This window comes from Pleomorphomonas oryzae DSM 16300, from assembly GCF_000422965.1.
GTDB lineage: Bacteria > Pseudomonadota > Alphaproteobacteria > Rhizobiales > Pleomorphomonadaceae > Pleomorphomonas > Pleomorphomonas oryzae.
Genome location: NZ_AUHB01000005.1, coordinates 113,457 through 228,799, shown reverse-complemented (window position 1 = coordinate 228,799; position 115,343 = coordinate 113,457). Strand labels below are relative to the sequence as shown.

Annotated in this window: 102 protein-coding genes, 1 tRNA gene, 1 pseudogene and 1 riboswitch (1 of these 105 only partly in view); of the genes and pseudogenes, 47 read left to right on the top strand and 57 right to left on the bottom strand. The window is 62.9% G+C overall.

Going from position 1 to position 115,343, the window contains the following annotated elements; genetic code table 11:
* Positions 1-242: 242 nt before the first annotated feature.
* The 3 genes from G522_RS0110510 (at position 243) to G522_RS30030 (ending at position 3,836) form a co-directional block, all read left to right on the top strand.
* Complete coding sequence (locus G522_RS0110510) at positions 243-1,613, top strand: flagellar hook protein FlgE (RefSeq protein WP_026790996.1); 1,371 nt, start codon at positions 243-245, stop codon at positions 1,611-1,613.
* A gap of 108 nt (positions 1,614-1,721) precedes the next feature.
* Positions 1,722-3,623 carry a flagellar hook-associated protein FlgK gene (gene flgK / locus G522_RS0110505; protein ID WP_026790995.1) on the top strand — a complete coding sequence of 634 codons (1,902 nt, stop codon included), beginning with the start codon at positions 1,722-1,724 and terminating at the stop codon, positions 3,621-3,623.
* Positions 3,624-3,695: 72 nt separating this feature from the next.
* Positions 3,696-3,836, top strand: coding sequence for a hypothetical protein (locus G522_RS30030; protein WP_156886907.1), 141 nt, complete (start codon positions 3,696-3,698; stop codon positions 3,834-3,836).
* A gap of 70 nt (positions 3,837-3,906) precedes the next feature.
* Here the strand turns inward: G522_RS30030 and G522_RS0110495 are convergent, their stop codons facing one another.
* From G522_RS0110495 to G522_RS0110475, 5 genes are all read right to left on the bottom strand, one after another.
* Complete coding sequence (locus G522_RS0110495; RefSeq protein WP_026790994.1) at positions 3,907-5,688, bottom strand: ABC transporter ATP-binding protein; 1,782 nt, start codon at positions 5,686-5,688, stop codon at positions 3,907-3,909.
* A gap of 8 nt (positions 5,689-5,696) precedes the next feature.
* The gene (locus tag G522_RS0110490; protein ID WP_036838858.1) at positions 5,697-6,767 is read right to left on the bottom strand and encodes an ATP-binding protein; all 1,071 of its coding nucleotides are present in this window, start codon (positions 6,765-6,767) and stop codon (positions 5,697-5,699) included.
* Complete coding sequence (locus G522_RS0110485; protein WP_026790992.1) at positions 6,757-7,455, bottom strand: response regulator; 699 nt, start codon at positions 7,453-7,455, stop codon at positions 6,757-6,759. Before G522_RS0110485 ends, G522_RS0110490 begins: the two co-directional genes overlap by 11 nt.
* Positions 7,456-7,893: 438 nt before the next feature.
* A complete protein-coding gene (locus G522_RS0110480) occupies positions 7,894-9,843 on the bottom strand; it encodes a MacB family efflux pump subunit (RefSeq protein ID WP_026790991.1) in 1,950 nt (649 codons plus the stop codon).
* A complete protein-coding gene (locus G522_RS0110475; RefSeq protein WP_036838855.1) occupies positions 9,840-11,024 on the bottom strand; it encodes an efflux RND transporter periplasmic adaptor subunit in 1,185 nt (394 codons plus the stop codon). Before G522_RS0110475 ends, G522_RS0110480 begins: the two co-directional genes overlap by 4 nt.
* A gap of 437 nt (positions 11,025-11,461) precedes the next feature.
* Here G522_RS0110475 and G522_RS0110470 point away from each other — a divergent pair, with 437 nt between their 5' ends.
* From G522_RS0110470 to G522_RS29525, 6 genes and pseudogenes are all read left to right on the top strand, one after another.
* Entirely contained in the window at positions 11,462-12,913 is a 1,452-nt protein-coding gene (locus tag G522_RS0110470) for a hypothetical protein (RefSeq protein WP_026790989.1), read from the top strand.
* Between the two features lie 3 nt (positions 12,914-12,916).
* Entirely contained in the window at positions 12,917-13,306 is a 390-nt protein-coding gene (locus G522_RS30025; RefSeq protein ID WP_156886906.1) for a hypothetical protein, read from the top strand.
* Positions 13,307-13,697: 391 nt separating this feature from the next.
* Entirely contained in the window at positions 13,698-14,882 is a 1,185-nt protein-coding gene (locus G522_RS0110460; protein ID WP_036838853.1) for an efflux RND transporter periplasmic adaptor subunit, read from the top strand.
* Positions 14,883-14,893: 11 nt separating this feature from the next.
* On the top strand, positions 14,894-18,031 hold the full coding sequence (locus tag G522_RS0110455; RefSeq protein WP_026790987.1) for an efflux RND transporter permease subunit: 3,138 nt from the start codon (positions 14,894-14,896) through the stop codon (positions 18,029-18,031).
* Positions 18,021-19,589 carry an efflux transporter outer membrane subunit gene (locus tag G522_RS0110450; protein WP_425414053.1) on the top strand — a complete coding sequence of 523 codons (1,569 nt, stop codon included), beginning with the start codon at positions 18,021-18,023 and terminating at the stop codon, positions 19,587-19,589. The genes G522_RS0110455 and G522_RS0110450 overlap by 11 nt, the downstream gene beginning before the upstream one ends.
* Positions 19,590-19,795: 206 nt before the next feature.
* Positions 19,796-20,106 (top strand): annotated as a pseudogene (locus G522_RS29525) (DDE-type integrase/transposase/recombinase); the annotation flags it as partial.
* Positions 20,107-20,363: 257 nt separating this feature from the next.
* Here the strand turns inward: G522_RS29525 and G522_RS0110445 are convergent.
* The 4 genes from G522_RS0110445 to G522_RS26440 all read right to left on the bottom strand — a co-directional run bounded on the left by G522_RS0110445 (position 20,364) and on the right by G522_RS26440 (position 23,599).
* Positions 20,364-20,933 carry a cytochrome b gene (locus G522_RS0110445; protein WP_026790985.1) on the bottom strand — a complete coding sequence of 190 codons (570 nt, stop codon included), beginning with the start codon at positions 20,931-20,933 and terminating at the stop codon, positions 20,364-20,366.
* A 317-nt stretch (positions 20,934-21,250) separates the two neighbouring features.
* Positions 21,251-21,457 carry a hypothetical protein gene (locus tag G522_RS0110440; RefSeq protein ID WP_026790984.1) on the bottom strand — a complete coding sequence of 69 codons (207 nt, stop codon included), beginning with the start codon at positions 21,455-21,457 and terminating at the stop codon, positions 21,251-21,253.
* A gap of 267 nt (positions 21,458-21,724) precedes the next feature.
* Positions 21,725-21,801: transfer RNA gene (locus G522_RS0110435), tRNA-Met, on the bottom strand.
* Positions 21,802-22,045: 244 nt separating this feature from the next.
* Entirely contained in the window at positions 22,046-23,599 is a 1,554-nt protein-coding gene (locus G522_RS26440; protein WP_084633119.1) for an NAD(P)H-hydrate dehydratase, read from the bottom strand.
* Positions 23,600-23,980: 381 nt separating this feature from the next.
* Between G522_RS26440 and G522_RS0110425 the strand changes: the two genes are divergently transcribed.
* From G522_RS0110425 to G522_RS0110415, 3 genes are all read left to right on the top strand, one after another.
* A complete protein-coding gene (locus G522_RS0110425; protein WP_026790983.1) occupies positions 23,981-24,319 on the top strand; it encodes a P-II family nitrogen regulator in 339 nt (112 codons plus the stop codon).
* Between the two features lie 120 nt (positions 24,320-24,439).
* Entirely contained in the window at positions 24,440-25,849 is a 1,410-nt protein-coding gene (gene glnA, locus G522_RS0110420) for a type I glutamate--ammonia ligase (RefSeq protein ID WP_026790982.1), read from the top strand.
* Between the two features lie 174 nt (positions 25,850-26,023).
* Entirely contained in the window at positions 26,024-26,851 is an 828-nt protein-coding gene (locus tag G522_RS0110415; protein ID WP_026790981.1) for a shikimate 5-dehydrogenase, read from the top strand.
* 4 nt (positions 26,852-26,855) lie between these two features.
* Here the strand turns inward: G522_RS0110415 and G522_RS28960 are convergent, their stop codons facing one another.
* The 4 genes from G522_RS28960 to G522_RS0110395 form a co-directional block, all read right to left on the bottom strand.
* The gene (locus G522_RS28960) at positions 26,856-27,593 is read right to left on the bottom strand and encodes a DUF7847 domain-containing protein (protein ID WP_026790980.1); all 738 of its coding nucleotides are present in this window, start codon (positions 27,591-27,593) and stop codon (positions 26,856-26,858) included.
* A 145-nt stretch (positions 27,594-27,738) separates the two neighbouring features.
* The gene (locus tag G522_RS0110405; protein ID WP_156886904.1) at positions 27,739-28,221 is read right to left on the bottom strand and encodes a hypothetical protein; all 483 of its coding nucleotides are present in this window, start codon (positions 28,219-28,221) and stop codon (positions 27,739-27,741) included.
* A 69-nt stretch (positions 28,222-28,290) separates the two neighbouring features.
* A complete protein-coding gene (locus tag G522_RS0110400; RefSeq protein WP_026790978.1) occupies positions 28,291-29,538 on the bottom strand; it encodes an Hsp70 family protein in 1,248 nt (415 codons plus the stop codon).
* Between the two features lie 68 nt (positions 29,539-29,606).
* The gene (locus tag G522_RS0110395) at positions 29,607-29,813 is read right to left on the bottom strand and encodes a hypothetical protein (RefSeq protein WP_026790977.1); all 207 of its coding nucleotides are present in this window, start codon (positions 29,811-29,813) and stop codon (positions 29,607-29,609) included.
* Between the two features lie 184 nt (positions 29,814-29,997).
* Here G522_RS0110395 and parE point away from each other — a divergent pair, with 184 nt between their 5' ends.
* From parE to G522_RS0110380, 3 genes are all read left to right on the top strand, one after another.
* On the top strand, positions 29,998-32,079 hold the full coding sequence (parE, locus tag G522_RS0110390; RefSeq protein WP_084633118.1) for a DNA topoisomerase IV subunit B: 2,082 nt from the start codon (positions 29,998-30,000) through the stop codon (positions 32,077-32,079).
* Positions 32,080-32,514: 435 nt separating this feature from the next.
* On the top strand, positions 32,515-34,092 hold the full coding sequence (locus tag G522_RS0110385) for a DEAD/DEAH box helicase (RefSeq protein ID WP_026790975.1): 1,578 nt from the start codon (positions 32,515-32,517) through the stop codon (positions 34,090-34,092).
* Positions 34,093-34,311: 219 nt separating this feature from the next.
* The gene (locus G522_RS0110380) at positions 34,312-35,364 is read left to right on the top strand and encodes a GGDEF domain-containing protein (RefSeq protein ID WP_026790974.1); all 1,053 of its coding nucleotides are present in this window, start codon (positions 34,312-34,314) and stop codon (positions 35,362-35,364) included.
* A 2-nt stretch (positions 35,365-35,366) separates the two neighbouring features.
* Here the strand turns inward: G522_RS0110380 and G522_RS26430 are convergent, their stop codons facing one another.
* Positions 35,367-37,466 (bottom strand): ComEC/Rec2 family competence protein, encoded by a 2,100-nt coding sequence (locus G522_RS26430; RefSeq protein WP_051228517.1) that lies wholly within the window; start codon positions 37,464-37,466, stop codon positions 35,367-35,369.
* A 233-nt stretch (positions 37,467-37,699) separates the two neighbouring features.
* Here G522_RS26430 and gltX point away from each other — a divergent pair, with 233 nt between their 5' ends.
* Both gltX and gltA read left to right on the top strand, forming a co-directional pair.
* Complete coding sequence (gene gltX / locus G522_RS0110370) at positions 37,700-39,124, top strand: glutamate--tRNA ligase (RefSeq protein ID WP_026790973.1); 1,425 nt, start codon at positions 37,700-37,702, stop codon at positions 39,122-39,124.
* Positions 39,125-39,488: 364 nt separating this feature from the next.
* Complete coding sequence (gltA, locus tag G522_RS0110365; protein WP_026790972.1) at positions 39,489-40,781, top strand: citrate synthase; 1,293 nt, start codon at positions 39,489-39,491, stop codon at positions 40,779-40,781.
* 69 nt (positions 40,782-40,850) lie between these two features.
* Here the strand turns inward: gltA and lpxB are convergent, their stop codons facing one another.
* The 14 genes from lpxB to rpsB form a co-directional block, all read right to left on the bottom strand.
* On the bottom strand, positions 40,851-42,038 hold the full coding sequence (gene lpxB / locus G522_RS0110360) for a lipid-A-disaccharide synthase (protein WP_026790971.1): 1,188 nt from the start codon (positions 42,036-42,038) through the stop codon (positions 40,851-40,853).
* Positions 42,035-42,907, bottom strand: a complete 873-nt coding sequence (locus tag G522_RS0110355) for an LpxI family protein (protein ID WP_026790970.1) — start codon at positions 42,905-42,907, stop codon at positions 42,035-42,037. Before G522_RS0110355 ends, lpxB begins: the two co-directional genes overlap by 4 nt.
* On the bottom strand, positions 42,904-43,710 hold the full coding sequence (lpxA, locus tag G522_RS0110350) for an acyl-ACP--UDP-N-acetylglucosamine O-acyltransferase (protein ID WP_026790969.1): 807 nt from the start codon (positions 43,708-43,710) through the stop codon (positions 42,904-42,906). Before lpxA ends, G522_RS0110355 begins: the two co-directional genes overlap by 4 nt.
* A 111-nt stretch (positions 43,711-43,821) precedes the next feature.
* On the bottom strand, positions 43,822-44,250 hold the full coding sequence (gene fabZ, locus G522_RS0110345) for a 3-hydroxyacyl-ACP dehydratase FabZ (protein WP_036838944.1): 429 nt from the start codon (positions 44,248-44,250) through the stop codon (positions 43,822-43,824).
* A gap of 65 nt (positions 44,251-44,315) precedes the next feature.
* Complete coding sequence (gene lpxD / locus G522_RS0110340; protein ID WP_026790967.1) at positions 44,316-45,365, bottom strand: UDP-3-O-(3-hydroxymyristoyl)glucosamine N-acyltransferase; 1,050 nt, start codon at positions 45,363-45,365, stop codon at positions 44,316-44,318.
* Positions 45,366-45,735: 370 nt separating this feature from the next.
* Entirely contained in the window at positions 45,736-48,063 is a 2,328-nt protein-coding gene (gene bamA / locus G522_RS0110335) for an outer membrane protein assembly factor BamA (protein WP_026790966.1), read from the bottom strand.
* Between the two features lie 161 nt (positions 48,064-48,224).
* On the bottom strand, positions 48,225-49,334 hold the full coding sequence (gene rseP / locus G522_RS0110330) for an RIP metalloprotease RseP (protein ID WP_026790965.1): 1,110 nt from the start codon (positions 49,332-49,334) through the stop codon (positions 48,225-48,227).
* A gap of 123 nt (positions 49,335-49,457) precedes the next feature.
* Entirely contained in the window at positions 49,458-50,666 is a 1,209-nt protein-coding gene (gene dxr, locus G522_RS0110325) for a 1-deoxy-D-xylulose-5-phosphate reductoisomerase (RefSeq protein ID WP_156886903.1), read from the bottom strand.
* Between the two features lie 5 nt (positions 50,667-50,671).
* Positions 50,672-51,535, bottom strand: a complete 864-nt coding sequence (locus tag G522_RS0110320; protein WP_051228516.1) for a phosphatidate cytidylyltransferase — start codon at positions 51,533-51,535, stop codon at positions 50,672-50,674.
* A complete protein-coding gene (locus G522_RS0110315) occupies positions 51,532-52,290 on the bottom strand; it encodes an isoprenyl transferase (protein WP_051228535.1) in 759 nt (252 codons plus the stop codon). Before G522_RS0110315 ends, G522_RS0110320 begins: the two co-directional genes overlap by 4 nt.
* Positions 52,291-52,343: 53 nt before the next feature.
* The gene (gene frr / locus G522_RS0110310; RefSeq protein ID WP_026790961.1) at positions 52,344-52,907 is read right to left on the bottom strand and encodes a ribosome recycling factor; all 564 of its coding nucleotides are present in this window, start codon (positions 52,905-52,907) and stop codon (positions 52,344-52,346) included.
* A gap of 82 nt (positions 52,908-52,989) precedes the next feature.
* Entirely contained in the window at positions 52,990-53,706 is a 717-nt protein-coding gene (gene pyrH / locus G522_RS0110305) for a UMP kinase (protein ID WP_026790960.1), read from the bottom strand.
* 196 nt (positions 53,707-53,902) lie between these two features.
* The gene (tsf, locus tag G522_RS0110300) at positions 53,903-54,829 is read right to left on the bottom strand and encodes a translation elongation factor Ts (RefSeq protein WP_026790959.1); all 927 of its coding nucleotides are present in this window, start codon (positions 54,827-54,829) and stop codon (positions 53,903-53,905) included.
* Positions 54,830-55,052: 223 nt separating this feature from the next.
* The gene (gene rpsB, locus G522_RS0110295; protein WP_026790958.1) at positions 55,053-55,838 is read right to left on the bottom strand and encodes a 30S ribosomal protein S2; all 786 of its coding nucleotides are present in this window, start codon (positions 55,836-55,838) and stop codon (positions 55,053-55,055) included.
* Positions 55,839-56,130: 292 nt separating this feature from the next.
* On the opposite strand from rpsB, the gene G522_RS26425 reads away from it, so the two are divergent.
* The 3 genes from G522_RS26425 to G522_RS0110280 are packed head-to-tail and all read left to right on the top strand — an operon-like array spanning position 56,131 to position 59,320.
* Positions 56,131-56,640, top strand: a complete 510-nt coding sequence (locus G522_RS26425) for a MarR family winged helix-turn-helix transcriptional regulator (protein ID WP_051228515.1) — start codon at positions 56,131-56,133, stop codon at positions 56,638-56,640.
* Between the two features lie 5 nt (positions 56,641-56,645).
* Positions 56,646-57,788, top strand: a complete 1,143-nt coding sequence (locus G522_RS26420; protein ID WP_084633115.1) for an HlyD family secretion protein — start codon at positions 56,646-56,648, stop codon at positions 57,786-57,788.
* A complete protein-coding gene (locus G522_RS0110280; protein WP_026790957.1) occupies positions 57,785-59,320 on the top strand; it encodes a DHA2 family efflux MFS transporter permease subunit in 1,536 nt (511 codons plus the stop codon). Before G522_RS26420 ends, G522_RS0110280 begins: the two co-directional genes overlap by 4 nt.
* A gap of 72 nt (positions 59,321-59,392) precedes the next feature.
* On the opposite strand, the gene G522_RS0110275 is transcribed toward G522_RS0110280, so the two are convergent.
* From G522_RS0110275 to G522_RS28955, 3 genes are all read right to left on the bottom strand, one after another.
* Positions 59,393-59,995, bottom strand: a complete 603-nt coding sequence (locus G522_RS0110275) for a hypothetical protein (RefSeq protein ID WP_026790956.1) — start codon at positions 59,993-59,995, stop codon at positions 59,393-59,395.
* A gap of 151 nt (positions 59,996-60,146) precedes the next feature.
* Positions 60,147-62,546: a BON domain-containing protein gene (locus tag G522_RS0110265; RefSeq protein WP_169453504.1), complete on the bottom strand. Its 2,400-nt coding sequence runs from the start codon at positions 62,544-62,546 to the stop codon at positions 60,147-60,149.
* A 239-nt stretch (positions 62,547-62,785) separates the two neighbouring features.
* A complete protein-coding gene (locus G522_RS28955; RefSeq protein ID WP_026790954.1) occupies positions 62,786-63,847 on the bottom strand; it encodes a porin in 1,062 nt (353 codons plus the stop codon).
* A 668-nt stretch (positions 63,848-64,515) separates the two neighbouring features.
* Between G522_RS28955 and G522_RS0110250 the strand changes: the two genes are divergently transcribed.
* The 6 genes from G522_RS0110250 to G522_RS0110225 all read left to right on the top strand — a co-directional run bounded on the left by G522_RS0110250 (position 64,516) and on the right by G522_RS0110225 (position 70,238).
* The gene (locus tag G522_RS0110250) at positions 64,516-65,679 is read left to right on the top strand and encodes a benzoate/H(+) symporter BenE family transporter (protein WP_026790952.1); all 1,164 of its coding nucleotides are present in this window, start codon (positions 64,516-64,518) and stop codon (positions 65,677-65,679) included.
* A 23-nt stretch (positions 65,680-65,702) separates the two neighbouring features.
* A complete protein-coding gene (locus tag G522_RS0110245; protein ID WP_026790951.1) occupies positions 65,703-66,275 on the top strand; it encodes a histidine phosphatase family protein in 573 nt (190 codons plus the stop codon).
* Between the two features lie 120 nt (positions 66,276-66,395).
* On the top strand, positions 66,396-67,094 hold the full coding sequence (locus G522_RS0110240; RefSeq protein ID WP_026790950.1) for a TerB family tellurite resistance protein: 699 nt from the start codon (positions 66,396-66,398) through the stop codon (positions 67,092-67,094).
* An 80-nt stretch (positions 67,095-67,174) separates the two neighbouring features.
* The gene (locus tag G522_RS0110235; RefSeq protein ID WP_026790949.1) at positions 67,175-67,810 is read left to right on the top strand and encodes a GNAT family N-acetyltransferase; all 636 of its coding nucleotides are present in this window, start codon (positions 67,175-67,177) and stop codon (positions 67,808-67,810) included.
* Between the two features lie 246 nt (positions 67,811-68,056).
* Positions 68,057-69,499: an AMP nucleosidase gene (locus G522_RS0110230; protein WP_156886912.1), complete on the top strand. Its 1,443-nt coding sequence runs from the start codon at positions 68,057-68,059 to the stop codon at positions 69,497-69,499.
* Positions 69,500-69,560: 61 nt separating this feature from the next.
* The gene (locus G522_RS0110225) at positions 69,561-70,238 is read left to right on the top strand and encodes an HAD family hydrolase (RefSeq protein WP_051228513.1); all 678 of its coding nucleotides are present in this window, start codon (positions 69,561-69,563) and stop codon (positions 70,236-70,238) included.
* Between the two features lie 15 nt (positions 70,239-70,253).
* Here the strand turns inward: G522_RS0110225 and G522_RS0110220 are convergent, their stop codons facing one another.
* From G522_RS0110220 to G522_RS0110210, 3 genes are all read right to left on the bottom strand, one after another.
* Positions 70,254-70,781: a hypothetical protein gene (locus G522_RS0110220; protein ID WP_051228512.1), complete on the bottom strand. Its 528-nt coding sequence runs from the start codon at positions 70,779-70,781 to the stop codon at positions 70,254-70,256.
* Positions 70,782-70,899: 118 nt separating this feature from the next.
* Complete coding sequence (locus G522_RS0110215) at positions 70,900-71,160, bottom strand: EscU/YscU/HrcU family type III secretion system export apparatus switch protein (protein ID WP_026790945.1); 261 nt, start codon at positions 71,158-71,160, stop codon at positions 70,900-70,902.
* A complete protein-coding gene (locus G522_RS0110210; RefSeq protein WP_156886901.1) occupies positions 71,157-72,143 on the bottom strand; it encodes a hypothetical protein in 987 nt (328 codons plus the stop codon). Before G522_RS0110210 ends, G522_RS0110215 begins: the two co-directional genes overlap by 4 nt.
* Positions 72,144-72,285: 142 nt before the next feature.
* Here G522_RS0110210 and G522_RS30020 point away from each other — a divergent pair, with 142 nt between their 5' ends.
* The gene (locus tag G522_RS30020) at positions 72,286-72,546 is read left to right on the top strand and encodes a hypothetical protein (RefSeq protein ID WP_156886900.1); all 261 of its coding nucleotides are present in this window, start codon (positions 72,286-72,288) and stop codon (positions 72,544-72,546) included.
* Between the two features lie 33 nt (positions 72,547-72,579).
* Positions 72,580-72,939 (top strand): hypothetical protein, encoded by a 360-nt coding sequence (locus G522_RS0110200; RefSeq protein WP_156886899.1) that lies wholly within the window; start codon positions 72,580-72,582, stop codon positions 72,937-72,939.
* Positions 72,940-73,667: 728 nt separating this feature from the next.
* On the opposite strand, the gene gcvPB is transcribed toward G522_RS0110200, so the two are convergent.
* The 6 genes from gcvPB to G522_RS0110165 form a co-directional block, all read right to left on the bottom strand.
* The gene (gcvPB, locus tag G522_RS0110190; protein WP_245586643.1) at positions 73,668-75,215 is read right to left on the bottom strand and encodes an aminomethyl-transferring glycine dehydrogenase subunit GcvPB; all 1,548 of its coding nucleotides are present in this window, start codon (positions 75,213-75,215) and stop codon (positions 73,668-73,670) included.
* A 2-nt stretch (positions 75,216-75,217) separates the two neighbouring features.
* Positions 75,218-75,376: a hypothetical protein gene (locus G522_RS30015; RefSeq protein ID WP_156886898.1), complete on the bottom strand. Its 159-nt coding sequence runs from the start codon at positions 75,374-75,376 to the stop codon at positions 75,218-75,220.
* Positions 75,373-76,719 (bottom strand): aminomethyl-transferring glycine dehydrogenase subunit GcvPA, encoded by a 1,347-nt coding sequence (gene gcvPA / locus G522_RS0110180; RefSeq protein WP_026790940.1) that lies wholly within the window; start codon positions 76,717-76,719, stop codon positions 75,373-75,375. The genes G522_RS30015 and gcvPA overlap by 4 nt, the downstream gene beginning before the upstream one ends.
* Positions 76,720-76,897: 178 nt before the next feature.
* A complete protein-coding gene (gene gcvH, locus G522_RS0110175) occupies positions 76,898-77,269 on the bottom strand; it encodes a glycine cleavage system protein GcvH (protein WP_026790939.1) in 372 nt (123 codons plus the stop codon).
* Positions 77,270-77,296: 27 nt separating this feature from the next.
* Positions 77,297-78,454 carry a glycine cleavage system aminomethyltransferase GcvT gene (gene gcvT / locus G522_RS0110170; RefSeq protein WP_026790938.1) on the bottom strand — a complete coding sequence of 386 codons (1,158 nt, stop codon included), beginning with the start codon at positions 78,452-78,454 and terminating at the stop codon, positions 77,297-77,299.
* Positions 78,455-78,607: 153 nt separating this feature from the next.
* A riboswitch (glycine riboswitch) is annotated at positions 78,608-78,701 on the bottom strand.
* Positions 78,702-78,807: 106 nt separating this feature from the next.
* Positions 78,808-79,392, bottom strand: a complete 585-nt coding sequence (locus G522_RS0110165) for a hypothetical protein (RefSeq protein WP_051228511.1) — start codon at positions 79,390-79,392, stop codon at positions 78,808-78,810.
* 280 nt (positions 79,393-79,672) lie between these two features.
* Here G522_RS0110165 and ispH point away from each other — a divergent pair, with 280 nt between their 5' ends.
* The 4 genes from ispH to G522_RS26410 are packed head-to-tail and all read left to right on the top strand — an operon-like array spanning position 79,673 to position 82,973.
* Positions 79,673-80,647, top strand: a complete 975-nt coding sequence (gene ispH / locus G522_RS0110160; RefSeq protein ID WP_026790936.1) for a 4-hydroxy-3-methylbut-2-enyl diphosphate reductase — start codon at positions 79,673-79,675, stop codon at positions 80,645-80,647.
* Between the two features lies 1 nt (position 80,648).
* A complete protein-coding gene (locus G522_RS0110155; protein WP_026790935.1) occupies positions 80,649-81,629 on the top strand; it encodes a homoserine kinase in 981 nt (326 codons plus the stop codon).
* A complete protein-coding gene (rnhA, locus tag G522_RS0110150) occupies positions 81,626-82,108 on the top strand; it encodes a ribonuclease HI (RefSeq protein ID WP_026790934.1) in 483 nt (160 codons plus the stop codon). Before G522_RS0110155 ends, rnhA begins: the two co-directional genes overlap by 4 nt.
* Complete coding sequence (locus G522_RS26410; protein WP_051228510.1) at positions 82,098-82,973, top strand: diacylglycerol/lipid kinase family protein; 876 nt, start codon at positions 82,098-82,100, stop codon at positions 82,971-82,973. The genes rnhA and G522_RS26410 overlap by 11 nt, the downstream gene beginning before the upstream one ends.
* A gap of 3 nt (positions 82,974-82,976) precedes the next feature.
* Here the strand turns inward: G522_RS26410 and G522_RS0110140 are convergent, their stop codons facing one another.
* Together G522_RS0110140 and G522_RS26405 are read right to left on the bottom strand one after the other, a co-directional pair.
* Entirely contained in the window at positions 82,977-83,459 is a 483-nt protein-coding gene (locus G522_RS0110140) for a peroxiredoxin (RefSeq protein WP_026790933.1), read from the bottom strand.
* A gap of 42 nt (positions 83,460-83,501) precedes the next feature.
* Positions 83,502-84,311, bottom strand: a complete 810-nt coding sequence (locus tag G522_RS26405) for a protein-disulfide reductase DsbD domain-containing protein (protein WP_169453502.1) — start codon at positions 84,309-84,311, stop codon at positions 83,502-83,504.
* A 236-nt stretch (positions 84,312-84,547) separates the two neighbouring features.
* On the opposite strand from G522_RS26405, the gene G522_RS0110130 reads away from it, so the two are divergent.
* Both G522_RS0110130 and G522_RS0110125 read left to right on the top strand, forming a co-directional pair.
* Positions 84,548-86,641: a methyl-accepting chemotaxis protein gene (locus G522_RS0110130; RefSeq protein ID WP_026790932.1), complete on the top strand. Its 2,094-nt coding sequence runs from the start codon at positions 84,548-84,550 to the stop codon at positions 86,639-86,641.
* A gap of 132 nt (positions 86,642-86,773) precedes the next feature.
* On the top strand, positions 86,774-87,364 hold the full coding sequence (locus G522_RS0110125; RefSeq protein WP_026790931.1) for a YqgE/AlgH family protein: 591 nt from the start codon (positions 86,774-86,776) through the stop codon (positions 87,362-87,364).
* Here the strand turns inward: G522_RS0110125 and purD are convergent, their stop codons facing one another.
* A complete protein-coding gene (gene purD / locus G522_RS0110120; RefSeq protein WP_026790930.1) occupies positions 87,365-88,648 on the bottom strand; it encodes a phosphoribosylamine--glycine ligase in 1,284 nt (427 codons plus the stop codon). It abuts the gene before it with no gap.
* 141 nt (positions 88,649-88,789) lie between these two features.
* Here purD and ubiA point away from each other — a divergent pair, with 141 nt between their 5' ends.
* Positions 88,790-89,734: a 4-hydroxybenzoate octaprenyltransferase gene (gene ubiA / locus G522_RS0110115; RefSeq protein WP_051228508.1), complete on the top strand. Its 945-nt coding sequence runs from the start codon at positions 88,790-88,792 to the stop codon at positions 89,732-89,734.
* An 8-nt stretch (positions 89,735-89,742) separates the two neighbouring features.
* Here the strand turns inward: ubiA and G522_RS0110110 are convergent, their stop codons facing one another.
* Positions 89,743-90,138, bottom strand: coding sequence for a DUF6165 family protein (locus tag G522_RS0110110; protein ID WP_245586636.1), 396 nt, complete (start codon positions 90,136-90,138; stop codon positions 89,743-89,745).
* Positions 90,139-90,244: 106 nt separating this feature from the next.
* On the opposite strand from G522_RS0110110, the gene G522_RS0110105 reads away from it, so the two are divergent.
* A complete protein-coding gene (locus tag G522_RS0110105) occupies positions 90,245-91,126 on the top strand; it encodes a glycosyltransferase family protein (protein ID WP_026790927.1) in 882 nt (293 codons plus the stop codon).
* Positions 91,127-91,153: 27 nt separating this feature from the next.
* Here G522_RS0110105 and G522_RS0110100 read toward each other — a convergent pair whose 3' ends face one another.
* Complete coding sequence (locus tag G522_RS0110100) at positions 91,154-91,714, bottom strand: DUF6101 family protein (protein WP_156886897.1); 561 nt, start codon at positions 91,712-91,714, stop codon at positions 91,154-91,156.
* Between the two features lie 436 nt (positions 91,715-92,150).
* Here G522_RS0110100 and G522_RS0110095 point away from each other — a divergent pair, with 436 nt between their 5' ends.
* From G522_RS0110095 to lpxK, 6 genes are all read left to right on the top strand, one after another.
* On the top strand, positions 92,151-93,494 hold the full coding sequence (locus G522_RS0110095) for a TldD/PmbA family protein (protein WP_026790925.1): 1,344 nt from the start codon (positions 92,151-92,153) through the stop codon (positions 93,492-93,494).
* Positions 93,481-94,275, top strand: coding sequence for a 3'(2'),5'-bisphosphate nucleotidase CysQ (locus G522_RS0110090; protein WP_026790924.1), 795 nt, complete (start codon positions 93,481-93,483; stop codon positions 94,273-94,275). Before G522_RS0110095 ends, G522_RS0110090 begins: the two co-directional genes overlap by 14 nt.
* Before the next feature lie 87 nt (positions 94,276-94,362).
* Positions 94,363-94,596: a DUF4170 domain-containing protein gene (locus G522_RS0110085; protein WP_026790923.1), complete on the top strand. Its 234-nt coding sequence runs from the start codon at positions 94,363-94,365 to the stop codon at positions 94,594-94,596.
* A 69-nt stretch (positions 94,597-94,665) separates the two neighbouring features.
* Entirely contained in the window at positions 94,666-95,409 is a 744-nt protein-coding gene (locus G522_RS26400) for a lysophospholipid acyltransferase family protein (RefSeq protein ID WP_051228505.1), read from the top strand.
* The gene (locus G522_RS0110075) at positions 95,402-96,700 is read left to right on the top strand and encodes a 3-deoxy-D-manno-octulosonic acid transferase (protein ID WP_026790922.1); all 1,299 of its coding nucleotides are present in this window, start codon (positions 95,402-95,404) and stop codon (positions 96,698-96,700) included. Before G522_RS26400 ends, G522_RS0110075 begins: the two co-directional genes overlap by 8 nt.
* On the top strand, positions 96,694-97,713 hold the full coding sequence (gene lpxK / locus G522_RS0110070; protein ID WP_026790921.1) for a tetraacyldisaccharide 4'-kinase: 1,020 nt from the start codon (positions 96,694-96,696) through the stop codon (positions 97,711-97,713). Before G522_RS0110075 ends, lpxK begins: the two co-directional genes overlap by 7 nt.
* Positions 97,714-97,742: 29 nt before the next feature.
* Here the strand turns inward: lpxK and G522_RS0110065 are convergent, their stop codons facing one another.
* The 10 genes from G522_RS0110065 to thrC all read right to left on the bottom strand — a co-directional run bounded on the left by G522_RS0110065 (position 97,743) and on the right by thrC (position 109,623).
* Positions 97,743-97,967: a DUF2093 domain-containing protein gene (locus G522_RS0110065; protein WP_036838833.1), complete on the bottom strand. Its 225-nt coding sequence runs from the start codon at positions 97,965-97,967 to the stop codon at positions 97,743-97,745.
* A gap of 40 nt (positions 97,968-98,007) precedes the next feature.
* A complete protein-coding gene (locus G522_RS26395; RefSeq protein ID WP_051228504.1) occupies positions 98,008-99,357 on the bottom strand; it encodes an MATE family efflux transporter in 1,350 nt (449 codons plus the stop codon).
* Positions 99,358-99,409: 52 nt separating this feature from the next.
* A complete protein-coding gene (locus tag G522_RS26390; RefSeq protein ID WP_210162915.1) occupies positions 99,410-100,111 on the bottom strand; it encodes a TerC family protein in 702 nt (233 codons plus the stop codon).
* A gap of 98 nt (positions 100,112-100,209) precedes the next feature.
* Positions 100,210-100,878, bottom strand: coding sequence for an HAD family hydrolase (locus G522_RS26385; protein ID WP_051228503.1), 669 nt, complete (start codon positions 100,876-100,878; stop codon positions 100,210-100,212).
* A gap of 3 nt (positions 100,879-100,881) precedes the next feature.
* The gene (gene tldD / locus G522_RS0110045; RefSeq protein WP_026790919.1) at positions 100,882-102,303 is read right to left on the bottom strand and encodes a metalloprotease TldD; all 1,422 of its coding nucleotides are present in this window, start codon (positions 102,301-102,303) and stop codon (positions 100,882-100,884) included.
* Between the two features lie 118 nt (positions 102,304-102,421).
* Positions 102,422-102,943: an invasion associated locus B family protein gene (locus G522_RS0110040; protein WP_026790918.1), complete on the bottom strand. Its 522-nt coding sequence runs from the start codon at positions 102,941-102,943 to the stop codon at positions 102,422-102,424.
* A 99-nt stretch (positions 102,944-103,042) separates the two neighbouring features.
* Positions 103,043-106,036, bottom strand: a complete 2,994-nt coding sequence (locus G522_RS26380; RefSeq protein WP_084633110.1) for an EAL domain-containing protein — start codon at positions 106,034-106,036, stop codon at positions 103,043-103,045.
* Positions 106,037-106,229: 193 nt separating this feature from the next.
* Entirely contained in the window at positions 106,230-106,817 is a 588-nt protein-coding gene (locus tag G522_RS0110030; RefSeq protein WP_026790917.1) for a GNAT family N-acetyltransferase, read from the bottom strand.
* Positions 106,814-108,094 carry a M16 family metallopeptidase gene (locus G522_RS0110025; RefSeq protein ID WP_026790916.1) on the bottom strand — a complete coding sequence of 427 codons (1,281 nt, stop codon included), beginning with the start codon at positions 108,092-108,094 and terminating at the stop codon, positions 106,814-106,816. The genes G522_RS0110030 and G522_RS0110025 overlap by 4 nt, the downstream gene beginning before the upstream one ends.
* Positions 108,095-108,222: 128 nt before the next feature.
* Positions 108,223-109,623, bottom strand: a complete 1,401-nt coding sequence (gene thrC, locus G522_RS0110020; RefSeq protein WP_026790915.1) for a threonine synthase — start codon at positions 109,621-109,623, stop codon at positions 108,223-108,225.
* A 201-nt stretch (positions 109,624-109,824) separates the two neighbouring features.
* Here thrC and G522_RS0110015 point away from each other — a divergent pair, with 201 nt between their 5' ends.
* Entirely contained in the window at positions 109,825-110,676 is an 852-nt protein-coding gene (locus G522_RS0110015) for a patatin-like phospholipase family protein (protein ID WP_026790914.1), read from the top strand.
* On the opposite strand, the gene G522_RS0110010 is transcribed toward G522_RS0110015, so the two are convergent.
* Positions 110,677-111,117, bottom strand: a complete 441-nt coding sequence (locus G522_RS0110010; RefSeq protein ID WP_051228502.1) for a nucleoside deaminase — start codon at positions 111,115-111,117, stop codon at positions 110,677-110,679.
* Between the two features lie 132 nt (positions 111,118-111,249).
* On the opposite strand from G522_RS0110010, the gene G522_RS29520 reads away from it, so the two are divergent.
* Positions 111,250-112,644, top strand: a complete 1,395-nt coding sequence (locus G522_RS29520) for a pseudouridine synthase (protein WP_084633109.1) — start codon at positions 111,250-111,252, stop codon at positions 112,642-112,644.
* Positions 112,625-113,185, top strand: a complete 561-nt coding sequence (gene rsmD / locus G522_RS0110000; RefSeq protein ID WP_026790912.1) for a 16S rRNA (guanine(966)-N(2))-methyltransferase RsmD — start codon at positions 112,625-112,627, stop codon at positions 113,183-113,185. Before G522_RS29520 ends, rsmD begins: the two co-directional genes overlap by 20 nt.
* 7 nt (positions 113,186-113,192) lie before the next feature.
* On the opposite strand, the gene G522_RS26370 is transcribed toward rsmD, so the two are convergent.
* Positions 113,193-113,858 carry a HugZ family pyridoxamine 5'-phosphate oxidase gene (locus G522_RS26370; RefSeq protein WP_051228501.1) on the bottom strand — a complete coding sequence of 222 codons (666 nt, stop codon included), beginning with the start codon at positions 113,856-113,858 and terminating at the stop codon, positions 113,193-113,195.
* A gap of 266 nt (positions 113,859-114,124) precedes the next feature.
* Here G522_RS26370 and G522_RS0109985 point away from each other — a divergent pair, with 266 nt between their 5' ends.
* On the top strand, positions 114,125-114,829 hold the full coding sequence (locus G522_RS0109985; RefSeq protein ID WP_026790911.1) for a response regulator transcription factor: 705 nt from the start codon (positions 114,125-114,127) through the stop codon (positions 114,827-114,829).
* Between the two features lie 182 nt (positions 114,830-115,011).
* Positions 115,012-115,343: the 5' end (the start) of a stimulus-sensing domain-containing protein gene (locus G522_RS26365; RefSeq protein WP_425414052.1), read on the top strand. It continues 1,441 nt past the right edge of the window; the window shows 332 of its 1,773 coding nt (coding positions 1-332); it begins with the start codon at positions 115,012-115,014; its stop codon lies off the right edge, out of view.

Sequence of the window (115,343 nt, the reverse complement as noted above, 5' to 3'; positions counted from 1 at the left end):
TTAATTGCCTGATAAACCGGTTCATCACGGCAAATTATTCCGTGTATGGCCCAATGGGCTGCATTTTATGCCGAGTTGGTAATTTGGGAATGGCAAGCCGAAAAATACTGTCGAACCAATGCTTTGCGCTGGAAGTATTCCGGAAAGGAGGCGCTCAGCTGACTGGCACGTCCATTGCCCAATACCCCATGTACGACCCTCGTCTGGGCCGAGCAGCTCCGAGCTGAAATAGGACGTAAAACATGGGCATCTTATCTGCACTGAACTCAGCCGTCGGTGGGCTGGGGGCGCAATCCTTCGCGCTTGAAAACATCTCAGGCAATATTGCCAATTCGGCGACGACAGGCTTTAAGCGTCGAGAAACCTTCTTCGCCGAGCTCGTCCGCTCCAACAATTCCAACGTCGCCCGAGTCACTTCCGGCGGCGTGACAGCGTCTTCGCGATCGACGATCTCGCTAGACGGCGACGTTCGGCCTTCGAAGGTCGGCACACATCTCGCCATCAGCGGTCCAGGTTTTTTCAGCGTCTCCGCCGATCCGACGGATAGCAGCTTGGCCCCACGCTATACGCGGGCCGGCGATTTTGAACAATTCTACAACTCCCGTAACGCCTTGACCTATCTTCGCAACGGCTCAGGCTACTCGCTGATGGGACAGAACGTCGACCCATCGACCGGGCAGCCAGTCGGCGAGAAAGCCCCCATCACCATCGACAAGACGTCGCAGAGCGCCAAGGCAGCCCAGAACATTACCTACAAACTCAACCTGCCGACCAAAGCCTCGACGACCTCAAAGGGTGACGCCTGGGCCAGTCCGCCAGCCGGGGTGTTGGCTGGCAAGGTGACAAAGGCCGACAGCAACGACTTCATGGATAATTCCATCCCAGGCGGTTCGGTCACTCTCTACGATGCCCAGGGCACGCCGAGCGTGCTGCAAACGCGTTGGGTTAAGCTCAAGGATGATCCGACCAGCGGCCGCGGCGAATGGGCCATGTTCTATCGATCTGTCGATAAGCCCATCGCGGCGACGGATACCGCCTGGGAGCAGATCAAATCGCCGACCAGCCAGACAGGCGGCGTAATGGCTGGCGGCAGCTTTTTCTTCGACAAGAATGGCAAGCAGCTCGACAATACCTCCTCTGTGGCGCTTGGACCGATCACCATCGAGGGGAAAAGCTTCAGCGGCTTGACCATGAACCTGGCGGCCACCTGTTTTGCCGACAAGAACGGCCAAGCCAATGTCAACCAGCTCACTCAGGATGGTTACTCTACCGGCGAGTTCCAGGGGGTCGAAATCGACGGCAACAGCGGCGTGGTCAACTATACCTACTCAAACGGCCAGACCGTCAAGAAATGGCAAATTCCTATCGTTGCCTTCAATGGCGCCAACTACCTGAAGGCGGAGAACGGCGGCGCTTATAGCGAGACGGTACAGAGCGGCGGCCCCATCGACATCCACGGCTCGTTGGCGAGTTCGGCGCTTGAGGCCTCCAACGTCGACATATCCGACGAATTCACCAAGCTGATCGTTACCCAGCAGGCCTTCGCTGCCAACTCCAAGGTGATCAGCACGTCCAACGAGATGATGCAGAGCATCCTGCAGATCATCCGCTGAACTCCCTCTCGCCGTGCTCGGCGCGGCGAGACCCTTATCGCTCGCGTCGCCATCTAGCCCAAACCGTTGGCCAAAGCGCGTCCAGCTGCATTCCCCACGAGGTCGGTCATGACGATCAATGGATCCATTTCCGCAGCTCTTAGCGCGATCCGGTCGACGCAGCAGCAGCTCGGCGTTACCAGCGCGAACATCGCGAACGAAAAGACAGCGGGCTATAGTCGGCAATCGGCCGCCTCGTCGGCCCTGGTCGCCAACAATGGTGCGGTCTATGGTGTCCGCTCGGGCGTCGCCGAGCGCGATATTGACCTTTTGGTGCAAAAGCAGTGGCGGGTCGCCAACTCCGGTTCCGCCTACGCCGATATCCGCAGCAGCATTCTTTCGGCGCTGGATCACTATTGGGGGGCACCGAACAGCTCCAGTTCGCTCAACGCACTCTTCTCTGGTTTTACCAGCGCCCTGCAAAAGCTTGCCACGACCCCCCATGACAAACCAGCCCAGGGCACTGCCGTATCGGCGGCGCAATCATTGGCGAACCGGCTCGGCCAATTATCCAGTAATATCCAATCACTTCGGCAGGAGACGGAAATCAAGCTGTCCGATGCCGCGAACCATATGAACACCCTCCTGTCGACCGTTGCTGGCATCGACCGCCAGATTGTGTCTGTCAGCGCCAGCAGTGGTAGCACGGCAGCGCTGAAGGACAAGCTCGACGCAGCCATCGATGAACTGTCGAGCTATGTCGACCTCAAGGTCGGGACCAAGGCCAACGGTGGGGTGACGTTGTCGCTCTCAGACGGTACCCAGCTCTACGACGATACGCCTGTTACCTTCAGTTTCGATCAGCAGGGCCAGGTGGACGCCTCCCACAGCTATTCCAGCGACGATAGCCAGCGTTCACTCGGAACGCTGAAAATGGTCTCCGGTGCCGGCGCCGACACCGATCTGTTCAAGACCGGGGCGATCCGTTCTGGCAAGATTGCCGCCTGGAAGGAGCTGCGCGACAAGGCGCTCGTTGAGGCCCAGACGCAGCTCGACACCATCGCAGCGACCCTGTCGAAGACCACATCGACGCGGTCGGCCGATGGCACGGCGATTTCCGACGCCACGGCCAAGACCGCAGGCTTCTCGCTGGGCCTTTCCGGCCTCACCGAAGGTAACAAGCTGACAGTCGATTATGTCGACAGCTCGGTCAATCCGCCCAAGACCCAGAGCATTGTCTTCATCGCCTACGATTCCACCAAGGGCAAGGCACCGGACAGCAGCTTCACCGCCGCCCCCGACGACACTGTCGCGGGTCTCGATCTCTCGGGTAGCAAAGATTTTGCCGCCCAGATCGCCGACAAGCTGAACGGGCTTGCTGGAGGCAGCACCGTCTTCTCGGGCACATACGCCGCCGCCAGTCACAAGCTGGAGATATCGGCCTCCACGAACTCTGCCTTTAGGCTCAGCCAACTCAGCGGCGAGATCAGTTCTTCGAGCGATAGCGATGGCAATCCGGCCTTTTCGCTGTTCGTCGACGGCGCTACCGGCAAGCCCTACACGGGGTTGACCAACGGCCAGGAGACGTTGAACGGTCTCGCCGGACGCCTCATCGTCAGCCCAAAGGTGGTCGCCAATCCCAGCTTGATGGTGCGCTACGGCACAGCGACGCAGAGCGGCGACGGAGCGCGGCCGCAGGGGCTGCTCGACGCTCTCGACGATCGCTTGCAGTCCTATTCCTCGGCGATGGGTATCGGCTCGCCCGAGGCACCGTTCAGCGGCTCGTTCAAGAACCTCTTGTCGCAGGTCACCAACGCCCGCGGCACGCAAACGGAAGATGCCAAGCGGGCCGCAGAGGGCCAGTCCATCGTCTCGAATAATCTGAAGAATCGCTACGACGACAGCCGGGCGGTCGACCTCGACAGCGAACTTGCCACACTGTTGCAACTACAGACCGCCTACTCGGCGAACGCCCGCGTGCTCTCCTCGGCGCAGGCGATGATCGACACGCTTCTGCACGCCTTCCGCTAACCACCGAGGCGGCTGATGCCGTACCCAGAGCGAAAGGTCAGGCCATGTCCATCAAGGAGATCCTTCCACACCATGGCGCAGCTCGCCAGCATGCACGCGATGCTGGAAGACATGCGGCAACAGCTGGCCACCGGACAGCGCGCCACCGTGAAGGCGAGTTACGAAACCAGCAGGATCCTGAACGGCCTCTCACTGCTGAATTACATGAAGTAAAAAGACCACTCGTCCGCAAGTCTCACGAAAAAACTCAAAATGCGGGCTTGGTTCTATATTGGGAGCATATTCAGCCTCCGCGCAAGAGAGCTGCATAAACCCCGTTGTGGGACTGCAGTTCTTCATGCGTCCCCCTCTCAACGATTTTCCCGCTCTGCATCACGACAATCAGATCAGCGTGACGGATCGTCGATAGACGATGCGCGATGGTAATGGTCGTCCGAGCCCTAGAGCTATCGTCAAGGGCAAGAGACATGGCGCGTTCCGTTCGTGTATCCAAGGCACTCGTCGCCTCATCCAGCAACAAGATCGGCGGATCGCGCAAGATGGTGCGGGCCAAGGCAAGACGCTGCTTCTCTCCGCCTGAAAAACGATAGCCCCGCTCGCCAACGAGCGTGTCATAGCCGTCAGGCAGCCCCGCTATGTGATCGTGGATCTGGGCGACCTTTGTGGCTGCGACCAACTCGGCATCGGTCGCCTCCGGCCGGGCAAAGCGCAGATTCTCGGCGATGGAGGCATGTAGGAGATAGGGGTCCTGCGTCACTACTCCCAACATTCTGGACAAAGTATCAAAGCTCAGATCCCGCAGATCGACGCCATCAAAGCGTATGGATCCACGGTCCACGTCGTAAAGTCGCGCCAGCAGATAGCCGAGCGTCGTCTTGCCAGACCCCGTCGGGCCTACAATTGCGACATGGCTTCCAGCCGGAATGGTCAAGGTGACGTCATCGATGGCTGGACGATCTCCATCGGCGTAGGAAAAGCGAACCTTCTCCATCTGCACCGTGCCGCGCATCGCCTCTCGAGGAATTACGACCGGCTCGATACGTTCTGTGATTTCGGCGGGCTTATCGAGATACTCAAAGATTCTGGCGAACAGCGCGCGCGTCTTGCGCATGTCGCGTCCGATTTCCAGTAGCTGCTCAAACGGCCAGAGCAACTGCTCCTGCAGTGCGATCATAGCGACCAGAGTGCCGATGGTGGCCGGATTGTCGGTTTGCATCAACCAGCCGCCCATCAGCAGTGTCAACGCGGGCAGCACCGCGAGAGCAAAACCGATCAGGGACCACTGCCATTCACCCGCAGTGTGCGCCTTGACCTCAAGTTTTGCGAGGTCGCCGGAGATTCGAGCAAAGTGTTGTGCCAAATGCGGGCCGCGGCCCATGGTGCGAGCAAGGATGATACCCGAAGCCGATAGTGTCTCCTGGACAGCGACGGACATGTCAGCCGCGCGAGCCTGCTGCTGAAAGGTCAACGCTTCGCGCGCTCGGGCAACGCGGCTGCTAATCAGAACCGTGCCCGGCACGATCAACAGGACGAAGATCGCAAGACGCCAATCGAGAATCACGATGGCAACAGCCGTCATCACTGTAGCGCTCAATGAGCGGCCGAGTTCGCTGGCCGTTTCCGTCACCAGAGATTGCAAACCCGCAATGTCCCCGGCGATACGTGACTGTACTTCGCCCGTACGAGTGCCGGTGAAAAAGCGCAAGGATAGGCTCTGTAGATGAGAGTACAGCCGAACGCGCAGATCGTGCAGCACCGTTTGCCCAATGTGTGAGGTCAGTACGACCTGCCAGGCCTCGACGGCCGCAGCGATCATCGCCACGGCGACCATCCCAGCGACCAGCCAGATCAGCAGCGCGAGATCGTGCAGAGGCAACGCCACATCGATGATGGCCCGTAACAGGAAAGGCCCGATCAGCCCGATCGCTGCTGCCAGCACCATGAGCATCACGACGCCTGCGATCCGCCAGCGATAAGGCGCGAACAATGACAGCACTCGGCGGAGCGACACGTGCCGCGCTGCGAGATCCTCGTAGCTCTCGGAAGCTTCATCAAAGGTAGACATTGAATTCCTCAGTTCGGAGCAGGTCCTGTGCTACGCGGCAACCGGATCTCCACCGCCAGCCCAGGGGCATTCCGCGTCAAGATCAGGGCTTCGCCGCCGTGGGCGCGCGCGATGGCCCGCACGATAGGAAGTCCGAGACCCGAGCCACCGAGGCTCCGCCCACGCGATTCATCGGCGCGCCAGAAGCGGTCAAAGGCGCGAGCAACGCTTTCCTCCGGCATGCCTGGCCCGGAATCTATACAGCGGAAGAAAGCCATGTCGCCTGCGACCCCCGTCTCGACATGAACGACACTTTTCGGCGCATAGCGGCGGCAGTTTTCCAGAAGGGCGATGAATGCCTGTCGTAGTCGCGCTCGGTCGGCATGGGTGGCGGCGGGGTGAAGCGAGCGCGTGAGCTGAATGCCGGCACCCGCGAGTTCAGTTTCGAAAGCGTCCAGTGCAACGGCGGCCTCGGCGGCCAGATCCACGTTGGCGCAAACCAGATCAAGCTGTCCGGCATTGCTCAGGGCCAGAGTGCGCAATTCCTCGACGATCGCCGAGAGATCATCGACATGAGCGATCAGTCGCGCGTACAGCTCCGGGTTCGGATCGAACACCCCGTCGAGCAACCCTTGCAAGCGGCCGCGCAGGATGGTCAAGGGCGTGCGCAACTCGTGGGCAATGGCGGAGTTGGAATAGGCAAGTTCCGCCTCGGCGCGTTGCAGACGTTCGGCCATCTTGTTGAAGTCGACGACGAGATCGGCAGCCTCCCCGAAGCTGGACGGCGGCAGCGTGGCTCTCGCCGAGAAGTCACCGGTTGCCACCAAACGCGCTGCGCTGGCGACCGATTTCAGCGGCGCGACAATGCGGCGCGCCAACCTCCAGCCGATGATCGAGGCTGTCGTCAGACCAAAGGCCAGCAGAAGCCCGACCATGACGGTGTCGCCAAGTCGCCAGGTTTCGTCATAATTCGCATCAGGATAGAGCCAATCGTAGATGAAAAGGAAATAGGCCATCAGCCCGAAGTAGACGACCGTGAAGGCCGTCAGCGTCAGCACCACCATGGTGCGGGTAATCCGGGAGTTGAGATTACCGGCCATGGGGAACATCCAGGCGATAACCCACACCGCGCACCCCAGCCAGCATGCCGTCCGCGCCCGCTCCAGCCAACTTGCGGCGAAGATTGCTGATGTGGCTGTCCACGGTTCGGTCCAACGCTTCCCCTTCGCGCAGGCAGGCATCGACAAGTTCCGTGCGTTGGAAGGCTCGGCCAGGCGAGGCAGCCACATGGGCAAGGATGCGAAATTCGGTCGGCGTCAGATCCAGCGACATCGGACCGGAGCCGGCATCGACTGTTGCGCGGTAGGCCTGCGGGTCAACGGCAAGCGGCCCAACTCGCAGCACCTGTTCCGGACTATGCCCCGTCGTGCGGCGAAGAATCGCCTTGGCGCGAGCCACCACCTCCAGCGGATTGAAGGGCTTGACCACGTAATCGTCGGCACCGATGCGCAGGGCTTGCAGCTTATCAAGATCCTCGGCCAGTGCGGTGACCATCATGACTGGGGTGTCGCCGCGCCGACGAATGGCGGCCAGCACTTCGTAACCGTCCTGCCCCGGCAGCTTGATATCAAGCACCACAAGATCTGGGCGCAGGCGCTGATGATGCGAGAGTCCGGTCGGGCCATCCCCAGCGCTGATCACCCGAAATCCTTCACGGGCAAGATAGGTCTCTATGATTTCGACGATTTCGGGTTCGTCTTCTATGATCAGGATCAGCTCGTTGTTCATGACTTGGCTTTCAGAATTGGGACGACTGCCGTGCATGGATTGCCATTGTGCGACCGGTCACGCCGCTGACTACGATATAGAGCACCAGAGTAAACACCGCGGGAACGGCGGGCCGAAACCATGCCTTGCAAACACATAGGCGCCTGCGGCCGGGCGGCGACACGAGTTGTCTGCCCGCCGTTCGGTGCCCCAGGGCGGGCGCTGCGACTAACAGGCAAAGCAGGGCGACAGAGAAGAGGACGGATGCGGGCCACGGCAGATTTCTTTCAACAGCTTCCGTCGAAGCCAATGGCAGCTAAGCGCAGGCATACCGCACAGGTTTCGTGGAGCTTTCGTGGAGAACGCCCCCAACGCTCGGGCGGGATAGCCTAATTCACGTTGTCCGAGCGGGCATGATGCGTTGAAATGATCGCCGGCCAGTCACGTCGTCCGCAATGGTCACTCTCGAGAAAGCGCATCGACCGGATCGAGGCGCGAAGCATTGCGCGCCGGTAGGAAGCCGAAGATGAGGCCGATCAGAAGGGCGACCAAGCAAGCGGCGAGGATGGCTTTGAGCGAAATGATCATCTGGAACTCGCTGCCCGGTCCGCCGAAGACGGCGGCAATGCCGAGCGCCAGTCCGACACCGAGAACCGAGCCGGCGATGCATATCGTGACGGCCTCGATCAGGAACTGAAGCATGATGTCGACGCGGCGCGCGCCGACTGCCATGCGCAAGCCGATCTCGCGCGTCCGCTCGGTGACGGAGACCAGCATAATGTTCATAACGCCGATGCCGCCAACAATCAGCGAAATGACTGCGACCGAAGAAATGAGCAGCGTCATGGTTTGCGAGGTCTTTTCCATTGTTCGACGCATCTGATCACTGTTGAAGGCAAAAAAGTCCTTTGTACCGTGACGGCGGGTCATCAGCCCGACGACGGCGCGCTCGGCGAAGGCAGTATCAACCTTGTCAGCGATGCGGATCGTCAGCCCGGCAAGACTGGCGGCTGGACCAAGCAACCTGCCAGTGACACTCGCATAGGGAAGAAATATCTGAAGGCTCTTGTCGCCAGACAAGGCTGAACGGCGCGCCACGGTGCCGACGACGACCGCCGGAACCCGGTCGATCATGATGATCTTTCCGAGCGGAGTCTCGCCGCCCGGAAAGAGCGTCGCCGCCGTCCTATCGTCGATCACCGCTTCCTGGCGACGCTCGGCTACGCTTTCGGCAGAAAAGACCGCTCCTTGAACAACGTTGAGGCCGTTGACTCGGAAATAATCCGCCCCGACACCATTAACGTTGGCGGATGTGGTGACCCGGCCGTACCGTATGCGCGCGCTGGTGAATACCAGCGGTGTGACGCTATCGACATACCTTTGCGCCAACAGAGCCTCGGCGTCCGAAATACGCAACGAGGTAATGCTGGCGGCGCGTTCGTCGCCCCAGTCGCGCCCGGGAAAAATGGAGAGCGTGCTGGCGCCGAGTTCGCTAATTTGGGCGAGCACTCTTTGGCGCGTGCCTTCCCCCAGACCGACGACGGCGACGACCGCGGCAATGCCGATGATAATGCCCAGCATGGTCAGGAAAGTGCGGACCCGATGCGCTGCCATTGAACGAAACGCCATCGGAAAAGCTTCCGCAAAACGCCGTTGAAATCCGCCAAAGACGCCAACGGATCTATTGCTCGCGAAGGTAGATTTGATGCCACCGATCGCCGGTTCGCCGCTACGCCGATCGGACAGTACAAGCCCGTCGCGGATTTCGATGATGCGGTCAGCGTGCCTCGCCACCTCCATGTCGTGAGTGACGATGATGACGGTATGACCGTCGGCGTGAAGCTCCTTGAGGATTTCAAGGACGGTTTCGCCGCTCTTGCTGTCGAGCGCTCCGGTCGGCTCATCGGCGAGTATGATACGACCGCCGTTCATCAACGCCCGGGCGATGGACACACGCTGCTGCTGGCCGCCGGAAAGCTGGTTGGGGCGGTGATCAATGCGCTCGCCGAGGCCGAGCCTTTTCAAAAGCACCCTGGCCCGCTCACGCCGGGAGGCGGCATCAAGGCCGGCATACACGGCGGGCATCGCCACATTGTCGGCCGCGTTGAGCGTTCCCAGCAGATGGTAGCGCTGGAAGATGAACCCGAAATGCTCCCTTCGCAGGGCAGCCAGTTCGTCTGCGTTCAGCCCCGCGACGCTGCGCCCGCCGACACGATAGTCGCCGGCCGTCGGCTGATCGAGGCAGCCGAGAATATTCATCAGCGTCGACTTGCCTGAGCCGCTCGCGCCAACGATCGCAACAAACTCGCCGCTGTCAATCTGCAGATCGATCCCTGCAAGGGCCGTTATGGTTTCTTCGCCAGCCTTAAACCGCCGCGACACGTTTGAGATTTCCAGGAGTGCGGTCACATCATCTCCATGGCGCTGGAGTCCGATGCTTGGCCGTCGGCAGGAATGACGACGTCCTCGCCGACCTTCAAACCGCGAATGACTTGAGCCTTGATCCGGTCGGTCACTCCTATCGTGACCAGGCGCTCGGAGAGTTCGCCGGAAGGGGTGCGGACGCGTACACGGTAGCGACCGCTCGAGTCCCGTTCGGTCAAGGCAGACCAAGGGGCGAGCGGAACTTCCTCGGCGTGCCCTGCTACGATTGTCACGACGGCCGTCATCATGGGGCGCAGCCGGCCATCGACGTTGGGAGTGGTGAACAGTGCGTTGAAGTAGACTGCCGGTGCCGCCTGCCCCGGGGTTGTGGCAGTCGCGGATTCCGTAGCGATCGTTGCCGGAGCCGGCTCGATCTGCTCCAGTTTGCTGACAGTCGGAGCCTGTGTATTACCCATGACCGTAAATCGCACAGTTTGGCCGGGCTTCACGCGGGCAATATCGGCTTCCGATATTTGAACTTTCATACACATCACGTCGAGCTGCGCCAGCACGACGATAGTGGGGACAGCCTGGTTGGAGTTGAGTGTCTGCCCGGCCTTGGTCACGACCGCGACCACCACGCCATCCATCGGCGCGGTAACTTTGGTGTAGCCGAGATTGGCTTTAGCGTTCTCGACCTCCACCGCAGCCTGCGCGATCTGCGCCTCCAGCGACTCGACCTCTGCTTGGAGCGTCCTGAAAGCTGCCTCAGCGGTCTCAAGCTCCGCGACTGAGGTCGCCCGCTGCCGGGCCATGGCACTCTGTCTATTGAAGGCTTTTTCCGCCTGACGCAGCTGAATGCTTCGCGCCTTGTGCTGTGCCTTGATGTTTGCAAGGGCAGCTTCGGCAATGCGAAGAGCATTCCCCTGCACCGTGGAATCGATCTCGGCAATCAGGTCGCCCGCTCTGACGGTCTGACCGAGTTCAACATGGAGCGCTTTCAGCTGGCCCGATACCTGCGCACCGACACTGATGATCCGGGAAGGCTCGAGCACGCCGTTGGCGAGAACAGTTTCTTCAACCGACCCAAGCATGACCGGCTCAGTAAACATCTCTGCCTGTGGCTTGTCCTCCAGAACACCTCTTGCCGCCGCAATGGCGACCAGTGCCAATGCGATCGCACCTCCCAGCGCCAAAATTCGACTAATACGGTTCGACGGATTCATCGTTGAGTTCACCAATCGCGGTTGTCTGCTCGGAAGAGTGCTCAGCAGCAAACCGATCAACCTTGCTCGTCAGCCCAGTGGGGCTGAAACAATTGTCCGCTGTGCTTGATGATGGCCAATAGACGCCATTTCCTCCCAGGGAGGGCGGAGGATATGTGCAGGTCTGGTGGAAACGCTGGCCGGCTATGGCAGCTGAGATGGTCCGTCCATCATGTTTTGCCACGTGGAGCGTCAGTGCAAATGGCCCCTCACTGATGAAGCGATGGCTGCGATGCCCGCGCCGCATCCGACGGTTTTGGCCGGCGCTAGCGGGACCGTTCGACCGGCCGACACGTCCGGTCAGGGGCGGAGCCTTCACAGATTCACCACCTATCCTGCGCGAATTCTTGGGGAGAAAAGGAAAGGATTCGACGGCGCCCATAAAAGGATAATTTCCGATGCGACCGAAAGTCCCGCTCCTCGAAGTCCTGAGGCCGGCAGCACTGGCCGCGCTGTTGCTCACCGGCATCAGCTTGCCAAGTGTCGTTCTGCTGCCGGAGGTCGCCCAGGCGACGACGCGAAAGGCCGATGCCAAACAATTGTTGAGCGGCATGCACAGGTCGCTCGCGACCATTGTCGTCGCATATGGGCAGAAGCCGCAGTCTCGTCGATCCCCGGCCGATGCCTTGATGCTGGAAGGTGCGCGGGATGCCGCCCGCGAGCTCAATCAGCTCAAGAGCGCCCTGACGGAGCGCAATGGTCGACGTGTCTCAGTTTCGATGCGCAAGATGTCGCAGGCCGTGGGCCGATTGCAGGGCACCTATCGCATGGTCTCGGTGTTCGACCCCACGGTCGCGGAGGGCATGCGCGCGCTTTCGGCCAACTGGGCTGCCTTCTCAGCCCATTATGCCCTGGCGCCTTCTACCGGCAAATCGAAGTCCGTGACGCAGGCGCAGTTGCAAGAGCTGAAGCAACGCGTGGCTCGTCTGGAGGCCGAAATCGCGCACCGTCGTACGCAGTTCACAGCCGAGCCCCTGGCCCGCCGCGAAGTGGAATATGTCTATGTCGAAGTCGAGCGGATCAACAGCAGACCGATCACTTTCGAGACCTATCAGAGCACCTTGCTCTCCTTGTCTTTCATTAGCGGCACCATGGTGGGATACGCCGCCGTCTCAGAAGTCTATTCCCCACAATTCCATGACTACTGGGCCGAGGATATACGATCATCCGCATTTTACGAAGGCTACTGGGATGGGTATTACGAAGGTTACTACGATGCAGCATCCGAAGATTTCTTCGTAAACTCCTTCGCCGTTCCCGAGGCGATCGACGTTACGGTCGACAACAGCATCAACCAGCAGGTCGATGTCTACGTCACTCAGGAAATCAACGTGCTGGTCGAGCGGGCGGAAACATCCGCCGCCGACTTCACTGACCTACCTCCACGCGCCGCCGACATTTCCAGCAATGCTCCGGTTGTCGAGTTCGACAATCCGGCCATTGCGGCCGAGCAGATATCGGAAGTCTCATCGTCTTCGGTCGACATCCCGTCAAACAGCGATCCTGTCGAAAAGGGAGCTCCGATACCCGAAACTGTGCAGCCAGGCACGACCGATGGCGACACGGAAATTCGCATTGAGGACCACGAGCCGGATGTGTCAGATCGGGCCGGCGAAGCTGAGCCCGTAGCTCCCCTGCCTGAACCACATGGGCTTGACGAGCCGGAGCCTGATCCCGAGAAAGTTGCGCCGCCGGAAGAGCTCGGTGAGCCGTCGGTCGAGCAAGCGCCGCCCACGCAAGAAGAAATTGTACCCGATGGCTGGGCCGGCAACCCTGAGAATGCCGGGGTCGGCACTTCGGATCAGAGTGATGGGAACGATCCGAATTTGCGCCGCAAGGATGGCAGGTAACGCTTGCACCGTTTCGTCTCGGCGGTTTGCCTCGTCGCGACCCGCTTCGGAAATGACGGTGCTGCCAACAGAAGCTTTGAGCGCCGATCCGATTCAATGGGACCGAGCGGTGCTCGGATCTACGGCTCGACTGGATGCGTTTTTTGGATCGGCGGCATGGACAAACGATTTGCTCAACGACCCGTGGCGTTTTCACGCTATGCCTTTCTACGCGATCTGGCGAACCGAACGCGTATGGCATTCAGGCTTTTGTTCGGTCTCGTCGCCGCCGTCGGCTTCCTCTTGGGCCCGTTGATCCTGCTCGTGTTGATGAATCCGCGGCCTGTGCAGGGCACTCTGACGACGTGCCTGGTGCATTCCTCGGACACGCCAATCGAGCATTGCGCCCGGTGACCGGCCGCCATTGCGCATCACCGGCCAGTGAAACGAGAGTCCAAAGGCCACTCTTGTCAAACTACAGACGCCCATCTGGTTTGGCCGGGTAGGCAACGCCCCAATGGAGCAGTCGGCGCTTTCTCATACGGGGGCGCTTGTCGATCGCGCCTTCGTGACGTGGTCCTGAAGCGGTCGCCGGAACCACCCTCCACGAAGCTTGCCCGCCGTACGCCGACCGTCTTTCGCGCGTTCTTCCCGGCGTTGGATGACATCCCGAACCGACAAGATTGGGCAGCAGAGTCGGCATCCAACAAATCTCCACATAACCTCAATGGCCTCCAGACGAAGACAAAGCAAAGGACGCAGAACAAGCGCGCCTATGCCGCGCCGATAGCCCAGGACCCGGAAGATGGCTCGCATCTCTTCTTTTATCTCGATCGTCACCTGTACATTGGCTGCCCTGGCCCTCGCCGGATGCACCGAGAACAAGGCCGGTAGCACCGACGCGAAAGAGACGACTCCTCCGGCGCTGGTGACGGTGATTTCGGTAAAGCCGGAAACAGTGACAATCGTCGACGAGCTTCCGGGACGGGTCGCGGCTTTCCGGACAGCCGAGATTCGGGCACAGGTCGGCGGCATTATTCAGAAACGGCTGTTCGAGCAGGGCTCCGAGGTTGAGGCCGGCCAGGAACTCTTTCAGATCAACCCCGAACCGTTCAAGGCGGATGTCGATAGCGCCACCGCCGCGCTGCAAAGAGCCGAAGCCGGTCTCGTCCGCTCACAGACGAAGTTCGATCGGGCAAAGCAGCTCGTCGAGAGCAAGGCCATCAGCCGCGATGCCTATGACGAGGCGGTAGCAGATCTCGCCCAGGCGAAGGCCAATGTCGCCGAAGCTCGGGCCACGTTGCAACGGCGGCGCTTGGATCTCGAATTTGCCACGATCCGCGCCCCGATCGCCGGTCGGATTGGTCAGGCGCTTGTGAGCGAGGGCGCGCTGGTGTCCGCCTCCGGGGCAGATACGCTCGCCCGTATCCAGCAGATCGACCAAGTCTACGTTGACGTCAAGCAGCCGGCCTCGCAGATGGATGTGATCAGGGAAGCCGAGCAGTCGGGTCAACTCGACGATGCGTCAAAGGTCCCGGTCGCGTTGTTCGCGGCGAGCGGCAAGCCCTACCCGATGACCGGCCGTGCGCTGTTTTCCGACATTAGCGTCGATCCGGGCACGGGCAATGTCACCGTCAGGGTGGAAGTCCGTAACTCCAACCGCGCTCTTTTACCCGGCATGTATGTCCGCGCTCGCTTGCCGCGCGGCGTCCGACACGACGCGTTGCTGGTCCCACAAGAGGCGATCGTGCGCAATTCCTCCGGGGGTCCGCAGTTGGTGATCGTTGACGATCAAAAGAAGGGTGTGCGGCGGCCCGTCGAGCTCGGTGAGACCATCGATGGCCGCACCATTGTCAATTCCGGTCTCAAGCCGGGCGAGACGGTTGTCGTGCAAGGCCAGGATCGGGTTCAGGAGGACGCTGTCCTCCAGACCGCTCGCTTCGAGGCAAAGGGCGCAGCCCCGAATGCTGTAGTTCCGGCGCAGAATTAAGAGAGAAGGCCATGCCTCAGTTTTTCATTAACCGGCCAGTTTTCGCCTGGGTCATCGCCATCTTCATCGTGCTGCTCGGTGTCATCTCGATCCCGCAGTTGCCAATTTCGCGCTTTCCGACAATCGCGCCACCTTCCATCTCGATCTACGCCACCTATACCGGCGCGACGCCGCAGACGATGAACGACAGCGTCGTCAGTGTGATCGAGCGAGAGCTGTCGAGCGTCAAGAACCTGCTCTACTTCGAGTCGACCGCCGACACATCCGGCAGCGCCAGCATCACTGCGACCTTCAAGCCCGGCACCGACCCCGAAATGGCGCAGGTGGACGTTCAGAATCGTCTCAAGGGGGCCGAGCCGCGACTTCCCGAAACGGTCAGGCGATCCGGCGTGACAGTCGAGGCAGCCTCTTCCGGCTTTCTCATGATGGTGACGCTCAATTCAAAAGACGGCAGATACGATCCGCTCGCGCTCGGCGACTATCTGGCCCGCAATATAACCGAGGAGCTAAAACGCATCGAGGGCGTCGGTCGTGTCCAGGCGTTCGGCTCGGATAAGGCAATGCGGATCTGGGTCGACCCGGCCAAGCTCGTGTCCTATTCGCTCTCGCTGGCGCAGATTACCCAGGCCATTTCGAGTCAGAATGCCCAGATCGCACCGGGACGCGTCGGCGACGAGCCGACCGTACCGGGGCAGAAGGTCAGCATCCCGCTCTCGGTCTATAGCCAGTTGACGACGCCTGAGGAATTCGCTGCGATCGTGCTGCGCTCCGAACCCGACGGCTCGAAACTTCTTCTCGGCGACGTGGCGCGCATCGAACTCGGCGCGCAGACCCTAAGTTTCTCGATCCTCAGCAATGGCCAGCCGGCTACGGGCGCTGCGATCCAAATGACGCCGGGAGCAAACGCCGTACGCACCGCCGCGGCGGTGCGCGCCCGTCTTGCGGAGCTTTCCCGGTCAATGCCTGAGGGAATGGAGTATGCCATACCCTTCGATACCGCGCCCTTTGTCAAAGTCTCCATCCAGAAGGTGGTCCAGACGCTTGCCGAGGCCATGGTACTGGTCTTCCTGGTGATGCTGCTCTTCCTGCAGAAGATCCGCTATACCCTGATCCCGGCGATCGTCGCGCCGATCGCCCTGCTCGGCACCTTCGCCGTCATGTGGGCTGCCGGCTTCTCGATCAACGCGCTGACCATGTTCGGCATGGTGTTGGCGATCGGCATCATCGTCGACGACGCCATCGTCGTGGTCGAAAACGTCGAGCGCATCATGGCAAGCCAAGGCCTGCCGCCCAAGGAAGCTACCCGAAAGGCGATGAGCGAGATCACCGGCGCCGTGATCGGCATCACCCTGGTGCTGGTAGCGGTGTTCGTTCCGATGGGTCTCGCCGGCGGCTCTGTCGGCGCGATCTATCGGCAGTTCACGCTATCGATGGCCGTATCCATCCTGTTTTCGGCCTTCCTGGCATTGACATTGACGCCGGCGCTTTGCGCAACGCTGTTGAAGCCAGTCGACCCGGGACAACATGTCAAGAAGGGCTTCTTTGGCTGGTTCAACCGGGGCTTCGACCGGGTCACGAACGGTTACGCCGGTTGGGTGGCCACCCTGGTACGGCGCGGCGGCCGGATGATGGCGCTTTATGCCGTCATCGTCGCCGCGTTGGCCTATGGCTATGCGCGATTGCCGTCGGCCTTCGTTCCGCAGGAAGATCAAGGCAATTTCCTGACCTCCTTTTCCCTGCCGGCAAACGCCACGGCCGAGCGCACGCGCGCGATCGTCGCCATGTTCGACAAGCATGTCATGTCGAGGCCCGATGTAGAGAACAGCACCTCCATTCTCGGCTTCGGCTTCTCCGGCTCGGGGCCAAACGCCGCGATGTCATTTACCACCCTGAAGGACTGGAGCCAGCGGACAACCACGGTGGACGAGGAAATCGCCTCGGTGACCGAGGCGATGGCCGCCGTGCCCGAAGGCACTGTCATGAGCCTCAAGCCGGCGGCGATCGAGGAACTCGGCACCACGTCCGGCTTCTCGCTGCGTCTGGAAGACCGTGCCGGTCGTGGAGAGGCTGCCTTGCAAGCCGCCCAGGATCAGCTTCTCCGGCTAGCCGCGCAAAGCAAGCTCGTCACCGGCGTCTACCCGGAGGGCTTGCCGAGTGGCGCCGGCGTCACACTGAAGATCGACCGGCAGAAAGCCGAGGCGCTCGGCGTGCCCTACTCCGCAATCAGCGACACGCTGACGGCGGCGATCGGGTCGACCTATGTCAATGATTTTCCCAATGCAGGACGCCTGCAGCAAGTGATCGTCCAGGCCGATGCGCCGAACCGCATGCAAGTCGACGACGTGCTGAAGCTCTACGTCCGCAATAACGCCGGTGGCATGGTTTCGCTGGCGGAAGTTGTGACGCCAATCTGGGAGGCGAGCCCTCTGCAGCTTGTGCGGTACAACGGCTATCCGGCAGCGCGCATTTCCGGAAGTGGCGCTCCCGGCGTGTCCAGCGGCGATGCCATGGCGGAGATGGAACGGCTAGCCTCACAGCTCCCATCCGGCTTCATGGTTGAATGGACGGGCCAGTCGCTGCAGGAAAGACAGTCCGCCTCGCAGGCCCCGTTACTGCTCGGCCTGTCGATGCTGGTGGTTTTCCTGGTTCTGGCCGCGCTCTATGAGAGCTGGTCGATTCCGCTCTCCGTCATGCTGATCGTGCCACTCGGCATCTTTGGCGCTGTTGCGGCGGTTCTTCTTCGGGGACTGGAAAATGACGTCTTCTTCAAGGTCGGTCTGATCACCATCATTGGTCTGTCCGCTAAGAATGCAATCCTTATCGTCGAGTTCGCCAAGAACCTTCACAGTGACGGCCGGAGCATCCATGCCGCCGTCATCGAGGCCGCACGACTACGGCTAAGGCCCATCCTGATGACATCGTTCGCCTTCGCGCTCGGCGTCGTTCCGCTGATGCTTGCGCATGGCGCAAGCTCCGAAACGCAGCATGCCATCGGCACCGGCGTGTTCGGCGGCATGGTTTCGGCGACCGTTCTCGCGGTGTTTTTCGTACCTGTCTTCTACGTCTTGGTGATGCGGCTGGTCAGCCGACGCGAGCCTGCCTCAGCCATCCCTCCCCAGAAAAACACGGTGCCGACACATGAGCACTAACCAAAATTGCCAGAAGGACTGCGCAATGAGTGACGCAAGGCAGCCAGTCGGCATGTTAAGCGGCCGAAACAGGAGCCGAGCGGGAAGCGAACGGTTGATAGGAGCCCTATCGCTGGCCTTGGCGCTTGGTGCCTGCGCGGTGGGTCCGGATTACATGACCCCCTCGCTCGTACTTCCGGCAAAGTTCGGCGCAGCCGATCAGGCGTCGACATCGGCGAAGCCGCAGCTATCGCGCTGGTGGGCCCGTTTCAACGACCCGCTGCTGAACTCGCTGATCGAAGAGGCGGTTCAAGGCAATCTTGATGTCGCGACCGCGAAAGCCCGCGTCAAGGAGGCTCGCGCTACCTATCGTCAAACGGTAGGAACGTTGTTCCCGACAATCAGAAACACCGACTCCGCCACGCGCCAGAAGAGCACTTCGAAAGCGTCCGGCGGAAGCGACGCGTCCAGCAGCCAGACGATCGACCAGTTTCAGGCGGGCCTCGACGCTAGTTGGGAGATTGACCTGTTCGGCAAGAACCAGCGCGGCACGGAGGCTGCGCGCTACGGCGTGGAGGCAACCGACGAGCAGCTTCGGCTGGCACTGCTCACGCTCGTGGGCGATGTCGCCTCCAACTACGTCCAGGCACGCGGCTACCAAGCGCGTATCGCATTGGCGCAACGCACGGCCGCCGCCCAGCGCGAAACCGGACAACTGACCCTCACCCGCTTCGAGGCGGGCGCGGCCTCGGCCGTCGACGTCGCCAACTCAGCCGGGCAAACTAGTTCGACCGAAGCGGCCATTCCGAGTCTTGAAGTCGCCTATGCCGCCGCCGTGCATCGATTGAGCGTGCTGACCGGACGCGCGCCGGGCGACTTGACCGCGCGCATGAAGCGCGGTGGCCCGATCCCGAGACCGAAACTGCCCATGCCGGCCGGCATTCCTGCCGACATCCTTTCATCGCGGCCGGACGTGCGGCAGGCCGAGCGGCTGCTGGCGCAATCGTCCGCCAGGATCGGTCAGGCCGAGGCGGCACGCTATCCGACGGTGAGCCTCACCGGCAACATCGCAACAACCGGGCTCAAGGTTGGCGATCTGGCCAAGAGTTCCTCCATAGGTTGGTCCTTCGGCCCGACCCTGAGCGTGCCACTCTTCAATGGCGGACAGTTGAAGGCCGCGGTCGAGGTCGCGCAGGCGCAGCGTGATCAGAATTTTGTGGGATATCAGGCAGCCGTGCTTCGGGCGCTCGAAGAGGTGGAGAACGCGCTTGTCGCCACCGCCCAGGAACGCATCCGTTACCAACGGTTGGTGGCATCGGCCGAAGCATACCGACAGGCGACGACTCTGTCGCGCTCGCTCTATCAAGGCGGCTCCATCGACTTCCTCCGGGTGCTGGACGCGGAACGATCTCTCTACAGCGCCGAGGATGCTCTGGTCGCAAGCCGCATCACGCTGGCGACGAACTATATCGCCCTCAACAAAGCGCTCGGCGGGGGCTGGGACGGGGTGATCAATGCTTCAAAGCCCGAGATCATCGATGCCGACATGGGGCCGCGACTGGCGGTGAACCACCCCTGAATACGCCGATCACCGATTCCCGCACCATCACGAAAGGAGCCTCTTCCTTCGGAACGTCCCAGGATCCAAGCGTGGGTTGGCAGCGACGATGGAGCATCTACCGACCGGAGTGAAACAGGGATCGAAAAGGTGAGACTTCAATTGAACGCGCCGGTCAAATTATCATTCTGTCCGCCGAGCAGCTGTCGCGCTCATGAGGCGACAAACACAAGAAGCTGCTCCGTCTTTATCGGGAGGAGAAGCTGACGGTGCGGCGGCGTGTTGGCCGGAAGCGGGCGATCGGCACACGGGCGTCAATGCTTTACCGCTCGCCCCCAACGAACGCTGGACCCTCGATTTTGTCTCGGACCAGCGCACCGATGGACGGCCCTTCCGCATCCTCACGGTTGTCGATGACTGCACACGCGAATGCTTAGCGCTGTTGGCAGACACCTCATTGTCGGGTGTCCCTGTGGTTCGCGAGTTCGATCGGCTGATCGCCGAGCGCGGCAAGCCGAAGATGATCGTCTCAGACAACGTCCTATGAGACGAACGGAAAGGAGCAGTGGGCCCAAAGATCTCAGCAACTTTCCGGTTGTCCCATAGGACGTTATTGACCCGGATTGCCTTCGGATAGCCAACGATTCGGCAGACCGCTCCAGCATCTGAACGACGTCTTCTCCTCGATAGCAGCGATTGCGAAGGCTTCCTGGAGATCCTTACGGAAGCGGGACAGATCGGTCTCTGTGCACGCGGCGCATACCTGAAGCATTGTAGAGGGCATCGCCGCGCATTCTAAAGCATGCGCGGGAGAACGTCGGTCTCGCCGCCCTTGTCCTGCAGCCGATGCTTCATGGCACCTGCTACATGCAAAACGACACAGGCCAGCAAGAGATAAGCACAGTATTTATGCAGCGTCTGAAACACTGCGAATGCCGTATCGTTCTTCGGCAAGATCTCCGGCACATGCGAGAGGAAGAAAAATGGCACACCGTCGCCTTGAGTGAGGCTGCTCGACATGGCGTAGCCCAGCAATGGCGTGAGAAGCGTCAAAGCGATGATCAGCCGATGGGTTGCGTAAGAAAGAGACTTTTCCCAAGGCCTTAGGGCCTCTGGCGCATGCGGCAGCACAGCATGGTAACGCTGGCGCACAGCCAGATGCAACAGCGCGAGTAGCCAGACCAATATCCCGAATTGCTTGTGATTAGGATACAAGATGCCGGCAGTCGCGTCGTCCTCGGCGCGCCCGGTCATATACCAGCCGCACGCGATCAACCCCAGGATCAGAACTGCCCGTAGCCAGTGCAGGATGCGGATCGACGTCGGATATTTGATACCGTGGCGTCTTCGAAACATTTCAGTCATGGAGCAATCCTTGTTTCGGCCGGCTTGCTGCCAGCATCGGCTTTCGCTCGACATACCTTTCGAGTATCGCGGTTTTGTACAGGTTGTGTGGAGGTCGCGTGAATCGCATCCGCTCTCAGTCTTCGCTGCAATCCTCATGCGTCGAACGCTACCAAGTTGTGGATTCTTCTGTCAGAGCCATAGCCGAAAGCAAGGTATAGGTGCATCGATCGTAAAGTATTTCGATCGAACGTCAGTCCTTTAGGCTGTTTGATCCCAGGCTTTGATGGCGAATCACTTTCCTCGACTTGGATGGATGCACTATGGGCCAAACTCTACTAGAGGCTGGGGATTATTGCGTGATAGTTGGTAACATCGGCGTCCGGCAGGACCGCCTTCATCCGCTCGCGCATCGCTTCGAGCCGCGAGATCGGGGTGTCGGGCGAGTTGGTGGACAGATTGCGTATCCATTCGGCGGGGATGTCATCCGTCCAGCGCTCATCGACCAAGCCGTCGAACGCGCACTCGATCAGGACATTGCGCAAATGGGAGGGGTATCCGTGCCGACGGCCTCGCGGATCCATTAGGAATGCCGTGCCGTCACATCGTCCATGTAGGGGACTTCTGCTTGGCTGGCCTAAAATAGCGCGCAAAAGGCGTTGCCTCTGAGCAAGACCAGTTCGCCAATTTTTCACAGTACGAGCCGCCAATTGCGCGCTGTGCTTTACTCCCTTGCGCTTCCACAAGCGTTTTCGCTCCCAGATTTTGAACAACAAAAAACCCGTCAAGTCACTGACTTAACGGGTTCATTTTGGTTGCGGGGGCAGGATTTGAACCTGCGGCCTTCAGGTTATGAGCCTGACGAGCTACCGGGCTGCTCCACCCCGCGTCAAGCGCCGTGTTTGCGGCGACGGGCGGTATATAGCGGCTCGTCGGCGAAAGGGAAACCCCTCTCAGGCATTTTTTCGACTAAATAGACGCTCCTGTCCAAAAATCTCAAATCGACGATCAAAAAACCCCGGAATTCCGCGTTTCTTCCGAAAGCGCGCTTTGGTACTGCGGTTCATGAAGAGGGCTCCGGCAACCGCTTTCCGTTGCCGCTTCGGCTTCAACGTCGGCGCTGCGTCGCTGCTTCAGTCCGTGGCAACGACGGTATCGTCTTCTTGCCGATCCTCGAATGGCACGTTCGCTTCCGGACAGCCTTTGGCGAGCACATCCCGCAGCGCCGACGCGATCTCGTCGGCAAGCGAGCCGGGACCGGCGATCCGTCCGGCCTCACCGTGCATCCAGGCGGCAAGCGCCGCTGCTTCGAAGGCAGGACAGCCGGCAGCCAGCAGGCCGCCGATGATGCCGGCCAGCACGTCGCCCGAACCGGCGGTGGCGAGTGCCGCCGTACCATTCTCGTTGATCGTGGCGCGACCGTCAGGATGGGCGATCACCGTATCGGGGCCCTTGAGCAACACGACGGCGCCGGATTGTGCGGCCGCCGCACGGGCGCGGTCGAGTTTCGAGCCGCCAACCTCCGGGAAAAGACGTTTGAACTCGCCCTCGTGCGGCGTGAGCACCACACCAGCCTTGCGCGCCTTGATGGCAGCGAAGGCCTCGTCCGGGCGGCGCGAAGCCTGGGTGATGGCGTCGGCATCCAGCACCAGAGCCATCTCGCCGTCCAATGCGGCGCGGATAGCCGGCCAGACCTCCTCACCGAGGCCGAGCCCCGGCCCCAGCACCGCGGACCGCAGACGCGGCTCGGCGAGAAGATCGGCGAGTGCCGCCATGTCGGCGGCCGGCTTGACGACGAAAGCGGCGCGCCACGCAGCAACGGCGGCGACAGCGTCCGGAGGCGTCGCGACGGTGACGATGCCAGCCCCGGCTCGGAGCGCCGCCTCGGCAGCGAGACGGGCAGCACCACAGGACATGACCGGCCCCGACGCGACCAGTGTCGCACCGCGGCTGTATTTATGGCTGTCGACAGCAGCATGCGGCCAGTATTCGGCCCAAAGCGCCGGTCCGTTGGCGGCGGCCCTCGGAGCAATCTCCACCAGCACGGTGGCACCGATGCCGATCTGGGCGAGGCGCAACTGGCCGCAATGCGTGCGACCGGGCAGGAGCAGATGCCCCGGCTTGCGGCGGAAGAAGGTGACGGTCTCATCGGCCATGATGGCCGCACCCCGCACCTCGCCGGTCCGCCCATCGATGCCGCTTGGCAGATCGACGGCATAGACGCGTGCCCCGCCGGCTCGGGCAGCACTGACGGCGGCGATCAGCTCGGCGTCCCGGCCGGACACGTCGCGACTGAGGCCGGCACCATAGAGCGCGTCGACGATAAGCATCGCGCCATCAAAAAGAGCGGGCGTCGCCGCCACGGTCTCACCGCGCCAAGCCCTCTCGGCATTGGCGGCATCGCCTTTGAGGTCACGCGTCGTCATTCCCTCGGGCAAGGCAAGCGCCACGCGCACGATGAAGCCACGCTGCTTCAGAACCCGAGCGATGACGAAGCCGTCGCCGCCATTGTTGCCCATGCCGCAGAGCACCGTGGCGCGTGCCCCCTGGCTGAAGCGAGCACAGATAACATCAGCGACGGCGTAACCGGCGCTCTCCATCAGTCGCTCGCCGGAAACACCACTTGCGATGGTCATTGCATCGGCGCGCGCCATTTCGGCTGGGGTCAGCAGCAGTTCGCCATTCATCGGCGTCTCCCTCACCATCTTTCAGGCCCGGCCGTTGCTCACGGATGGACTTCAATCGGCCTACATCCTTGTAGGCAAAGCAACAAATATCGTAGCGGCCTTTGGTCGAGCTTGCCCGACCAGTGCCCCGAAAACCACTGAAGATTTACCTAACAGCCGGACGCCCTGCCCAATCGGCGCCCATTTGCACAAGATTTAGGCCGCCTGATTGGGCATTTCCCGATATCATCCCGCTTCTGGTCTGGCGGCCGCCTCATTTTTCGCCAGGATCCGGTACGTCCTCCAACTGGCACGTCGAATGCTTGAGAGCGTGCGTCTCGGTCGGCGCAGGGTGGAAAATCGCCTCGCGCGGGCGCCAGGAGCAACGGAGACAAGGGGTCGATGAAAAAAATAGAGGCTATCATTAAGCCCTTCAAGCTGGACGAGGTGAAGGAAGCGCTGCAGGAAGTGGGGCTTCAGGGCATCACCGTGACCGAGGCCAAGGGCTTCGGTCGGCAGAAGGGCCATACCGAGCTTTATCGGGGCGCCGAATATGTCGTCGACTTTCTGCCGAAGGTGAAGATCGAGGTTGTCATGACCGACGACATGGTCGCCAAGGCTGTCGACGCGATCCGCAACGCAGCCCAGACCGGTCGTATCGGCGACGGCAAGATCTTCGTATCGCCGGTGGAGGATGCCATTCGCATCCGTACCGGCGAGTCCGGCAATGACGCAATCTGATGCCAAGCCCATCGGAAGGTGGGCGTGGCAAGGACAATCCAGGAATTGGAGAGTTGAGATCGGCCATTTTCCAGCCACTCAGCCCTCCGACAAGACCAGAAAACCCGAAAGGAAGGGCAAATGACCACTGGTGCTGACGTTCTGAAAATGATTAAGGACAACGACGTCAAGTACGTTGACCTGCGCTTTACCGACCCGCGCGGCAAGTGGCAGCACGTGACGTTCGACATCGGCCTCGTCGACGAGGATATGCTCGAGAACGGCACCGCCTTCGATGGTTCGTCGATCGCCGGCTGGAAGGCGATCAACGAATCCGACATGACGCTGATCCTCGATCCGGAAACGGCCTTCATCGATCCGTTCTTCGCCCAGACCACGCTGGTCATCGTTTGCGATATCGTCGACCCGGTCTCCGGCCAGTCCTACAGCCGCGACCCGCGCTCGATCGCCAAGAAGGCTGAGGCCTACGTTGCCTCGCTCGGCATCGGCGACACCGTCTTCTTCGGTCCGGAAGCCGAGTTCTTCGTGTTCGACGACGTCCGCTTCTCGGCAACGCCTTACAACACGGGCTTCAAGCTCGACATGGTCGAGCTGCCGACCAACGGCGACACGGAATACGAGTCGGGCAACCTCGGCCATCGCGTCCGCACCAAGGGCGGCTATTTCCCGGTTCCGCCGATCGACAGCCTGCAGGACATGCGCTCCGAGATGCTGTCGGCCATGGCCGAGATGGGCGTCGTCGTTGAGAAGCACCACCACGAGGTCGCTTCCGCCCAGCATGAGCTTGGCATGAAGTTCTCGACGCTGACTCGCATGGCCGACCACCTGCAGATCTACAAGTATGCGATCCATCAGGTTGCCCATGCCTACGGCAAGACGGCCACCTTCATGCCGAAGCCGGTGTTCGGCGACAACGGCTCGGGCATGCACGTCCACCAGTCGATCTGGAAGGACGGCAAGCCGGTGTTCGCCGGCAACCAGTACAACGACCTCAGCGAGACCTGCCTCTACTACATCGGCGGTATCCTGAAGCACGCCAAGGCGATCAACGCCTTCTCCAACCCGTCCACCAACAGCTACAAGCGTCTGGTTCCGGGCTACGAGGCGCCGGTTCTGCTCGCCTACTCGGCTCGTAACCGTTCGGCTTCCTGCCGCATCCCCTACACGACAAACCCCAAGGCCAAGCGCGTCGAGACCCGTTTCCCGGATCCGGCCGCCAACCCCTACCTCTGCTTCGTCGCGCTGCTCATGGCCGGCCTCGATGGTATCAAGAACAAGATCCATCCGGGCGATGCCATGGACAAGAACCTCTACGACCTGCCGCCGGAAGAGCTCAAGTCGATCCCGACCGTCTGCGGCTCGCTGCGCGAAGCCCTGGCCTCGCTCGACGCCGACCGCGACTTCCTGAAGGCCGGTGGCGTCATGGATGACGATTTCATCGACAGCTGGATCGATCTGAAGATGGAAGAGAACATGCGCTACGAGATGACCCCGCATCCGATCGAGTTCGATATGTACTACTCGGTCTGAGGCACGTCCTTGGATTGGCCGGGCGCCTTGAAGGCGTCCGGTTCGAATGAGCCGCCCCGCCGCAAGGCCGGGCGGCTTTTTCATTGCGGCGCGGGGGATAGCCGGCCGCCGACCGCTTTCCGGCAGGTCGCCGAGCGCCTATCATCGCTTGGTTTTACATAAGGAGGCCGGAACATGCCCGATAAGCCAGCCATCGGTCCGTCGACAAAACTCTGCATGTCCCTGGCCGGCCGCCCCGGAAAGTTCGGCTCGCGCTTTCACAACCGGCTCTACGAGCTCACCGGCCTCGATTACATCTACAAGGCCTTCACCACCAAGGATCTGCCGGCGGCGATCGGTGGCATTCGGGCGCTCGGCATCCGCGGCTGCGCCATCTCCATGCCGTTCAAGGAGGCTGTTATCCCGCTTCTCGACCATATCGAGGGATCGGCAGCGGCCATCGACAGCGTCAATACCATCGTCAACGACGAGGGCTGGCTAACCGGCTACAACACCGACTATAGCGCCGTGCTCGACCTGCTCGATCACGCTGAGATCGCGCCTTCGACCCCCTTCCTGCTGGCCGGCTCCGGCGGCATGGCCAAGGCGGTGGCGGCCGCCTTGCGCAACCGCGGCCACCGCTCCGGCATCGTCATTGCCCGCAATGCCGCGACCGGGCAAGCGCTCGCCGAGATCTATGGCTTTGATTGGGCCGGGACGGCGGAAGGACTGACGGCGCCGCTGATCATCAACGCCACGCCTATCGGCATGGCTGGCGGCACCGAGGCCGAAACCCTCGCTTTTCCGCCAGAGGCAATCGAAGCGGCGGAGACGGTGTTCGACGTGGTGGCGTTGCCCATCGAAACCCCGCTGATGCGGGCGGCGGAAAAGGCCGGCCGCAAGCGGATCTCCGGCGCAGATGTCGCCGTGCTGCAGGCATTGGAGCAGTTCGTGCTCTACACCGGCGTCCACCCCAGCGAGGAGAAGGTGAAGGAGGCAGCCGTCTTCGCCAGGAGCGGCTAAGTGATCAGGCGGGCGCGGCGGCGGCGTCTACCTCGATGAGGCGGAACATTGTGGCGGAAACCGCGCCACCTACCACCAGAACAAGACTCGACAAGAACGCATCGATAATGAGAGCCAGCAGTGTCTGTCCGAAACCGCCAGCGAGGCCGGTCAGATAAAGAACAACTATTGCCAGCAGAAAGACCGCGGTGAAGAGCAGGCCGGAAGCGAGCCCAAAGACAAGCCAGAAGCCCAGGATCTCCAGCCTGTGCCCCTTCGTCATTGTCCAGCTTGCGCGGAGGCTATCGAAGACGCCGGTTCGCCGGATGACCAGCGCTGGCAACGCCAACGAAAAGACGACCAGCACAAAGATGCCCGGAATGACAAGCGCCAGGAAGCCAACGAATAGAACCAGGCTTAGCAAAACCGACAAGCCGACGTAGGGCCAGAACCGGCTGAAGCTGGCATGTAGCGCCGCGCTGGCCTGCACGGGTGTGCCGTTCAAGCGCATGTCGGCGGCTTGAATGGCGGCGCAATGAACCAAGCCGGATGCCGCGCCCGAGATGACCGAAAAAGCCAATGCCGTCAGGTGCCCGGAGCCTGGGCTGGGCACCCTGGTTCCTTGCTCCAGCGCGATCCGCAAAAATCCCAGGATCGCGGCGAGCGAACCGAGGTACTGCCATAGGGATATGGACTCCTGTCCGAGCACCTTCGGCAGGAGAGAAAACACCCGACCGATCGTAAATTTATCCCCCGAGTGCATCGCCGTCCCTTGCCTAGCAGTCCAACTGGGATGACGGCAAAGATACCTGCAATCACAGAGCGCAGAAAGGCCGAAGAGCCCGCACTGTTAGAAGATGGTTAGCGGAGAGCTCGGCACCAAATTGCACTCATGCCCAGCACCATGATCAGCTGTAGCAAGCCCGCTCGACCTTGCCGATCGCTTTTGACGATCCCTTGAGCTCGAAGGTCGCGGTCGGCAATACGCCGGTCTTGTCGGTTATGGTCAGAGCATCTGAGGACTTCAGAATGCGGACTAGATCGCTGTCGCGACGGGGCGTCGCGGCCAAGGCTCCGTCCATGGCCTCATAGCGCAGGGTGACTTCGGCGCTAAGCGGTCCGCTCGCAAAGACAAATGAGGCGCGATAGTTCATGTCGCCCTTGGGCGGGAAATCGTCGCCCGTCGCGGGCAAGAAGCGCAGCCCCAGCTTGCCCTCGCCGCCGCAGGTGATCTGCAAAATGTCATCCGGTCGATCGGTGGCGCAGATCGAGGCGGTCATCATCGCACCGCCCTCGTCCTCCTCAAGCCCGGCTTTCCACGCTTCGCAATCGCCGGCCAATGCCGGCGTCGCCAAGACGACGGCGAGCACTGTTAAATAACGGACTTTCATGAATCACTCCCCACCAGGTTGGGGCATCTGGCACCCGGCCAGTCGTACCGGCAAGCGCGACTTTCGGCATCAGCCGTAGCGGCGCGCCGCCTCGACAGCGAGCCCGGTACCGACCGAACCGAACACGTTGCCCGTGACGACGCGGGCCTCCGGCACCGCCGCCAGGATGGCGGCGCGCACATGTTCCAGCCGAGTGGAACCGCCGGTCAGAAACACGGCGTCGATGTCACTGGCCGTGACGCCGGCGGCCGCGAGGCAGGCATCGACACGGGCGCCAATCCGGCTGGCAAGATCGCCGGTGTAACCGACCAGGCTGGCGTGGTCGATGTGGGTGAACAGACCTTTTTCCAGCCAGTCGAAGGGCACGGTGACCGCGCCGTTCTCGGCGACGGCGATCTTTGCCGCCTCCACCTCGATGGCGAGGGTATGGCCGCGCTCGTCGTCGACGACGCGCATCAAGCGGTGGATGAGGTGCGGCTCGGCAGCGCGCTTTTCGAGGTCGATGAGTTCGCGATGAATGCGTGGCTCATAGAGGCGGTTGATCGCCGACCATGTGGAAAGGTCGTGGTAATAGACGGAAGGGACATCGAGTTCGCCGCGCGCAAGCTTGGAGCGAAAGCCGAGCAGCGGCATGACTGTGCCGAGGTTCAGGTGGCGGTCGAAGTCGGTGCCGCCGATGCGAACGCCGTCGTTGGCCAGCACGTCGGACGCGCGCTCGGCCTTCTTGGCCCGTTCCGGCCCGAGGCGGACAATCGAAAAGTCGGAGGTACCGCCGCCGATGTCGGCGATCAGCGCCAGCTCTTCATGCGACAGCTGCTGCTCGTAGTCGAGGCTGGCGGCGATCGGTTCGTATTGGAAGGAAACTTCCTTAAAGCCGAGATCGTGGGCGATAGCATACAGCGTCGCCTCGGCCAGACGATCGGCCTCGGCATTGCCGTCGACGAAATGCACCGGCCGGCCATGAACAAGGTGGGTGAGCGGCGCACCGGCCGCCGCCTCGCCACGTTTCTTCACCTCGGACAGATATCGCTTCAGAACGTCGCGGAACTTGACGCGGCTTCGGCCGACCAGCGTCGTCTCGTCCATCAACGCCGAACCGAGGACGGATTTCAGCGCCCGCATCAGACGGCCATGCTCACCGCCGACATAGGCGGCAATGGCGGCACGTCCGACCGAGATCGAACCATCCTGGTGGTAGAAGGTGGCGCTCGGCAGCGTCTCCTCGTCGTCCTCGAGACGCACCATGTCGGCCCGGCCGCCGGTAACGACGCCGAGCGTGGTGTTGGACGTGCCGAAATCGAGGCCTGCCGCCGCCATGACCGCTCTCCGAATAAATTGGGGGCGGTCTCCCTAGCGCTTCGCGCCGGGGATTGCCAGCGGCAAAATCAGGCGAGCAGGAAAACCAGCGCCGTCAGTGCCAGCAGGACCAGCACGGCCGGCAGGGCAAAGATGCCACCGGTGAGCGGCGGCTCGGCCGCTACTTCCTGGAGATGGCGCCGCATGCCGCCAAGGCGATGGCCGGCAACGAAGGCATGGGTGTGGACGGCTCCGAGTTCTCGGAGCACGGCATCTTGATACTGGTTTCGACGCATGACAAACCACCAATGAACGTTCCGGAGCTTGCGGCCGCCACGGTTAAGAACGCCTCAACGGCGTTGACGGCACCCGGATCGCCGGTGTACGAGCCGGAACACATGTAGAACGAGATTGGCGCTTCCGCTGCCGGCGTGGCAAACTCCGAGGCGCGCGAATCAGCGCTTGCCGGCGGGCGGCGGAATGGCCGGCATCACCGGCCAATGGACGAAGACGGAACGCATGGAAAAGGACGACCTGTTCGGAACACTCCCCCCGCCGGTCAACACGGCTCCTCCGGCGGCGGCGCCTGTTCGTGCGCCCAAAGCGGCGCGCGCCCGCATTGAGCCCCCCGCGCCGACGGAAGCGGTCTATGACGCATCGGCCATCGAGGTTCTGGAGGGGCTCGAACCGGTGCGCCGGCGACCGGGCATGTATATCGGCGGCACCGATGACAAGGCGATGCATCACCTGTTCGCCGAGGTGATCGACAACTCGATGGACGAGGCGGTAGCCGGTCATGCGTCATGGATCGAAGTGCGGCTCGATGCCGACGGCTTCCTGACGGTCAATGACAACGGCCGCGGCATTCCGGTTGATCCGCATCCCAAGTTTCCGGGCAAGTCTGCGTTGGAGGTGATCCTCTGCACGCTGCACGCCGGCGGCAAGTTCGACAGCAAGGTCTACGAGACGTCCGGCGGCCTGCACGGCGTCGGCGTTTCGGTCGTCAACGCCCTATCCGAGTGGCTCGACGTCGAGGTGGCGCGCGGTCGCCAGCTTTACAAGCAAAGCTTCTCGCGTGGCGTTCCCCAGGGCGGCCTGCAGAAGTTGGGCGAAACCATGAACCGGCGCGGCACCAAGACGCGCTTCAAGCCGGACCCGCAGATCTTCGGAGAAGACGCCCGCTTCGAGCCGGCGCGCATCTTCAAGATGGCCCGTTCGAAAGCCTATCTGTTTGGCGGCATCGAGATCCGCTGGTCCTGCGATCCATCGCTGGTCGAGGGGTCGAAAACGCCGGCCGAGGCGATATTCCGCTTCCCGGGCGGCCTCAAGGACTTCCTGGCCGAAGCGCTGGAAGGCGAAAAGAGGGTTGCAGACGATCTCTTCGCCGGCCGCGTCGGCGGTGGTGGCCATGGCACTGTCGAATGGGCCGTCTCGTGGTTTGCCGGCGACGGCTTCGTCAATTCCTACTGCAACACCATTCCGACGCCGGATGGCGGCACGCATGAGCAGGGTCTTCGCCTTGCTCTCACCCGCTCACTCAAAGCCTATGGCGAAATGGCCGGCAACAAGCGCATGGCGCAAGTGATGCCCGAGGACGTGATGACGTCGGCTGGCGCCATGCTGTCGGTGTTCGTGCGGGAGCCGGAATTCGTCGGTCAGACCAAGGACAAGCTCTCCACCGCCGAAGCGACGCGCATCGTCGAGACGGCGATCAAGGATGCCTTCGACCACTGGCTGACCGCCTCGCCGCAACAGTCGGGACGCCTGCTCGACTGGATCGTCGAGCGCGCCGACGAGCGCTTGCGCCGCCGCCAAGAAAAGGACGTGCTCCGCAAGAGCGCGGTGCGCAAGCTGCGCCTGCCGGGCAAGCTTGCCGACTGCACGCAGAACGCCGCGCAAGGGTCTGAGCTGTTCATCGTCGAGGGCGACTCGGCCGGCGGCTCGGCCAAGCAGGCGCGCGACCGCGCCAGCCAGGCAGTGATGCCGCTCAGAGGCAAGATCCTCAACGTGGCCAGTGCCGGTCGCGACAAGGTGACGGCCAACCAACTGCTGTCAGACCTGTTGCAGGCGCTCGGCTGCGGCACCCGCTCGCACTATCGCGAGGATGATCTGCGCTACGACAAGGTGATCGTGATGACCGACGCCGACGTCGACGGCGCCCACATCGCTTCGCTGCTGATCACCTTCTTCTATCGCGAGATGCCGCAGCTCATCCGTGGCGGCCACCTCTACCTCGCGGTGCCTCCGCTCTACCGACTGACGCATGGTGGCAAGACCATCTATGCCCGCGACGACGCCCACCGCGAGGAGCTGCTTCGGACCGTCTTCAAGAACAAGAAGCCGGAGATCGGGCGCTTCAAGGGCCTCGGTGAGATGATGCCGTCGCAGCTCAAGGAAACCACCATGGACAAGAAGACGCGCACGCTGCTGCGGGTCGTCATGGTGGAAGACGAAGCGGAGAGAACGGCGGACTCGGTGGAACGGTTGATGGGCAACAAGCCGGAAGGCCGCTTCCAGTTCATCCAGGAAAATGCGGAATTCGCGGAAGACCTGGATATCTAGGATCTGTGCACCAACACTCGGGTGCCGCCTCCGCCGGTCGTCAAGGTGGTGCATCCTCAAGCGTCTTCGGCGGAGATATTGCCGGCTCTGATGGTTGGTCAGTGAGGCCTTCGTTGCGATGCTGATGCCGCCTAGGAGAGACACGTAGAACTCCGCCCCCACCAAGAAGATCGGCTGATCAATTGGCGGGCGTTGATGTGATGGCCATGTTCATCTCAAATCCGAACGGGCCGAAACGTGGGTTGAAAGCCTCCAGAACCGCTTCCCAGTCGCTTGAAGTAACAATAAACGCTCAATTCGGCAGGAATTGATTGACATACCGAAGATTCCACATATGGTCTCCGACGATATCCGGATCGGACAAAGTCGACCCGGAAGAGCGTGGATTCGCTTGTCTCAGGGCTCGAATCCCCAATCCAAGAGACCGCACACCACATGAATTTTTCTGATCTCGGACTGAGCGCCAGTGTCATGGCGGCCGTTGAAGCGGCTGGCTATACGATTCCGACGCCGATCCAGGCGGAAGCCATTCCGCACGCTGTCGCCGGCCGTGACGTCATCGGCATCGCCCAGACGGGTACCGGCAAGACCGCCGCCTTCGTGCTGCCGATGCTGACGCTCCTCGAGAGCGGTCGCGCTCGTGCCCGTATGCCCCGTACGCTGATCCTCGAGCCGACGCGCGAACTCGCGGCGCAGGTCGAGGAGAACTTCGTCAAGTATTCGATCAACAACAACCTCAACATCGCGCTGTTGATTGGTGGCGTCTCCTTCGACGACCAGAATCGCAAGCTCGACCGCGGCGCCGACGTGCTGATCGCCACGCCCGGCCGGCTGCTCGACCACTTCGAACGTGGCCGCCTGCTCCTGACCGGCGTCGAGATCCTGGTCATCGACGAGGCCGACCGCATGCTCGACATGGGCTTCATCCCGGATATCGAGCGCATCTGCAAGCTGGTCACCAAGAACCACCAGACGCTGTTTTTCTCGGCTACCATGCCGCCGGAGATCCAGGCGTTGACCGAGAATTTCCTCAACAACCCGGTCCAGGTTGAGGTTTCGAAGCCGGCGAGTGCCGCTACGACGGTGGCGCAACGCCTCGTCGTCTCCGGAACCGAGGACTTCGAGAAGCGCGAGACGTTGCGCGCCCAGATTGCCGCCGCCGAGGATCTGAAGAACGCCATCGTTTTCTGCAACCGCAAGCGCGACGTGGCGGTGGTATTCCGCAGCCTTGTCCGACACGGCTTCAACGTCGGCGCCCTGCACGGCGACATGGACCAGCGCGCCCGCATGGCGACGCTCGACGCCTTCAAGAAGGGCACGCTGACGCTTCTGGTCGCCTCGGATGTCGCCGCTCGTGGCCTCGACATTCCCGACGTGAGCCACGTCTTCAATTACGACGTGCCGATCCATGCCGAGGACTATGTCCATCGCATCGGTCGCACCGGCCGAGCCGGCCGGAAGGGCACGGCCGTCATGATCGTCACCCAGGACGACGAGAAGCACCTTTCGGCCATCGAAAAGCTGATCACCACCGACATCGAATGGATCGGCGACCCGATCGTTTTCGATCCGGAAGCGCGCAAGCGGTCACGCGGCCGCAAGACCGCCGAGGGCAAGGAGCCCCGCCGCTCCCGCGCCAAGGCGGACGGCGAAGAGGCTCGCGCACCGTCGCGATCGCGCCGCACGCGCCAGACCACTGAGACGGTCGAGGCTGCCGCCGCCACCGAGGAAGCACCGCGCCCGAGCCGTAGTCGCGCCCCTCGCCCCGAACGTGAGGCAAGGCCGGAGCGGGAAGCCAGACCGGAACGTGAGCCGAGGGCGGAACGTGAGCCGAGGCAAGAACGCGAGTCGCGGCCTGAGCGAGTTCCAGATCGGCAGCCGGTCCGCGCCGGTGAGCGTCCGCGCTCCGCGCCCCGTCGGGATGTCGATGATGGCCCGACTGTTGTCGGGCTCGGCGACCATGTGCCGGCTTTCCTGCTGCGGCCGGTGCGTATCGCCAAGACAGCTAACTGACAGCTATTGCAGATGCTCTTCGAACGGCGGCCTTTCGGCCGCCGTTTTCATTTGGTGCGGCATGGCAAATCGCATCGACTGATAGGAAAAATCGGCCGCTGCGCGTCTGGTCGGGGCGGAAAGCTCAAGTTTTACAGATAGCGTGCACCTTTGCTTAACGCTCAATTCATGCCTGCCGTTTATCAACGTACAGGATATGTGAGGGCATGGGCGGCGACGATGACGCACCGGGAAGAGTTTCTGCGGACAATCGGCTATGGCGAAGCGGCGGTGGCGCAATTGCGGCGCAACGAGAACGCGGCCTATCCCCGGAACTATGAGCTCTGGTACAATTACTGTGCTGGGTTCAATCACGCCCTCAATCGCGCCGTGAATGACATTCTGCGCAGCAAGGGCCATATCGACACCGCCGAGCTCCACGCCATCTACAATCAGTTCATCTCGCCATCGCGCCTTTCCGATCGCATCGAGGACGTGGGCGGTCGCATCTCTGGCGAGATCGAAGGCGTCATGGCCGCGGTGAACAAGACGATTACCGCCAATGCCAGCTATGCCGGCAGGCTGTCCGGCGCTTCGACGGAGCTGGATGCCGGGCCGGATCTTTCACGCCTGCGCGGCATCGTCGGGGAACTCATGGTCGCCACACATGAAACCGAGAAGGTCAATCGCGAGCTCGAAGGGCAGCTCGCGGACAGTCAGAGGCAAATTTCCGAGCTTAAGGAAAGCCTGGAATCCCTGCGTTTCGAAACCCTGACCGACGAGCTGACGACGCTGGCCAACCGCAAGCACTTCGACCAGTCGCTGGAGCGAGCCGTGGCCAACGCTGCCGAAACGGACGGCATTCTCTCGCTGCTCATCACCGACATCGACAATTTCAAATCGTTCAACGACAGCTTCGGCCATCAGACCGGCGATCAGGTCCTGCGCCTGGTGGCACTTTCGGTCAAACAGGCGATCAAGGGGCATCACCTTGCCTGCCGCTACGGTGGCGAGGAGTTCGCCATCATCCTGCCAAAGGCGAACCTGACGCGCGCCGAGGCATTGGCCGACCGCATCCGCGTGAGCGTCAAGGAGAAGGAGCTCAAGAAGCGCTCCACTGGCGAGACGCTCGGCTTCGTTACCGTCTCCGTGGGTGTCGCAACCTACCATCCGGGCGATACCGCCGTCTCGCTGATCGAGCGCGCCGACACCGCCCTCTACCTCGCCAAGCGGGCTGGCCGCAACCGGGTCTGTACGGAAGCGATGCTTAGTGTTTCCGAGGAAGACGCGTAACATCAACGCATCGGGGCAAGCCACGGCCGGCGAGGATTGCCGAGCACGCGGCCGGATTCCTTAAGGTGCACGCCGCCGTCACCACTCATCTGGATGTCGTAGGTGATCGTGCCTGTCGAAGCGAGCACGCGCTGATCGACAAGCGCGCCGGCCGGCTGGCACCAGGGCGGCGCCTCCAACCCAGACACCACGATCGCAGTGGTCGAGCAATCGTCACCGAAGGCGAGCGGCTGACTGACAACCGAAACCGACGGACGGCCTTGCGCCGCTTTCAAGAGACAGGCCTCGGCGTCGCAGGCAGCCTCGCGGTCAAGCGACGTAACATCGGCCGGATCTATCCCGACCGCTGCCGTCCAGACGTTCAGCATGAAGCCGCCTTTTGCGCCGACCTTGTGCCATGCTCCATCTTGCTGGCGCACGAGAGCCAGCGATCCGTCGCCAGCGACAATCAATCCTGGAGGCGAACCGGCCCCCACGAAGGCGAGACCAACGAGCACGGGGGCAAGTCCGAGCCAACGCTTGCGGCCGCGCCAGAGACATATCCAGAGGCCACCAGCGACCACGGCGAGCATGGTCCAGCCCATCGGGCGGCCATAAAGGCCGCCGCCCGGCGTCCAGTTGGCGACAACGCGAGCCACGGCGATCATCGCATCAATGCCGGCGCCCATCACGGCGAGCGGCACGCCCTCAAGGCCGAGCGGCATCAAAAGCGCGGCGATCAAGGCCATCGGCATGATGAGGAATGAGACGAGGGGCTCGGTGACCAGGTTGGCGATCATGCCGAGCGGAGCCAGACGGCCGAAGTGGTAAAGCGCCATCGGCAATGTGGCGAGGCCGGCCACCACGGTCGCCGCCAGCGCCGCCACGATCCAGAGAGCGAACCGGCGAACCAAACGCGCCAGCCAGTTCACGTCATCGCCGTCCACCGCTTCGCCCCGGCGGGCACGCCACGCTTCCAGCCCGGCCATGAGGGCAACGACGGCAGCAAATGACATCTGAGCGCCCGGCTCCATCACTGCCTCCGGCGAAAGCGCCAGGGTGACAAGGGCGGCCACAGCGATCACTCGCAGCGACAGGGCGCGGCGATCGATCAGCACGGCGAAAAGCGAGACGGCCACGGTGATCATCGAACGCTCCGCCGGCACGTCCATGCCGGAGACCACGAAATAGGCGCCGGTGCCGAGCATCGACAGCATGGCGGCGATCTTCTTGATCGGCAGCGTCAGCGCCAGCGGCGGTATCAACGCCAGAATGAGGCGAATGCCGCCGAACAGAAAAGCGGCGACCAGGCTCATATGCATGCCGGAAATCGACAGCACATGCGAAACACCGGCGATGCGCATCACCTCGTTGGTTGCGTCGGATATGCCGGCGCGATCACCGACAATCAGTGCCGCCGCAATGGCGCCTGTGTCGCCGGCAAGCGCGGCGCGAATGCGGCCGGCCGCCGTCATTCGCACGGTCTCGATGCTGCTCAAGAGCGCAAGCTTGGTATCGGGCGGCGGCGCCCCGAGCCAAGGCTTGACCGGGCCGTAGGTGAAGCCGCTGGCGCCGACTCCGCTAAACCAGGCAACGCGGGCAAAGTCATAGCCGCCTGGGAGCGGTGGCGGCATGGGCGGGGCGAGGCGCGCGAGCATGGTGACGGCTTCGCCTGGGGCCGGCACTTCACCGCGCGTGGTCACGCGGACGAATGGCGGCAGGCCGCTTCGAGGCCGGGGATCCATCTCGGCCGGTCGAACAAGCAGGCGGGCGGTTCCCTTTCCTCGATCCTCCACCGCCACGATATGACCGCGTACCGTTATCGTACGTTCGAACGGAAACACCGGATGGCTGGCGAGGCGGGTCACCAATGCCGCGTGCAGAAAACCGGCGCAGGCGAGACCAATGAGGATCGCCGAGAACGGCGCCGCGAGGGGGTGGCGGATGATCAGCACCAGCGCCGCGAGGAGACCAAGGCCGGCGAGCACCAGATCAGCGAGCGAAGGCTCGCTCGCCGGAGCGAAATAAAAGGCCGCGCCAATCGCGACGGCCACCGGCCACCAGAGAAAGCCACGGCCTTCTTCAAGGTCGCGGACAAAGGATTTTCGAAAAGCGGAAAGCATACGCCGCCATGTCGCACCGACGGCTTTCCGGTTCTGCGCAGGACGCTCGATACTCGTCTCCGTCCGGACCGTCACAGTCATTGCCTATTTCGGTTGCTTACGCTGCTCATGCCGCGATCTTATTTTGCGAAACGCACGGCTTTCCTGTAAGACGCCGTCCACGCAATGGTCCGGCCGACGGCGATCCGCCATCCTTTCCGGGCCACCCCTGACATTTTTCGGAACTATCGTCGATGTCCACGCCCGTCGTCACGCGTTTTGCGCCGTCTCCCACCGGTTTTCTGCACATCGGAGGTGCGCGGACAGCCCTCTTCAACTGGCTCTATGCCAAGCGGCATGGTGGCACCATGTTGCTTCGCATCGAGGATACCGATCGCGAGCGGTCGACGCAGGCCGCGGTCGACGCGATCATCGACGGACTGACCTGGCTGGGCCTCACCTGGGAGGGCGAGCCGATCTCGCAATTCCAGCGCGCCGACCGTCACGCCGACGTGGCGCGTGAGCTGGTCGCCGCCGGCAAGGCCTACTACTGCTATTGCACGCCTGACGAGCTCAATGAGATGCGCGAGAGTGCCAAGGCGAATGGCCTGCCGCCGCGCTATGACGGCCGCTGGCGCGACCGCGACCCGTCCGAGGCGCCGGCTGGCGTCAGGCCCTCGGTGCGCATCAAGGCGCCGCTGGATGGCGAGACGGTGATCGAGGATGCGGTTCAGGGAACCGTCACCTTCCCCAACAAGGATCTCGATGATTTCATCATCCTGCGCTCCGACGGCACACCCACATACATGCATGCCGTGGTGGTTGACGACCACGACATGGGCGTCACCCAGATCATCCGCGGCGACGATCACCTGACCAATACGGCACGCCAGAAGATCATCTACGACGCTCTCGGCTGGGACATGCCGAAGGTGGCGCATATTCCACTGATCCACGGTCCGGATGGCGCCAAGCTCTCCAAGCGCCATGGTGCCCTCGGCGTTGAGGCCTACCGCGCCATGGGCTATTTGCCGGTGGCACTGCGCAACTATCTCGTTCGCCTCGGCTGGGCGCATGGCGACGCCGAGATCCTCTCCACCGACGAGATGATCTCGCTGTTCGACCTTGAGGGCATCGGCCGCTCGCCGTCGCGCTTCGACTTCGGCAAGCTGGAGAATCTCAACGGCCACTATATTCGTCAGACGCCGGATGAAGAGCTGGTGGATCACGTCGTCGCTCTGCTCGATCACATTCCTGATGGAGCAGCACTCAAAGCGAAACTCGACACACCCAAGAAGGCACAGCTCGCCGCCGCCATGCCCGGCCTCAAGGAACGGGCCAAGACGCTTCTCGAACTGATCGACAACGCCGGCTACCTGTTCGTCAGCAGGCCGCTGGTCCCCGATGAGAAGGCCGCCACCCTGCTCGACGCTGCCGGCAAGGCAGCGCTCGCCGACCTCCTGCCGCGTCTCGATGGACTGAACGACTGGTCGGCGTCCGGCACCGAGGAGGTGGTGCGAGCCTATGCCGCCGAGACGGGTCTCAAGCTCGGCAAAGTAGCGCAGCCGCTTAGGGCTGCGGCTACCGGCCGCACGACATCGCCGCCGATCTTCGACGTGCTTGCAGTGCTCGGCCGCGACGAAGCGCTCGGCCGCATCCGCGACGCGCTGGCCGGCTGATCGACCTTCAAATCTCTCAGAAAATACCAACCCCGCCCGGTCAGACCGCGGCGGGGTTTTCACTTCCTTGCGAGGGGCAAGGGGTGGGATGGAAACGCCGCTCGTTCGATTGGTTCAAAACGCTGAACTCCAGCGGCAAAAAGCACACCGGAACAATAACTCGCGCCCCGGGATCCGGTTCCGAGCCTCCGCCGAAATGGCAAGGCTGACCACCAATTCGACGGCTTGCCGGAGTAGGGATTTTCCGCTACGTGAAGATCGACATGCGACTGGGAGGTTGGTCGGCAGTTTACGTAAACGTAATCGCTTCACCCTGCCCCTCATTGGCCTGGTCCACCTGATCACCTGTTGGAGATCCGACCGAATGACCACGAAGAACGCAACCGTCACCATCGATGACAAGACCTATGAGTTCCCGCTCAAGGACGCAAGCATCGGCCCGAGCGTGATGGACATCTCCACCTTCTATGGCAAGACCGGCCACTTCACCTACGATCCGGGCTTCACGTCGACCGGTGCCTGCGAATCCAAGATCACCTATATCGACGGCGACAAGGGCGTGCTGCTCTATCGCGGTTATCCGATCGAGCAGCTGACGCTTGAAGGCGATTATCTGGAAACCTGCTATCTGCTGCTCTACGGCGAGCTGCCGACCCCGGCGCAGAAGCAGCAGTTCGACAGGCACATCACCCGTCACACCATGATCCACGAGCAGATGACCCGCTTCTTCCAGGGTTATCGTCGCGACGCCCACCCGATGGCGGTGATGGTCGGCACGGTTGGCGCGTTGTCGGCCTTCTATCACGACTCGATCGACATCTCGGACCCGCATCAGCGGATGATCGCCTCGCACCGGATGATCGCCAAGATGCCGACGATCGCCGCCATGGCCTACAAGTATTCGATCGGCCAGCCGTTCATCTTCCCGAAGAACGACCTCGACTACGCGGCGAACTTCCTGCATATGTGCTTCGCCGTGCCGGCAGAAGACTACAAGGTCAATCCGATCCTCGCCCAGGCGATGGACCGCATCTTCACTTTGCACGCCGATCACGAGCAGAACGCCTCGACGTCGACGGTCCGTCTCGCCGGTTCGTCGGGTGCCAATCCCTTCGCCTGTATCGCCGCCGGCATTGCCTGTCTGTGGGGTCCGGCGCATGGCGGCGCCAACGAGGCGGCGCTCAACATGCTGGCGGAAATCGGTACGGTTGATCGTATTCCCGAGTACATCGCCCGCGCCAAGGACAAGAATGACCCGTTCCGCCTCATGGGCTTCGGTCATCGCGTCTACAAGAACTATGACCCGCGCGCCAAGATCATGCAGCAGACCTGCCATGAGGTGCTTGAGACGCTCGGCATCAAGGACGACCCGCTGCTCGACGTCGCCGTCGAACTCGAGCGGATCGCCCTCAGCGACGATTACTTCATCGAAAAGAAGCTCTACCCGAACATCGACTTCTATTCCGGCATCACGCTGAAGGCGATGGGCTTCCCGACGTCAATGTTCACCGTGCTGTTCGCCGTCGCCCGTACGGTCGGCTGGATCGCCCAGTGGAAGGAAATGGTCGAGGATCCGAGCCAGAAGATCGGCCGTCCGCGCCAGCTCTACATCGGCGCGCCGCAGCGTGACTACGTCGAGCTCGACAAGCGCGGCTGAGTCTTTCTCGAAATGACAAGCAGACCTCCGGCGGCAACGTCGGAGGTCTTTTTCATATGAGGCGAGAAATCAGTGGCTGGCGAGCCGCAGCACCACGCTGGCAGCGGTTTCGGCGGCTGGGCGACCGTTGGGAAGCGCCATCACATCTTTGAGGCGCGAGAAGGCGGCAAGCTGGGCGGCACGGGCGGGTGTGTCGGCGAGCAGTGGTGCCAAGGCATCGGCAAGCCGCTCTGGCGCAAGATCCGGGTCGAGAAATTCAGGGCTCGCCTTTTCATCGAGGATGATATTGGCGAGACCGAACATGGTGAGGTTCACCAACCCTGGAATGCGGCGGGCAACTTCCGAAATGAGGCGAAACAGCGGATCGCGTGCGTAGGCGATCACGCTGGGGACACCGGCGAGCGCCAGTTCCAGCGTCACAGTGCCGGATGTGGCGAGCGCGGCGTGCGCCGACCGGAACGCCGCCCACTTCTCCACCTCACCGGTGACGATCTTCGGCCGTAACGCCCAGCCCGCCGTTTCTCTTTCGATGCGCGCCCTGAGCCGTTCGACGGCCGGAAGCACCGGCTGAAAGACCAGTCCGCGTGCCGACAGCGCATCAAGTACCCGGCCATAGAGCGCCAGCATGCGGTCGATTTCACCCGAACGGCTTCCCGGCAGCACCAGCAGACGCGGCGGCTCGCTTCCCTCAAGCGGCAGCCGCTCGCCCGTCGCCGGGGTCAGCAACTCCGGACGGTCGATCAGAGGATGGCCGACGTAGGTTGCTTCAGGGCCCTTCAGGCGAGCGAGGACGGCCGGCTCGAACGGCAGGAGCGCGAGTACATGATCGATGTAGGCGGCCATCCTGCGGGCTCTGTTGGGCCGCCAAGCCCATACGGAAGGGCAGACGTAGTCGATGACCGGCAGTTTCGGTAGGGCGGCGCGGACATCGCGTGCCACGCGATGCGTGAAGTCCGGGCTATCGATGATCACCAGCACATCCGGATGGCCGGCGATGACGGCACCGGCGGCTTCGGCCGTACGCACCTGAATGAGCGGTAGACGCTTCACCACTGGACCGAAGCCCATGACGGCAATGTCGTGAAGCGGAAAAAAGCTCGGCATCCCCTCGGCGGCCATGCGATCGCCGCCAACGCCGAAAAACTCGACCGGGTGTGCCGACAGGTTCTTGAGTGCCGCCATCAGCCTCGCGCCAAGCTGATCGCCGGATTCCTCACCGACCACGATAGCGACGCGGAGCGGCGGATACTCGGTCATGACGCACCGTCCGGAAAGGTCCGCACCTGCAGAAATAATCGGGCGGCGTCGGCGGCGGCGATGGTCGCCGGCCGATCGACAATCATCACCCGCCCCGATTCCACGGCAATGCCGGCAAGACCGGCCGCCACTGCCATTTCAACGGTGCGCGGACCAATGGTCGGCAGATCGACGCGCAGATCCTGCTGGGGTTTGGCTGCCTTCACCAGCACGCCGGAGCGGTGCGCCGCCTTGAGGCGGCCGCGCTTTCTGAGATCGGCGACGCGCTGCAGAAGTTCATCGGTTCCTTCGATGCCCTCGACGGCCACTACACGGCCCGAGATCGACACCACAGCTTGGCCGATGTCGAGCCGGCCGAGCGTCAACGACGCCTCGACGCCCTTGGCAATATCGGTCTCGGCATCGTCCGTGGGCTTGAAACGCCCGAGATTGCCGTTGCCGCCAACCAGTTCCGGCGCCACCTGATGGGCGCCGATCACCGTATAGCCGCGGTCTTCAAGGAACCGGACGACATTCTTCAGCACGGTATCGTCGCCGCCCACCATCAGCGACAGGATCTTCGGCAAGCTCAGCACGGCACCGAGGTCAACGCGGATGGCCGAGAAGTCCGGCCGGTTGACGGCCCCGCAGATCACCACCTCGCCGACGCGCTCACGCGCCAGAAGATCGAACAACCGGCCAATCTCGCCCCAGCGCAGCCAGTGATGATGAAAGGATTCGATGTCCAAATCGGCCTCGCCGACCAGACCCAATACCACCACCGGCCGACCCGCCGCCTCGGCTGCCCTGGCCACGATGACGGGAACACCGCCGCCGCCGGCGATGATCCCTAGGGTCGATCTTTCGGGAGCGGTGCTTGCCAGGGTCATTCGGCGTCGCCGTCCCGGCTGCGTGGCGTGCAGATGGCGCGATCGCCGCCTGCCCGGATGAACTCGATCATGCGGTCAACCAGAAGGCTGCCGCCGTAAACTTCCACGACGCGGTCGAGACGCGCCGACAGCGGATCGTCGCCGTCGAACAACAGCTTGTAGGCGTTACGCAAGGCGTGGATATCGTCGCGCGGATAATTGGCGCGCCTCAGACCGACCAGATTGAGACCGCCGAGGCGGGCGCGATTACCGGTGACCATGCCGAAGGGAATGATGTCGTTTTCGACGCCCGTCATGCCGCCAACCATCACGCCCTCACCGACGCGAACCCACTGGTGCACCGCGCTGAGCCCGCCGAGGATGGTGTTGTCGCCGATATGAACGTGGCCGCCCAGCGTGGCACAGTTGACCAGGATGACGTTGTTGCCGACCACGCAGTCGTGAGCGACATGGGCATTGGCCATCAAAAGGCAGCCCGCGCCAACGCGCGTCAGCATGCCGCCGCCCTCGGTGCCGAGATGCAGCGTCACGCACTCGCGGATGACGGTTTTGTCGCCGACTTCAAGCCGGCTCGGCTCGCCACGATATTTGAGATCCTGCGGCACCATGCCAACGGTAGCGTGAGGAAACACGGTGACACCGGCGCCAAGCGTCGTACGCCCGTCCACCACCGTGTGCGCGTGCAGCACCACACCATCGCCGAGTCGGACGTTGGGACCGACGACACTGAAGGGACCAATGCTGACGCCGTCGCCGATCTCGGCGGCCGGGTCGACAACGGCGGTGGGATGAATGGTGCGCATGCGGATGATTCCTCGGCGGCGATACGGCTTTAGCCGCTCGTTTTCCTATAGCTTCCGTTGCCGGCGAAGGGCCGCAATTTATGTTTCAGCGTATTACGCAGCGGCCAGTCTTCAGGCATTCACCAACATGGCGCTGAGCTCGGCTTCCGCAACCTTGAAGCCGGCGACGATGGCCGTTGCCTCGTACCACCACATATTGGCGCGCTTCTTGAGCTTGCGCACGTGATACTCGACCACGTCGCCGGGGCCGACCGGCTTTCTGAACTTCACCTTATCGATGGTCATGAAGTAGACCAGCTTCGGTGCGGCCCCATCCGTGGCGTTGACGCAGATGGCACCGGCCGTCTGGGCCATGCCCTCGATCATCAGCACACCGGGCATCACCGGCGCGTTGGGGAAATGCCCCTGAAACTGCGGCTCATTGATGGTGACGTTCTTGATGCCGATGGCCGAGTTGTCGCCGTCGATCTCAATGATCCGGTCAATCATCATGAAGGGATAGCGGTGTGGCAGCGCCTTCAGGAGCGCCTGAATGTCCATGACACCCAGAGTGCCCTTGGCTGGCGTCCCGGTTTCAGCCGGTGCCGTTGCGGTATCGGTTTCGCTCACGTTTCGTCCCTTCCCGTCGCCTGCTTAACTGCCCGTTTGAGGGCCATCTGTTCCTTCGTCCATTCGCGGATCGGCCTGGCCGGCGTGCCGACCCAGCGCGCACCGGCGGGCATGTCGTCCTTCAGCATCGAACCGCCGGCAAGCTGAGCGCCCTGGCCGACCGTCAGATGGCCGGCGAGCCCGCTATAGCCGCCCACCACGACATAATCGCCGAGCTTGGTCGAGCCGGAAATACCGACCTTGGCCACCAAAACGCAATGCCGACCGACCTCCACGTTGTGGCCAATCTGCACTTCATTGTCGATCTTGGTACCTTCGCCAATGACCGTGTCGCGGTTGGAACCGCGGTCAATGGTCACGTTAGCTCCGATCTCCACATCGTCCTGGATAACCACCCGCCCGATTTGCGGCACCTTGAGGTGGCCCCGCGCGCCCATCGCAAAGCCAAAGCCATCCTGCCCGATACTGGAACCGGGATGGATGATCACTCGATTGCCGACAAGTGCATACTGCAGTGTCACGCTGGCACCGATGTATCCATCGCGCCCGACGCGTACGCCCCGTCCAATCACAGCATTGGCCGAAACCACCGTGCCGGCGCCGATCTCCGCGCCGGCACCGATAACAGCGCCCGGTTCGACGGTTACGCCATCTTCGAGGCGAACGGTGGGATGAATGCTCGCACCGGCCGATATCCCGGCCTCACCGAACGGTCCTTTCAGGCGGAAGGCATCTGGAAACAGCGCCTGCATAACCAGAGCCATCGCGCGATAGGGCTGCTGGGCGACGATGACCGCCGCGCCCTCCGGCGCATCAGCAACATGAGCGGCGGAGCAGAGAACGATCGATGCCCGCGTCTGTTTGAAGACGGCGATGTAGTGAGGATTATCCAGGAAGGACAGGTCGCCTGGCCCGGCCTGATCGAGCGGCGCAACGCGGCCGATAGCGACGTCAGCGTCGCCGCGCACCACCTCGCCGCCAGCGATATGGGCCACCTCTGCAAGGGTCAGCCGACCGGAGGGGGCGAAGAATACTGGATCGGTCATGACAACACTCACTCGCCCTTCCCGGCTGAAAGCCGTGGCGGACGCGCGCCTTCCTTATCCGTTTCGGTTGAAGCATCGCAAGCTCGGCGGCCAACCGGCTTTCCGCCATGGCCGGCTGCGATCTTCCCGGAACGGAAGGCATTAGCCATTGCGCTGGGCCGGTGTCAACCGACCCATACGCAGCAAGTCGCCATGAGGCCTGCTGTTCAGCATCATGGTGCACTGAAAAGCTGAATTCATCCGCTCGCCGCGGATGTTGGGTATCGGCAGCCGGAATGCTGACCAGTCTCGACCTCTCAGGACCGTTCCTGCAAAACGAAACCGCCGCGCTTTGGGCGCGGCGGTTGAGAGCTCCAAGAAAGCCGGTGCGTCAGAACTTGGTGCCGCCGGAGAACTTGAAGACCTGCGTCTTGTCCGTGTCCTCTTTCATGACCGGATAGGCGAAGTCTGCGCGGAGCAAGCCGAACGGGGACTGCCAGACGATACCGGCGCCGACGGAGGCCCGCAGAGCAATACCGTTGTCGGTGCCTGTGGTCGGGTTCTCGGAAGACCAGAGCGTACCAGCATCGGCAAACACCGCACCCCAGACGCCGTATTCCTGCGGCAGCATCGGGATCGGGAAGAGCGTTTCGGCGGTAGCCGCGACGTAATACTTGCCACCCAGAGAGTAGCCGGTAGCCGGATCGCGCGGACCGATACCATTGGTCTCGAAGCCGCGAATGATCGATCCGCCGACCTGGAACTGGTCGATGTAGGCGACATCGTCACTCAGACCGAACATCGCACCGGCCTTGGCACCAACGTGGCCGATCAGATCCCAGTCCTCAACCAGCTCCTTGTAGTACTCGGCACGACCCGTCGTACGGAAGAAGGTTGCATCGCCACCAACACCGGCGAACTCCTGCTTGATCTGCGCATAGACGCCGTTCCGCGGGAAAGCGTAGTCGTCGATCGTGTTGTAGGTCAGGCTGGTTCCAACGATCGAGATAAAGCGATCTTCATTGGTGATGAAGCTGCTGTACTGCGAATGGACGTTGGAGATCTTCTGCTGATAGCCCTCGTAGAACACGCCCAAGGTGGTGTCGTCGTTGAGCGGAATACCGAAGCGAATCTTACCACCGGTATTCGTCTCATCATACGGATGCACGCCATCGTCGGTGTCGCTGTAGTTACGACGGTAGACATCGAAACCACCTTCGAGACGACGGTCGAACAGGTAAGGCTCGGTGAACGACAGCTCATAGGACGAGTCGCCGGACTTGCCATCGGTCGTGATGCCCTTGGAAACCGAGGCGCGCACATACTGGCCACGACCAAGGAAGTTCTTTTCGGTGATCGACAGCTCGGCCAGGATACCATTCGCCGTGGAATAGCCGGCACCGATGCTGACTTCACCTGTGGGCTTGTCGTCGACCTGAACGTTGACGATGACCTTGTCGGCAGCGGAACCCTGCTCCGACCAGATGCGAACGGTCTTGAAGTACCCGAGGTTTTTCAGCTTCCGCTCGGCCTTCTCGATCAGTACCTGATTGTAAGCATCGCCTTCGCCAATATCGAACTCGCGACGAATGACATAGTCACGGGTACGGTCGTTGCCGATGATATTGATGCGCTCGATGTAAGCGCGGGCGCCTTCGTCCACGAAGTAGGTGACGGCGATGGTGTGGTTGGCATAGTCGCGGTCACCGCGCGGACGAACCTGCACGAAAGCGTAGCCCTTGGCAGCGACGGCCGTGGTGATCGCCTCAAGCGACTTGTCGACCTCGGCAGCCGAATAGGTGTCGCCGGTATGCGTCAGCGTCAGCGCCTTGAGATCTTCAGGATTGACGTCGGAGAGCGTCGTCTCGACCTTGATGTCGCCGTACTTGTACCGCTCGCCCTCATCGACCGTAAAGGTCAGGAAGAAGGAGTTCTGCTGGCGGTCGAAATCGGCCGTCGCGGAAACGATGCGGAAGTCGGCATAACCGTGGTTATAATAGAAGCGGCGCAGTGCTTCCTGGTCGGCGTTCAGCTTTTCAGGGCTGTAGTTGTCCGACGTCTTGAACCAGCCGAACAGGCCGGACTCCTTGGTGGAGATGACATTGGACAAACGATAGTTTGAGTAAGTCTTGTTGCCAACGAAGGTGATCTTGCTGACCTCGGTGCGCGGACCCTCATTGATCTGGAAAATGAGATCGACGCGCCCTTTGCCGAGATCGACCTGCTTGGGCTCGACCGTAGCATCATAGCGACCACTGCGGCGATAGAGCTCGAGGATACGCTGCGTGTCGGACTCGACCTTGCCCTGCGTCAGCACCGATCGGGGCTGAAGCTCGGTGACGCCCTTCAGAATTTCGTCGGACTGTACGTCGTTGCCCTCGAAGGCGACGCGAGCGATGACCGGGTTCTCCACCACCTTGACGATCACGCGGCCGCCAGACTGGCTGACCTTCACATCCGAAAACATGCCGGTTGCAAAAAGTGCCTTGATCGATTCGTCGATTTCAGCGGCGCTCAACTTCCCCGGCGTGCCCTTGATGTAGGCCGCGATCGTTTCGGGTTCCACACGTGTGTTGCCAACCACCGTTACACGGTCGGCAGACGCTGCCTGAGCAGAAATTGCGCCCAACTCCGGGACAAAACCGCCCCACAAAGGTGCCGCGACGAGCAAAGCAGCGGAGGCGGCGACGACTTTCGTCCATTCCTTGAATGAGCGCATTTAATCACGTACCCGATTTTCTACGGCCCAAGCCGATTGGGAACCCTTGTTACAGATTCCGATCAAGAGGTTTTTACAGTCTTTGCCACGATGCGCAAGCGACCTTGCCATGGGTGGTGCCGTTTTCCCTGTCCTGCGTGACCCGAAGGTCACTCGTACCCCTAACCCGATGCGATTTTGGCGATATCGTTCAACACGCCAAAGGCCATTAGCCCCAAGACAATAGCGAATCCGATGCCAAAGCCGATTTCCTGGGCTCGTTCGGGCAGCGGTCGTCCACGCAACGCCTCGATCGCGTAGAATGCCAGATGTCCACCGTCCAGCATGGGGATTGGAAAGAGGTTAATGAGACCGATAGAAATTGAGAGAATGGCGGCAAGGTTAATAAGCGGTATCAGCCCCATGGCAGCCACCTGACCGCTGACCCGGGCGATGCCGATCGGCCCGCTGATCTGCGATGCCGATGTGCGGCCGGAGAACATGCCGGCCACAGAAGACAGCGTACTGTCGACGATCGACCAGGTCTCGTGCACCGCCTCGCGTACGGCGCCAACCGGCCCGAAGCTGCGCAGTTCGACGGTGGGATTGGTCTGCCTCAGACCAAGAACCGGGACCGTCTGCTTTTCTCCGAAGCCATCGACAATCTCACGCGAGCGCGGCGTCGCATGCAATGTCAGGCGATTGCCCGAGCGATCGATATCGATCGCCAGCTCGACACCATTCTGCAGCATGACCACGCGCTGGATGTCGGCGAAACTCTCGACCGGGGCACCGTCGATGGCCACAATACGGTCGCCGGCCTGAAAGCCAGCCTCGGCCGCCGGGCTGCCGGGTTCGACGGCACCGGCGACCGGCGCAATCATCGGTTTGCCGAACGCATAGAAAAGAACTGCCAGTACGGCGATTGCGAAAAGAAAATTGGCGACCGGTCCGGCCGCGACAACGGCGGCGCGAGCCGGGAGGCTCTTTGACTGAAACGCGCCGGGATCGGACGACTTCTCGCCCGGCTGACTGGCCGCGTTGGCGTCATCGATGAAGCGCACATACCCGCCAAGCGGAACGGCCGACAGCTTCCAGCGCGTCCCCTTGCGGTCGGTCCGACCGAGGAGTTCCGGCCCAAAGCCAATCGAGAAGACGCTGACGGCGACGCCGGCGCGGCGAGCCACCCAGAAATGTCCGAGTTCGTGAACGAAGACGACGACGGTCAACACGATCAGGAAGGGAATGACCGTGCCGATCAGCGTACCGCCCGTTGCCGCGAGAAACTCCAAGGCCTCATCCTCTCGTGATTCTGCCTGCCTCAGTCGCCGGTGCCCCTCGGCCGTTGACTTCCGCGCTCTGCCACCTGGCGCCAGACGACGCCATGAGCCTCAAAAGGGCTTCGCCCCCAGCCACTATAGGCACACCGTGGCAATCTTGCGAGCCCAGCCGTCGAGTTCGGTGGCGGTCACCAACGACGTCGGCTCCGAAAGGCCGCCCTCCCCGTCAATCTTGCCGAGGGTCGCCTCAACGACACGAGCAATATCGAGAAAGCCGATTCGACCAGCCAGAAAAGCCTCGACGGCCACCTCGTTGGCGGCGTTGAGCACGCAGGGGGCGCCCTCCCCTCGCCGCATGGCCGCCTCTGCCAGCGGCAGACAGGGAAAACGATCGCGATCGGGAGGTTCGAAAGTCATCGTCCCAACCGCCGAAAGATCGAGCGGCTTTACCGTGGTCGGACGACGCTCGGGCCAGGCGAGACAATAGCCGATGGGCGTTCGCATATCGGGTACGCCGAGTTCAGCAAGCAGCGAACCGTCTTTGTAGCGGACGAGGCCATGCACCACCGACTGGGGATGCACCAGCACCGAAAGCTGATCGACCGAGACGGGATAAAGCCGGTAGGCCTCAATCAGCTCCAGCCCCTTGTTCATCAACGTTGCCGAATCGATGGTGATCTTCGGCCCCATGCTCCATTTCGGATGACGCAATGCCATCTCGCGGGTGACGGCGGCCAGCTCCGATTTCGGTGTCCTCAGGAACGGCCCACCAGAGGCCGTGATGATCACTTCCGCAACAGTATCGGCATTGCCGGTTTCGAAGACCTGAAAGATGGCGTTGTGTTCGCTGTCGACCGGCAGAATGCGCGTGCCGGCGCGCTTCGCCTCAGCCAGGAAGAGTGGCCCCGCGGAAACCAGCGTTTCCTTGTTGGCAAGCGCCAAAATCTTCGTAGCGCCGAGGGCGGCAAGGCTAGGCGCGAGACCGGCGAAGCCGACGATCGCCGACACGACGATATCGGTCGGGCAGGCCGCGGCGGCGACCACTGCCTCAGCGCCGGCGGCGGCCTCGATGCCGGTTCCCGCGAGGCGGTCGCGAAGCTCGGCATAGGCTGCGGGATCGGCGACGACTGCGATGCGTGCAGAGAAGCGGATGGCGAGGTCTGCGAGCTCTCGGGCATTGCGGCCAGCAGTAAGGGCTTCAATTTTAAAGCGACTCGGTTCCGCAGAGACCAGATCGAGCGTGTTGAGACCGATCGACCCGGTAGCGCCGAGTACGGAAAGCCGTCTCGGGGCCTGCTCCACCGACGCGCCCGCGTCGGGGCCTGCTTTCCTATTCGCTGTCATTACCATCACCAGATGAGGAGACCGTCGGCAATGCCGACGCCCGCCAGCCAGTTGCGTCCGAGGCCGATTGCGATCGCAACGGCCAACGCCGCCACAAGGCCATCGACACGGTCCATGATGCCGCCGTGGCCAGGAATGAGAACGCCCGAATCCTTAACGCCAAAGTGCCGCTTCATGGCCGACTCGGCGAGATCACCCACCTGTCCCACCACCGAGAGCAGCAGGGCGACAAGGGCCAGCGCGATACCAATCCCGACGCCGGCCAGTGCCGCCACGACGCAACCTGCAATGACGCCGGCCAAAGCGCCGCCGATGGCACCGGACCAAGTCTTTTTCGGAGAAAAGCGCGGTGCCAGCTTCGGCCCACCGATCAACCGACCAGAAAAATAAGCTGCCGTGTCGGTTGCCCAGACGACAGCGAGGACAAAGATCACTGCCACCGCACCGGTCGAGGCGAAAGTCAGCCTATCAGGGCCCCGTAGCGCAACGGCGGCGATTGCCGGCACACCGGCGTAGAGCACGCCAAGCGATAGCCAGGCGACACGCGGCTCGGTAACCCGCGCCAGCATCAGCGCTCCGGCGACCAGGGCAGAAAACCCTAGAGATTGCAGCGGCTCCTCGCGCGCCATCATCACTGTGACGGCGAGAAAAGCCATCAATGCCCAGGGTGCGGCGCGGAAAGTGAACGGCCCGCTCATGGCCATCCATTCGCGGAGGATCAACACGGCGGCAACCGCGGCAAGCGCCGCGAAGATCCAGCCGCCCGCCCAGAGCGCCCCCACCGTCACGCCCGCCAGCACGACGGCCGACAGCACCCGCAAAGCGAGTTCGGAGCCGGCCTTACCGGGCGCGGGAGTCGGCGCGTTCATATCGCTTTGCCCTTTTGCGGCAATCCGCCGAAGCGTCGCTCGCGGCCAAGATATTCATCGATCGCCCGATCAAAGGCGGCGCCGTCGAAATCCGGCCAGTAGTCCGGCACAAAGACGAATTCGGCGTAAGCGGCCTGCCACAGCAGAAAGTTGGACAGGCGCTGCTCGCCGCTGGTGCGAATGATCAGATCGGGATCGGGCATGCCGGCGGTGTCGAGCTTGGTGGCAATGAGATCGGCCGTCACCTCGTCCGCCCCAAGCCGACCGGCGGCCACCTCGGCAGCGATGGTCCGCGTCGCTCGCGCGATCTCGTCGCGACTGCCGTAGTTGAAGGCGATCACCAGATTGAGGCCGGTGTTGCCGACGGTCTTCTCCTCGGCCTCGATCAACAGCGCCGCAATGTCTCCGGAGAGGTTTTCGCGGCCGCCGATCACGCGCACCCGAACGTTGCCGCGCCTCAGTTCATTGAGATCGCGGCGGATGAAGAGCTTCAGAAGCCCCATCAACTCGCTGACTTCGTCGGCCGGTCGCGACCAGTTCTCGGAGGAAAAGCCGAATACGGTCAGCCATTCGATGCCGATATCGGTGGCGTGCGCGACGACATCGCGGATCGACTGCACGCCACGCCTGTGCCCCTCGGCGCGGGGCAGTCCACGCGAACGCGCCCAACGGCCGTTGCCGTCCATGATGATGGCAACATGGCGCGGCAAGCCCGCTTTCCGAGCTTTTTCCGCCGGCGCCGTTCCGAGCCGCATCATGTCCGACCTGCCCCCCAAAGCCCAATGATCCGCCTGCCTGTCCTTTAGGATCAGACCTGCATGATCTCCTGTTCCTTGGCGGCCAGCATCCGGTCCGCCTCGGAGATCGCCTCGTCGGTGATCTTTTGCACGCGGTCCGAATAAACGCGAAGCGAATCTTCGGAGATCAGGCCCTCCTTCTCCAGATCCTTCAGCTCATCGAGACCATCGCGGCGCACGTGGCGGATGGCCACCTTGGTCGCTTCCACATATTTGTGCGCGATCTTCACCAGTTCCTTGCGGCGCTCGGTGTTGAGCTCGGGGATCGGCAGACGCAGAAGCGTGCCTTCGATGATCGGATTGAGACCAAGGTTCGATTCACGAATCGCCTTGTCGACGGCATGGACCATGCCCTTGTCCCAAACCTGGACGGAGAGCATTCGCGACTCCGGAACGGACACGGTCGCCACCTGATTGAGCGGCATGGTACTGCCGTAGGCGGCCACGACGATGGGATCGAGAAGGCTCGCACTGGCGCGGCCGGTGCGCAGACCAGCAAGGTCGTTCTTGAACACGCTGAGCGCGCCCTGCATGCGGCGCTTCAGGTCGTTGATGTCGTAGTCTTCTTCGGCCATCTTGCCAACCTTCCAGAACTAACCGGCGCCGTGCCGGCCCTTCGCCACCGACGGACGTTGGGCGGCCGGCGCTCGCTGTTTGTTACCCGTCGATGACGGTGCAGACACCCTTGCCCTTCAGAACATTGACGAATGCGCCATGCTCATGAACTGAGAACACCACTACCGGAATCTTGTTGTCGCGGGCAAGAGCAATTGCCGCCGCATCCATGACTTGCAGGTTCCGCGACAGAACCTCCTGATGCGTCAGGCGTTCATAGCGACGCGCGGTGGGATCCTTCTTGGGATCGGCAGTGTAGACGCCGTCAACCTGCGTGCCCTTGAGCAAGGCATCGCAATCCATCTCGGCGGCGCGTAACGCGGCGCCCGAGTCGGTGGTGAAAAACGGATTGCCGGTGCCGGCGGCGAAAACGATCACCTTGTTGGCAGCGAAGTGACGTAGCGCTTCGCGCTGGGTGAAGGTTTCGCACAGGGCCGGAATGGCGATGGCCGACAGCACGACGGCCGGCGCTCCCAGGCGCTCGATGGCGGTGCGCATGGCAAGCGCGTTCATCACCGTGCCGAGCATGCCGAGATAGTCGCCGGTTGTCCGATCTCCCCCATCGGCTGCCACCGAAACGCCGCGGAAGATGTTGCCGCCGCCGACCACCACGCCAACCTGGATGCCCAACCGATGCGCCTCGACGATCTCCCCTGCCAAGCGGTCGACCACCTTGGGATCAATGCCGAAACCGCGATCGCCCATCAGGGCCTCGCCCGACAGCTTGAGCAGGACGCGGCGATACTTGAGCTCGGTCATGGGCAAAACTCCAAATTTTCGAGAAAAGCGATTCCGGGAAAGGCAAGGATCCTAATTCGATCCAACTAACCCGCATCGACGCCGATGGAAACCCCCACGAGCAGCATAATCACGGCGACGGCCATGCGGACGGGGCAGACATGACAAGGGCGCCGAACCAGTCGGCGCCCTCATCGGAATCAGTCGTAAAGCAGGCTCAGCCCTGACCGGCGGCGGCAGCCACTTCGGCAGCGAAATCGCTCTCGCCCTTGTCGATGCCTTCGCCGAGAGCGAAACGCACGAAGCCGGTGACCTTGATCGGCGCGCCGACGGTCGCCTCGGCGGCCTTGACGGCAGCCTCGACGGTGAGGTCGGGATTGATCACGAAGGCCTGCTTCAGAAGCGTCGACTCCTCGTAGAACTTGCGGATGCGACCCTCGACCATCTTCTCGATGACGGCGGCCGGCTTACCCGACTCCTTGGCCTGCTCGATGAAAATGGCCCGCTCGCGCTCGACGACATCAGCCGAAATTTCCTCGGCAGACAGAGCCAGCGGCGACGTAGCGGCGACGTGCATGGCAATCTGGCGGCCGAGCTTGATGAGCTCGTCGACATTGCCGGTCGACTCGAGAGCGACCAGCACACCGATCTTGCCGAGACCGTCGGCAATGGCGGAGTGAATGTAGGTCGCGACGGCACCGGCCGACACCTTGAGGGCGGCAGCGCGACGGAAGCCCATGTTCTCGCCGATGGTGGCGATCAGTTCCTTGACCTCGGCCTCGACCGAATGGGCCTTGCCCGGATAGGTCGCGGCGGCGATAGCGCCAGCGTCGCCGCCCTTGCCCACGGCAACGGCGGCCACGGTGCGCACCAGGCCCTGGAAGGCTTCGTTGCGGGCAACGAAGTCGGTCTCGGAGTTCACTTCAACGACAGCAGCGGTCTTGTCACCGGTGGCAACGCCGACCAGACCTTCGGCAGCGACGCGGCCGGCCTTCTTGGCAGCCTTGGAGAGGCCCTTGGCACGCAGCCAGTCGATCGCGGCTTCGATATCGCCACCGTTCTCGGCCAGGGCGTGCTTGCAGTCCATCATGCCGGCGCCGGTCTTCTCGCGGAGATCCTTCACCTGTGTGGCGGAAATGTTCATGTGACCCTCGTCTTCTTTCGTGAAACTCGAACGCCAGCAACCGGATTGATAGCGACCCGTCCTGACGGGCCGATGAACGGATGACAGGGCGGTCTTTTGCCGCCCGGTACCGGCAGACGTTCTCGGTTCAAACGCCCGCCAACCAGCGAGCTTCCTAACAGGTCGGGCGGACCCTCAGAGGACCCGCCCGAAAAGCGTAAGCAAGATCCCGCCGAAGCGTGGATCAGGCGTTGGCCTCGGTGGCGGCTGCCACATCGGTCAGCGCCGGCTCGTCCATCGGCTGCTCGGCGGCGCCAATGTCTTCACCCATGGCACCCATGGCGCGCGACAGACCATCGATGGCGGCGCGCGAGATCAGGTCGCAGTAGAGGGTGATGGCACGGCCGGCGTCGTCGTTGCCCGGAACCGGGAAGGTGATGCCATCCGGATCGCTGTTGGAATCGAGAATGGCGGCGACCGGAATGCCCAGGCGACGCGCCTCGTCGATGGCATTCTTTTCCTTGTTGGTGTCGATGACGACGATCAGGTCGGGCGTGCCGCCCATGTCCTTGATACCGCCGAGCGCGCGCTCCAGCTTGTCGCGCTCGCGGGTCATCACCAAGCGTTCCTTCTTGGTGAGACGGGCCGACTGCTCAGAGTTGAGCGTCTCGTCGAGCTTGCGCAGGCGCTGGATCGAACCGGAGATGGTCTTCCAGTTGGTCAGCATGCCGCCGAGCCAACGGCTGTTGACGTAATACTGGGCCGAACGGTGAGCCGCCTCGGCGATCTCTTCCTGGGCCTGACGCTTGGTGCCGACCAGCAGCACGCGGCCGCCGCGAGCAACGGTGTCAGACACCGCCTTCAGCGCCTGGTGCATCAGGGGAACGGTCTGCGCAAGGTCGAGAATGTGGACGTTGGCGCGCGAGCCGAAGATGTAGGACTTCATCTTCGGGTTCCAGCGGTGGGTCTGGTGGCCGAAGTGAACACCAGCTTCGAGCAGCTGGCGCATGGTGAACTCGGGAAGAGCCATGGAATGTACCTTTTTCCGGTTTAGCCTCCGCGGGAGGAATCAGCCAAGGCAACCTTGCCAGGACCGACCGGAGGGAACGCCAAAGCGCACCCGCGGCTCCCGCGTGTGGAATGCGCGGGGATATAGGGGAAACGGCAGGCCATGGCAAGAGCCAACGCCGGCCCGCATCTCCGAAAAGCCGCTTTTACCGGCACTTCGACGGTCTACGAGACACCGCCTTCCCGTACCCACTTAATTACCTAATTCAATATACGTACTGTTATTATAAGCATGCTTACGATATATGGTAGGAATGACGACTTGGACTCCTACCGTCGGCAGCCTGATCCACGAGATCGATCGTCTCGTGAAAAAGCGCTTTGACCGGTTTGCCGAAGCGACCGGCATGTCGCGCGCTCAATGGCAGGTGCTTGCCCGTGTCGCCAAACGGCAGGGCATCAATCAGGCAACACTCGCGGATCTCGTCGGCGTCGAGCCGATCACCATCTGCCGTATGGTCGATCGCCTCGAGGCACTCGGCCTCGTGGAGCGGCGACCGGACCCCAACGATCGTCGTGCCCGCCTCATCCATATGACCGAGACGGCGAGACCAGGCCTCGAACGGATGAAGAGCGCGGCGCAAGCGCTGTTCGACGAAGCCCTCGATGGCATTACGCCTGATGAAGAGGCGATCCTTTCGCGGTTGCTCGGGCGTATTCACGCCAACCTGCTCGTCGTGACCGGCGAGGAACCGCCAGCGCCGTTTCCTATGCCGACTGAAGATACCGAAGCCGTCCGGACCACGCCGGACCAGAAAGACTGACCAGAATGCCCGATACCCAACCGACACCGCCTCCCAAACCAGCTCCGACTGCCTCCCGCAAACCGCGCCGACGCGGCCCCCTTCGCTATCTGTTGATGGCGGCGTTGCCGCTGGCGCTTGTTATTGCGGGCGGATGGTACTGGGTGATCGGTGGCCGCTGGGCTTCCACCGAGAATGCGTATGTGCAGCAGAACAAGGTGCTGGTCGCCCCAGAGGTGGAAGGACGCATCGCCGAGGTTCGCGTCGGTCAGAACCAGACGGTGAAGCCTGGAGATGTTCTGTTCCGCATCGACGACGCCTCTTATCGGATCGCCCTTGAGAAAGCCGACGGCGCCGTGGCGCTTGCTCGCCTGCAAGTGGAAGAGCTCCGCACCCGCCTCAAGGATGCTCAGCTCAAGGCCGACACGGCCCGCAATACGCTGGCCTTCCAGGAAGTGCAATTCGGCCGGCAGAACAAGCTAAGGCAGACGGGCAATGCCACCGAAGCACAATACGACACCGCTCGCCATGATCTCGACCTTGCGCGGCAGGCGCTCGCCGAGGCCGAACAAGGGGTGGCTGACACACTGGTGGCCCTTGGCGGTGACGCCAGCATTGAGACCGACAAACATCCATCCGTGCTCGGCGCCCTTGCCGCGCAAGACAGTGCCCGGCTCGATCTCGAGCGCGTCGTCGTGCGTGCGCCGACCACGGGCACCGTTAGCCAAGTCACCAATCTTCAGGTTGGTCAGTATATCGCGAGTGGCAGCCCGGTCATGGCGATCATCGACACCACCAGCACTTGGGTGGAAGCTAATTTCAAGGAGACCGATCTCGGACATATGCGCCCCGGCCAACCGGCGGAACTCACTTTGGACGCCTATCCCGACGTGACGATCAAGGGCCACGTTGAGAGCTTCGGCGGTGGCACAGGTGCCATTTTTTCGCTTCTGCCGGCTCAGAATGCGACGGGCAACTGGGTGAAGGTGGTTCAGCGCGTGCCCGTCCGCATCGTTCTCGACGAGCCGACTTCACTGCCGATGAAGGCCGGGCTCAGCGTCGGTGTCGAGGTTGACACCGGCTTTGTTCGGCCGTTGCCGACCTTCCTAAAAACCGCCCTCGACACACTTGGGATTGTACCCAACTCCCAACAGATCGCCGTCAGATGACATCGGCTGCCGACCTCGTCAATGTGCCGCACCGTGGCTTCCTATCGATCGCCACCATGCTGGCGGTCATCATGCAGGTGCTCGATACGACAATCGCCAACGTTGCCTTGCCGTCCATGCAGGGCAGCCTTGGCGCGGCACAGGACACCATCAACTGGGTGCTAACCTCCTATATCGTCGCCTCGGCCATCGTCATGCCGCTTACCGGCTGGATCGCCGACGCCCTTGGCCGCAACCGGCTGTTTCTCATCTCGGTCGCCGGCTTTACGCTTGCCTCCTGTCTATGCGGCATGGCGGGAAGCCTCACCGAGATGGTGGCATTCCGTGTGCTGCAGGGCATCTTCGGCGCTTCGCTCGCCCCGCTGTCTCAGGCCGTGCTACTCGATATCAACCCGCGCGAACGGCACGGGCAGGCCATGGCGCTATGGGGCGCCGGTATCATGGTGGCTCCGGTTCTCGGGCCGACGCTCGGCGGCTGGCTCACCGACAGCTTCGACTGGCGCTGGGTATTCTACATCAACGTACCGGTCGGCTTGCTCGCCTTCCTCGGCATCGCCTTCACCATGCCGTCCTCGCCCCGTCGCCACCGGTCATTCGACTTCGTCGGCTTCGCCTTTCTCGGGCTGTTCGTCGGCGCTCTCCAACTGATGCTCGACCGTGGTGAACAGCTCGACTGGTTTTCCTCGCCGGAGATCATCATAGAGGCGGCGCTCGCCGCGGCAGCGCTCTGGTGCTTCATCGTCCATTCGGCAACGTCCGAACATCCGTTCATTCCGCCGCAGATCTTCCGCGACCAGAACTATGTCGCCGCCAGCATCTTTACCTTCGCAATTTCCGTCGTTCTTCTGGCGACTACGGCGCTGCTGCCACCGCTCCTGCAGCGTATCATGGGCTTTCCGACGGTTACCACGGGCCTTGTACTGGCGCCGCGCGGCATCGGCACCATGATCGCCATGCTGCTGGTTGGCCGGCTCCTGCGTATCGTCGATCCACGCCTGATCATCATCGTCGGGCTGGGACTGACCGCCTTGGGGCTCTGGGGCATGACCGGCTTTGCGCCCGACATGGATTCCTGGCCCGTCATCTACACCGGCGTATTGATGGGCTTCGGGCTCGGCCTCGTTTTCGTGCCGATGTCCACGGTGGGTTTTGCGACCCTTCCGCCCCAACTCAGAACCGAGAGCGCTGCGCTTTACAGCCTGGTGCGCAATATCGGCTCATCGATCGGCATATCCATGGTCTCGGTGGTGTTGACCCGAAACATCCAGGTCAACCACGCCGAGCTCGCCGAACGGATGACGGTCTTCTCGCCCGGCATCGATGCGGCAGCCCACGCCGTCGGAATGAAAGCCAGTTCCGGTCAGCTCGTTGGGATACTCGATCAGATCACCACGCTGCAGGCGACGATGATTGCCTATGTCGATGATTTCAAACTGATGATGTGGGTATCGATCGCGGCTCTGCCGCTGGTGTTCCTGCTTTGCAAGCCGAAGACGACATCTCAGGCACCGATGATTCCCGATACCGAATAAGACGATCCTGCAGATGCAGATCTCTGCCTAACCAGTACTCCGTCCGCCGCGAATTTTCTCGATAGCCACGGATCAGGAGGCGGAAGCCTCGCTCTTGTCGCTGAGCGCCAGTGCTTTTGCCTGCCCCATCCAATCCTCTCGCTCGATCCGGCCGGGAAAGGCCAGATAAGCGCCAACCCAACGCGCCTCGGCCGGCGTCCAGGCGGCAATCTGATCGAGATGGTAGATACCAAGCGCGTTGAGCCGAGTCGCGTTCTGCGGGCCGATGCCCCGGATGCGCCTGAGATCGTCCGCACTACCCGACCGTGGCCCAGGCAGCGCTGGTGGCCGCTCGCCAACCCGATCAGCGGCAGCGATGCGGTCAAGGCCGGCCGACACCTCGGCGGCAGGCCCCGTCAGAGCCTGTGCGGCGGTCGTATCCGCGACCGGCACTTCAATTTCGGTGGGGATGGTCGCCATCGGTTCTGTCAGTGCTGACGGTGATGCCTGTGTCTCCTCGGCTTCGCCGCCAGCGGCATCGGCCTCCGCCGCTTCTGCCGCGGCCATGACCTCGGTCAGGCGTTCGCTGCCGACCGTGCGGCGGCCAAACCATTGCTTGACCAAGACACCGATGAGGATACCAGCGCCAACGGCTATCGCCGTCAGAATGAAGGTCTCAATGATCAAAATGGCCATGGTGAACCCCGCTGGAAGGACATGATCAACCGAACGAGGTCAGACCTCGATACGGTCAGACCCAAACCAGCCGATAACCAGCCCGGCTGCAAAGGCGATCAACAGGTATGGCCAGAGCGTGATGGCGATATAGAGCATCAAAACCTCCTGGTCATGGCGCTGCAAGAGTAATGGAAAACCCGTCTGCAGCGCCGGCGTCGCCCTTTGCCGTCAGCCGGCCAGGATCAATTCCAATTTCCGCAAAGGAGCCCGCCACGTTTCGAGCGCGAGATTCGCCAAGGATCTGAGCGCGGGCGGCGTCGGCACCACTAACCGTTGCGGTTAGCACAAGGCGAGCGGATGGGCAGCGAAGCGCCAACGCACCGAGTCGGTCAATGACGCCGCGGCTATCGGCAGCGATCGTCGCTACACCGTCATCGAAGCGAACCGGGGTCCGATTGAGTACGGCGTCCATCTCTTTGCCACAGGCCACCGCCTCTAGGGGCGTCTCGGCCGGCATGGCATTGACGGCGACCTCAAGTGTGAAGCCCGGAGGCACCGCTGCGGAAAGCTCGGAGGGCAGGTGTGCCGCTCCGGCGGCCGTGAAGGCGCTACCCGTCACTCTGACAGTGGTTCCCTCGACGCTGACATTACCCTTGGCGAGGAGCGATGCCGCACGGATCGCGAACAAGGTAGCGTCACCCGCGCCAGCCGGCACACCCTTCGCGACTTCCGATGAGTCGAGAATGTCCGCCTTGCCGAAAGCGCGATCGGCCGCGGCCCTCAGCGTCTTGCGCATGGCGTCGTCCACCAGATCGCCGTCGAGGGTTACCGTATCGAACCCACGCTCTACGAAGAAGTGGAAGGCGGTCGGCGCCGAAACTTCCACCTTTCCCTTGGCAACACCGGCCGGTAAGGCATCGATTTCACCGCTGATCGCCGTGCTTGCCTCTGCCGTGGAGGCCTTGCCCGTCACCGACAGGGCATTGCCGGTCAAACGCACCTCTCCAGTGTCGAGTTCGTCCAAGATCGCCGCCGCCTTGCGCGCCACCGCGACGAGGTCGATGGAAGGATCGAGTCCTGCACCGAGACCAGACCTATCGACGAGGCCGAGGTCGTCTGATGAACCCTCGACAATGGCGCGAATCGCCGCACGAATAGCTTCTGACGGAGTGGAACCTGTGATCGTTAGCTGCTCGGCGTCCTTGGCCATGGACCAGACGTACGGTGCCACGACCGGTGGCGTGACGCCGTTGCCGACATCATAGCCGGCCGGCGGATTGGCAATCGCAGCCTGAAGCTCAAGAAAATCGCCTGATGTTGCCGCCGCACCGGACAATGTCAGATGTGTGCCAGATAGGAGGGCCGTCCCCTCGTCGAGTTTGGCAAGAAGGCCGATAGCGAATTGGGCTGCCGCATCGAAACCGGCAGGGGCGCCATCAGCCAGCGTAGTCTCGACCACTGGTTCGTTATCGCCGGCAATCGCCTGCGCTGCATCGGAAATGTTGCTATCTGCATCGTCGGTCGGCACGAAGCCGGTGACCGTCACCCGGCCATGACTCTTGGAAATGGTCAGCGTAAACGGTTCGACGATTGGCAGCTCAACGGACTTCTGGAGAACGAACCCCGGCGGATTCCAGGTTTCAAGATAGGCGTTGAGCGTTCGATAAGCCTCGGGACTGGCGGCCCGACCAGATATGACAAGCGTGTGATCGCTGAATGCGATATGCGCCGACGCCAGAAGATCAAGGTAATCCGCAGCCGCTGCGGCGGTCTCCGCGAAGCCGTTCGGTGCACCTGATGCATAATCGAGATTGTCGAATACGTTACGCGGCCCGATCGTCTGCCGAACGGCGTCGAGCAGCGTGTTGCGCGTCGCCGGGTCAGGCACAAAACCGGAAACCGTGACGCCATTGTCATCGCGGTCGATCGACCAGACAAAAGGCGAAGCCAGCGGTCGCGATACCTTTACAGACGTCAGACCATAGCCCTCCGGGAGCGATGGAGCGAAGGTTTTCAGCCGGTCGTAGGCAACGTTGCTGACCGCCTCACCTTCGATCGTCACCGCCTTGTCGGTCAGCGTTACCTTGCCGTGGGCAAGCAGTGCCGGCACGCCATACAAGGCGCGCATGACATCGAAATAGCGATCATCGGCCTTTCCTCGCGCCAACAGGCTATGATCGACGACGCCAAGCCCCGGTACGGCAGCCGCCAGGGCGCCAAGAATGCGCGCCCTATCTGGCAGCGAGGGTACAGCGCCTATCAGCGCAACCGTATTCCCGTTGCGTTCAAGCGTGGTCACATAGGGGCGAATCTCGGTTAGCAATCCAGCCGCAGACGCATCGACTGTCCGTACGCCGTAGAGCCGACTCAGACGCTCGATTGCCAACTGACGATCGTCCTCCGAGGGCGCATCGCCTCGGAGATAGACGTCGCGGCCGCGAATATCGACGGATGCCCAGCTGGTAGCTTCACCAGCCAATACTTGTCCGGAGCGCGTTCCGAGATCGATAGCGATGTCGGTCGTTTTGGTAATAAGCGCCGCAGCCGTGACGGCAACCGCCGCAGCCATTCCAAGTATCGCTGAAATCTGCCAGCGAACCATTCCCCCGCCTCCGGAAGTCCAGACGCCCACCCGTCCGTTCGCAGGAACGAGAATACGAAAGGGCATTTGCGAAAAGCAATTACCCAGGGAACACAGTCGTCAAACAAATGACGAATAAGACAAAAAAGTCGTCGAGAGATGGGCAACCCATAAAAGAAAAGGCCCGGACGAGCCGGGCCTTTCCCTCAACCCCCGAAGGATTGATATTACCACACGCGAACGAGGCGGGTGACGGCGGTGAAGTCGCTCCAGTCGTTCTGACGGCCGTAGTCGACTTCGCCCTGCAGGTTGAGGCCTTCGGCGAGCTTATAGTCGACGCCGAGGTTGCCGTAGAGGAAGTCGTCAGCCTTGCTGCCGGCGGAGGCATCGACCATCGTATAGCGAACGCCAGCGTAGACGGCCAGCGGATCGGTGACCTGATACGAAGCGGCCAGAGCCAGATCGACAGCGTTCTTAATGCCAAAGCCAGCCTGGTTCAACAGGTTACCAGCATCGCCACCCTTCGTGTAGGCAGCCCAGGCGCGCAGCGACAGCTTGTCGATGAGCTTCAGGTTGGCCGTGGCCTTGACGCCATAAATGTCGTTGTCGCCCTTGTCGAAGGTCCGGTAGACACCCGACACGTCGAAGCTGCCCCAAGACTGGCCGGTGATGCCGACGATGCCCGAAGCCTGGTAGCCGGCTTCCTGACCCGTCTGCCAAACGGTCGGACGGCTGATGCTGTCGCTGTTGCTGTAGAAACCAGCGCCGATGAAGAAGCCACCGCCGAGGTTGTCGACAAGCGCGCTGGCACCAACGGCGGTGTAGTCGCCGGGACCCCAGGTCGAGTCGTTGATACCATAGAGGCCGTCGCCATCGGCAACGTCATCCTGACGACCAACCGTCACGTAACCAACCTGAATGAAGGCCTGGCTGAGGTTGATACCGTTGGTCGAGTTGGTCTCGATTTCGAAGTACGACCGGACCATGCCGAGGTCGGAAGCCGTACGGGCATCGAAGCCGACGTAGGCGTCAGCGCGGAGCGCGACGTTGTCGACGTTCGTGTTCGCGGAGCCGCCGTAGTTGTTGTAGGCGACGCTGGCACGGACGCGGCCCTTGACGCGCAGGCAGGTCTCGGTGCCGGGGATGTAGAAGAAGCCGGCGCCGTAGGCGTCGCAAACCTTCACGTAGTCAACAGCGGCCGGGGCGGCGTCGCCCGGCAGGTCGGCAGCGTAAGCACCGGTGGCGACCATCAGGCCGGCGGCAGTGCCGAGCAGCGTCTTCATGTTCATTTCCTGACCTCCAAAAGTCATCTAGAGAAAGAACCCTTCCCTGCCTGACAACAAACGGCCTGACCGTTATCATCGCTGGCGTGGAACCGGTTCCGGTTCTTTGCCGCCTTGTTCCGCCGCCTAACCACCCCAGGCAGATCGACTTCACTTGGCGGTGAGTTCCGTCTCCCGAAATCTCACGGTGATAGTGATGGCCGATCCTGAGCCGGTCTTCAACGGTAAAGACGCGGGCAATCCGCTCACGGCGGCTAATCGAAAATCCATGTTGCAGTTTTGTCACTCACCTCCCTCCCCCCCGGAGCGCAAGGATTAACGAGAGGTTAAGCTTCTGCTTCAAAAGGAAATTGTCGGTTTCCAACCCATTAGCTTCCGGGCTTTTTCCACAGGCCTCAGGGAACCTACTCATAACCAAACGGCTAGGAAGCAGAGGAGCTTTCCACCGCTGCTGCCATGAACATACAGGCTGAGGACGGCGAATCTCTCCGGGCAGAATCGGGACGAGCCGACCTCTGTCGAAAGTGAAATTTCAAACGGTCTCTCCTTCCGCGCCCCGTCCTTATACTGTCGCGACTGGTCGAAAGCCCTGTCGGCACGCCGGACCTTGATGACAGCACGGCTTTCCGATTGGATGGCGCTGCTCTTTCTAAACACCTCTCCGGAATCAACAGATGCCCTCCCATCCTTCGCCGCAGGCCATCGCTGCCGGACTCATTGCCGCCTTCGTTGGCTTCGGCGGCGCCTTCACAGTTGTCGTGCGCGGCCTATCGGCCGCAGGCGGCTCACCGGCGGAGGTGGCTTCCGGACTGATGGCTGTCACCATTGCCATGGGTTTTTCCGGCATCATCCTCAGTCTCAAATACCGAATGCCCATCTCGGTCGCCTGGTCGACACCGGGCGCCGCACTGCTTGCCTCCTCGGGAGTCGTGGCAGGCGGTTACGCCTATGCCGTTGGCGCCTTCCTTATAACCGGCGCTTTGCTGATGATGTCCGGCGTCGTTAGGCCACTCGGCCGAGCAGTCGCCGCCATTCCGACGCCCATCGCATCGGCCATGCTGGCTGGCGTATTGTTGACGCTCTGTCTGGCACCGGTAAAGGCAGTCGCCGTCTCGCCGCTTGCCGGCCTCGCGGTGGTGCTGACCTGGCTGATCGTCGGTCTTTGGCGCAAGGTATTGGCCGTGCCGGCCGCCGTCATTGTTGCCGCGATCATCATAGCTGTGACGACCCCAATTCCGGATGCGGTGACCGAAGGCCTTTTCCCGGCACCCCTCCTTATTGTTCCTCATTTCAGCTTCGCGGCGCTGATCGGTACGGCGCTGCCGCTCTATGTCGTGACCATGGCGGCGCAGAACATCCCCGGCATGGCCGTTCTGAATGCCAACGACTATCGGCCGGAGTTCGGTCCAATCCTGAGGAACACCGGCGCCTTTACCCTTCTCGCAGCGCCCTTCGGCGGTCACGCCGTCAATCTCGCGGCCATCACCGCCGCCCTCTGCGCCGGCCCCGACGCCGATGCCAACAAGGACAAACGTTATTGGGCCGCCGTCGTCTGCGGCATCGCCTATGTCATCGTCGGTCTGATCTCCGGCGCTGCCACTGCATTCATTGCCGCCGCGCCACCCGTCCTGATCGAAGCGGTGGCCGGCCTCGCCCTGCTGGGAGCTTTCGGAGCCTCCACATCGACGGCCTTGTCCGCCCCCGAAACCCGCGAAGCAGCCGTCGTCACGTTCCTGGTTACCGCCTCCGGCGTTGGCTTCTTCGGCATCCCCGGTGCCTTCTGGGGATTGATCGCCGGTATCGCCATCCACCTCATCAACCGTTTCAGGGTTACCTGACGGATCGCAGCGGATCTTTTTGAATGCTCTATCTCGTACGACACGGACAAACGCTCTGGAACACCGAAGCCAGGTTCCAGGGGCAATTCGATTCGCCTCTCACTGAAGTCGGCCGCGATCAGGCGATGCGCATTGGCCGGGCGCTCGCCGCCGAGATCGGCACTCGCAACCAGCCGATCCGCGCCTATGTCAGCCCACTCGGCCGCACCCGGGCCACAGCGGACCTGATCGGCCGATCGCTGCCGATGAGCATCACGGAAGAGCGGAGCCTGATGGAGGTTCATTTCGGCGACTGGGAGGGGCTGACGCGCGAGGACATCTTCGCCCGCTTCGGCAGCGACCAATCGATCCGACCGATCGATTGGCAATTCCAGGCCCCGGGCGGTGAAACACTGGATGTCGTGCTCGCACGCGTCAGCGCCTGGTATGCGAAAGCAGAGGCGCCGGCCGTCATCATAACGCACGGCATCATCAGCCGCTTGGTGCGCGGCATCTATGCCGGTCTCGGACATGATGAAATGCTGACACTACCAGTGTCGCAGGACGGCTATTTCCGACTCGACGACGGGCGTATCGAGTTCGTCCCGGCCCCATGATCAGCGATCGGCGACAGGAGAGGTTTCATTGACCGAACCGGTCAAATCCTAGTGTGAAGGGCGTGATAGGCCGCCTCTGGCCTCGCCAGAGTAGCGGTTATGCCGTATGGTTCCCTCATCATGACCTTCTGGCAGCAATTCTCCGCCGTCATCGCCCGCATTCCCGATGCGGTTACCTGTGTCTTCCAGTGCGTCGTCGACGTCCTGCGCGAAACGCTGTCGCCAGAGGCGCGCCGCGGGGTCGCCTTCACCTCTGCCATGATTGCGCTTTCCGCCAAGATGGCCAAAGCGGACGGCGTCGTCACCGCTGACGAGGTAGCGGTCGTCGAGCGGCTTTTCCAGGTTCCGCCGGAAGAGAAGCGTCACGTCGCTCGTCTGTTCAACCTCGCCAAGCAGGACACCGCAGGCTACGAGTATTATGCCGAGCGGATCCATGCGCTCTATGAGTCCGACATGGAGACGCTGGAGGACATTCTCGACGGGCTGTTCGTCATCGCCACCGCCGATGGCAGCCTGCATGACGATGAACTTGCCTTCCTTCAGACGGTAGCCGCCATCTTCCGCCTACCGCAGGCGGCCTTCCATCGTGTTTTCGCCCGTCACGTCGGCGAAGATGCCCGTTGTCCTTATGCCGTGCTTGGCCTGCCGCCGGGCGCCGACGGTGATGCCGTGAAGAAGGCCTGGCGACGACTTGTTGCCGAACATCACCCTGATCGCTTGCAGGCGCGCGGTCTGCCGGCCGACTTCATTCGTGTCGCCACCGAGCGGATGGCCACCATCAATGCCGCTTACAGCGCCATCACGCGGCAGGCAGCGTAAAAGCGCGCCGACAATTCGACACGCCCTTGGTTTCCGTCCTCCCTTTCGGCGCTTCTCAGCTTCCGCTAAAAGCGGAGGTCATGACCGAAACGACCTTTCTCCCTGATGGCTATCACGCCCTCCAGCCCGGCAAGCTCGCCAGCCTCGTCACCTTCCTGGAAATGACGGAGTGCCCCGAAAAGCCGCTCCGGCCGGCTCCGGCCGGTTATGCGCTGGAACCAATCCACCGCTGGGATACCGATGCTTTCCTGGACCTCTATCGAGAGATCGGCTGGGAATGGTTATGGAGTTCGCGCCTGTTGATGCCGCGCGAGAAGCTCGAGGCCAAGCTCGCGGCATCGCACATGCGCTCATGGTGCCCCATGAAGAACGGCCGGCACATGGGCATCGTCGAAATGGATCTTTCGCAACCGCATGAGACAGAGATCTCTTTCTTCGGTCTGGTGCCCGACGCAGTCGGTAGCGGCATCGGCGGCTGGCTGATGAGCGAGGCGATCGGCATCGCCTTTGCGCGGCCGGGTGTGAAGCGTCTTTGGCTGCACACCTGCCATTTCGACAGTCCACAGGCCCTGCCCTTCTACATGCATATGGGCTTTACCCCCTACGCCCGTGCCGTCGAGGTTCACGACGACGTTCGCCTCCTCGGTCGTCTCGACGAAAGAGCCGGACCGCACATTCCGATGATCCGGAATGGCCGGCTGCCCGACCTCAAGTGAGCAAGCCCGCCTCGTGCGCCTTGTTTTCTGCCCTTCGGGGCTGGCGGCGGCTCCGCTTCACGTGGCTTCAGGCAATTGCCTGCCTGACCTCAACAACGGGACTGGCTTCGCCGTCATCTTGTGGTATTGACCTTGCGGTACCAGCCCGAGGGTGTGCAACCTGACGGGCACGTACCGCAAGAGACCGACATGATCGCATCCGAGCGCCCGGCTCCCGTCTTCATCGATAGTCCCCCCCGCCTTCCCATGACGAGCTTCCGCGACGCCGAAGCTGCCGTCGACCGTCTGATCGAGATCTATGCCCGCAACACGGCCTTCCTGCGCTCGTCCTTCGAGGCGGTGGTGCAGGGTGCTGTTCCAGAAGGGCGTATCCGCGCTTATTACCCGCTGATTCGTGTCTCGACCGATACGCATGGCCGTGCCGACTCGCGCCTGTCCTATGGTCAGTTCAGCGGTCCCGGTGTCTATGAAACGACCGTGTCGCGGCCCGAACTGTTCCGCGCCTATCTCGTCGACCAGCTGACGGTGATTATCCGCAACTACGACGCGCCGGTCGAAATCGGCGAAAGTTCGCTGCCCATCCCGCTGCATTTTGCCTTCTATGAGGGAGCCTATGTCGAGGGCGCGTTGATGGACACGCTGCCGCGCCCGTTGCGCGATATGTTCGATGTGCCGGACCTCGCCGTGACCGACGACGCCATCGTCAACGGTACGCTCGACCCCAAGATCGGCGACCCGCTGCCGCTTGCCCCCTTCACGGCGCCGCGCGTCGATTATTCCTTGCACCGCCTGCAGCACTACACGGCGACGTCGCCGCGGTTCTTCCAGAACTTCGTGCTGTTCACCAACTACCAGTTCTACGTCGATGAGTTCGCCGCCCGCGCCCGCGAGATGATGGCATCCGGCCAAAGTGACTACACCGCTTTCGTCGAACCCGGCAATCAGGTGACGCCGCTCGGTGAGGCTGCTCCGACCGAGGGCGAGGAACTACTGCGCCTGCCGCAGATGCCGGCCTATCATCTGGTACGCGATGACCATTCCGGCATTACGCTGGTCAACATCGGCGTCGGTCCATCGAACGCCAAGACGATCACCGACCACGTTGCCGTTCTCCGTCCGCATGCCTGGGTGATGCTCGGCCATTGCGCCGGCCTCAGGAACAGCCAAGCGCTCGGCGACTACGTGCTGGCCCACGGCTATGTGCGCGACGACCATGTGCTCGACGCCGATCTGCCGCTGTGGATCCCCATCCCACCGCTCGCCGAAATCCAGGTGGCGCTCGAAGGCTCGGTCGCCGAGGTCACCGGGCTCAAGGATCTTGAGCTCAAGCGCATCATGCGCACTGGTACCGTTGCCACCATCGACAACCGGAACTGGGAACTGCGCGACCAGCGCGAGCCGGTGCAGCGCTTCTCGCAATCGCGTGCCATCGGCCTCGACATGGAATCGGCGACGATCGCTGCCAATGGTTTTCGGTTCCGCGTGCCCTACGGCACGCTGCTCTGCGTCTCCGACAAGCCGCTGCATGGCGAGCTGAAGCTGCCGGGTATGGCGAGCGCCTTCTACCGGCGGCAAGTCAGCCAGCATCTCACCATCGGCATCCGTGCCATGGAGAAGCTACGCGAAATGGCTCCCGAGCGGCTGCATTCGCGCAAGCTGCGCTCGTTCATGGAAACGGCTTTCCAATAGGACTCTCGCCGCTTCCGCTCAGGCTCCGGCCCGTTTGGCCCCTCCCAATCCGGACTATCTCATGCTCACTATTTTCGACTGCGACGGCGTGCTTATCGATTCCGAGATCATTTCCTCAGCGGTCACCGCGGAAGTGCTCAACGATGAGGGCTTCGCCATTACCGCCGATGAAGTGACATCCCGCTTCGCGGGGCTCGCGAGCGGCGAGATGGAGGCGATCCTCTCCGAGGAGACCGGATTGCCGGTGAGCGGCCGTATCAAGGAGCGTATCCAGGCGGAATTTGATCGGCGCATCGTACACGTCAAGGCGGTCCCGGGCATCGTCGAGCTGCTCGATGCGCTCGATGGTCCGCGTTGCGTCGGCTCCAACGCCGAGTCGGCTTATCTCAAGCGGGCACTCACCAGCGCCGGCCTCTATGACCGATTCAAGCCCTACGTCTTCTCGGCCGGCGAGGTTGGGACCCGCAAAGGCAAGCCCGATCCCAACGTTTTCCTTCATGCCGCCCGTGAACTCGGCGTTGATCCCTCCGATACGATCGTCATCGAAGATTCGTTCGCCGGCGTGACCGCCGCCGTCCGTGCCGGCATGCGGGCGATCGGCTTTACCGGTGGCGCCCATTCCTGGCCTGGACACGCCGAAGCCTTGATGGAGGCGGGCGCCGAGACGGTGGTCCGTCGGCATGCCGATGTTCTCGCTGTTGTCGAGGCCCTCGGTTCTTGGGATGGAAGAGGCGTGTAGGTCTGCCGACGGCGATTATTGGCCGACGATTTCCTTCAACGCTTCAGCGAGCGAATGACGGTCGTCTCCCTCGCCGGTGACGACGTCGGCGATCACCGGCTTTCCATTTTCAGAAATCACCCGGAAATGCAGTTCGGAGACAGCGTTGCGCTCCTCGTCTGAATTGCCCTCCATGCAGGTGAACCGCTTGAAGCGAGCAACGACGTCGGTTGCCGCTCCGCCCGCCTTTTCGGGTTGAAGCGTCAGGCCCTCCAGCGGACAGCCATCCTGGCCGAGGACGATCGGATCATAGTCGAAGGGGTTGCCCTCCCCGTCGTCGGTATCGAAGGCGGGATGTTTGAGCGCTTCGGCATAGAGGGTGCGTATGTTCTTGCTGAAGTAGCCGATATGGGCGTCGTCAAAATAGTCACCCGGATCGCCGTCGGTGCCGGACCAGAGGGCGGTCGCGACATCCATGATGGCACGCACCGGCGTGGTAGCATCGGCGGCGTTGGCCGATCCGGCAATGGCAAGAAAACCGGCGACAAGAACATATTTCAGCATCGGGGACCCAATCCTCGTCCGTCGTGAAGGGAGAACCCTAAGCACTTGCAAGTGACAGCGCAATCGCCGTCGCCACACACTCTTGTCGTGCGCGGAGCCTTGTCCTCTTTGGGAGCAGTCAGGCCTTTTTCGCCGCCCGCAGTACGGCCGCGATCACCGATGCCACCGCTTTGTAAAGGTCGACCGGGATTGTCTCATCGAGCTTCAGTGTCGACAGCGCGTCAGCGAGGGCCGGGTTCTCCTCCACCGGCACGCCCGCTTCCCGCGCCTTATCGATGATCGCTTCGGCGACCGCGCCCTTGCCGGTGGCAACCACTTTCGGCGCACTCGGAGCGGCATATTGCAGCGCCACCGCCTTGCGGATGTCCTTGTCGCTCATAGCTGAAGATCCAGACGATGACTGGGCACGGCGGCCGTCTCGTCCCGCCCTTCGGGCGGATGCCCACGGTGCAAATCGACGCCAGCCACGACCATGCCCTCCTGTTCGAGACCCAGCACGATATTTTCCCGTTCCGCCTCCATGCGGACCAAGCCATCGTCACTTTCGCACCAGACACCGACGGCGACGCGCCGCCCATCCATCAGCCCCACTCGCACGGCGACAGGCCCGAGCGGGGCAATGTCGAAGGCGATGTCGACCTGGAACACCCGGCGCGGCGGGGCGCCAGGTTCGGTCGGTGCGTGGTCATCGCGCTCGATGCGAAGTTGAGCGATCGACGTGCCGTTCGGCCCGGCGATGGGAATCTCCAGCATCAAGGCCTGCGTCGGCTGCAGGGTCTTCATATCCCGGCTCTCTGCGGTGGCAGCCTGATGCAGGAAAACGCGCGACAAGGAACGTTCCGCCTCACCGAGCGCGCGACCGGCCAGTGTTTCCGTCGAGGCCGACTCGGCCTCATCGCCGTTGAAAAGCGGCAGGGCTGGCTGGCCACGCACCGGACCTCCCTTGCGTGGCGGTGGCGGCCGGTCGGCACGCGATGTTGCCGCGTCGTCGCCGGAGCCATCAAGGCTGGCCATCACGTCGGCGTTTCGTCCAAGCCAGGCGACCAGTTCGCGGCGGAGCCCGTCGAGAGCGCCTTTGAGATCGACGCCAACGGCCAACGGCGCGGCAGTCGACGGCGCTGCGGCCATCAGAGAGGCGGATTGCCGCAGGGGTGGCGCAAGGGTGTCGGCGCTCGGGGCCGGAGCAGTACGGATCTGCGATGGCACCTGCTGTGATTGGGCCTCTCCCGGCTCAACCGCAGTTACCGATCCGGGCTGCGGCGAAGAAGCCGAAGCCGATGGGTAGGCGACACCACCCGACTGCGTCTGGGCGTCCGCCACCGGAGGGGACGCCACCGGACTGGCCGGCGTCCGCGACGGCATTCCCGGCTCAGGCAACGCTGTCGGCAAGCTATCCACCGTGGAGGGAACGAAGAGAGGCCTATCACCTGGAAGACGGTGAGACGCCGCTTCGCTGCCGACAGGAACAGTCGCAGCGAGCGGCAAGGCAGGTTGGGCACCAGAGGTGGTCGCAGTTGGCGGCAAATCCGAAGCTGGCGCAGCCGCTGCCGGTGCCAGCGGTCGCCCCGGCGTCCATGGCGCGAAGGCGCGGGAGGATGCGGTCGCGTTGGCGGATGCGTTCGCGTTGGCGGATGGGGTCGACGGTGTCGCTGGTGATGACGGAACCGGAGCGCCAGGTTCTGGAGGACCGGAAGTGGAAGCCAAGGGCGGCGCTGATGACTGGCCGGCGCTGCCAGACTGCGATGTTGGCGAACTGACTGGTTGACCGGTGATGGACGTGGTCGGCGGTAACGGTGAGGTGGAAGACGGTGAAGGAGATGCGGCCGGGCTGATCGTTTGCGGTACCGACGCAGCCCCAGCATCGCCCGTCGTATGCGCTTGCGTTGGCGGTGGTATCGGACTGTCGTGGGCAATGACCGAGGTAGCCGGCAACGGCGCCGCCACAACAGCCGTTACCGGAGACGCTACCGACGGCGTTTCACCCGGTACCACTGATGGCACCGGAGCAATGGCGGCACTTTCCGAGGGCGTGACAACGTTTGGGTTCGGTGCGACGAGGTTGGTTGCTGGGACCGCGGCAGCCGACGGCGGCGTGGCGCCCGGCGTGACGGACGGCACCGCGACGCTGGGCACGCCCGGGACCGACGGGCTTATCTGAACGGATGCTGGTGAGCCGCCTTGGCTGGCGTTAGGCGGGGTGGCCAATGATGGCCTGCCGGCAACCGGTGGCGCAGACGCGGGAATTGCCAAAGCTAGTCTCGCAGCGGCCGTCGGCACAGAAGACGAGACTGTGGGAGGTGCCGCGACCTGTGGCGGCTTTTGCGCCGGCGCGCCGCCGAGCGCCTGCCTTACGGCCGGCGGCAACACGGCCGCCATTTTTCCGGCGGCCACGGCTTCGTGGAACAGGCCGGACGCCCGGATCGCCTGAGCGACGCGTTCTGGCGTCACTTCGCCGTCACCGAGACGAAATGCCAGCACCGTATCGACGGCCGTCTTCACCGCATCGGGTAAATCAGAAGCTTGGGCGAGTTCGACCAGCGTGGCGTAAAGTGACGCGAGCCCGCCCTGCCGGCCCAGCGCCTCGGCCACCGCTTTATCGATCAATGTGGTCTCTGGGACGATAGCGGCGGCTGGCTCCGCCACTGTCGCCTGAAGATCGAGAAGCGAGCTCGCCGCGGTTTGTTGGGCGAGCGTTTTGCCCGGCTGACCGGAGTTCGCCTGGATTTCGCTGATCACCGGCGGCAGCGGGCCGATCGCCATGGGCATGCTCCCGGAGAAGGGGGTACCGGAAGGGTGCTTCGAAACGGCCCGTCTGGCAAGCCGTCACATTGGATCTGGCGTGGTTTTCAGGCGGAACGGCGGCCCAAGGCCGCCGCTCTCTTTCGGTCAGCTCTGATAAGACAGCTTCGGCTGGCGGGCAGCCAATGTTTCGTCGACGCGCCGACGCGGTGCGAGATACGGCGCCGCCTTGAAGGCAGCGGCATCGCCAGCCTTCGCCTTCTCGGCAAGATGTCGCAGTGTGCCGATGAATTGATCAAGGCTCGCTTTCGATTCCGACTCGGTCGGCTCGATCAGCAAGGCACCGTGGACGACCAACGGAAAATACATGGTCATCGGGTGGTAGCCCTCGTCGATCATCGCCTTGGCGAAATCGAGCGTCGTAACGCCGGTACCCTCAAGGAAGTGGTCGTCGAACAACACCTCATGCATGGCCGGCCGCTCCGGGAAGGCCACCGTCATGACATCCTTGAGGCAAGCCTTGACGTAATTGGCGGCAAGCACCGCATCCTCGGACGCTTGCCTGAGACCGTCGGCACCGTGGCTCAGCATATAGGCAAGCGCACGCACGAACATGCCCATCTGACCATGGAAAGCGGTGATGCGGCCGAAGGGCTTCAAGCCCCGCTCGCCGGCAGCTTTGCGCGTCTCGACGAATTCGGCCGAGCCATCCTTGTCGAACCGCACGAAGGGGACAGGCGCATAAGGCGCGAGACGATCGGACAGAACCACAGGACCGGCGCCGGGGCCGCCGCCGCCGTGCGGCGTCGAGAAGGTCTTGTGCAGGTTGATATGCATGGCGTCGACGCCAAGATCACCCGGCCGGACCTTGCCGACGATGGCATTGAAGTTGGCGCCGTCAGCGTAGAAATAAGCGCCAGCGGCATGCACCGCTTCGGCAATCTCCACGATGTCGCGCTCGAACAAGCCGCAGGTGTTGGGGTTGGTCAGCATGATCGCCGCCACCTCGAGGCCCAGGCGTTTCTTCACTTCCTCCGGGTCAACCGTACCGTCGGCGCGTGCAGGAACGCCGACAACGCGGAAACCGAGCTGGGCGGCCGTCGCCGGATTGGTGCCATGCGCCGACTCCGGCACCAGAACGACGTCTCGTGCCTCGCCGCGATCGGCAATCGCCGCCTTGATCGTCGCCATGCCGCACATCTCGCCGTGAGCGCCGGCCTTGGGACTCATGGCGACCGAGGCCATACCGGTGAGTTCCAGCAGCCAACGGCCGAGCTCGGCAACCAGTTCGACGGCGCCAGACACCGTCGACAGCGGCTGTAGCGGATGCACATCGCCAAAGCCCGGCAGCCGCGCCATCGCCTCGTTGAGGCGTGGGTTGTGCTTCATCGTACAGGAGCCGAGCGGGTAGAGGCCAAGGTCGATGGCATAGTTCTGGCGGCTGAGGCGCACATAATGGCGCATCGTTTCCGGCTCGGTGAGGCCCGGAAGATCGACGGGCGCCGTGCGGCCGAGACCACCGAGGCGTGGTTCGAACGCACCGACATCATCGAAATCGACGCCGGTTACGTCGAGACGGCCCACCTCGAACAGCAGAGGCTCCTCGATGGCAAGCCCCCGGTTACCGGTGAACGTGGAGGCGACAGCGGTGGCGTCGGTGGTGGCAGGCGCGGTGGGGCGGCCTACGTTATGCATGGTCATTGGTCACCTCCGAACGTGAACAGCGTCGAAAGCAGGAAGCTGCGGTAGCGGCTCGGTGTCTTGACCGGGCTGTCGCTGAAGAAACGGCGCTGGGCGACGGGAAAAACCTCCGCGTTCCAAGGCTCGCCGGTCTCTTTCTGTCGTCTGTCGGTCATGCCAGCGCCTCCCGCAAAGCGGCCGTCAGCGCCGCTCTATCTTCGTCGGTGTTGACCTCGGTGGCCGCGATAACCAGTACGTTCTCGAGCTCGGGCCGGTTCGGCTCGAGCCGGCTCGCCGGCACACCAGCCAAAATGTTCCGAGCGGCCAGCGCTTCCACGACGGCAGCGGCGCTTTTCGGCAGGCGCACGGCAAACTCGTTGAAGAAGGCGCGGTTGAGCAGTTGGACGCCGGGCAGCGCGGCCAGCGCGTCGGCAAGCCGAACCGCATTGGCGTGATTGACACGGGCGAGTTTGGTCAGGCCTACGCCGCCCAGCAGCGTCAGGTGGATCGAGAAGGCCAGCGAACAAAGACCGGCGTTGGTGCAGATGTTGGACGTCGCCTTTTCGCGGCGGATATGCTGCTCGCGGGTCGACAGCGTCAGAACGAAAGCGCGCTTGCCATCGGCGTCCACCGTCTCGCCGCAGAGGCGGCCAGGCATCTGGCGCACGTATTTCTGACGGGTCGCGAAGAGCCCGACGTAGGGGCCGCCGAAGCTGAGCGGGTTGCCAAGAGATTGGCCCTCGCCGACCACGATATCGGCGCCTTGCGCGCCCGGCGGCTCGATCAGGCCGAGCGATACTACCTCGGTGAAGACGGCGATCAGCAGTGCGCCGACGGCATGGGCCTTTTCGGCGATCGGCTTCAGATCGTAGAGATGGCCGTAGAAGGATGGCGACTGGACGACGACGCAGGAGGTCGTCTCGTCGATGGCAGCGAGGATATCCTCGGTGCCCGAGAGATCCGGTGGCAGGCTTTCCACCGTATGGCCGGGGAACCGCGTCACCGTTTCGACAACACCGCGATAGTGCGGATGAATGCCGCCCGACAGAACAGCCCGGTCACGCCGGGTAATGCGATGGGCCATCAGCACGGCCTCGGCCAGCCCCGTCGAACCATCGTACATCGAGGCGTTGGCCACCTCCATGCCGGTCAGACGGGCAACTTGCGTCTGGAACTCGAACAGAACCTGCAGCGTGCCCTGGGCTATCTCAGGCTGATACGGCGTGTAGCTCGTCAGGAATTCCGAGCGCTGGATCAGGTGATCGACGGTGGCGGGAACGTGATGCCGATAGGCGCCGGCGCCGATGAAGAACGGCACCGAGCCAGCCGACGTATTCTTCGCCGCCATCGCACCAAGACGGCGGGCCACCGCTTGCTCGCTGGCGTGCGGCGGCAGTTTCGGCAACGTGGCAAGCCGCTTTTCAGCTGGCAGATCGGCGAAGAGATCGTCAATCGATGCAGCGCCGATCGCCGAGAGCATGTCGGCCCGATCGGTATCGGAAAGAGGAAGATAGCGCATGGAACGAGCTCCAGTAGCCTAATCAAGCGGTGCTGTAGTTTCCGGGAGGCAACGGGCGCCATCTATCCTGTGATAGCCGGCTCCGATACCGACAGCTCGCCTTTGCGAACCATCGCGCATCGTGGAGGCAGGCGTTTGCAGGCTGAGACGGTGCACCGGGAGAAATGCCCCGGGCCGGTTACAGCCCTTCGACAAAGGTCTTGTAGGCGGCCTCGTCCATGAGTACTTCGAGTTCGGCGAGGTCCGACATCTCGATCCGGCAGAACCAGCCGGCGCCCTCGGGATCTTCATTGACGGTGATCGGGCTATCGGCGAGGGGGGCGTTGGTCTCGATGACCGTGCCGGTCACCGGCGAATAGACTTCGCTTGCGGCCTTGACGCTCTCGACGACGGCCGTCTCCTCGCCCTTCTTTACCTTGCGACCGACGGTCGGCACCTCGACGAACACCACGTCGCCGAGCTGGGCCTGGGCATAATCGGTGATGCCGAGGGTGGCGACGTTACCGGTCACGGCGATCCACTCGTGCTCTTCGGTGTAATATTTGGTCATGGCTTTGTTCCGCTGTCTCTGGAGGTGTTATTTGGGCGCGCGATGAAAGCGGGCCGGAACGAAGGGAAGAGAAACAATCTCGGCCGGCAGCGCCTTGCCGCGCACGACCAGCCCCACTCGCGTGCCCGGCCGGGCATGAACCGCGGCGACGTAGCCCATGGCTACCGGGCCGCCAACGGTTGGACCGAAGCCGCCGGAGGTGACGACACCAATGGCAACGCCATTCTCATCGACGATCTCAGCACCATCGCGAGCAGGTGCGCGCCCATCCGGCCGAATGCCGACACGTTTGCGGACAACACCCTCGGCGATCTGCGACAGAACGATATCGGCGCCGGGGAAGCCGCCTTCTTCGCGGCGGCGTTTCTGGATCGACCAGAGGAGACCGGCCTCGACCGGCGTCGTCGTCTCGTCGATGTCATGCCCATAAAGGCAGAGCCCGCCTTCAAGGCGCAGCGAGTCGCGAGCGCCAAGGCCGATCGGCCGAACACGGGGATCTCGCAGCAGGACTTCCCAAAGGCCCACCACCGTATCGGCGTGAACCGAAATCTCGAAACCGTCCTCGCCGGTATAGCCGGAGCGGGACAGGAAGACAGGAATGCCGGCGATGGTCGCCGGGCCGACGTCCATGAAATCCCAACCGGCGACATCGGCGCCGAGCGAGACCAGCACGTTGACCGCCTCCGGTCCCTGCAAGGCGAGCAGCGCCCGCTCCTCGTGAATTTCGAGCAGCACGCCCTCGGGTAGCCGGGCGGCGATATGGGCATAGTCGGCCACCTTGCAGGCGGCGTTGACGACGAGACCGAGCATATCTTCGGCGCCCGGAGCACGATGCACCATCAGGTCGTCCAGAATGCCGCCGTGCTCGTTGAGCAACTGGGAATAGCGCTGCCGACCCGGCTCCAGGCCCAGGATATCAGCCGGCACCAGCGCCTCGAGGGCGCGGGCGACGGTCCGGTGATCGGGGCCGCGGAGCGTTGCCTGCCCCATGTGGGAAACGTCGAACAAGCCGGCTGCCGCGCGGCAATGGGCGTGTTCGGCAAGAATGCCCTCGTATTGCACCGGCATCAGGTAACCGGCGAACGGCACCATGCGCGCGCCCAGCGCCACGTGGGCGTCGTAGAGCGGCGTCTTGAGTGGCGCGGCGGAATGCGGGTCGTGGTCGGCATGGACGGGTGTCGTCATGCGTCGGCTCCGGATAGAGGTGGGCGGACGACGGGCTTCGTCATGTCCGCGCCCCCTCTGTCACGTAACCTGAGAGATTTCCCCAGACGCCTTGTCCGGGTTACTCCTTCGGTGAGTCGAGGTTTGAACCTCGCCTGCTTTCCAGAGCGTCGTCCGCTGCGTGCGGTCCGTTTGCCTGAGAGTTTCCGGGGCGGTTGCTCCTTCGGCGCCGACGGTAACCACCGTCGGTCTCTCCCGCGCAGCGTCTCGAAGCCTTGCAGCTCCGCGTCCGGGCACGACTATCCCGAACAGCCGCCAGCATGACCTGCCGGCGGCGGAATTTCAAGCGACTTCGGCCGGCATCCGGCCGCAGCCTATTTCTTCTTTTTGTCCTTGCTCTCGTCGAAGCCGACATAAATCACGAAATTGCCCTGGCTCTTGTCGCCGGTAACCACCAGGTCAGGCGCCACGAAATCCCAGTCGGCGGCAGCCGCGCCCGGCGCAATCGTGATGTTTTGCGGATAGAGCTTGGAGTAGAGCACCTCGTCGCCGTTGCGCACCATCACCACACGTACCGGCAGCGTGGCAGCGCCAACCGCCCCATTGGGACCGGCGAGAAGACGGCCGGCCACACCCACCTTGATGGTCGTGGTACCGGAGGCATCGGTATGACACTCGCGGGCGAACTTGCGGATGGTGCCCTGGAAGCGGACGGCGCTGAAATCGCCTTCCTTGCCCTTATCGAACACAGCCAGCATTTGCGTACCGTCGCGCACCTGCACGTCCGGGCAGACGGCGACCGGCGCGAACTTCTCCAGCGTCTCCTGTTCCGCCTTGGGATCGGTACCCCCCGAGACCCACGAACGGGGCGAGAAGCCACTGCCCGAAGAACAGGCCGAAAGCGTCACGACAAGCGCCAACGCCGACAAAATCTTACCGCTGAAACCGACAGAATTCATGAGAGCGTTACCTCCGCTTCGCCGCTTCCATAGCATGCAGCCTCAGCCTTGGCGACTCGTTCCATGCCGGAATGTTCCCATGGATACCGCGGTCTACATATCCGCTTTGCTGGACGCATCCCGAGGCGATTCCCATCTGAAACAGAGATTCGAGTGCCGCCGGTAGGCGCCAATAAATGAGGATGCCATTTCATGCAATCACCTTCGAGATCCCGGCCTTTCCCTTGACAGCCCCCGGGCAAACACTTCTATTCCGCTTCTCCAGCAAGAGGGACCACGGTTGACGCTGCCGAAGCTCAAGATTCTGCTCTGTGCGCCGCGTGGCTTCTGCGCCGGCGTCGATCGGGCGATCCAGATCGTCGATCTGGCGCTCGCCCGCTATGGCGCGCCGGTCTATGTGCGGCACGAAATCGTCCACAACAAATACGTGGTCGAGGAGCTCAGAGCCAAGGGCGCCGTGTTCGTCGAGGAACTCGATGAGATTCCCGACACCGAGCAGCCGGTCATCTTTTCGGCCCATGGCGTGCCGCGTTCGGTGCCGGCCGCCGCTCAGGCTCGCAACCTCTTCCAGCTCGATGCGACATGTCCGCTGGTTACCAAGGTGCACCGCGAGGCGGAGATCCATTACAAAAAGGGTCGGCACGTTATCCTGATCGGCCACGCCGGGCATCCGGAAGTCATCGGCACCATGGGGCAACTACCTGAAGGAGCGGTGACGCTGATCGAGACTGTCGACGATGTCGGCAAACTCAGCTTCCCGGCCGGCACGGTGCTCTCCTACACGTCGCAGACGACGCTGTCGGTTGATGATACGCGGACCATCGTCGAGGCACTGGCCGTCCGCTTCCCGGACATCGTGCCGCCGCACAAGAGCGACATCTGCTACGCCACCACCAACCGGCAGGCGGCCGTTCGCGAAGTGGCCCCGAAAGTCGACGCCATGCTGGTGGTCGGTGCACCCAACTCGTCCAACTCACAGCGCCTCCGCGAAGTGGCCGCCCGCGAGGGCTGCGCACGCGCGTTTCTGATCCAGCGGGCCTCCGATCTCGACTGGGACACCCTCGACGGCATCGAAACGCTGGGCATCACCGCCGGGGCCTCGGCGCCGGAAGTGCTGGTCGAAGAGATCATCGACGCTTTTGCCGCCCGTTACGACGTATCGGTCGAAACGGTGCGGACGGCCGAGGAAACCATTGCCTTCACCCTTCCGCGTCCCTTGCGCGATATGGCCGACCAGGGCGGCCCGGAGCTCTAGAATGGCCGTCTATACGGATGTTTCCGACGAGGAACTTTCCGATTTCCTGACCCGCTACGATATCGGCACATTGGTTTCCTGCAAGGGAATCGCCGAAGGCGTCGAGAATTCCAACTTCCTGCTTGGCACTGATACGGGACGCTTCATTCTGACGCTCTATGAGAAGCGCGTGAACGAGGCCGATCTGCCGTTCTTTCTTGGCCTGATGGATCACTTGGCTGCCCGCGGCATCAACTGCCCGCAGCCGGTGCGCGACCGCGACGGCGAGGCGCTTGGCCGCCTGGCCGGCCGGCCGGCCACCATCGTCACCTTTCTCGATGGCATGTGGGTGAAGCGACCGGAGGTGAGCCACTGTGGCCAGGTGGGCGAGGCCCTGGCTCGTCTGCATAAGGCTGGCGAGGGATTTTCCATTCGCCGCCGCAACGGCCTCGGGCCGGATGGCTGGCCGCCACTTTATGCTGGCAGCGCCGATCGCGCCGACGAGGTGCTCGCCGGGCTCGGCGGCGAAATTGAGACCGAACTCGCCTTCATCCAATCCAACTGGCCGAAAGGGTTGCCGGAGGGCGTCATCCACGCTGACCTCTTCCCCGACAATGTGTTTTTCCTGAAGGGGCAGCTGTCCGGCCTCATCGATTTCTATTTCGCCTGCAATGACTTCCTGACCTACGACCTTGCCGTCTGCCTCAATGCCTGGTGTTTCGAGCCCGATGGTGCCTTCAACATCACCAAAGGGCGGGCGATGCTGGCGGGCTATACTGCCGGCCGATCGCTGACCGACGCCGAGATCGAAGCCTTGCCGGTGCTTTGCCGTGGATCGGCGCTGCGCTTCCTGCTCACCCGCCTCTATGACTGGCTGAAGACGCCGCCCGGCGCGCTCGTCCGCAAGAAAGATCCGCTGGAGTATTATCGGAAGCTGCGCTTCCACCGAATGGCGGCATCGGCCAGCGCCTATGGTCTCGAGCTTGCCGGAACGAGCGCATGAGCGAGGCAAAGCGTGTTGCCGTCTATACCGACGGCGCCTGCTCGGGAAATCCCGGCCCCGGCGGCTGGGGGGCGATCCTCGTCTATGGAGACAAGAGCAAGGAACTCTGCGGTGGCGAGCAACTCACCACCAACAATCGCATGGAGCTGACCGCCGCCTGCGCGGCACTCGAAGCGCTGACGCGGCCCTGCGCCGTCGATCTCTACACCGACAGCCAATACGTGAAGGGCGGCATCACCGGCTGGATCTTCGGCTGGAAGAAGAACGGCTGGAAGACCGCCGACAAGAAGCCGGTGAAGAACGCCGACCTGTGGCAGAGACTCGAGGCGGCGCGCGAACGTCACAGCGTCGAGTGGCATTGGGTGAAAGGCCACGCCGGCCACGACATGAACGAACGGGCCGACGAACTGGCTCGCCTCGGCATGGCGCCGTTCAAGCCGGGCTACCGTCCGCCCGACGGAGGCGCTGATGCCGCATGAAGCCGCGCCGATCCTGGTCGTTGCCAATCCCGTCGCCGGCAGTTTCAACTACCGTCACCTGATGCGATTGGCCGAGCGGCTCGACCGGCTCGGCCTCAAGTCCGACATCTGGCTGACTCGTTATTCCGGTGAGCTCGCCGACATCGCCGCCGATCTTTCGCCAGCGGTCCGCACACTGGTCGTCGGCGGCGGCGACGGCTCGATCAACGAGGCGATTACCGGCATCGTCCGGCGCGGCGACGAGGGCCCCGCCCTTTCCATCCTACCGTTTGGCACGGCCAACGTACTGGCCCACGAACTCGGCTTACCCTTTTCCCCTGAGAAGTTGGCCGAGCGCATCGCCGCCGGTCGTACGGCACCGTTGTATCTCGGTACGGTGGGAGAACGCCCCTTCTCGCTGATGGTGTCGGCCGGCTTCGATGCCGACATCGTCCATGCCGTGGAGGCCCCCTTCAAACGACGCTGGGGCAAGCTCGCCTACGGCTGGCGCGGCCTGACGCTGGCGCTTGCGAGGACGGGGCGAGATGTCATCGTTACCGCCGATGGCGAAACCATCCGTTGCCGGATCGCCGTTGTAACGACGGCGCGTTTTTATGGCGGTCCACTGACCATCACGCACAATACCCACGCGACCAAGCCGGGGCTCCGCCTCGTAACGCTCGCCGATGATCGGCCCGCCACGTTGCTCCGCGCCGCCCTTGCCTTGGGGCTTGGTCGCCTCGATCGACTCGCGGCTGTTCAAGATCGAGCGGTCAATGAAGTGCGTTTTTCCGGCGAAGGCATTTACATGCAGATCGATGGCGACCGCATGCAGACGACCGACGCGGTGGTGCGCGCCGGCCGGACCATCGAGGTCATAAGCTAAGCTTCAGAGCTTTTCGACAATGCTGGGGGCGGCCGAGCAGGTGGTCTCGCTGGCCTTCTCTTCGACCTGCAATTCCTTCACCACGCCATCGTCGACGATCGCCGCGTAACGCTGGGAGCGCACGCCCATGCTGGCCCCAAAATCCTGGCTGAGGCCGACTTGCTTGGCAAAGGCCGCAGAACCATCGCCGAGAAAGAGGATCTTCTCGCCGGCGCCGAGCGCCTCGCGCCAGGCGCCGAGCACATAGGCGTCATTGACGGCCGTTACCGCGATGGTGTCGACACCCTTGGCTCTGATCTCATCGAACTTCTGAATGAACCCGGGGACATGGCTTTTCGAGCAGGTCGGGGTGAAAGCACCGGGCACCGCGACCAACACCACCTTCTTGCCGGCGAACACTTCATCGGTCGTGATCTCTTTCCTGCCGCCATCGGCGGTCGGCGTCAGGAACGTGAACACGGGTAGTTTGTCTCCGACCTTGATCATGACCTTTTCCCTTTTTCAGCGCTGAGTGCCTAGTGGATATACCTATTCAGCCACAGCGTCGAGGCGGCGGATAATCTCGTAGGCGCGGTCCTTCTCGACCAGGGTAAAGTTCAACTCGACGCCATTCGTCCCGGTCGCTCCTGACGGTCCTTCCAACGCGACAGCGAAGCGGCGCCGGCCGCCATCGGCGCGAACGGGCGCGGGGGGCGCCGCATACCACTTGGCCGGAGCAGTGACGAACAGATCGACGAGGCGACCATCGTCGGCAACCGAAACGTCAGCGCTGCCCTTGGCTGTCTTGGCATCGAAGCCGAGGTGATCAATGGTCAGGCGGGCATCGTCGGCCCGCACCGGCACGCGCGCCTCGAAGACGGCAATGTCGTCTTTTGCGGCCTGATCAACCGCGCTATCAGGATCGAGACGGGCCGTAACCTCGGCTTCGGCCGGCACGCAAACCTCAGCGCAAAGGCCATAGAGTACACGAACGGCGAGGGTCACTGGCTCGCCGGGACGAGCCGGGACGGCCCGGATCGGCAAGAGAAGGCGCCCCTTGTAGATCATGGACGTACCCGCACCATCGGTGTAGCGGACCGGCGCGGGATACTCGACATTGAAATCCTGAAGGTTCTCGCTGCGAGCGACATCGAAAATCGGCGGAATGCCGGCGTCGCCGGGATTGCGCCAGTAAGTGTGCCAACCGTCCGGCAGATCAAGTTCCAGAGCTACCCGGTAGGCGCCGTTTTCGATCCCGCCGGCAACAATGAGGCGGGCATCCGCTGATGGCACCTCGAAGGCCGAGGCGTGAGCCGGCAGACCGCCGAACAACGGCAGGAGAAAAGCAAATCGTAGCAAGCCGAATATCTTCAATGCAGTCGTCTCGGTTCGAGGAAACGTTCGCAACTAGATAGCATCGGGCGTCACATTCCCCCACGAAAAAGCGCTCGACGGTTCGATTGCCGGTCACGTTATCGTGGCCTGAACTTCCGCTAAAGTGGCAAATATCCCTGTCACAATCGTCAGTGTTTTCTGTTTCTTAAGGGCTGATGGGCTTGATGGCTACACCTTTCGTATGAGCCCGCGAGGATGGTATGCGTCTGTCAATCCAGAAGTCGATAATCTTGGTCATTTCGACATTGAGCCTCGCCCTTCTGGCTTTCACCGGCAACGGCGCCTGGACGGCCTACCGAGCATGGACGACCGCCGAAACACTCCGCAAGCTCACCGGCATCGAGCACAGCCTGTTCGAGGCCGTGTCGAACTTCCGAGTTGAGCGTGGCGACACGCCGGCGATATTGGGTCTACCACCCGAACAGAGCGCCGATGCCATCAAGGGCGTTATCGAGCGTCGGACCGCGACGTCTGCCGGTCTGGATGCGACAATTGCTGGCCTGGAGACCATCGGCGACGCCGGCCTCAAACCGGTGCTCGATGACCTCAAGTCGCGCCGGGACGCGCTGGAGAAACTGCGCACCGCCGCCGACGCCCAACTCGCCAAGCCACTCGCGGACCGCGACAAGGCACTCGGGAAAGCTTATCTCACCGAGGGCGGCGACATTCTCTCAGCCTTGGACAGTGCAACTGGCGCCATCGAGGGCAGCATCGGGGCTATGGCACCCGAACTCGCCTCGCTGGTCAACATCCGTGCGCTTGCCTGGAACGCTCGCAGCTATGCTGGGACCACCGTAACCGGCATGATGCCGGCCGTCACAGAGAAGCGGCCATTCCGGGACGGCGAGGCCGCTCCGGTCAATGCCGCGCTGAAACAAGCGCAATCCCTGTGGGAACTGGTGCGGAGCATGGTCGCCTCGTCCACGGTTCCCGAGGCCATCCGACAGAGTTTCACGGCGGGCGATGCGGCCTTCTTTGCTGGCGACTTCCGCAAGCTGCAGGACGAGCAGATCAAGAGAATGACCTCCTGGCAGCCGCCGAGCGTCAAATTTGACGACTGGCGGCAGGCGAGCGCCAAGGCGACGGCTGCGGTGGGCAGCGTCGCCGGAGCGGCAATCGATGCCTTGAGGATGCAGGCCGACCACTACTCGACCGCGGCCACGCGGCAGCTTGCCATCAACGTTGCCCTGCTTGCCGTCACCCTGTTGCTGTCGGTGGGGGCTGCCCTCATCACGCGCGTCCGTCTCGGTCGGCCGATGGCGCTGATGACCGAAGCCATGGGGCGTCTCGCCGCCAACGACACATCGGTGGAAATTCCCGGCCTCGGCCGCCGGGACGAGATCGGCGCCATGGCCGCCGCCGTCGAGGTGTTCAAGACCAATGCCATTCGCGTCGGTGAACTGGCCCGCGAGGCTGCCGAGCGCAATGCCGGCGAAGCCGCCGAGCGCCAAAGGCTACGGAACGAGACGGCGGCAGCGTTCGAAACCACTGTCGGCGGCGTTCTGGAGAGGGTCGTCGCGGCGATCGACCTGTTACAAAATTCGGCGGAAACCCTGACCGGCAACGCCGAGGAAACAGCGATGCAGGCCGCCTCGGCCGCTGCCGCTGCCAATCAGGCGACAGCCAACGTTCAGACGGTCGCCGGCGCCACCGAAGAGCTGTCGTCATCGATCGCCGAGATCGGCACCCGCGTCGCCGCTGCCGGCTCGGTGGCGACGGAAGCCCGGGAAACGGCGGCCGCTACGCGCGAGAACATCGGCAGCCTGCAAACTGCGGCGGACCAGATCGGTACCATCGTCGAGCTGATCGACAGCATTGCCGGCCAGACCAACCTCTTGGCGCTCAATGCCACCATCGAGGCAGCGCGTGCCGGTGAAGCAGGCAAAGGATTTGCCGTCGTTGCCGCCGAGGTGAAACAGCTCGCCGATCAGACGTCGAAGGCGACCTCGCAGATCGGCCGGCAGATCGGTGGCATTCAGACGTCCACCGGCACATCGGCCGCCTCGATCGGGGCAATCGCCGAGATCATCCATCGTCTGAATGAGATCTCCGGTGCCATTGCCACCGCCGTCGAGCAGCAGGCGGGGGCAGCCAGCGAGATTGCCCATAATGTCAGCGAGGCGGCGCGCGGCACGGCCGCCGTGTCGGAAAATGTCGAGGGCATTCGGAAAGCGTCGGAACACACCAGCACCGTGTCCACCACCGTTCTCTCGGCCGCCGATGATCTTGCAGCTCAGGCCGGTGAACTTCGCAAGGCAATGGATGAGTTTCTGGTGACCCTACGGGCCGCCTGACCAGCCTATAATGGGCGGATGCCACCAGGGGAGACAGCCATTACAGTCTCTCCTGGGTGGCTTTCATACCTTGAATAATCGCCATGGCGGTTCATATTGGTCAATCGGAGCCACACGAACCCCGGATATGCGATGGCCGGAACGGCAACCTATCTCGACGGTAAGTTCCTGATTGCCATGCCTGCGCTCGATGAAGGCGATTTCGAGCGTTCGGTCATCTATATGTGTGCCCATTCGGCAGAAGGGGCCATGGGGCTTGTCATCAACAAGCCGCTCGATCACTTGTCTTTTCCCGATCTTCTGGTCCAGCTCGAGATCATTCCCGACGAAAAGCGCATTCGTTTGCCGTCTGAGGCAAGAACCATGCGCGTGCATCAAGGCGGCCCGGTCGACACCGGCCGTGGCTTCGTTCTGCACACATCCGATTTCCATCTCGACGCGTCGACCCTGCCGATCTCCGAAGATCTGTCACTGACGGCTACGGTGGAAATCCTGAAGGCCATCGCCGAAGGGCGTGGGCCGGAACACTCGTTGCTGACCCTCGGCTATGCCGGCTGGGCGCCGGGCCAGCTCGAAAGCGAGATCCTGGCCAACGGCTGGCTCACCACCGACTCCGACCCGGATATCATCTTTTCCGCCGCCGACGGCGATCGCTATCGCCGTGCCCTGGCCACGCTGGGTGTCGATCTCGCGGCGCTGTCGCCAACAAGCGGGCGGGCGTGATCAGTTAGTCGACTTTTCCCGTGCTACGGCGCGCCAACCGATGTCCCGACGGCAGAAGCCGTCCGACCAGCGAACTTTGTCGACCGCCGCATAGGCCTTGGCCAGCGCCTCGGAAACGCTGTCGCCAAGCGCTGTAATGGCCAGCACGCGGCCACCATTCGAGACGATTGCACCATCCCTTTCAGCGGTGCCGGCGTGGAACACCGAAACGTCCGGCAGCGCTGCGGCGTTTTCGAGTCCCTCGATGCGGCTGCCCTTTGAATAGTTGCCAGGGTAGCCCTTCGCCGCCATCACCACCGTCAACGCCGTGCGCTCGTCGAAATTGGCGATGTTGCCTGACAGCCGCCCTTCAGCCGACGCCAGCATCAGTTCGAGGAGGTCAGATTTGAGGCGCGGCAGCAGCACTTCTGTCTCGGGATCGCCAAAACGAACGTTGTATTCAATCAGCTTGGGGCCATCCTCCTCGATCATCAGACCGGCGAACAGCACGCCGACGAAGGGCGTGCCCCGCTTGGAGAGGCAGCGCACCGTCGGCACGACGATCTCCTCCATGATGCGCATTTCCATCGCCTCATCCACCACCGGCGTCGGCGAATAGGCGCCCATACCACCGGTGTTGGGGCCAGTGTCGCCATCGCCCACCCGCTTGTGATCCTGAGCGGCAGCAAGCGGCAAAACGTCGATGCCATCGGTGATGGCAAAGAAGCTCGCTTCCTCGCCGACAAGGCAATCCTCGATCACCACCTCGGCGCCGGCAGCCCCGAAGGCGCCAGAGAAACAGGCGTCGACGGCGGCGAGTGCCTCCTCGACGGTGGACGCCACGACAACACCCTTGCCGGCGGCGAGACCATCCGCCTTGACGACGATTGGCGCGCCATGGCTGAGCACATAGGCTCGCGCCGCCACAGCGTCGGAGAAGCGACCATAGGCAGCGGTTGGAATGCCGGCCTCGGTGCAGAGTTCCTTGGTGAAGGCCTTGGAACCCTCGAGCCGGGCCGGCTCCTTCTTCGGGCCGAAGGCCTTGATGCCGGCAGCGGAAAGATCGTCAACAAGGCCGGCGACCAGCGGTGCCTCCGGTCCGATCACCACGAAGCCGACGTTTTCAGCCTTGCAGAAGGCGATCACAGCCGCATGGTCGGCCGGATCAATGGCGACCAGTTCGGCGATGGCGGCGATACCGGCGTTGCCGGGAGCACAGGTGAGACGTGTCAGTTTGGCGGAGCGGCGCAAGGCAGCGGCGATGGCGTGTTCACGCCCGCCAGAACCAATAAGGAGCACGTGCATCAGGGGCCTCCAACGTCGCCGAGCCGACGCCGCGCGCCTTACCATGGCGAGCCGTCGAGCGAAAGGCCGGAGCTGCCGATAGCGGCCAATTTGCGTGAGTAAGCTGTCGCATCACGGCTGCGGTAAGGCTAAGCTTTCGTCATGAGCACGCATGATTCCGACGAGATCGTCATTCCCGACGCCAAGCGCGGCAACTGGGTCGACCGCTGGCTGCCGGCGGCCCTCAGGCCTTACGCGCAACTGGCCCGGTGGGACCGTCCGATCGGCTGGTGGCTGCTGCTTCTGCCCTGCTGGTGGTCACTGGCGCTGGCGAGCGGTGCTGCCGGCCAAACCTTTCCTTCGCCCTGGTATGCGCTGCTGTTTTTCGTGGGCGCCGTTGCCATGCGCGGTGCCGGCTGCACCTATAACGACATGGTCGACCGGGATATCGACGCCGCCGTGGCGCGGACCCGGACCAGGCCGATCCCGTCGGGGCGCGTCAGTCTCACCGCGGCCGCGGCCTTTTTGGTGCTGCAGGCCCTGATCGGTCTGGCGGTGCTCCTTCAATTCGACCACTTCTCGATCGTTCTCGGACTCTGTTCGCTGATCCCGGTGGTCATCTATCCGTTCATGAAGCGGATCACCCACTTCCCGCAACTCGTCCTCGGCTTGTCGTTCTCCTGGGGCGGGCTGATGGGATGGAGCGTGGTGTTCGGCCGGCTCGATGCGCCGGCACTGCTCATCTATGTCGCGGCCATCCTCTGGACGTTCGCCTACGACACCATCTATGCCCATCAAGACCGCGAAGACGATGCGCTAATCGACCTCGGCTCGACGGCCCGTTATTTCGAGCGGTCGACACCGAAGCTGCTCACCGTCTGCTATGGCGCAGCCGTGCTGCTGCTTGGGACGGCCTTCTATCTCGCCGACGCCAAGATCGTTGCCTTTGTCGGCCTGGCCGGCTTTGCCCGCCACCTTGCCTGGCAGGTCGAAAAGTTCGACGCCGACGACGGCGACCTGTGTCTGCGGCTGTTCAAATCCAACCGCGACGCCGGCCTGATCCTGACGGCCGGCCTCGTCATCGACGGTCTGCTCAAGGGGATGTAGCCCAACCTTCAGTAGGGCTTGTAGCTCTTCTCTTCGAGGATTTCAGAGTTGAGGTGCAGGTTGATGCGCCGCTTTACAGCCGCCCGCAAATCATTTGTGCGGTAAACACTCCGCGCCAACTCGATGAATTCGTCATCGAAAGTGCGGACGGATTCTTTTTCCCGGATGCGGTCCTCGATGACCCAAAGGCGCGAGTTGATATCAAGCAGTTCGCGTTTCATGTCCGACAAGGCCTGATCGCCGGCGATGGTGTCGGCGACAAAGCTCGAAAGCATTCGGAGTTCCTTCTCGACGTTCAGAAGGGCCTCTTCCTGGACGATATTCTTCTTCTTGATCTCCAGGATCGTTATCTTGTCGATGACTTCGCCCCATGACGTCGGCACAGCAGGGATTTGTCTCGTCACGTCAATCTCCAGGTTTGCTTTCGCACGCGGTCGTTGAGTAACGCTTAATCGGATGCTAGTCCATAGGTTGGACCCGCTTCCGGAAGCGTACGAGGACGACGTCAACATGTTGTGGCTTAAGAGGATTCTACACTATTTCGGCGGATATGCCCCGCAGTCCGTCCGGAATGAAGCCGGCATCCTCGTCGACGCAGCAGGCCGGAAGCATATCGCGATCCGGGCCCGTAGCACCAACCGCAAGCGTGCACCGTTTGTTGCGCCGGGGTTGGGCGACCGAATTCACTGCATAACTCTGGGCTGGGCTTTCTCGAAGGCGCATGACGTACCGGTGGTGCTGCACCTGAACAGGAAGAAGCACACGGGTGGTGCCTCGATCGGCAACAAACGCGAGTCCTGGAACGAGGTGCTAAGTCTGTTTCCGAAAGGCCACGTCGAGCTGATGTTCCACGATTTCGAGCCACGGACAGAGCGATCCTGGATTTCCTATCTCGAAATCTGCGGGTTTCCCGCTGAGATCTTCTGGTACCAGGATCATCCGGGCAAATTCGAGGTGCCGCAAGCTCTTGAAATCTCGCACTATCTTCACGCCATCCCGCCGATACCCGCAGAAGACTTGTCGCACGAGCTTAACCTTCCATCTCGTTTCGTCACGCTCCAGTGGGATTCCATGCAGTTCGGCCGCACCCTCCCCCCCGAACAGCAAGAGGAGGTGACGGAGTGCTACAGGCGGGAGGGCTACGAGGTGGTCGTCGTCGGCGGAAAGGCTCTCGATCCGCTTCTCAAGAACTCCCTTCGCCACATCGCTTACGCCATGTCGAAGGCCGAGCTGCATGTCGGCGTGGATTCAGCCTTCATGCACATGGCATTGCTCTATCTTCCGCCAGCCAGGATCCATCTCTACAACCGGAGCAAGGGTTTTCAGTCCCATCACCTTAAGAGAGCGTTGGATTCCGGCTGCATTCTGAATCATCACTACACCGATCAATGACGATGCGGCCGATATGTGCCGGGCCGCTCACTCGTAACTGATGATCTCACGCCAATCGCGCAGCACAGGCATTTCGCCGGCAGCACCCACCTTGCGGCGAACGAGAAACCGTGGCCGGCGGTCGGCCATGGTGGCATGGCGACGACGCGGTGCCGGTTCGCTCACCGGAACGGACGCCTGGGGACCGACGCGTTCGGTGCCGGAAGCGGTGACCAGCAGCATCGGCAGGCCGAGCCGGTTGGACCACCCCTGCCAGTCGGCAGCAGCAGCTTCCATATCGCGCGTGACGGTGAGCGGAATGGACATGGCCGGATCGCGATGGCGCAATTCGACATGGGCGACGAGATCGTCGGCGGCATTCGGCTCGATCCTGACCGACACACCCTCGAAGGCGGCGAACGGCAGGCTCAGCGTCAGCGGCAACCCGGACAATTGGCGGCGGACGACGACACCATCGTCGTCCATATAGATGGCGGCCTCCTGGACGGGTCGACCGGCCTGCCCCACGTTAACGCACCACTTGGCCGGCAGATGTCCCGGATCGAGCCTAAGCGCCGTTTTCAGGCCCAGGGGAGTGGCTCCCATCATGCTCTTCGCCTCGCTCAATATCTTTTGACAATCCCTGTCGGGCCGAGCGTCTTTTTTTGCGCCCGGTCCCGAAACCATGGCGAGCATAGGGCGAACGTCATCCCCGGCGGCTTAAGGGATTGGGTAAACTTTTTCTCGATTTTTGAGAGGGTTAGCGGAATCTGAAGCGCCAAATCGCGGCACGCCGTCAACCCTCGGTAAATCTTCGTTGACAGCCGCGCCCGACAAGGCAAAGCCTATGTTTGATCGCAAACGACCGGAAACAGCTTGCGTATCAATCGGTTAGCCGACATCCTCCCAGGGCAGGCAAAAAGCCCTTAAGGTGAAGGCCGGCAAGGAGTTGCCGCATTTCTATAGGAGGAAGGCGGCGCCAACACTTGTCGGCTGACACCCCCAGCCCTAAACACAGACCTTCCGCAACCGATCGGATACCCGCATGAGCGATCTCGTTGACCTCGACCAATTGACCGGACAAGCTGCTCGCCTCGTCGAGGCAGCCCGCGCCGCCGGCGCCGACGCGGCCGATGCCGTAGCCGTGCGCTCCGTCAATCAGGTGGCGAGCGTTCTCAAAGGCAAGGTCGAAAAGATCGAACATGCCGAGAACGACGATTTCGGCCTCAGGGTCTTCGTCGGCGATCGCAACGCCACCATCTCAGCCACCCTTGGCTCGGACGTGGAAGCGTTGGCGGCCCGCGCCGTTGCCATGGCGCGCGCCGCGCCGCCGGATCGCTTTGCCGGCCTCGCCGATCGTTCGCGGCTTGCCACCGCCTGGCCTGATATCGATCTCCTGGACGAGACTCCTGTTTCTGCCGGCGACATCGCTGAGCGAGGCCGGGCGGTCGAAGCGGCGGCGATGGCGGTGGATGGCGTCACCAATACCACCGGCGCCAGTGCCTATTGGGCGCGCGGCGGCATGGCGCTGGTGACCTCCAGCGGCTTTTCCGGCGCCTATGAATCCTCTGGCCACGGTCATTCGGTGGCCGCCATCGCCGGTAGCGGCACCGGTATGGAACGCGACTGGGACTCTTCCTCGAAGACGCACCTCGCAGACCTCGAGAGTGCCGAGACCGTAGGCGCTCGGGCGGGAAACCGGGCCGTGCGCCGCCTCAATCCGCGCAAAGTAGCGACACAGACAGCGACGGTGGTCTATGACCCACGCGTTGCCACCAGCCTGATCGGTGCACTGATCGGCGCCATTTCCGGCGCATCGATCGCCCGACGCTCGTCGTTCCTGAAAGACATGCTCGGCAAACAGCTGTTCGGTTCGACAATCCGCATCACTGACGATCCGCTCCGTCGGCGCGGCCCCGGCTCGCGCCCATTCGATGGTGAGGGCGTCGGCGCCGCGGCGTTGGATCTCATCAAGGACGGCGTGCTCCAGACGTGGCTGCTCGATAGCGCGACAGCGCGTGAACTCGGCCTTGAGACCAACGGCCGAGCCAGCCGCGGCACTGGAGCGCCGAGCCCTTCATCCACCAACGTTCTGCTGCATCCGGGTGAGCAATCGCCCGCCGATCTGATCGCAGCGGTCGGCACTGGTCTCTATGTCACCGACTTCATCGGCCACGGCGCCAACCTGATCACCGGCGACTATTCGCGCGGCGCCGCCGGCTTCTGGATCGAGAATGGAGAGCTGGCCTACCCCGTGGCCGAGATCACGGTGGCCGGCAATCTTCTCGACATGTTCCGCGAGCTGGTGCCGGCCGACGACATCGAGTTCCGCTCGGCTTTCACCGCGCCGACGGTGGCTATCGGGGGGCTGACGATTGCCGGCCGCTGACAGCGCACGCATCGACGACGACACCGCCCTTCTTTCCGAGGCAGCGCTTGCTGCCGCGAGTATCGGCCTTTCCTTCTTTCGTCGCGACCCACGCGTCTGGAAGAAGGAAAACGACTCGCCGGTCAGCGAGGCCGACCTTGCCATCGACCGCTTTCTGAAGGAACGCCTTCTGGCCGCCCGTCCCGATTATGGCTGGCTGTCGGAGGAGACCGAGGACGATCCGGCCCGGCTTGGCTGCGAGCGCATTTTCGTGGTCGATCCCATTGATGGCACGCGCGGCTTTATCGCCGGCTCCGACCAGTGGACCATCTCGCTCGCCGTCGTCGAAGGCGGCCGGCCGGTGGCGGCAGTGCTTTTGCAGCCGTCGGTAAGCCATCTTTATACCGCCGGGCATCGGCGCGGCGCCTTTCTCGATGGCAACCATCTTCGGTTGCAGTCTCGCTCAAGCCTTGACGGCGTGCGCGTTGCCGGTCCGTCAGCGCTGATTTCACGCCTGTCTCGGCCTGTGCCAACGCTGAGAAGCCGTGGTTATGTGGCCTCGCTGGCGCTCCGGATCGCGATGGTCGCCGACGGCACGCTCGATCTGGCTTTCGCGCGCAGCGGTGCTCATGACTGGGATCTCGCAGCCGCCGATCTGATCGTCGCCGAAGCGGGCGGAATGCTGGAGACCATCAATGGCGCCCCGATCGTCTACAACCGACCGGATGCCGACCATGACAGTCTGATCGCCGGCCTGCCGACCCTGACGCGAGCGGCAGCGGCGGCTATTGGTCCTTACTAAGTCGCCACCCTTGCAAAATCGGCGCGGCTTGACGAAAAGAGGATGAGCCGCCCGCGGGGGGCGCTCGTTGCGGAGGGCGAAGTTCCTATGACGACCGAAGTCACGTCGAAGCAACTGCTTCATCTGGTGATCGGCGGCGAGATGAAGGCGCTCGATTCGACGGAGTTTGCCGATATCAACGCCATTGATATCGTTGGCGCCTTCCCAAACTACGCCGCTGCCTACGCGGCCTGGAAGCAGAAGGCGCAGGCCACCGTCGACCAGGCACAGATGCGCTATTTCATCGTTCACCTGCATCGCCTGATGGATCCGTCGACCTGATGTTCAACCGGACGGAACGACAGGTCATGTCACAACGGATGTTCCGCTTCTCGCTTCCGGAGATGCCGTTTGCGACTTGATCGGAAAATCCTCGACAACGCAGCGGTGAGCCGCGCCCTGTCACATCTTCTCGCCCGCTATGTCCTGACGGTGAGCCGCACCGCTCGGCTGGCGATCGTGCCGCCGGATGCCTTGGACGTGGCGCTGGCTGAAGCCCCTGCCATTTTCACCTTCTGGCATGGCCTCGCCATGATGGCGAGGTACGCGATACCGGCCGATCTGCCGATCGTACCGATGGTCGCCCGCAACGCGGCTGCCAATGTGATCGCCGACGCGGCGGGTACGGTTGGCGTTCGCACCATTCGTGCTTCCGGCGCCCAGCATGCCCGCACCCAGCTCAAAAAGGGCGGAGCCTCCGGCTTTCGCCAAGCACTCAGGGAGCTCGCCGCCGGCAATTCGGTGCTGATGACGGCCGACGTTCCCAAGGTGGCGCAGGTATCCGGCAAGGGCGTTATCCAACTGGCAAGGCTGTCCGGCCGGCCCATCATTCCCATCGCTTACGTGTCGCGATACGGCCTGCGCTTCAACAACTGGGATCGCATGGTGGTCGACCTGCCCTTCTCGCCGGCGACGGTCCGGCACGGCACACCGATCCGCGTTCCGGCCGACGCCGACGACGAGACCATCGAAAGACTGAGGCGCAGCCTCACCGAGGAGCTTGATCGGATCACCCAAGACGCCTACCAACGCACGGGAATCGCTGAAAAGTTCAAACCTGGGCCTACCAACCAAGACCTTGTCGCCGATGGCTAATCTCGGAGATGCGCTGCTTTCGACGTGGATCGCTCTGACCCGGCTCGCCAGCCCGGTCGGCGGCGTCATTGTTGGCGCGCGTCGGCGTCGGGGCAAGGAAGATCCTGCCCGGTCGGCGGAACGGCTCGGCTATTCCTCGGCGCCCCGGCCCGCGGGATCGCTCGTCTGGGTGCATGCGGTCAGCGTTGGCGAAGCGATGGCGGCTATGCCAGTGATCGATCAGTTGATCGCTGAGGGCCAGGGTGTTCTGGTCACCACGGTTACGACGACCTCCGCCGCCCTTGTGGGCCATCGCCTGAGACCGGGACTAACCCACCAGTTCGCGCCGCTTGATCTCGCCGGACCGGTGGATCGTTTCCTCGCCCACTGGCATCCGGATCTCGCCATCTTCGTCGAAAGCGAAATCTGGCCGGTGGCGATTGGCCGCCTCGCCGATCACGGCATACCGCTGGTCGTTGCCAATGCCCGATTGTCGCCACGCTCCTTCCGAGGGTGGCAAAGGGCCGCACCGGCGGCCAGAGCGGTGTTTCGTCGCATGTCGCTGGTGCTTGCCCAGACCGATGACGACGGCGCACGCTTTTCCAACCTCGGCGCGCCTGAAGTGGCCACTTTCGGCAACATCAAGTTCGATGCCGGTCTGCCGGACGTCGGCCTTGGCGATCTCGACGCCCTGAAGCAAGGCATACATGGGCGGCCGATGGTGCTCGCCGCCTCCACCCATCCTGGCGAGGATGAAGTGGTGCTGACGGCCTTTCTCAAGCTCAAGGAAGCCCGACCGGAGACGCTGCTGGTCATCGTGCCGCGCCACCCGGTACGCGGTGGCGACATAGCGCTGCTTGCAGAAGCGACTGGCCTCGCCACACGCCGACGCGGCGCCGGCGAACTGCCCGACCCGACGACCGACGTCTATGTGGCCGATACGCTTGGTGAACTCGGAGCCTTTTTCCAGCTCGCCGATGTCGTGCTGATGGGGGGGACTTTCATCGATGGCATTGGTGGCCACAACCTGATCGAACCAGCCCGGCTCGGCGCGGCGGTGATCAGCGGCCCGCATTTCGCCAACTGGCTCGACATCTACCACGCCTTTATCGATGCTGGCGGCCTCAAGGTCGTTCAGTCGGCCGATGACCTTGCCGAGGCGACGATGACCCTCATCGGCGATCCCGCTCTCAGCAGCGCTCAGGCGGCGGCCGGCGAGCGGGTGGTGTCGGGCTCGGCCGGTGCCGTGGCGCGCACCATCAAGGCAATCACCCCGCTGATCGGCCGATCTCCGGGTGGTACGCCATGCTGACACCGGCCTTCTGGTGGAAACGCAAGGGTCTTACTGCCCTGTTGCTGGCTCCCCTCGGCCTGGTCTACGGCGCTCTCACGGCACGACGCATGCACCGACCGGGCGGCACCGAGCCGCCCCTGCCGCTGGTCTGTGTCGGCAATTTCGTCGCGGGCGGAGCCGGCAAGACGCCGACTGCCATCGCGCTTGCTCATTCAGCCCGATCGGTCGGCCTCGACCCTTGTTTCCTGACCCGCGGCCATGGCGGCCGTCTCAAGGGACCGGTGCTCGTCAATGTCGAGCGTCATACGGCGCGCGACGTCGGTGACGAAGCACTGCTGCTCGCCCGTATCGCTCCAACCGTGGTGGCGCAGCGGCGTGCCGATGGCTTTGCGCTTCTCAGGGCGACCGGCACCGACCTCTGCATCATGGACGATGGCTTTCAGAATCCGTCGGTGAAGAAGACCTTCAGCTTCGTGGTCGTCGATGGCGCGGTCGGCGTCGGCAACGGTCTGCCGCTGCCGGCCGGTCCACTCCGGGCGCCGCTCCGCCGCCAGATGCTATTGGCCGACGCCATCATCATTTATGGTGACAGCAAGAACGGGCAGCGCGTCATCCGCACAGCGGCTCGTGCTGGCAAGCCGATATTCCGCGCGGCGCTGATTGCCAATGCGCCGCCGGCCCCGCCCCACCGCCGGCTTTATGCCTTTGCCGGCATCGGCCGACCGGAGAAATTCTTCCGCTCGCTGGAGGATGAAGGTTACCGCCTCGCCGCCCGGCGGGCTTTCTCGGACCACTACCCCTATCGCTTCTCCGATCTCACCCGCCTGCTCGACGAGGCGGATGCGCTCGATGCCGTTCCGGTGACGACTGAAAAGGACGCCGTGCGGTTGCCGCGTGGCATTGTCGGAAGCAATTGGTCACGCAGTCGCGTGGCAATCTTCGGCGTCCACACGCGCTTTTCGGAAGAGCATGCGGTGGGCTCGCTGCTTCTCGACATTCGCAGGCGCTGGATGGCCCGACATTTCAGCTAAAGTAGACTCGAAGCAAGACGGCGGCCTGCTCAGCGGGCACCGGTATGCCGACGGTAGGCGGTCAGCGCCGCCTCGGCATCGATATAGGGCTCCTGATGCTCGGCCGACCAATATTTCAGGTCTTGCAGCAGGATCGGACGGCCGGTGATCGCGCAACGGACGTAGTTGCCGTTGCGGAGGATCTGGTAGTCGCCGTCGAGGTAGTGGATTTGTGCCTCGCCGCCGCCGAAGGGGGTGTCGGTGCTGTTCAACATGGAAGGTGAATAACCTCCACCCGGCCGCCGCGCAAGAGGATCATGCCGTGGCCGCCAGACGGTCGATCGACCGGCGGGCCAGCCAGAGGGCCGGCAGGCCGAACAGAGCGGCGCCGATACTCCACCACAGGATCACCGCGTCGGCGCTGCCGTACCAGATGCCGAGCCAACAGAAAGGCAGCGTGCCGAGTGTCGCCCGCCCCCAATTGAACATGGTCGAGTAGGATGCGAAGCCGAGGTTGTTAAAGGCGGCGTTGGCCACGAAAAGAGCGCCGGTAAAAATGAAAGTCGGGGCCGCCCACAGGCAATAGAAGGCGATCATTTCCGCCGTTCGGCCGGTGGCATGAAAGGCCCAGTTGATGGCATCGGTACCGAGGAACAGCAGCAACCAGATCACGACGACGTAGACAGCGGTGAACAGGGCGCTGTCGCCGAGCGTCTTGCGAACGCGATCGAAGCGTCGGGCGCCGACGTTCTGGCCGAAGATGGCGCCGACCGAGCCGGTCAACGCGAAGATGCCGGCGAAGCACAGCGGATAGATGCGGCCGATGATCGACCAGCCCGCCACCGCCTCGGTACCAAAGCGGGCAACATAGGCCGTGACCAGCATGTTGCTGACCGGCGTGGCAAGGTTGGTGAGAATGGCCGGGAAGGCGATGGTAAAGAGCGGTCCGGCATCGCGCCGGACACCCTCCACCGTCGGCCAGGCCAACGCATTGAGGCGCGGCACCAAGCCATACCAGCCGACGGCCAGGGCGACGAAGCGGATCAGCACTGTGACGATGGCAGCGCCTGTCACACCGAGATCAAGCCCGAAGATGAAGATCGGATCCAGGATGGCGGTGGCGCCGGCACCGGCCAGGTTGATCCACAGCGTCATGCGCGGCGCGCCAAAGGCCATCAGCACGCCGCCCATGGCCATGCTGAGCGCAAGCAGCGGCATGCCCAGCATGGTGATCCAGAGGAAATGACGGGTGACCTCGAACTCGCGCCCCGCGGCGCCGAGCAGCGCCAGGCAGGGATCAAGCACGGCGGCGAGCGCCAGCGTCACGGCGGTGGTCGCGGTAAAGGAAATGATCAGGCCGGAGGTGGCGACCCGCCGAGCGGCGGCGCGGTCACCCGCCCCGATGCGCCGGGCGGTATGGGCGGTGACACCGATGGAAAAGCCGATGCCGACCGATACAATAACGAACAGCACAGCGCCGGCGTAGCCCATGGCCGCCGTCAGCACCTCGTCGCCCAAGAGCGAAATATAGAGAAGATTGACGAGGTCGACGCTGAAAATGGCCATCAGCCCCAAAGAACCGAGGGCGGTCAACGCCACCACGTGACGAAACACCGGCCCTTCCACATAGGCGGCGTCGGCGGGCGCGCGGGCGACGGACGTCATCGGGAAACCTCTCGTTCAGTCAGGAAAATGCGAACACTGAGGCGGGATAGCCTTAGTTCAGCATGTCGTCCGTAGCATCCCGGAGATCCTGAATCTGGCAGCTTTGTTCGCCGGTGATTCCGGTGCAGACCTCGAGCGAGCCACGATGGATCATATCCATAGAAACATAGAGAATGATGAGCAGGCCGATCCAGGCAATCCAACGGAAGCGATGCAGCAGGCGGGCGATCAAGGTGGCGGCGGCGCCCATCAATCCAACCGACAGCAGGAGACCAATCACCAGGACACCGACATGATCGCGCGCCACGCCGGCCACCGCCAGCACATTGTCGAGCGACATCGAGACGTCGGCGAGTATGATCTGGGTCAGCGCTTGCCGGAAGGTTTTGCCAGCCGGCGCCGGCGTTACGTCGCAGGCAGCGGTATCGAGCGCCTGCTCGGCAGCCTCGACGCCGCGCTCCTCCTCGTGGCGGCTCGACCGGATCTCGCGGAACATCTTCCAGCAGACCCAGAGCAACAATACGCCGCCGGCCAGCGTCAGGCCAACGACGGCAAGCAGATGCGTGGTGACGACGGCAAACAGGATGCGTAGCGCGACGGCGCCGCCAATACCCCAGAATATAACCTTGCGCCGGATGGTCGGATCGACGCCGGCCGCCGCCATGCCGACAACGATGGCATTGTCGCCCGCCAGCACGACGTCGATGAAGACGACCTGTGCCAGAGCGGCGAGCTCAACCGACAGAAAATCCAGTGAAAACACGGCGTCCGTCCCAACCCGTTCGGCGAGACGCCGAGGACCGCCGAGCGCATTCCCGGCTGCCGGTGAGGTAGGATGCGGAGACGCAAATTTCAATGGCTTGAGAGGATCTTACCCCTCGTTACTTCTACGGATGCATCGCCGAGCAGACCTTGCGCGGCGAGCTCTTGCTCAAGCGCCGCTGGCGTCGTGAAGATGGCACCACGGAGGCCGGCAGTACGAGCGCCCTCCACGTTTTCCGACATGTCATCGGTAAAAAAGCTCTCCTCTGGGGAGAAACCCAGCCGATCGAGTGCCCGGAGGAACACCCGAGGATCGGGCTTCATCGTGGCGAAGGAAGAGGACACAAGGAACCGGTCGCCGACGAGACGGGCAAGTTCCGGCGCCAGCGTATCCCGGTATTCGTAGACAAGCGGCCCATTATTGGTCAGCACGCCGACCGTCGTTCCCGCAGCGACCAGCCGCTCGATTAGGGCGAGAGTGCCGGGAATGAGACGCATGCCGAGCCGGCGCGCCTCGACCCAATCTTTGACGGCGAGCGGATAACCGAGACGGTCGCGCCAAGACTTGATGTAGAGCTCCGGCGTTGGAAAGGCGCCGCCGTCGGCGGCCGCCTCCAGTCCCTCGCTCCAAATACGGTCGTTGATGAAGGCCGGCTCAAGGCCGGTGACACTGGCAAGATAGGCGATGCGGTCGGCGCGGGTATAGGCGTAGACGACATCGTCCATATCGAACAAGGCGAGGCGAATGGCAGTCGGCATGGATCAGGTCGCCGTCCCACCAATAGTGACCGCATCGATTCGGAGCGACGGCTGACCGACACCGACGGGCACGCTCTGGCCGGCCTTGCCGCACATGCCGATGCCGCGATCGATCTCAAGGTCGTTGCCGATCATCGAAACGCGCTTCATCGCTTCGGGGCCGTTGCCAATCAGCATGGCACCCTTGATCGGCTCGCCAACCTTGCCGTCCCGCACGCGGTAGGCCTCGGTGCAATCGAACACAAACTTGCCGGAGGTGATATCCACCTGCCCGCCGGAGAAGGAGACGGCATAGATGCCGTCCTTCACCGAAGCGATGATCTCCTCGCGGCTCTTGTCGCCCGAGAGCATGTAGGTGTTGGTCATACGCGGCATAGGAACATGGGCGTAGGACTGGCGGCGACCGTTACCGGTCGACTCGGCGCCCATCAGGCGAGCGTTCTGGCGATCCTGCATGTAGCCGACGAGACGGCCATCCTCGATCAACACCGTCTTGCGGCTCGGCGTGCCCTCATCGTCGATGGTGAGCGAACCGCGCGCGTCCGGCAGCGTGCCGTCGTCGACAATGGTGACGCCCTTGGCCGCCACCTGCTCGCCCATCAAACCGGCGAAAGCGGAGGTCTTCTTGCGATTGAAGTCGCCTTCGAGGCCATGCCCTACCGCCTCGTGCAGCAGCACACCGGTCCAGCCGGGTCCGAGCACGACGTCGAACGTACCGGCCGGAGCCGGCTTGGCCTCAAGATTGACCAAAGCCTGGCGAAGCGCCTCGTCGACGGCATACTGCCAGCGTTCCGGCGTGATGAACCCATCAAGCCCCAGCCGGCCACCTTCGCCATAGGAGCCGCTTTCCTGGCGGTCGCCGTTGCCGGCAATGAGAGAGACGTTGACGCGCACCAGAGGGCGCACGTCCCTCAGGTGAACGCCGTCGGCGCGGATGATCTCAACGATCTTGTGGCTGGTGGTGATCGACGCCGTCACCTGCCGGACGCGCGGATCGCGAGCGCGCGCCCAGGCATCGATCTCCGACAGCAGCGTCACCTTGTCGGAAAAGGCCGGCGACAGCAGCGGATTGACGTCGCCGTAGAGCTTGCGGTTGGTCGGACGCGGCGGCTCGGCCAGGGTACCCGAATACCCCATCGACACAGCCTTCACCGCGTCGGCGGCGCGACGCAATGCCTTTTCGGATAGATCATCGGCGTGTGCATAGCCCACGGCCTCGCCGGCGACCGCCCGAAGGCCAAAGCCCTGGTTGACGTCATAGGTGGCAGTCTTGAGGCGGCCGTTGTCGAAGGTAAGAGCCTCGCCCTCAGAGCGTTCCAGATAGAGCTCGCCATCGTCGGCACCGGCGAGCGCATCGGCGACGATGCGTTGCGTCGAATCGGGATCCAGTCCGGCAAGAGCGAGGAGGTCATGGCGTTCGGTCATCGGCGGCGGCGTCCCATCCAGAGGAGGATTGGCTCCTCCATAAAAGCAAACGCCCGGATGCTCTAGCCTCCGGACGCGCAACATGTCGTGTTTCCGGCGCAGCCGTACAAGTGCGTACTCACGGCAGCGCGTCGAAGCCTTCCTTGAACCCCTTCAGCGAGATCGGAATGCCAATGCCGTCTTCCGGCGAATCGTAGATGATGAACAGCGCTTTGCCGCTCTTCTCGAGCTGGCCGACCAGATCATCCTGCAGCACCACTTCGGCATAGCAGCCACGTGCCCGGCAGCGAACGAAGCCGACGCGGCCGATATCCTTGTCATCAATCCGAAGGCCAAGACCGGCCATCAGATAGACACCGAGCGGGGCGAGGACCCGCATGATCTTCGCCTTCTTGTCGACCGTCTTCACGATCAGTACTGAAAGGCCGATGTTGTCGCGATCCTCGGCAGTAACGTTCTGCACCATGGCGCATTGCTTGTCGCGCGCGCCGACAGGCTGGTCGCAGCGAATCTGCCAGTCGCCATGCACAGACTCGACCTTGCCATCGACGAACTCCTGCGCCGCCGCCATGGAGAGCGTCGCCGGCAGCGAGCCCAAGGCGAGCAAAACGCAAAGGCAGGCGGAAAGAACGGTCCTCATGACGGCTATGATCCTCTCGTCAACGTCCCAGGCCCCGGAGACCGACGAATCGCCGGTCGATCCTTATTCCCATACTTGCGGCGGCGCGAAAAGGTAGGGTCAGGCGGCCGGCGGTCCGCCCGCGGCCCCGCCCGCCCCAATCGGCGCGACCGAAGCGCCAGGCACCCGCTCCGGCACGCGCAGCGGCGCGTCGGGAACGGCAACCGGGGCCACCTTGGCCACCGCCTTCTTCGCCTTTTCCATCAGCTTACGCACCTCGTCGGCGCTCATCGGTGATCCGAACAGATAGCCTTCGAGATAGTCGGCACCGAGATTACCCACCTCTTCGAGGTCGACGGCGCGGTCGACACCTTCCACCACCAGCTCCAGTTCCAGATCGTGGGCCAGCGAAGCGATCGTCTTCAGCAGGGCTTGCCGATGGCGGCCGGAACTCCTCAAAATGTTCTGGTCGACCTTCAGCGTGCCGGGCGGCAGCCGCTGCAGATAGCTCAGCGAGGAAAAGCCCATGCCGAATTCATCGACGGCAAAGCCCGCGCCGAGTTCCTTCAGCTTCATCAGCATCTGCAGCGAAAATTCCGGGCTCTCCATCAGGAGACCCTCGGAAAACTCGAGATGCAGCACATCACGTGGCAAACCGGTGCGCGACAGGATGGCCTTGACCTCGTTGAGGAGCTCGTGCCGGAGCACCTGCCGGTTGGACATGTTGACCGACATGGTCAGCGTGTCGCCGAACGGCAGATGGTCGCGCCAATCAGCGAGCTGCCGGGCGGCCCGGTCGAGCAGGAACAGGCCGAGCTGTGACACAAGGCCGGAGCGAACGGCGATCGGCATAAATTCGGCTGGTGGGATCGATCCCTTGCGCGGATGGTTCCAGCGCAAGAGCGCCTCGAAACCGGCCACCGACCGATCACCGGCCCGGATGACCGGCTGGTAGAGCACAGTCAGCTCGCCCTTTTCGATGGCGCCGCGCAGGTCGTGTTCTAGCGCCGTGAGATCGGCCGACATAATGCGGAGCGCCGGCCGGAAGGTCTCGATGCGGTCGCCGCCCAGCTTCTTGGCGAAGGCGAGCGCGATCTCAGCGTCCTGGATCAGGGTGCGCGCTTCCTTGTCGTCGGTATCGGGCACGGCGATGCCGATGGAAGCGGTGAGGAACACCTCCTTCTCGCCGACGACGATCGGTGCCCGCACCGCCCGCTTGACGGTGTCGGCAAAGGCGGCCAGCCGGTCCGACGCCTGCTCGGAAACCAGCACGATGCCGAAGCGGTCGCCTTCAAGGCGTGACAGCGTGTCGAGCGGCTTGACCAGCCGGCCGAGCCGGCGGGCGAGCGTCAGGAGGATGGTGTCGCCGACCGATAGGCCGAGCGTCTCGTTGACCTGACGAAAGCGATCGAGGTCGACGAGGAAGACGGCCGGCCGGCGCTGGTTGTCCACCTTGGCGCGGGCGAGATCGGACGCGAGACGGTCAAAGTAGAGCTCGCGGTTCGGCAACGAGGTGAGGTTGTCGTGAATGGCGTCGGTCAGCAGCCGCTCCTGCGCCAGCTTCATGTCGGTAATATCGAGCAGCGTGCCGACACAGCGGATGACCTCACCGTCGGATCCGAGGATCGGACGGGCACGCAGGCGGAACCACTGGTAATGGCCATCCTGGGCGCGCATGCGGAAGGTCTGGCTGAGCCGCCCCTTGCGCGTCTCGACGACGGCATCGAGCGTTGCTTTGAAGCGCTCCCGGTCCTGCGGATGGAGATAGTCGAGCCAGTCGCGCGCCGGGCCTTCGAGACGGCCACGCTTGAGGCCCAGGCTCTCCTCGGCCTCGGCAGAGGTGACGATCTGGTCGGCAAGCACGTCCCAGTCCCAGATCATATCGCCGGAGCCGGTGAGCGCCAGCGCCTTGCGTTCGCTGTCGTCGACTTGTCCCTGCGTGATGGCGCCGCCAGCAAAGGCGTGCTGCATCACGGTGAAGCCGAGTAGCAGGACGACCAGGACCAGGCCGCCGGCCAGCGCCGGTTGGGCAAGATCGCTGACCAAACGGCCGGAGACGGCAAGGCCCGTACCGGCCAGCCAGGCCAGGAACACCAGCCAGGTCGGCACCAGCATGATCGCCCGGTCATAGCCACGCAGCGCCAGCGCCACGATCAGCACGAAGCCGATGCCGCCAAGAGCGGCCAGCACCATGCGGGCGATGCCGGCGGTGATCGAGGGATCGTAAAGGGCGAGCGCGAACAGCCCGGTCAGCGCCAAGAGCGTGATCAGCATCACGTGGCTGTAGCGCACGTGCCAGCGGTTGAGATTGAGATAGGCGTAGAGGAAGATCACCATGGTGACGGCGATCATCACCTCCGAGCCTGCGCGATAGAGTTGATCCGTCCCGGAGCCGACGGCGAACACCTTGTTCCAGAAACCGAAATCGATGCAGAGGTAGGCAAGCACCGCCCAGGCGAGCGCCGCCGTCGCCGGGAACATCATCGATCCCTTGACGACGAACAGGATGGTCAAGAACAGCGCCAGAAGGCCGGAAATGCCAAGCACGATCCCGCGATAGAGCGTGTAAGCGTTGACGCTGTCCTTGTAGGCGTTGGGCTCCCACAGGCCGATCTGCGGCAGATCGCGCGTTCGAAGCTCGACGACGAAAGTGACCACCGTGCCAGGATCGAGCGTCACCAGGAAAACGTCGGAGTCCTGACTTGTCTGCCGCTCCGGGGCAAAGCCGGAACTCGGGGTGATCGCGGCGATGCGCGAGGCGCCAAGATCGGGCCACATGACGCGCGAGCCAACCAGATGAAAGTGCGGCGCGACGATCAGCCGATCGAGCTGCAAGTCCGACTGGTTGGACAGCGAGAACACCACCCAGGACGGATTGGAATCGATGCCCTTGGCACGCACCTCGATGCGACGAACGACACCATCGGGGCCGGGCGCTGTCGACACCTGGATCGAGTTGCCGGCATCACGCCGATATTCGACGGCATGAGTCAGGTCGAGCGCCTTGACGTCGGGCTCGACCAGGATGGGCTCGGCCGCATAGGCAAGGTGGGGGGCGAGGCCGGCGGCGAACACCAGCAGCAATAAGGCGACAGTGGCGCGGACGAAGGCCAAGGACACTCTCCAGCTCGACTGGCGAACAGTTCAGTTTTCGTGAGCCGCGCCGGATACGCGGCGGCTTTGTCAGGGTGCGCGACGGTTACGGCAGCAGCCTGCCGGAACTCCTTCGCGCGGCTTCCTCCGAAAGCGCGTCGTCAGAGATATAGCCGAGGACGACGGTCATGCAAACCGCCCGTTCGGTGGCCTTTCAGACGGCGCCATCGTCATCAACCATCCGCGACAGCAATACATGATCCTGCCAGCGGCCATCGATCAGGAGATAGCGCCGCGCGTAGCCTTCGCGGACGAATCCGGCTTTTTCGAGAAGACCGAGCGAACGATCGTTGCCGGGAATGCATGCTGCCTCGACCCGATGAAGCCTCAATTCGCCGAAGGCGAACTCAAGAACCAGATCCACCGCCCGGCGCATGTAGCCACGGCCGGCATGACGCACGCTCATCCAATAGCCGAGGCTGCAGCTTTGGGCGACGCCACGCCGGATATTGGACAACGTGACGCCACCAAGCAGCGCGTCATCTTGGACGTGGAAGATAAGAAAGGCAAAGCCGCTCTGCTCGGCCGCCTCGCGCTGAACGCGTCGGACGCGGCGCTTGAAAGCGGATCGCGTCAGGTCGTCGGTCGACCATGTCGGCTCCCAGGGTTTCAGAAAGGCGCGGCTCTGGGATCGCTCGCTGACCCAGGCGGCATAGTCCGACACCGCCGGCACGCGCAGACAGACGACGTCGTCCGCCAGCACCGGAAAGGTCCCGGAGGCTACGACGCCGAAAAACGTCATGCCGCGCTTGCCTTGGTCGAAACGGCGTTGCCGGCGATCGAAGCCACCGATGGAACCTTGGCGATCGGACCAATGGCCGCGAGCGTCGGGTTCGGCGCAACGCTGATCTTCTCGAGGAATTCGCAGACCTTTTGCGGCGTCACGGCGTTGATGCGGGTAACCAGTTCGTCGAGCGGCAGCGTCCGGCCGTGGAACATGATGTGACGCGCGATCTGGCCGGCCCGTGCCACCGGGCTTTCCAGCGCCATCAGAAGGCCCGCGCGAAGCTGCGACTGGGCGCGCTTCACTTCCACCTCGGTGACCGCTGTCGAGGCACGGGCGATTTCGTTCATGGTCTCCTCGACCACCGCACCGGCATCGCGTTCGCCGGTTGCCGCCGAAATACCGAAGATACCGGCGTCCTCAAAGCCCCAGTGGAAGGCGTAGATGGAATAGCAGAGGCCGCGCTTCTCACGGATCTCCTGGAAGAGACGCGATGACATGCCACCGCCCAGGATCGAGGACGCGATCTGGGCGGTGATGTAATCATCGTCGCCATAGGCGATGCCGGGGAAGCCGAGCACCACCTGCGCCTCCATCAGGTCGCGTTCCTCGCGCGCCTCGCCGCCAACGTAGACAGCCCGCTCCGGGACAATCGATTCCGCCTCGCCGAAATGCTGGAACTTCTTGCGCGCCAGACGAACGAGATCGCGGTGGCCGAGCTTGCCGGCCGCGGCGATCACGGTGCGACCGCCCGTGTAATGGCGGTTGAGATAGCCGCGAAGCGCATCGTGGGAGAAGCTTTTCACCGTCTCGATCGAGCCGAGGATCGGCCGACCGATCGACTGGCCGGGGAAGGCGGCCTGCTGGAACATGTCGAAGACGAAATCTTCTGGCGCGTCGAGAGCCGCGCCGATCTCCTGGCCGATGACGTGCTTCTCGCGATCGAGCTCGTCGGGGTCGAACTGCGAATTCTGCAGGATGTCGGAGAGAATATCGAGAGCGAGCGGCACATCGCCAGCCAGCACGCGAGCATAATAGCTGGTGCTTTCGATCGACGTGGCGGCATTCACCTCACCGCCGACGTTTTCGATTTCTTCGGCAATATCCTTGGCCGAGCGCTTCTTGGTGCCCTTGAAAGCCATGTGCTCGAGAAGGTGGGAGATACCGTTCTCGTCTACCGCCTCCGACCGCGATCCGGCCGCCACCCAGACGCCAAGCGCCGCCGATGCCAGATGCGGCATGGAATGGGTGACGACGGTAATGCCGTTGTCCAACTTCGTTACTTCGACGGCCATCCGACCAATTCCTCCCTAGAAGGTCAGCTTTTCTAGCGAACTCTGCATGGAACGACGCGCCACTCAACACAAAGTTTCGCTTGCACCTTCACTTTTGCCGGCGCACCCCTCCCAAAAGGGCTTTCTCATCAAACCAAAACCCGCGCGCGCTGTCGCACGAAAGCCTCTACAACCTCGAGATCATTGGCAAGCACTGTCATCCGTTCGGGCCGATCCATCAGATCGCCGAGGAAGGCCGGCAAAGCCGGTCGCTCGCCGCTAGCCGCTTCTACCGCATCGGGGAATTTGGCCGGATGGGCCGTGGCGAGCGTCACCATCGGCACGATCCCGCCGGTGAAAGCCTCGGCGACCACCACACCATTGCCACCATGCGTATCGATCAGATATCCGGCCTCGCTCCTGAGACTCCGGATCAGCGCCGCCGTCGCCTCGACCGAGGCTCGACCGGCGCCGAATTCCTGGCGGATGGCGGCGTAAGCGGCTTCCGGTAGCGTGAAGGCGCCCGACTGCGACAGCGTCTGCATCAGACGCGTCACGGTCCTTGCGTCGCGGCCGCAGGACTCGAAGACGAGGCGTTCGAAATTGGAGGACACCTCGATATCCATCGACGGCGAGGTCGACGGCACCACGCCGGTTGCCTCATAGCGGCCGGTCTCCAAGGTACGGGCGAGGATGTCATTGACGTTGGTGGCGATCACCAGCTTCTCGATGGGCAGCCCCATCTTCTTGGCAACGTAACCGGCGAAAATGTCGCCGAAATTGCCGGTCGGCACGGTGAAGGACACCTTGCGGGCTGGGGCACCCAGCGCCACGGCGGCAACGAAGTAGTAGACCACCTGTGCGGCGATACGCCCCCAGTTGATCGAGTTAACGCCGGAGAGGCTGAGTTCGTCACGGAAGGCAAAGTGGTTGAACATGCCCTTCACAAGGCTCTGGGCATCATCGAAGGTCCCTTCCAGAGCGATGCAGTGGACGTTGCCGTCGGCGACGGTCGTCATTTGCCGGCGCTGCACATCCGAGACACGGCCATTGGGGAACAGGATGAAGATGTCGGTGTTGTCGCGGCCGCGGAAGGCTTCGATCGCCGCGCCGCCGGTGTCGCCGGAGGTGGCGCCGACGATGGTGGCCCTGGCGCCGCGCTGGCCAAGCACATGATCCATCAGGCGGGCCAGCAACTGCATCGCCACGTCCTTGAAGGCCAGCGTCGGGCCATGGAACAGTTCGAGCAGGAAATGATCCGGAGCGATCTGGACGAGCGGCGTCACCGCAGGATGACGGAAGGTGCCGGTATAAGCGGCGTCGATCATCTTGCGCAGATCAGCATCAGCAATGTCGCCATCGACAAAACGCGAGATCACCTCGAAGGCGACGTCGGCGTAGGACCGACCGGCAAAGGATGCGATGGTCGCCGCATCGAGCGTCGGCCACGTCTCGGGCACGTAGAGGCCGCCGTCGCGGGCGAGGCCGGCAAGAACGACGTCGGAAAAGCCGAGGACGGGCGCATTGCCACGGGTACTGACATATCTCACGGGATTTTTCCTGTCCTCACAGGGCGACGGTCCAAGGTTCGCCTGCGTTCCTGAAAATGCTCTAGCGATGGCGCGGCACCGCCGCAAGCTCGGTCATAGCCGGAAAAGATCGTTTTTGCCGACCGGCCTCGCGAAAGCGTCGTGAAGACGCCATATCGATCCGGCATGCCCGCTCCCATAGAACCAACCGAGCTCATCACCATGACCGCTGCTCCTCCACCGCAATCAAGCTCTCCTCACCTCGGGTTGGCTCTCGGCGGCGGTGGCGCGCGCGGCCTTGCCCACGTGCATGTCCTCTCGGCTCTCGATGATCTCGGCCTCAAACCTTCGGCCATCGCCGGCTGTTCCATCGGTGCCTTGATCGGCGCGGCGGCAGCGGCTGGACTGTCGGGCGCAGAGATCGAAGACGAGATTCTCGTCGCGCTTGGCCGGCCGGCCGACGTATGGGGTAAGATCTGGAAGCTTCGCCCCCGCAGTCTCGCGGAGATTGTCAGCGGCTTGCCGCTGTTCGACCCGGAAGCCGTGGTCGGTGAATTTCTGCCCGACCGTCTTCCCGACGATTTCGAAGCCCTTCCCATTCGCTTTTCGGCGGTTGCCGCCGATTTCTACGGCACCTCCGAAGTCGAGATCAGCGCCGGCTCGCTGCGGCGGGCCGTCGCCGCCTCGATTGCCCTGCCCGCCTTGTTCCGGCCGGTGGAAATCGGCGGCCTGACGTTGATCGACGGCGGTGTGGTCAACCCACTGCCCTTCGACAGGTTGCCCCACGATATCGACTTGATTGTCGCCGTCGATGTGGTGGGCACCCCTGTGCGGCCCGAAAAGAGCCGCATGCCCGGCGCTCGCGAAGCTTTGTTTGGGGCCAGCCAGATTCTGATGCAGGCCTTGATCACCGAAAAGCTGAAGTCGCGACATCCCGGCATACTGATCCGGCCGCCGATCAACGGCATCGGCGTGCTCGACTTCACCAAGGCGCGCGACATCTTGGCCGCCACCGCAAGCGTACGCGAGGAGGTGAAGGCCGCCGTCGGGCGTCGTCTCGACGCTGCCGCCTGATTATCGCCGATCGGCGAAGAAGCCTTTGAGAAGCTGGCCGGCCTCGCTCTCGCCGATGCCGGAATAGACCTCAGGGACGTGATGACAGCCAGACGAGGCAAAGAACCGAACGTTGTGGTCCACCGCGCCCCCCTTTTCGTCAGCCGCCCCGTAATAGAGGCGCCGCAGGCGGGCGAAGGAAATCGCGCCGGCGCACATGGCGCAGGGTTCGAGACTGACATAAAGGTCGCAACCGATGAGCCGTTCGGAGCCGATCTTCGCGGCAGCGGCACGGATTGCCAACATCTCGGCGTGAGCGGTGGGATCGCGAAGCTCCAGGGTGCGGTTGCCGGCGGCGGCCAGCACGGCGCCATCGCGGACGATCACCGCGCCGACCGGTACTTCGCCGCGCGCAGCAGCCGAGCGCGCTTCCGCCAGAGCCTTATCCATAAAGCCGGACATGCTGATCCTCGATAGACTGGATTGGCATATAACCCGGCTTCCGTCGCCCGAACATAGCCCGAATTCGAACCGGAGCCGCTCGTTTCACAGACCGGCTGCACGTCGCCTGCTTTTCCTGCTAAGAGCGTCGACATGATCAAGACTCCCTCCCCCGCCCCCAAGGCGAAGAAATCTCCGGCCAAGGCCGACGACGGGGCCGACCGCATCGCCAAGGTGATCGCTCGCGCCGGTCTGTGCTCGCGCCGCGAAGCCGAAACCTGGATCGCCGATGGCCGCGTCAAGCTCAACGGCCGCGTTCTGGACACGCCGGCGATCACCGTCAAAGCCGACGACAAGGTCGAGGTGGACGGCCAGCCGCTGCCCGAGCGCGACCGAACCCGCCTCTGGCTGTTCCATAAGCCGCGCGGCACCGTCACCACCACCTATGACCCTGAAGGACGACCGACGGTATTCTCCATCCTGCCGGAGGATCTGCCGCGCGTCATGACCATCGGCCGGCTCGACATCAACACCGAGGGACTGCTGCTGCTCACCAACGACGGTGGCCTTGCCCGCATTCTGGAACTGCCAGCCACCGGCTGGCTCCGTCGCTACCGGGTCCGCGCCCATGGTGACATCGATCAGGCGCGGCTCGATGCGCTGAAGGACGGCATCGCCATCGACGGCATTCTCTACGGTTCGGTCGAGGCGACGCTCGACCGCCGCCAGGGCGACAACGTCTGGCTGACCATCGGCCTGCGCGAGGGCAAGAACCGTGAGGTGAAGACCATTCTCGCCCACCTCGGTCTCGACGTGAACCGGCTGATCCGCGTCTCCTTCGGTCCGTTCCAGCTCGGCGATCTGGCCGATGGCGCCGTTGAAGAAATACCGCGCCGCGTGCTGCGCTCCCAGCTCGGCGATCGCCTGGCCGGCGAGGCGGGCGCCGATTTCGAAGCTCGCGAGGAGGATCGGCTGCCGATCCAGTCGGTGATCGCCAAGGCCGGCCAAGCTGTGCCCCGGACGGCGGACAAGCTTCCTGCTGCCAAGGAAAAAGCGCCCTTGCGGCCGCATGCCACCTCAGCGGCGGCGAACCGCAAGCGCCACGAGGCCGATCTCGACGCCTCGAAAACCCGCCAGCCGGCCGGGCGGAGTGGCGGCAAAGCCGGGGCAGCAAAGCCACCGGTTCGCATCGCCAAGGCAGAGAAGCCGCAGCGCGCGACGTTGACACTCAAATCCGACACTGGCGATGAACCCCGGGCCGGCCGCCTCAGCCGCCGTGCCGAGACCGAAGAGGCACCGCGCGCCTACAAGTCGGGCAAAAGCTTCGACATCGATCGAAAGCCGCGCGCCCATGGCGATGAGCCGGCGCGTGTGCGCGGCGACAGACCGCAGCGGGGCATTACACCGAAGGGCAGTCGCATTCAGGATGGCAGCCCGATGGGCGCCCCCAGTGGCAAGGGCGGCAAAGGCGGACGGGGACCGAAGGATGGTGGCGGCCGGAGCGGGTCGGGCAAGCCGAGAGGACGCGATGCGGATCGTCGCCGGTAAGCATCGGGGCACGGCGCTGGCGACGCCGGCAGCCGGCAGCCTTGCCATCCGCCCCACGTCCGACCGGCTGCGTGAAAGCGTCTTCAACATTCTCGAGCACGCCTATGAAGGCGTGTTCGAGAATGCCCGCGTCATGGATGTGTTCGCCGGTACCGGGGCTCTTGGCTTCGAGGCAATGAGCCGGGGCGCCAAGACCTGCCTGTTCGTCGAGGAAGCTGCGGAAGCCCGTGGTCTCATCCGCCGCAACCAGGAAACGCTGGGCCTGATGGGAACAACGCGCATCTTTCGCCGCGACGCCACCACCATGGGGTCGATCGGTCCGGCAGAGCCCTACACGCTCGCCTTTCTCGATCCGCCCTATGGCAAGGGCTTGGCGGAGAAGGCGCTCGCGTCGCTGCTTGCGGGTGGATGGCTCGCGGACAAGACCCTAATCGTCATCGAGGAATCGGCCAAGGCTGACGTAGCACTTCCAGAGGGCCTCGAACGTCTCGACCAGCGGACCTACGGCGAAACGCAGGTGATCTTCGCGCGCCGAACCTGACCGTTGGTCAGCCGATCTCCGCCAGAAGAGATTTCACCTCGCTGGGGTCGCCGGCGCGGCGCTTGAAGGACAGCCGTTTCACGCCGCCCTCCTCTGTAATGTCGATCCCATCGGGGTCGACGGCCACTAGTGCGGGCCTGACACTGGCGAGATCGCTCAAAAGCGCGGTCTCGACCGCGGCGAAGGCCTCGGCCGTGGCCGATGGCACCACAACATCGGCCGCGGCCAAACGTGCGATCCGGCCGAAGCCGGCGACGAGATGAACGCCGTCGACGCTCATACGATAGACGGAGAAATCGCCGAAGCCGGCATAGCCCTCCGCTTCCGGATGGCGGATCAGGAAGCGCTTGAAGAGGCGCGCATGGTCGGCCTCTTCGCGGGCGATGCGCTGAAAGCGGCCGTTGATGGTGGCGCGGGCACCCGTCAACGGATCGTCCCCCGCGCCGGCCGGAGCCTGCATCAGAAGCGAAGCGCGGCCGTCGCGTGCGAGATGCCGGGTGTGCGCGGCGAGACCAGAAAGCAGGACGAGCGGAGCGCCGTCGATGTCGGTTGCCACCGTCACGAAGGTGACGAACGGCCCGCCTTCATGCGTGAGCGTACCGAGGGCAGCGGTGGCTGCCGATCGCATGATCTGGCGCGTCATGCCCTCGGCATCGAAGCGGGTGTCATCCATCCGAACTCTCCCTTTAGCTCGCTAACAACATCTGTTAGGTCGGAACCGAACCGAAGCGAACTTTATGGAGAGCCAGCCGGATCTCCCTCAGCCCAGACCCAGAATCTCTCTCACGACACCGAAAGCGGGTGAAAAAGCGAGTGAATTCTTGATCTTTCTACATTGTTGCCCAGATTCTGCTCAACTCTGCTACAAAGGTCCGGCTGTCGATACCGACCGAATATGACATGAAGAGCTGAGGCTCGGAACTGACGGGGACCTGGGGCATGCCGACCATCGCGCTCGTGGACGATGACAGAAACATCCTAACGTCCGTCTCGATTGCCCTCGAGTCGGAGGGCTATCGCGTTGAGACCTATACCGACGGCGCCTCTGCCCTCGACGGCCTCTCCAAGGTGCAGCCCGACCTCGCCATCCTCGACATCAAGATGCCGCGCATGGACGGCATGGAGCTGCTCCGCCGCCTCCGGCAGAAGACCGACATGCCCGTTATCTTCCTGACCTCAAAGGATGACGAGATCGACGAGCTGTTCGGCCTCAAGATGGGCGCCGACGACTTCATTCACAAACCGTTCTCGCAGCGCCTCCTGGTCGAGCGCGTCAAGGCGGTGCTGCGCCGCGTCGCTCCGCGCGACACCACCGCCGCTCCCAAGCCGAGTGACGCCAATCGCAATATCGAGCGCGGCAACCTCGTCATGGACCAGGAGCGGCATACCTGCACCTGGAGGGGCCAGAACGTGGTGCTGACCGTCACCGAGTTCCTGATCCTGTTCGCGCTGGCCCAGCGGCCCGGCGTGGTCAAGAGCCGTAACGCGCTGATGGATGCCGCCTATGACGATCAGGTCTACGTCGACGACCGCACGATCGACAGCCACATCAAGCGGCTGCGCAAGAAGTTCAAGGCCATCGACGACGATTTCGAAATGATCGAGACCCTTTATGGCGTCGGCTACCGCTTCAAGGAGGCGTGAGCGGAGCTTTGAAGAGAATTTGGCATTCTGGTCCCGACGCGTCAGGTTGCGAACCATCTGTCGAATTCACAAGCTCCACGGAAGCAGTGGTTAGTGGTTCTTTTGATTCCGACATTTGCTCCGAGGATGGTATCGGCGGCATACACATGTCGGAAGCGAACCATTAGCGGGAAGCGATGTCGATGAGGGGAAGCCAGGAAGCCGATCGGGCAGATGGCGGGCGTATCCAGATGATGCGCCGGCTGTTTCCGGTTATCCTTCGTCGCGTCAAGCGCTTTGCGGCAACCTCGATCGGCACCTCGCTCAGCCGCCGCATCCTGGTTCTCAACCTCGCGGCGCTGGCAGCGCTGGTATCAGGTATCCTCTATCTCAACCAGTTCCGGGCCGGCCTGATCGATGCCCGCGTCGAGAGCCTGCTGACACAGGGCGAGATCATGGCCGGCGCCATTGCCGCCTCGGCCTCGGCGGTTTCCAATACCATCACCATCGATCCCGAGCGTTTGCTACAAATGCA

Excerpts from the sequence above, each read along its gene's own strand:
- G522_RS0110510 (WP_026790996.1), top strand. The coding sequence starts at position 243 with ATGGGCATCTTATCTGCACTGAACTCAGCCGTCGGTGGGCTGGGGGCG.
- flgK (WP_026790995.1), top strand. The coding sequence starts at position 1,722 with ATGACGATCAATGGATCCATTTCCGCAGCTCTTAGCGCGATCCGGTCG.
- G522_RS30030 (WP_156886907.1), top strand. The coding sequence starts at position 3,696 with ATGGCGCAGCTCGCCAGCATGCACGCGATGCTGGAAGACATGCGGCAA.
- G522_RS0110495 (WP_026790994.1), bottom strand. The coding sequence starts at position 5,688 with ATGTCTACCTTTGATGAAGCTTCCGAGAGCTACGAGGATCTCGCAGCG.
- G522_RS0110490 (WP_036838858.1), bottom strand. The coding sequence starts at position 6,767 with ATGGCCGGTAATCTCAACTCCCGGATTACCCGCACCATGGTGGTGCTG.
- G522_RS0110485 (WP_026790992.1), bottom strand. The coding sequence starts at position 7,455 with ATGAACAACGAGCTGATCCTGATCATAGAAGACGAACCCGAAATCGTC.
- G522_RS0110475 (WP_036838855.1), bottom strand. The coding sequence starts at position 11,024 with ATGAATCCGTCGAACCGTATTAGTCGAATTTTGGCGCTGGGAGGTGCG.
- G522_RS0110470 (WP_026790989.1), top strand. The coding sequence starts at position 11,462 with ATGCGACCGAAAGTCCCGCTCCTCGAAGTCCTGAGGCCGGCAGCACTG.
- G522_RS0110460 (WP_036838853.1), top strand. The coding sequence starts at position 13,698 with ATGGCTCGCATCTCTTCTTTTATCTCGATCGTCACCTGTACATTGGCT.
- G522_RS0110455 (WP_026790987.1), top strand. The coding sequence starts at position 14,894 with ATGCCTCAGTTTTTCATTAACCGGCCAGTTTTCGCCTGGGTCATCGCC.
- G522_RS0110450 (WP_425414053.1), top strand. The coding sequence starts at position 18,021 with ATGAGCACTAACCAAAATTGCCAGAAGGACTGCGCAATGAGTGACGCA.
- G522_RS0110445 (WP_026790985.1), bottom strand. The coding sequence starts at position 20,933 with ATGACTGAAATGTTTCGAAGACGCCACGGTATCAAATATCCGACGTCG.
- G522_RS26440 (WP_084633119.1), bottom strand. The coding sequence starts at position 23,599 with ATGAATGGCGAACTGCTGCTGACCCCAGCCGAAATGGCGCGCGCCGAT.
- G522_RS0110425 (WP_026790983.1), top strand. The coding sequence starts at position 23,981 with ATGAAAAAAATAGAGGCTATCATTAAGCCCTTCAAGCTGGACGAGGTG.
- glnA (WP_026790982.1), top strand. The coding sequence starts at position 24,440 with ATGACCACTGGTGCTGACGTTCTGAAAATGATTAAGGACAACGACGTC.
- G522_RS0110415 (WP_026790981.1), top strand. The coding sequence starts at position 26,024 with ATGCCCGATAAGCCAGCCATCGGTCCGTCGACAAAACTCTGCATGTCC.
- G522_RS28960 (WP_026790980.1), bottom strand. The coding sequence starts at position 27,593 with ATGCACTCGGGGGATAAATTTACGATCGGTCGGGTGTTTTCTCTCCTG.
- G522_RS0110405 (WP_156886904.1), bottom strand. The coding sequence starts at position 28,221 with ATGAAAGTCCGTTATTTAACAGTGCTCGCCGTCGTCTTGGCGACGCCG.
- G522_RS0110400 (WP_026790978.1), bottom strand. The coding sequence starts at position 29,538 with ATGGCGGCGGCAGGCCTCGATTTCGGCACGTCCAACACCACGCTCGGC.
- G522_RS0110395 (WP_026790977.1), bottom strand. The coding sequence starts at position 29,813 with ATGCGTCGAAACCAGTATCAAGATGCCGTGCTCCGAGAACTCGGAGCC.
- parE (WP_084633118.1), top strand. The coding sequence starts at position 29,998 with ATGGCCGGCATCACCGGCCAATGGACGAAGACGGAACGCATGGAAAAG.
- G522_RS0110385 (WP_026790975.1), top strand. The coding sequence starts at position 32,515 with ATGAATTTTTCTGATCTCGGACTGAGCGCCAGTGTCATGGCGGCCGTT.
- G522_RS0110380 (WP_026790974.1), top strand. The coding sequence starts at position 34,312 with ATGACGCACCGGGAAGAGTTTCTGCGGACAATCGGCTATGGCGAAGCG.
- G522_RS26430 (WP_051228517.1), bottom strand. The coding sequence starts at position 37,466 with ATGCTTTCCGCTTTTCGAAAATCCTTTGTCCGCGACCTTGAAGAAGGC.
- gltX (WP_026790973.1), top strand. The coding sequence starts at position 37,700 with ATGTCCACGCCCGTCGTCACGCGTTTTGCGCCGTCTCCCACCGGTTTT.
- gltA (WP_026790972.1), top strand. The coding sequence starts at position 39,489 with ATGACCACGAAGAACGCAACCGTCACCATCGATGACAAGACCTATGAG.
- lpxB (WP_026790971.1), bottom strand. The coding sequence starts at position 42,038 with ATGACCGAGTATCCGCCGCTCCGCGTCGCTATCGTGGTCGGTGAGGAA.
- G522_RS0110355 (WP_026790970.1), bottom strand. The coding sequence starts at position 42,907 with ATGACCCTGGCAAGCACCGCTCCCGAAAGATCGACCCTAGGGATCATC.
- lpxA (WP_026790969.1), bottom strand. The coding sequence starts at position 43,710 with ATGCGCACCATTCATCCCACCGCCGTTGTCGACCCGGCCGCCGAGATC.
- fabZ (WP_036838944.1), bottom strand. The coding sequence starts at position 44,250 with ATGGACATTCAGGCGCTCCTGAAGGCGCTGCCACACCGCTATCCCTTC.
- lpxD (WP_026790967.1), bottom strand. The coding sequence starts at position 45,365 with ATGACCGATCCAGTATTCTTCGCCCCCTCCGGTCGGCTGACCCTTGCA.
- bamA (WP_026790966.1), bottom strand. The coding sequence starts at position 48,063 with ATGCGCTCATTCAAGGAATGGACGAAAGTCGTCGCCGCCTCCGCTGCT.
- dxr (WP_156886903.1), bottom strand. The coding sequence starts at position 50,666 with ATGACAGCGAATAGGAAAGCAGGCCCCGACGCGGGCGCGTCGGTGGAG.
- G522_RS0110320 (WP_051228516.1), bottom strand. The coding sequence starts at position 51,535 with ATGAACGCGCCGACTCCCGCGCCCGGTAAGGCCGGCTCCGAACTCGCT.
- G522_RS0110315 (WP_051228535.1), bottom strand. The coding sequence starts at position 52,290 with ATGCGGCTCGGAACGGCGCCGGCGGAAAAAGCTCGGAAAGCGGGCTTG.
- frr (WP_026790961.1), bottom strand. The coding sequence starts at position 52,907 with ATGGCCGAAGAAGACTACGACATCAACGACCTGAAGCGCCGCATGCAG.
- pyrH (WP_026790960.1), bottom strand. The coding sequence starts at position 53,706 with ATGACCGAGCTCAAGTATCGCCGCGTCCTGCTCAAGCTGTCGGGCGAG.
- tsf (WP_026790959.1), bottom strand. The coding sequence starts at position 54,829 with ATGAACATTTCCGCCACACAGGTGAAGGATCTCCGCGAGAAGACCGGC.
- rpsB (WP_026790958.1), bottom strand. The coding sequence starts at position 55,838 with ATGGCTCTTCCCGAGTTCACCATGCGCCAGCTGCTCGAAGCTGGTGTT.
- G522_RS26425 (WP_051228515.1), top strand. The coding sequence starts at position 56,131 with ATGACGACTTGGACTCCTACCGTCGGCAGCCTGATCCACGAGATCGAT.
- G522_RS26420 (WP_084633115.1), top strand. The coding sequence starts at position 56,646 with ATGCCCGATACCCAACCGACACCGCCTCCCAAACCAGCTCCGACTGCC.
- G522_RS0110280 (WP_026790957.1), top strand. The coding sequence starts at position 57,785 with ATGACATCGGCTGCCGACCTCGTCAATGTGCCGCACCGTGGCTTCCTA.
- G522_RS0110275 (WP_026790956.1), bottom strand. The coding sequence starts at position 59,995 with ATGGCCATTTTGATCATTGAGACCTTCATTCTGACGGCGATAGCCGTT.
- G522_RS0110265 (WP_169453504.1), bottom strand. The coding sequence starts at position 62,546 with ATGGCTGCGGCGGTTGCCGTCACGGCTGCGGCGCTTATTACCAAAACG.
- G522_RS28955 (WP_026790954.1), bottom strand. The coding sequence starts at position 63,847 with ATGAACATGAAGACGCTGCTCGGCACTGCCGCCGGCCTGATGGTCGCC.
- G522_RS0110250 (WP_026790952.1), top strand. The coding sequence starts at position 64,516 with ATGCCCTCCCATCCTTCGCCGCAGGCCATCGCTGCCGGACTCATTGCC.
- G522_RS0110245 (WP_026790951.1), top strand. The coding sequence starts at position 65,703 with ATGCTCTATCTCGTACGACACGGACAAACGCTCTGGAACACCGAAGCC.
- G522_RS0110240 (WP_026790950.1), top strand. The coding sequence starts at position 66,396 with ATGACCTTCTGGCAGCAATTCTCCGCCGTCATCGCCCGCATTCCCGAT.
- G522_RS0110235 (WP_026790949.1), top strand. The coding sequence starts at position 67,175 with ATGACCGAAACGACCTTTCTCCCTGATGGCTATCACGCCCTCCAGCCC.
- G522_RS0110230 (WP_156886912.1), top strand. The coding sequence starts at position 68,057 with ATGACGAGCTTCCGCGACGCCGAAGCTGCCGTCGACCGTCTGATCGAG.
- G522_RS0110225 (WP_051228513.1), top strand. The coding sequence starts at position 69,561 with ATGCTCACTATTTTCGACTGCGACGGCGTGCTTATCGATTCCGAGATC.
- G522_RS0110220 (WP_051228512.1), bottom strand. The coding sequence starts at position 70,781 with ATGCTGAAATATGTTCTTGTCGCCGGTTTTCTTGCCATTGCCGGATCG.
- G522_RS0110215 (WP_026790945.1), bottom strand. The coding sequence starts at position 71,160 with ATGAGCGACAAGGACATCCGCAAGGCGGTGGCGCTGCAATATGCCGCT.
- G522_RS0110210 (WP_156886901.1), bottom strand. The coding sequence starts at position 72,143 with ATGCCGTCGCGGACGCCGGCCAGTCCGGTGGCGTCCCCTCCGGTGGCG.
- gcvPB (WP_245586643.1), bottom strand. The coding sequence starts at position 75,215 with ATGCATAACGTAGGCCGCCCCACCGCGCCTGCCACCACCGACGCCACC.
- G522_RS30015 (WP_156886898.1), bottom strand. The coding sequence starts at position 75,376 with ATGACCGACAGACGACAGAAAGAGACCGGCGAGCCTTGGAACGCGGAG.
- gcvPA (WP_026790940.1), bottom strand. The coding sequence starts at position 76,719 with ATGCGCTATCTTCCTCTTTCCGATACCGATCGGGCCGACATGCTCTCG.
- gcvH (WP_026790939.1), bottom strand. The coding sequence starts at position 77,269 with ATGACCAAATATTACACCGAAGAGCACGAGTGGATCGCCGTGACCGGT.
- gcvT (WP_026790938.1), bottom strand. The coding sequence starts at position 78,454 with ATGACGACACCCGTCCATGCCGACCACGACCCGCATTCCGCCGCGCCA.
- G522_RS0110165 (WP_051228511.1), bottom strand. The coding sequence starts at position 79,392 with ATGAATTCTGTCGGTTTCAGCGGTAAGATTTTGTCGGCGTTGGCGCTT.
- G522_RS0110155 (WP_026790935.1), top strand. The coding sequence starts at position 80,649 with ATGGCCGTCTATACGGATGTTTCCGACGAGGAACTTTCCGATTTCCTG.
- rnhA (WP_026790934.1), top strand. The coding sequence starts at position 81,626 with ATGAGCGAGGCAAAGCGTGTTGCCGTCTATACCGACGGCGCCTGCTCG.
- G522_RS26410 (WP_051228510.1), top strand. The coding sequence starts at position 82,098 with ATGCCGCATGAAGCCGCGCCGATCCTGGTCGTTGCCAATCCCGTCGCC.
- G522_RS0110140 (WP_026790933.1), bottom strand. The coding sequence starts at position 83,459 with ATGATCAAGGTCGGAGACAAACTACCCGTGTTCACGTTCCTGACGCCG.
- G522_RS0110130 (WP_026790932.1), top strand. The coding sequence starts at position 84,548 with ATGCGTCTGTCAATCCAGAAGTCGATAATCTTGGTCATTTCGACATTG.
- G522_RS0110125 (WP_026790931.1), top strand. The coding sequence starts at position 86,774 with ATGGCCGGAACGGCAACCTATCTCGACGGTAAGTTCCTGATTGCCATG.
- purD (WP_026790930.1), bottom strand. The coding sequence starts at position 88,648 with ATGCACGTGCTCCTTATTGGTTCTGGCGGGCGTGAACACGCCATCGCC.
- ubiA (WP_051228508.1), top strand. The coding sequence starts at position 88,790 with ATGAGCACGCATGATTCCGACGAGATCGTCATTCCCGACGCCAAGCGC.
- G522_RS0110105 (WP_026790927.1), top strand. The coding sequence starts at position 90,245 with ATGTTGTGGCTTAAGAGGATTCTACACTATTTCGGCGGATATGCCCCG.
- G522_RS0110100 (WP_156886897.1), bottom strand. The coding sequence starts at position 91,714 with ATGATGGGAGCCACTCCCCTGGGCCTGAAAACGGCGCTTAGGCTCGAT.
- G522_RS0110095 (WP_026790925.1), top strand. The coding sequence starts at position 92,151 with ATGAGCGATCTCGTTGACCTCGACCAATTGACCGGACAAGCTGCTCGC.
- G522_RS0110085 (WP_026790923.1), top strand. The coding sequence starts at position 94,363 with ATGACGACCGAAGTCACGTCGAAGCAACTGCTTCATCTGGTGATCGGC.
- G522_RS0110075 (WP_026790922.1), top strand. The coding sequence starts at position 95,402 with ATGGCTAATCTCGGAGATGCGCTGCTTTCGACGTGGATCGCTCTGACC.
- lpxK (WP_026790921.1), top strand. The coding sequence starts at position 96,694 with ATGCTGACACCGGCCTTCTGGTGGAAACGCAAGGGTCTTACTGCCCTG.
- G522_RS0110065 (WP_036838833.1), bottom strand. The coding sequence starts at position 97,967 with ATGTTGAACAGCACCGACACCCCCTTCGGCGGCGGCGAGGCACAAATC.
- G522_RS26395 (WP_051228504.1), bottom strand. The coding sequence starts at position 99,357 with ATGACGTCCGTCGCCCGCGCGCCCGCCGACGCCGCCTATGTGGAAGGG.
- G522_RS26385 (WP_051228503.1), bottom strand. The coding sequence starts at position 100,878 with ATGCCGACTGCCATTCGCCTCGCCTTGTTCGATATGGACGATGTCGTC.
- tldD (WP_026790919.1), bottom strand. The coding sequence starts at position 102,303 with ATGACCGAACGCCATGACCTCCTCGCTCTTGCCGGACTGGATCCCGAT.
- G522_RS0110040 (WP_026790918.1), bottom strand. The coding sequence starts at position 102,943 with ATGAGGACCGTTCTTTCCGCCTGCCTTTGCGTTTTGCTCGCCTTGGGC.
- G522_RS0110030 (WP_026790917.1), bottom strand. The coding sequence starts at position 106,817 with ATGACGTTTTTCGGCGTCGTAGCCTCCGGGACCTTTCCGGTGCTGGCG.
- G522_RS0110025 (WP_026790916.1), bottom strand. The coding sequence starts at position 108,094 with ATGGCCGTCGAAGTAACGAAGTTGGACAACGGCATTACCGTCGTCACC.
- G522_RS0110015 (WP_026790914.1), top strand. The coding sequence starts at position 109,825 with ATGACCGCTGCTCCTCCACCGCAATCAAGCTCTCCTCACCTCGGGTTG.
- G522_RS0110010 (WP_051228502.1), bottom strand. The coding sequence starts at position 111,117 with ATGTCCGGCTTTATGGATAAGGCTCTGGCGGAAGCGCGCTCGGCTGCT.
- G522_RS29520 (WP_084633109.1), top strand. The coding sequence starts at position 111,250 with ATGATCAAGACTCCCTCCCCCGCCCCCAAGGCGAAGAAATCTCCGGCC.
- rsmD (WP_026790912.1), top strand. The coding sequence starts at position 112,625 with ATGCGGATCGTCGCCGGTAAGCATCGGGGCACGGCGCTGGCGACGCCG.
- G522_RS26370 (WP_051228501.1), bottom strand. The coding sequence starts at position 113,858 with ATGGATGACACCCGCTTCGATGCCGAGGGCATGACGCGCCAGATCATG.
- G522_RS0109985 (WP_026790911.1), top strand. The coding sequence starts at position 114,125 with ATGCCGACCATCGCGCTCGTGGACGATGACAGAAACATCCTAACGTCC.